Source organism: Kitasatospora sp. NPDC056138 (genome assembly GCF_042264695.1).
GTDB lineage: Bacteria > Actinomycetota > Actinomycetes > Streptomycetales > Streptomycetaceae > Kitasatospora.
In genome coordinates, this window is record NZ_JBHJVK010000014.1 from 1 (window position 1) to 111964 (window position 111964).

A 111964-nucleotide genomic window follows, 5' to 3' on the forward strand; every position below is an offset into this window, starting at 1 on the left:
CCGAGCCGGGACAGGCCGACGGCGGTGTTGGCGGGGCCGCCGCCGGCGTGCACCTGCAGGGTCAGCTCACCGGGGGCGGCCGACCGGGCGGCGCCGCCCGGTCCGGTGCCGGCTCCGGTGCCGGGCTCGGCACCGGATCTGGTGGGGCGGCCGGTGTCGGGAGACTGGACGAAGGCATCGGCAACGCACTCGCCGAGGACGGTGATCGGCTGGACGGGCATGCTGGCGATCTCCCTTGCTGCTGCTTCGCGGTGTGCTGCTGCTTCGCGGTGCACTCGGTAGGCCATGCTCCCCCACCTTCCGGCCGGGAGGTGCGCCCCGCCGGGGCACCTGGCGCGGGGCACCCGGCCCGCGGCGCGGGGCGTCCGGTACAGGGTGTTCGGCGCAGGGCTCGGTGCACCGTTCACGCGGGCCCCGGCGTGGGCCGTGCCGGTCAGTGGGCCTGGGCGGCTTCGACGTTGTCGTGCAGGTCGGCGGCGGCTTCGAGGGAGGCCGAGGCGGTGAGGGCCAGGCAGGCGGCGAGGGCGAGGGCGGCGGCGGTGCGGCCCGCGGTGCGGTGCAGTGGGCGGGGCGGGGTGAGCAGGGCGGCGACCCGGCGGGGGACCGGGCCCGAGTGGGCGGCGGGGGCGAGCCGGGGCCGGTCGGGCCGGGGTGCCCCGGCGGCGGCGAGGGCGGCGCGCCCGACCGCGCGTGCGGTGAGCGTGCGGTCGCCGGTGACCCGGGCGGCGACCTCGTCGGCCCACCGTTCGAGCTGGAAGCCGAGCGGGGCGCGGAGCGGCCGCAGGGCGGGGTGCAGCACGGTGGCGTACTCGGTGGCGGCGAGGAAGAGGTGGTGCCGGGCCCCGAGATGGGCCTGTTCGTGGGCCAGCAGCACGGCGCGTTCGGGGCCGGTGAGGGCGCGGAGCATCCCGGTGGTGACCACGATGCGGCCGGGGTCGGCGGGACGGGCGAGCGGTCCGGGCAGGGCGAAGGCGTCGGCCCGGTCGTCGTCCAGCACGGTGAGCGCCCCGGCGTGGGTGGTCTCGGCGGTGGCGTGCTCCGCCCGGTCCGAGAGATCTGCGAGACCTGAGAGATCCGCGGGGCTGGTGCGGCCGGTGGCGGCGAGGCGGCCGGTGGCGCTGCGGGTGTGCCCGGCGTCCGCGGCGCTGCGCGCGCGGCGCAGGTCCGTGAGCTGGTGGTGGCCGGTGCGCAGCAGCAGGGCGGAGGCGGCCACCAGCAGCAGGGCGGCCGCGACCGCCGGGTAGGCGGAGGCGTCGGCCAGCCGGTGCGGCGCGAGGTGGCCGAGGGCGGCGACGGCCGGCAGGCGCAGCAGCCCGGTGAAGGCGAGCAGGCCGAGCGAGACGGCGGTGGCCCCGGCGGTGGTGACGGCGGTGCCGGCCAGGACCCAGGCGGCCGGACGCGGGCTGAGCGCCTCGGCGACCCGGCGGGCGAGCGGGACGGCGAGGAAGGGCAGCAGCAGGGGCGCCCACACGGCGACGATCACGAGGTCTCCCCGAGGAGCTCGCGGAGCAGGCGCTCGTCCTCGGCGGAGAGGTCGGAGACGAACCGGGCGAGCACGGTGGTGCGGTCGCCGCGGTCGAGCTCGCTGCGCATCCGGCGGGCGGCCAGCCCGGCCTGGTCCGCGACGGTGGGGGTGTAGGCGAAGGCCCGTCCGGCCTTGGTGCGGTCGACGGTGCCCTTGTCGTGGAGCCTGCCGAGGATGGTGGCGATGGTGGTTCTGGCCAGCCCGTCGCCGAGGGCGGTCTGGACGTCCTGCGGGGTCAGCGGCCGCCCGGCGGACCAGAGCGCGGCGAGCACCTGGGCTTCCAGTTCTCCGGCGCTGCGACGCGACTGCGTTCCGTCCGTCATGTCGCACACCCTCCGAGTTATCGTCTACAGTCCTGTCGACCGTCTACGTCATTGTAGACAGTCGAACGCCCCGCGCGGGGCCGCATCCCAACGTACGGGAGGTCCGCCAGCCTTGGTCCAGTTGTCCGCCCATCTCGCGGTGAATGTGCTCGACGCCTCGTCGCTCCTCTCCGCCTTCGGCGCCCTGGGCATCGCCGTCATCCTGTTCGCCGAGACCGGTCTGCTGGTCGGCTTCTTCCTGCCCGGCGACTCGCTGCTCTTCACGGCCGGGCTGCTGTGCGTGCCCGGTGCCACCTCGGGGCCGCAGCTGCACCTCGTCCAGGTGATCCCCGCCGCGCTCGCCGGAGCGCTGGTCGGCGCCCAGGCGGGCTACGTCATCGGCCGCCGGGGCGGGCGGGCCCTGCTCGCCCGCAGCAACCGCAGGAGCCTGCGGCAGGGCGCCGAGCGGGCCGAGGAACTGCTCGCCAAGTACGGCCACGGCAAGGCGATCGTGCTGGCCCGCTTCATCCCCGTGGTCCGCACGGTGCTCAACCCGCTCTGCGGGGTGCTCGACGTGCCCGCCGGGGTCTTCGTCCGCTGGCAGGTGCTCGGCGGCGCCCTCTGGGCGGTCGGCGTGGTGCTGGCCGGGTACGGGCTCGGCTCCTCCGTGAGCGGTATCGACCGTTATCTGCTGCCGATCATCGGTCTGGTAGTAGTTGTCTCCGTGATCCCAGTTGTTCTTGAAATCCTGCGTGCTCGACGAACCGGTGGTGCTGCACAGTGAGTCCGTCCTTCTTTCTGGCCTACGACGGCAGCGGCATCGACGGCGGCCTGTACACCGACGTGATCGGGTGGGCGCACTCGTCGCCCAGCTGGTTCGACCAGCTGGTCAAGGTCTGGTCGGCGGTCGGGCTCGGCCTGTTCGCGGTCTTCATGGCCTACGGCTGGTGGAAGGCGCGCTCCGACGGCTCCGTGGTGATGGCCAGGGTGCTGGCCTCGCCGCTGATCGTGATCGCGGCCTACGTGGTGAACTCCGGGCTGAAGAGCCTGGTCCAGGAGAACCGCCCCTGTCAGCAGATGCCCACCAGCGTCACGCTGGAGACCTGCCCGGTCGCCGGTGACTGGTCCTTCCCGAGCAACCACTCGGTGATCGCCTTCGCCGCCGCCACCGCGCTCGTCTTCGCCTACCGCCGGCTCGGCTGGGTCGCCATGGTCTTCGCCGCCCTGATGGCCGCCTCGCGGGTCTGGGTCGGCGTGCACTACCCGCACGACGTCGCGGTGGGCGCGCTGGTCGGCGTCGTGGTCGGCATTCCGCTCGCGCTGCTGGCGGGCCGGCTGGCGCCGCTGGTGGACCGGCTGCGCAGCGGCCCGCTGGCCCCCGTCCTGGGTGCCGGACGGGCGGTTGCGGCAGTGGACTGGCAGCACCGCTACTGACCGGGCGGCCGGCCCTCGACGGCCGGCCGGTCACCGAGGGGCGCGGGGAACCGCGCGACCGGCCGTGCGCGCGGGCGCGGGCTGCTCGCGCGGTGTCCCGCGCCCCTGCCGTTGCCCGGCCGGCCGGGCGCCCGCGTACCGCCGGGAGCGGGGCCGCCCGGGTGGGTCCGGCACCGCTCGGTCGGGCTCCGCAGGACCCTTGTGCCGGGTGTCGCGCAGGGACAGCATGGTGAGCCGGGCAGGGGAGAACCCCTGCCCGGCTCAGTCGTTCCCGCCCCCTCGGTGGTGGGTGGCGAGCGGCCCGGCGGAGGGGGACGTCCGATGGCATACCGACTCGAGATCACCCAGGGCGACTGGCCCGCCGAGGAGTTCGCCAAGGGGGTCGAGGGGCTCCTGGCCGAGAGCATGGTCCTCACCCTCGCCACCGCGGCCCCGGAGTCCGGCCCGCACGCCAACCTCGCGTTCTTCGCCCACGACGAGGACCTGGTGCTGTACTTCGTCAGCGAGCGCTCCACCCGGCACAGCCGGTACCTGGCGGCGGAGGCGCGCGCCGCGGCCACCGTGTTCCTGCCCCCGCCGGTCTTCGGCGAGCAGCTGCGCGGCGTCCAGCTGACCGGCAGTGCGGGCGAGGCGCGGGGGCGGCGGGCCGCAGCGGCCCTGGCGGCGTACCGGCGGCGGTACCCGGCGTTCGCCCAGGACCCGGAGGTGCGGCACCAGTTCCTCACCGGCGCCGGGGTGGCGGCGCTGTACCGGTTCCAGGTGGAGGAGCTGACGGCCGTGGACGAACCGCACTTCGGCCGGCGCAACTACCTGCGGGCGGCGGTGCTGCGCGGCTGAGGTCCGGCCGGCCCGCGGTTGACGTCCCGCCGGCTGCGGTGGAGGTTTCTCCAGCGGCCTCTGGCGAAAAGCTGGCTGTACAACTTAGGCTTCGTTGTATGTACAACTCTTGCGATCGGTTCATCTCTCCGCAGTCGGGGGAACACCTCGCCGACACTTCGGCGCCCCAGCCTGTCCGCATGAGAATCGTCGTCGTAGGAGCAGGCGTGCTCGGCACCATGCACGCCTGGCAGGCCGTGGAGCGCGGCCACGAGGTCGTCCACCTGGAGCGCGAGAGCGAGGCGCGCGGCGCCTCGGTGCGCAACTTCGGCCTGGTCTGGGTCAGCGGCCGGGCCGCCGGCGAGGAGCTGGCGGTCGCCCAGCGCGCCCGCGACCTGTGGGCCGGGATCGGGGAGCGGGTGCCCGGCCTGCACTTCCGCCCCAACGGCTCGCTCACCGTGGTCCGCACCGAGGCCGAACTGGCCGTCGCGGAGCAGGCATCGGCGCTGCCGGACGCCGAGGAGCGCGGCTACCGCCTGCTCGACGCGGCCGAGGCCCGGGCGGTGAACCCCGCGCTGCGCGGCAAGTACCTCGGCGCCCTGTGGTGTCCCAGGGACGCCGCCGTCGAACCCCGCCTGGCCCAGCCCGCGCTGCGCGCGGCGCTGGAGTCGACCGGCCGCTACACCTTCCTGCCCGGACGCGAGGTCCGCGAGGTGATCGGTGAGAACGCGGTGCGCGACGACCACGGCCAGGTGCACCGGGGCGACCTGGTCATCCTCTGCACCGGCGCCTGGCTCGGCGGCCTGGTGCGGGAGCTGGCGCCCGAACTGCCCGTCCGCCGGGTGCGACTGCAGATGATGCAGACCGACCCGCTGGACGAACCGCTCACCACCTCCGTGGCCGACGGTGACAGCTTCCGCTACTACCCGGCCTTCGCGGGCAGCGCCCTCGACCGGCTCAGGGCCGTCCAGCCGCAGCCGCCGGTCGCCGCCGAGCACCGGATGCAGCTGCTGATGGTCCAGCGCGAGGACGGCGGCCTGACCATCGGCGACACCCACGAGTACGACCAGCCGTTCGGCTTCGACGTGGTCGAGGACCCGTACGAGCACCTGTCCGCCGTGGCCGAGGAGTTGCTCGGCCGGCCGCTGCCGCGCATCCGCCGCCGCTGGGCCGGGGTGTACGCGCAGACCGTCGACACCACCAGGGTCGTCCACCGCGAGCAGGTCAGGGACGGCGTCTGGCTGGTCACCGGACCGGGTGGCCGCGGCATGACCTGTTCCCCGGCGATCGCCGAGACCACCGCCCAACTCTGCAACCTGTGAAGGCACGTGAGATGACCACTACTGACATTCGGCTCGTCGTCCTGGACATGGCCGGCACCACCGTCGCCGACGACGGCCTGGTCGAGCAGGCGTTCCTGGACGCCGCCGACGAGCTCGGCGTCGAGGCCGGCAGCGAGCGCCACCGGCAGATGCTCGACTACGTCCGGGCCACCATGGGCGAGTCCAAGATCTCGGTGTTCCGCCACCTGTTCGAGGACGAGGAGCGCGCACAGCGGGCCAACGTCGCCTTCGAGGCCGCCTACCACGACCTGATCGACGCCGGGCACTGCGCCGCGCTCCCCGGTGCCGCCGAGGCGATCGGACAACTCCGTTCCGGCGGGCGCTCGGTCGTGCTCACCACCGGCTTCTCCCGGGCCACCCAGGACCGCATCCTCAGCGCCCTCGGCTGGCAGGACATCGCCGACCTGACCCTCTGCCCCGCCGAGGCCGGACGCGGACGCCCGTACCCCGACCTGGCGCTCACCGCGCTGCTGCGCACCCGGACCGACTCCGTCCGGCAGCTCGCGGTGGTCGGCGACACCGGGTACGACATGCTGACCGGTGTGCGGGCGGGCGCGAGCGTGGTGGCCGGTGTGCTGACCGGAGCCCACCGCGAGGACCGCCTGCGCGCCGACGGTGCCACCCATGTGCTCGGCTCGATCGCGGAGCTGCCCGCACTGCTGGCGGACTGAGGACGGCGGCCTTCCCGGGCGCCCGCAGCCCCCGGAGCCGTTCGAACCGTCCGGCCCGCCGCGCCCGCGCACGGCGGGCCGGACGGTTCCCGCCGACTGTCCCATCGACCGCTCCGCCGCCGGCCGCTCCGGGGGGCGGGAGTTCCGGGGTCGGCCGTTCCGGTCGGGCGGAGCGGTCAGCCGTTCTGCGGCCAGTCCCGCCAGACCCTGCCGTTCATCGGCAGCCAGCCGCGCCCGATGCACCACTGGCAGGTCTCCGGCACCGTCCCGCTCCCGGTGGTGGTGCCGCGCACGCCGACGCGTACCCGGTACCGCACCCCGTCGGCGCAGTACGGGCACGGCATCTTGAATGCCACCGACCTGGTTCGCTGCTGGCCTTCGCTCATACGCCCAGTATTCCTTCGGACCGGCCCCGGCACACGGAGCCGTCACCGACAAGGTGTCTGACACGTCCGGTCACGGGGGCGCACCGGGGCCCTCCCGCCCATCGGCGCGGCAGGACCGGCGGATCGGCAGCCCGGAACCCGGGCGGTGGCCGGGCGCGCGGCCCGCTCGCCGCTCCCGAGGCGGCGGGCCGTTACGCCGGGACCGCGCGGATGAGGACGAGCGAACCGTCGAGGTGGGGCTGCCGGCGCAGGTGGCCGTGCCGTTCGTCCCAGGCGCCGCTGAGCAGGTCGCGGCGGAGCAGGTCGGTGTACTGCTCGCCCAGCACCGGGTCGACGAAGCTCCACGCCGAGCACGCCTGGCGGGCGCCCGGGTCGAGCAGGCGCTCGGGGCGGGCGTAGTACGCCTCGTTGAAGCCGTCGGTGCAGTCGGCCGGGATCGGGACGGGCCGGACCGTGACGTGGCCCCCGAGGGCCTCGGTGATGTCCTGGACCGCCGGATAGCGCCGCGCCTCGGTGTCGAGGACGAGCGGGGCGTACTCGTGGAGCCAGAAGTCGCGTACGAGCGCCGGGTCGCAGGTGAGGACGACGACGGGACCGCGGGCCACCCGCCGCATCTCCCGCAGGCCGGCCCGGACGTCGCTCCACTGGTGCACGCTGAAGGTGGTCATCGCGGCATCGAACTCGTCGTCGGCGAACGGCAGGTGCTCGGCCACGGCGTCCACGGCGGGCGGCAGGTGGGCCGGCCGCTGGTCGCGCATGGACGCCGACGGCTCCACGGCTGTCACCCGCAGCGTGGTGGACTCGTACGACCCGGCGCCGGCGCCGACGTTGACCACCGTCCGGGCGTCGCCCAGGGCCTCGGCGATGATCGCCGCGATGCGCCGGTCCGGTTGCCGGTAGTCGGCGTAGCCGGTGCCGATCGTGCCGTAGTCCGCGTCGCCCGCGCTGCCGTCCGCTCTCCGTCCACCCATGATCCGAACCTATCGAGTCCGTCAAGGACGGCGCCGGTCGACGGGGCCGAACCGGTGAGCGGACGGCTCACCGTCCGCGGGGGCCGGTCCCGCCTCCGGCTCCTCCGGGGGGCGGAGGCGGGCCCGCCCCGCCGGAGGCACGCGGTCAGTGCAGGGTGCCGGCGTAGCGGCGGGTGAAGCGGGTGCCGGTGGCGGCGGTCACCGTGACGTCGTAACGTCCGCCGTCCAGTGGCCAGTTGACGGTGGTGCTGGACTTGGCGGCGACCCAGACGGTCCGGGCGGTGCCCGCGAAGTCGTTCGGGGCGGCGGTGAAGGAGACCTCCGTGCAGCCGTCGTTGACGAGCTGGAGCGCGAGGCCCGAGCCGCGCAGGGTGGCCTTGACCGAGGGGACGGCCGTGTCGTCCTGGTCCGCCCGGACGACGCTGCCCGCGAAGCGGCGGACGAAGCCGTCCGGGCCGTGCACGGTGAAGTCGTAGCGGCCGTCGGTGGCCGTCGCGTCCCAGGTGTAACTGCCGGTCGCGCCGGGGGCGACCGTGTACGGCGTACCCGCGAAGGCGTACACGATGTTGGGGTAGACGGTGTAGGGGAACGCCACCGTGCCGGAGTTGGCGAAGGTGCAGGTGACGGTCCCGGCCGAGCGGTCGACCACCACGTCGGCGGACGGCCGGTACGGCAGCCTGCGGTGCGGACGGCTGCCCGGCTCCTGGGCGGGCAGCGCCTGGGTGCCGGTCGCGGGCAGCGCGACCGCCGGGAGCGAGGCCCCCGCGTCCGCCTTGGCCATCAGCGCGACGGTGTCCGGCAGCACCGGGATCGAGTAGTCGGGCTTGCCGAAGTCGAAGCAGCTGGTCAGGTCGCCGCAGACGGCCCGGCGCCAGGCGGAGATGTTGGGCTCCTGGACGCCGGTCACCACCTCCAGGAAGCGCAGCACCGAGGTGTGGTCGAACACCTGCGAGTTGACCCACCCGCCGCGCGACCACGGCGACACCACCCACAGCGGCACCCGGTTGCCGAGCCCGATCGCCCGCCCCTGGGTGTACTCCTCCGGGGTGCCCGGCTCGGGGGTCGGCGGCACGACGTGGTCGAAGTAGCCGTCGTTCTCGTCGTACATCACCAGGAACACCGTGTGCTGCCACACGTCCGGGTTGGACATCAGCGACCGGAGCGCGGTGTCGACCCAGTGCGCGCCGTAGTCCGGGCTGGCGTTGGGGTGTTCGCAGAACAGGTACGGCGCCACCAGCCAGGAGACGGTCGGCAGCGAGCCGTCCTTGCAGTGCTGGTCGAAGGCGGTGAGGTCCCACTTGGTCATCGCGTTGACGTAACGCGGGTCGGTGGCGGGGAAGTCGTGGAACTGCTTGAAGTACGACAGCGCGTTGTCGTCGTAGTCGCCGGTCCGCTCGTCCTCGCTCGGGTTGTGGTAGACCCGCCAGCTCACGCCGGCGGACTGGAGCCGCTCGGCGTACGTGGTCCAGTCCGCCACCGGGTTGTTGGTGACCGGGGTGTTGTCGATCCACGGGCCGGTCGTGCCGTCGCGGCCGGGGCCCGCGGTGCCGGTCCAGAGGTAGAGCCGGTTGGGGTCGGTCGGCCCGGCGAGCGAGCAGAAGTACCCGTCGCAGAGCGTGAAGGCGTCGGCCAGGGCGTACTGGTAGGGGATGTCGGCGCGGGTGAAGTACCCCATGGTGCGCTCGCCCTTGGCGGCGACCCACTTGTTCATCGCGCCGTTGTTGATCGCCTGGTGGCCGGTCGCCCAGTCGTGGGCCAGCCCGGCGGCGTTCTGCGCGTTGTACTTGGTGGTGTCCATCCGGTACGGCAGCATCACCCCGCCGTCGCTGCGCCCCGCGTCGGGCTGGCGGAACACGTTGCCGCCGTCCGGGAACTGCAGCGCCTGCCGGTCGCCGAAGCCCCGGACACCGTTCAGCGTGCCGAAGTAGTGGTCGAAGCTGCGGTTCTCCTGCATCAGGATCACCACGTGCTTCACGTCCTCGACGCTGCCCGAGGTGGCCGTGGCGGCCGAGGTGCCCGCGGCGGTGGCGGCGGAGGCTGCCGACGGAAGGCCGGCCAGGGCGGCTGCGCCCGCGGCCGCGGTGGCGCCGACGAAGGTGCGGCGGCTGAGCTGGGTCATGGCTGGCCTCTCAGAGGGTGAAGGTGGCGACGGCGGCGGCGGTGTCGGACGGCCACTCGTTGGCGGCGGTGACCGGGTCGGCCTGCGGCCAGCCGACGGCCAGGGCGTGCGCCTCGACCAGGGTGAGCCGGCCCGCGTACTGGATCTGGTCGATCCGGTCCTGCGGTTCCGGCTTGCTGCCGCGCACCTTGCGGGTCGGCGACCAGGTGGTGCCGGGCGAGGCCGCCGGGTCGGGGTGGGCGGCGCGGTGGGCGTCGGTCAGCCCGGCGGCCTGGAGTGCCACCGTGACCGGCCAGTTGAGCGGGCCGACCCCGCCGTGCGAGGCGGCGGTCGCCGCCGTCCAGTCCAGGTGCGAGGGGGAGGAGAGCCCGGCGGCCAGGATCACCGGGACGCCGCCCGCGACGTCCGCCTTGACCGCCGCGGCCAGTGCCTTCGCCTGCCGCCCCCGGGTGGAGGCCGCCTCCGCCGTCTCGACCTGGGCGGCGCTCGTGCCGTCCTGCAGCGCGTACGGGCCGTAGTCCGCCTCGTCCAGGTGTGCGGCCCACAGCCGTACGGTGCGCGCCCCCGGGAGCTGGACGGTGACGGCGGCGGCGGGCAGCGTGGCGGTGGTGCCGGTGACGGCGGTCAGCGGGTAGCGGCTGAGGACGCCGAGGCTGCCCGCGCTCTGGTAGGCGTACCAGCCGAGCGCGGTGGCCAGCGCCTGCGCCGCCGTGCCCGCGGTCTCCTGGAGCGCCAGCACGTCCAGGCCCTGGGTGAGGACCGTGCGCAGCTGCTTCTCCACGCCGTCGGTGACGTGCGTGCCCGCGTCCCACAGGTTCCAGCTGGCCACCTTGAGCCGCAGCGGGTCGGCGGCGGCCCGGACCGGCACCTGCACGGTGATGGTGTCCACCGCGCCGGAGGCGTCCTTCACCTCGACCGTGACGATGCCGGGGTGGGCGGGGGCGGTGCTCGGCGCGGTGCCGGTGACGGTCCCGTCCGCGCCGACGGTCAGCCAGGAGTCCCCGCCGGTGCGGCGGTAGCCGACCGCACCCGTGCCGTGCATCCACAGGCCGCTCAGCTTCACGTCGACCGCCGCGCCCGGTGCCACCCGGCCGGCCGTCAGGGCGTCCACCGCCAGGTGCGCGCGGATCGGCGCCGGCTTCGGCCGGAAGCTGAACGGAGCGGTCTGCGCCAGGACTTGGTACCCGTCCTTGGCCAGCAGGTACGCGGTGTAGGGGCCGCCGGTCAGCGCCGAGGTGTCCAGCTGGACGTCACCGGATCCCCCGGCCGTGTACTTCCACAGCAGCGAGGAGCCGGTGCCGGGCTGCCGGGTGCCGTCGTAGATCCCGACCCAGTTCTTGGGGTCGGGAGCGCCGGTGGTCCAGTGGAAGGTGAGCTTGTCGCCTTCGGTCGGGCTTGCCGGCGTGCTGAGGACGAGGGTGGATCCAGTCGCCACGGAGATCCTGTCCGCCGCGCCAACACCGGCGCAGCTGGGTCGAGTTGGCTGTACAACTGACCCCATTCACTCTAGGTGCGGCGGACTTCACGTGAACAGGGCATGACGGCCGGTCGGGAGAATGCGGAACTCGGCCGCCGGTGGTGCGCTCCCCGGCGCGAGGGGGGTCTCCCCAGGTGGTTTTCGGTCCGCTAGCCTCTTGACGCGGTATCAGCGAACAAAGTATGGGGGAGTTGGGATGAGTTTCCTCGGAGACGCCTGGAACGACGCCAAGGGCCTGGCCGGTGACGTCGTCAAGGTCGGTGAGGACATCGTCATGGCGCCGGCGGAGATCGCGCACTGGGCGCTGACCCAGATGTTCGGCGGCGGCGAGGCGGACCTGCACAAGATAGCCGACGAACTGTCCGCGCTGAGCAAGCAGATGGACGGACTGTCCAAGGAGATCAGCGGGGCACTGGGCCAGCTCACCTGGCACGGTCCGGCGTCCGACGCCTTCGCCGGCTACGCGCGGGCACGGGTGGGCGAGATGAACACGGTCGCCGACGACCTGGCCTCGTTGGGCACGTCGGTCGACCGCCTGGCGAACGCCTACTGAGTCCGCGGACTCTCTCCAGCACCGCACAGAAGAATCTACGGGGGTATCGGCCCGACATGGCAAATGACCAGTTCGGCTATCAGATGCAGGAACTCGCCAAGATCGAGCAGGACTGGCGCTCGGTCAGCGAGCGGATGGAGCAGCTGAACCAGCAGCTCGGCCAGATCACGCAGACGCTGGCCAGAGCGACGGCGGTCGACCTCGCGTCGAGCGCCTTCGCCGGAATCCCGGGCTTCGGGATCGCCTTCCAGGTGCTCGACGACGTGAAGCAGATCGAGACCGCGACCAAGCGGCTGCAGGCCGACAAGGAGCAGCTGACCAAGCAGATCGCCGACGGCGCGGAGCGGATGAAGGCGGTCAAGGCCGAGTACGAGGCGGCCGAGAAGAAGATCGAGGAGGACCTCAAGCGGCAGCAGCCCCCGACTCCGCCGCCCGCGAGCCCGAAGCCGCAGCCGCAGCCGTCTCCCGGGGGCACCGGTGGCCACGGTGGCGGCTCGGGCGGTCACGACGGCGGCCACGGTGGCGGCTCCGGCGGTCACGACGGCGGCCCGGGCGGCGGTGACGGCGGTGGCGGTGGCGGCCACGGAACCGCGGACGGCCACGTGAGCACCGCGAGCAAGATCCCGGTCTCGGACGTGACCTACGGCGGCGCCGGAACGTTCAAGAGCGGCAAGGAAGCCACCGAGGACTACATCAACCAGGCGCTGGACAAGATGGGCATCACCGATCCGCAGGCGCGGGCCAACTGGATGCGCGGCATGCTCACCATCGCCTCGCGCGAGTCCACCTACAACGCGCCGCACTCGCAGGTCAATACCTGGGACACCAACGCCCACGGAGCGAGGATGGCGGACGGTGCGCCAGCCGAGTGCTCCCGCGGTGCCTGGCAGTGCATACCGAGCACCTTCGCCGCGTACCACCAGCCCGGGACGTCGACCGACATCTACGACCCGGTCGCCAACTGCGCCGCGTCCATGAACTACATCATGGGCAGGTACCACGTGTCGCCCGACGGCTCGAACCTCGCCGCCAAGGTCCAGCAGGCCGACCCCAACCGGCCGTCGGCGGGCTACTGACGGTCCCGCGCGGCAGCGCCGCCGCCCGGCACCGGGGCCGGCGCTGCCGCACCCTCCCGAGTTCTCCGACACACACCTGAGGAAGAGTCATCCCCGTGTCCCGCTCCACCACCCTCACCACGGCCGCCCTGCTGCTCGCCGCCCTCGGTTCGCTGACCGCCTGCGGGCCGACCGACGACCCGACCCCGGCGTCCGGTTCGACCGGTTCGGCCGCCGCGGCACCGGCACCGGCCAAGAGCGCGGCCGACTCCCCGGCGGCGGCGCCGTCCGGGGCCGCCAAGCCCGCAGCGTCCGTGCCCGCGAACGCCGGTGCCAACCCGGCCGGCGGCGTGCCGGCTTCGGCGTGGACGGCCTCGAACGGCATCCCGATGGCCGCCCAGTACCACTGGGGCGCCCTGGCCGGGGCGGCGCAGGCCGTGAACAACCCGAAGTTCGAGTTCGAGCAGCTCTGCATGTCGACCCGAGACCCCTCGAACGACCTCGCCGACTGGAAGGGACCCGCGGCGCAGTCGCACCTCGCCGCCCCCGGCCAGGACTACGCGGACTGGCAGGTCCAGCAGACGGTCGTGCACTTCCCCGGGACCAGCAGCGGCGGAGCGCAGATGGCGAACGCGCTCTTCCAGGGGCTGGCGGACGAGCTGAACGCCTGCGGCCGGAGCACGAAGGGCGCGAAGGTGAAGGTGACCAGCACCGGCGGCGACAACGGGAACAGCAACCTCGCCGCGACCGTCACCGTCCCGGAGACCAGCGGCGGTACCTACACCCTGCACCAGTACCTGTCCCTGACCGGCCGTACGGTGACCGAGCTGGCCCTCTGGTCGGACCACCCGGCGCACCCGTGGTCGGCGCCCGCGGACGCCGTGGTCCTCAAGGCGCTGGAGTCCCCGCTCTGCTCGTCGTTCAAGGACTGCTGACACCGGCTCACGGCCGCCGGGCGGGCGGGACGCTCTTTCGCCCGCCCGGCGGCCGGTCCGCAGCCGGGGGTCAGCCGCAGTCGGAGGTGAGCGAACCCACGCGGCGGCCGTCCAGCTCGTGGTCGCCGAAGCCGGCGACCTCCTGCTCGTCGCCCCCGAAGTCCGGCCGGTCGTTGAGGCGGACGATGCAGCCGAAGTCGTCGGGGAGCGGGTTGCGGGCCGACCGCGGGTGGACGGACGGCTCGATGTCGTCCTGTTCGGCGAGCCGGAAGCCCTCCTTCGTCACGTGCGCGTCCTCGGCGAAGAGCAGCCGGCCGGTCTGGTGCGGCCCCTCCCACAGGCAGAAGTAGCCCTTCCTGCACTGCTCCGGCGCCCGGCCGGTGTCGGCATGGGTGGCGGGTGCGGTGGTCGCCGCAAGCCCTGAGGCGGTGGCGGCCACGACGGCGAGGCGGATGGCGCGATGACGCATGGGGACTCCGTTCATCAAGGGGACGCCAGGAGAAGTCCGGTCGGCTACCAGACGTTATCGCGCGACTACTCCTTATGCGGAGCGATTCCGGGAGAAGCCGGAAAGGGGCGCGGGGAACCGGGCGTCGGGTCCGCCGTCGAGCCGCGGATCCGGCGCGCGGATCCCCGCGCCCCTCGGGTGGTGGCCGACGCTCCGCCGGCCGGCGGGCCCGCTCAGTGGCTCCCGCGCAGGTTGAGCACCACGACACCGACGATGATCAGGGCGATGCCCAACCACTGGGCGCGGCCCAGCTGTTCGCCGAAGGCGACGATGCCGATCGCCGCCACCGCGGCGGTGCCCGCACCGGACCAGACCGCGTATGCGATGGAGACCGGGATGTGCTTCAGGGCCCGGCCCAGCAGCAGGAAGGACAGCGCGTAGCCGATGCCGACGGCGATGCTGGGCCAGAGCCTGGTGAAGCCCTCGGTGAGTTTGAGGCAGCTGGTGGCGCAGACCTCACTGGTGATGGCGAGGGCGAGCAGCAGGTACGGCATCAGGCCGGGTGCCGCTCGGCGGGCGCGGCGGCCGGCCCGGCGGCGAGTCGGCCGAGCAGGGCGAGGTCGGCCTGCTCCAGGCTCTCCAGCAGGGTGATCCGCTCGGCGGCCGCGATCGGCACGGCGGACGGTACCGCCAGGACGTTGCAGCCCGCCGCGTGCGCGGAGGCGACGCCGGTCGGGGTGTCCTCGACCGCGACGCAGGCGGCCGGGTCGAGGCCGAGCCGGTCGGCGGCGGCGAGGTAGGGGGCCGGGTCGGGCTTGGTGCGCTCGGTGTCCTCGGCGGCCAGGGTGATGGTGAACCACTGGCTGCCGAGCGAGGAGAGCACCAGGTCGACCACCCGGCGCGGCGAGGCGGAGACCAGAGCGGTGGGCACGGCCGCGTCCCGCAGCTCGGTCAACAGGGCCAGTGCGCCCGGCCGCGGGACGACCTCGGCGGCGACCTTGCTGCTGAAGGACTCGTTGAGCCGGGCGGCGAGTTCGGCCTCGGCCCGGTCGGTGCCGCTGGTGCGGTGCAGGTGGGCGGCGGTGTGCTCGACCGGGCGGCCGAGCACCTCGGGCAGGTCGTCGTCGGTGAGCGTGACCTCCAGCTCGGCGGCGAGCTCGGCGGCGGCCTGCCACCAGAGGTGCTCGGTGTCGACCAGGGTGCCGTCCATGTCGAACAGGACGGCGGCGGGGCCGGGCGGGACGGGGGAGTCAGGCATGGCGGTACCTTCGGTGTTCATGGGACGTAACGGTTGACGAGATGTCAGGTGGTGGCAACCCGCCGGTCGACCAGGACCGGGCGCTCCGGCAGCGTGACCTCCGCGCTGCTGCCGACCGGCAGCGCGGCCGCCGCCTCGGTGGGCAGGTCGGACTTGATCTCGGTGCCGTCGGCGAGCCGTACGGTGAGCCGGGTGACACTGCCGAGGAAGGACGCGGACACCACCAGCGCCCGTCCGTTCGCGGTCGGGACCAGGCCGACGTTCTCCGGCCGGACCAGGACGTCCAGCGCGCCGTCGGCGGGGAGCACGCCGTCCACCGCGTGGCGGCGGCCGAGCACCTCGACGCCGTCTTCGGAGCGCTCGCACGGGATGCGGCTCATGGTGCCGACGAACTCGGCGACGAAGGCGGTGGCCGGACGGGCGTAGAGCTCGGAGGGAGTGCTGCACTGCTCCAGGCGGCCCCCGCGCAGGACGGCGACGCGGTCGGCCATCGACAGCGCCTCCTCCTGGTCGTGGGTGACGAACAGGGTGGTGATCCCGAGTTCCTGCTGCAGGCGGCGGATCTCCTCGCGCAGGCTGAGCCGGACCTTGGCGTCCAGCGCCGAGAGCGGCTCGTCCAGCAGCAGGACGCGCGGCTTCAGCGCCAGGGCGCGGGCGAGCGCGACCCGCTGCTGCTGGCCGCCGGACATCTGGTGCGGGTAGTGCCCGGCGCGCTGCGGCAGGCCGACCAGCTCCAGCAGTTCCTGGGCGCGGTTGCGGCGCTCGGTCTTGGAGGTGCCGCGCATCCGCATGCCGAAGGCGACGTTGTCGAGCGCGGTCAGGTGCGGGAAGAGGCTGTAGGACTGGAACACCATGCCCGCGTCGCGCTTGTGCGCGGGGATCCGGGTGATGTCCTCGCCGTCGACCAGCACCTCGCCCGAGTCGTGGGTCTCGAACCCGGCCAGGATCCGCAGCGCGGTGGTCTTGCCGCAGCCGGACGGTCCGAGCAGGGCGAGCAGTTCGCCGGGGCGGACGGTCAGGTCGAGGCCGTCCAGGGCGGTGGTGGCCCCGAACCGGCGGCGCAGCGAACGGAATTCGACGGTCGCGCCGCCGGTGGCGAGGGACGCACCGGGGGCGGGGGCGGTAACCGTGCTCATGGGGGGTGACTCCTGGAAGGACGTGGGGCGGGTCAGGAACGCGCGGACTTGCGGCCGCGGCCGACGGCGGACATCAGCAGCAGCACGACCCAGACGATCAGCAGGCTCAGGATCGAGACCGCGACCGACATCTGGCCGTCGCTCTTGCCGTTGGAGCTGATCCACACCGAGAAGGGGGCGAAGCCGAGGATCGAGGCGGTGGTGAACTCGCCGAGCACCAGGGCGACGGTGAGCACGGCGGCGTTCAGCAGCGCGCTGCGCAGGTTGGGCAGCACCACGGTGAACACCGCGCGCGCCCAGCCGGCGCCGCAGTTGCGGGCGGCCTCGACCAGGGTGACGACGTCCACGCCGCGCAGTCCGGCATCCAGTGCCCGGTAGGCGAAGGGCAGCGCCATCAGCACGTAGGCGATCACCAGGACGATCGGGAAGCCCGGGTCCTGGATGGCCACGATGGTCTGGAACAGCGGGGTGTCGGACAGGTGGTCAGGGCCCCAGCGCAGGACGCCGACGATGCCGGTGGTGAGCGCGACCACCGGGACGACCAGCGGCAGCGAGCAGACCACCTCGATCACCGGGCGCAGCTTCGGCGCGCCGAGCCGGGCGGCGAGCAGCGCGGGCACCAGCAGGAGCAGCAGGATCGCCACGGTGACCCCGGCGAGTTCCAGGCTCAGGGTGAGGCTGTCCGTGAAGCCGGGGGCGTTCAGCAGGTCGGTGTACGCCCGGAAGGTGGTGCCGCCCTTGGAGTCGTCGATGCTGAAGATCACCGAGGCGGCCATCGGCACCGCGAAGTAGACCCCGCAGACGAGCAGGACCAGGCCGCGTCCGAAGCGGATTTTCGAGATCAGGCTAGCCACTTGGCACTCCGGCGCTGAAGGGGCAGGTAGATCGCCATCACCAGGCAGGCGACCACGATCATGTCGAGGCCGAGCGCGAGCGCCAGATTGCCCTGGCCGACCAGCACGTTGCCGGAGAGCGCGTCGCCGATCTGCATCGAGATCAGCGGTACCGAACTGCCCACCATGGCCTCGGCGGTGGCGTAGGCGGCGAAGGAGGCGCCGAAGAGCAGCACGAACCCGCCGAGCAGCGAGGGCAGCAGGACCGGCAGTGCGACGTGCCGCCAGTACTGCAGCACGGTCGCGCCGTTGTTGGCGGCGGCCTCGCGCCACTGCACCCGCAGGCCCTCCAGGGCCGGGGTGATGGTGAGGATCATCAGCGGCACCAGGAAGTACAGGTAGACCACCGAGAGGCCGGAGAAGGTGTAGAGGTTCCAGCCGTGCTTGGTGAGGCCGAGCTTCTGGGTCACCTCACCGGAGTTGCCGAGCGTGGCGACGAACATGAAGGCCAGCGGCACACCGCCGAAGTTGGCCAGCACGCCGGAGCCGGAGAGCACCGCCTCGCGGAACATCCGGAACCGGGAGGTGAGCACCGCCTGTGCCAGTGGCAGACCGACCACGGTGCCGATCAGCGCGGTCAGCAGCGAGAGCTTGATGCTGCCGAACAGCGCCGTCCAGTACGCGCCCTGGAGCGAGTCGGTCAGGTTGGCGGTGGTGAACGTGCCGCCGCCGTCGGGCGAGTCGGTCGAGGTGGTGAACGCGCCGATGGCGATCGCGACCGTCGGCAGACCGAAGCCGACCACGAAGAACAGCAGCAGCGGGAGGGCGGCCAGCCAGGCACGGCTGCCGCCGCGCCTGCGGCGGGCCGGGCGGGGGGCCGGGCGGGCGGCCCGGGATTCGGGGGTAGCGGTGCCGGGGGCCCCCGCGCCGCCGCCGAGATCGGCGGCGGCGGGGGTCGGCACCGGGGTGGGAGCCGTAGTCATCGTCAGGTCAGCCCGCGATCGCCTTGGACCAGTTCTCGGTCACGGTCTTCTTGGCCGCGTCGGTCTGCGCCTGGGTCGGGAAGGTGGTGAACGGCTTGGTGACCGGCGGCAGCTTGGCGGCGGCCGCGGCGTCCAGGGTGCCGGCGGTCTTCATGGCGTCGAACAGGACCGGGCTGGCGTAGCCGCCCAGGAAGCCGTTCTGGCCCTCGGCGCTGTAGAGGTACTCCTCCCACAGCCGGGCGGCGGCCGGGTGCGGCGCCCACTTGTTGATCGCCTGGTTGTAGTACTGGGCGTAGGAGCCGTCCGCGGGGACGACGACCTTCCAGTCGATGCCCTTGTCCTTGAACTTGTCGGTGTAACCGGCGTTCAGGTAGGACCAGTCGACGGTGATCGGGGTCTCGCCCTTCTCGATCGTCGCCGGGGTCACCTCGACCGGGTTGAAGTTGCCGGTCTGCTTCAGCTTGCCGAAGAAGTCGATGCCCGGCTGGATGTCGTCCAGCGAGCCGCCGTTGGCGAGCGAGGCGGCCCAGACGCCGCTGAGCGCGGCGGCGGCCTTGGTCGGGTTGCCGTTCAGCGCGACCATGCCCTTGTAGTCGGGCTTCAGCAGGTCGGCGAAGGTCTGCGGGCAGGCCGAGACCTTCTTGGCGTCGCAGCCGATCGAGACGTAGCCGCCGTAGTCGTTGTAGGACAGGCCGTTGGCGTCCTTCATGGAGGCCGGGATCTTGTCGAAGTCGGCGACCTTGTACGGGGCGAGCAGGCCCTGGCTGCCGGCGCTCAGGGCGAAGGCGGTACCGAGGTCCACCACGTCGGGGGCGCGGTCCTGGCCCTTGCGGGAGGTGATCGCGTTGATCTCGTCCTGGCTGGAGCCGTCCGGGTTCTCGTCCTCGATGTCGATCCCGTACTTGGCCTTGAAGCCGTCCATCAGCTTGCCGTAGTTCGCCCAGTCCTTGGGCAGCGTGATGACGTGCAGCTTGCCCTCCTTCTTGGCGGCGGCGACCAGGGCGTCCATCCCGCCGAAGTCGGCGGCGGAGGTGGCCTCCTTGGCGGCCTTGCCACCCGGCTGCGCGGCCTCGCCGGACTTCGCGGCGGTCGAACCGGCCGACCCACAGGCGGTGAGGGAGAGCGCGGCGGCGGTCAGCACAGCCGCGAAGGCGGCGGCACGGGCACGGTGCAACGTCACGGAAAGTTCTCCTGACAGGGAGGGGAGAGGCAAGCTGGGGGGGACGAGCGTTGGGGAGGTGTCGGAGGACTCAAGGCCAAGTTGGCTAGGCAACTCTTCGCCGACGTCGGTAAGTACGCCGGAGTCCGGTGACGGGAAGGTGAACGGACGGCCCAGCTCAGGGGGCGGCTACAGGAACGGTGGAATCCGGACGGCCGCGAAGTGATCAGCAGCGGCTACAGTCGGTGGCGTCCGCGCGGTACCCGTGCGCTGGACGCTGCCCCAGGAGGGACATTGACACACGTGGCACAGGACGACGTGGCCCAGGACGACGCGGCACACGACGAGGTGGCACCGGGCGGCCTGGCTCAGGACCCCGTGCACGCCGTGGCCGCCGACCGGGCCGCCGGAGCGCTCTACCGCCAGGTGGCCTCCGACCTGCGCGAGGCGATCACCTCGGGCTCGTACGGCCAGTCCGGGCGCCTGCCCGCCGAGGGCGCGCTCGCCGAGCAGTACGGCGTCTCCCGGGGCACCGTCCGGCAGGCGCTCGCCCTGCTGCGCGCGGACGGACTGGTCACCTCGCGGCGCGGCACCCGCCGGGTGGTGCTCGGAGGAGCCCGTGTGCAGAGCTTCTCCGAACTGCTCAGCTTCACCCACTGGGCCCGTTCGATGGGTGAGGAGCCCGGCGGCCGGCTGGAGTCGCTGACCCGCCGCCCGGCCGACGCCGCCGAACGCGAGCAGCTGCGCCTCGCACCCGGCACCGAGGTGTACGTCACGCTCCGGGTGCGCACCCTGTCCGGCACCCCCGTGATGGTGGAGCGCACCGTCTACCCGCCGCTGGTCGGCGAGCTGGTGGCCCAACTGCCGGCCGACGTGGTCTCGCACACCGAACCGCTGCGCGAGCACGGCATCCTGTTCAGCGACGCGGACCACACCATCGACGTGGTGGCCGCCAACGCGGACGACGCCCGCCTGCTCGGCTGCCGCCGGGGCAGCCCGCTGCTGCGCGAACGCCGCCGCACCACCGACCCCACCGGCACCCCCGTCGAGTGGTCCCAGGACCGCTACCTCCCCGGCACGGTCGCCTTCAGCGTCCACAACTCCCTTGCCGCCTCGGCGCTCTCCCGGCACGCCCGCGACAACGACTGAACCCGGGACAGGGGTGAGCCCCGGGGGCGCGGGGAACTGCGCGCCGCGGAAGGTGACCGCCTCCAGCCGGGCCCGCCGGGCCGGTCGCCGCCGGTTGCCCGTGGGCGGGGCTGTGTGCCCTGCTCTCCGCAGGAGTGGTGCGGCGCCGTGCCCTCCGTTTCGCAGTTCCCCGCGCCCCTGCGGGTGGACCCGATCGCCCCTTCACGCGGGCCCGCAGGGTGGGCGCCCGCGCCTTCGGCGGTCTACCCGGCCATGAGGAGTTCGAGCAGCGGGCGGAAGTGGGCGAAGGACGGGGTCCGGGCGTCCGCGACCTTGGCCCGGTCGTCCCAGCGGCGGACGGCCACCGCGTCCGCGGCACCCGCAAGAGCGGCGAAGGCGGCGGCCTCCTCGGCGTCCATCGGGCCGCCCTGCACCCGGAGGGTGTACTCGGAGGCCTCCGACAGCCCCGCCCGGTAGTCGGGCTCCACCGCGCACAGGTAGCGCTTCGCCGCCACGTGCAGCCGGATCGGCTCGGTCACCTCGGGCCCGAACCACTGCGCCAGCCAGTCGGCACCGGTGTGGCTGTGCCGGTTGTCCTGCCCCTGCATCAACTCCAGCCCGGAGCCACCGAAGTGGCCCACGTCGTGCAGCAGTGCCGCCGCCACCAGGTGCGCGGGCGCCCCCGCCGCCTCGGCCAGCGCGCCTGCCTGCAGCATGTGTTCGGCCATCGTCACGTCCTCGCCCAGGTAGTCGCCCAGCCCCTCGCCCGCGAACAGCTGCTCCAGCGTCTCCAGCCCGGCCGCCCGCCGGTCGAGCACGGCGAGCGTGGAGGTGAGCGAGTCCAGGTCGGCGTAGCAGCCCTGCAGGTGGCGGTGGCCGTCCTGCTCGAAGGCCGTACGGGCGTGCAGCAGCCGCACGTTGTCGAAGACCAGGCAGTCGCCGGGCTCCAGCCGGAAGGTCAGCTGCAGCTCCGGCCGCAGCGTGATCTCCGCGAAGCGCCGGTACGCGGCGTAGAAGGCGTCCAGCTGCTCGGTGGGAAGCCGCAGCGTCCCGATCGACCGGTTGTTGAACCGCACCTCGCGGACCCGTCCCAGCCCGTCCACCTCGATCAGCGGCCGCTCGGCCCGCAGTTCGGCGGCGCGGTCGCGGAAGACGAAGGGCACCGGCGTGCGGGTCAGCACGGCGAAGTCCTCGGGGGCCTCCGCACGCAGGACGGCCGCCGCCCTGAAGCCGTCCACCAGGCCGGAGTCGCCGCCGGCGGAGTCGTTGCGCAGGCAGTGCAGCAGCTGGAGGGTGGGCACCGGGTCGCGGTACGGGTTGTCGGTGTGCGGCGCGATGGCCGCGCTGGTGAACGCCAGGTTGTTCGGGTCGGGCTCGACCCGGACGTCGAACAGCTCGCCGTAGTTGGTCTCCCGCACGTACCCGAAGCTGCGTGCCACCGCCAGCACCTGCCGATCCGCCACCGGCACCCCGCGCAGCACCGCGAACCCGGACCGCCGCACCGCCGCCAGCACGGCCGCCCGCTCCGCCGGGTCGGCCAGGTAGCTGCCCCAGTCGGCTTCGGGCGGCCCGGCGGCGAAGTCCTCGGCGCTCCAGAGGCGCTTGTCCTGCTCGGTCCGGCCGTCCCCCGCACCGGCCTGCGTCAGCCACTCCACCGGGTAGGCCGACCGGTGCCCGTCCGACCAGCGCACCGCCAGCACGCCGGCCTCCGTCACCTGCTCGGCGATGGCCAGGTCCGCAGGCAGGTCGGTGATCTGGAACAGCTTCTGCCCGTTGCGCGGATCGCGGCACTCGGTGCAGGGGCAGTTGTCGCGCAGCCAGTACGCGGAAAGCGGCATCGGGACCTCCTCCTCGGGGCGCGTCAAGTTGTATAGCCAACTTGGCGTCGCGCACGACCCTGTCGAGCCGGGGTGAGGACCGGGCGACGGCCGGATGGCCGCCACGCGAACAGCAGCGGACCCGTGGGCGCCGCAGCCGGCGCCGACCCGCCGTCACCCCACGGTCAGCACCGCCTTGCCCCGCACCCGGCGGCCGCGCAGATCGGCGATGACGTCGGCGGTCCTGGACCAGTCGCGGACCGAGCCGATCTCCGGGTGCAGCCGACCTGCGGCCACCAGCCGGACCAGGGCGGCGAGATCGTCGCCGTAGTCCGCACCGGACGCCGTGTAGTCGAAGTGCGCGATCCTGGCCTGGGCCGGGCCCTTGAAGAAGTCGAAGAAGTCGAGGGTCACGGGCGCGCCGCCGGCCTGGCCGAACCAGACCAGCAGTCCGCCGGGCGCGGTCCGGGCGAGAGCGGCCGCCAGCGACGGGCCGCCGACCGACTCCAGCACGATCTCGAACGGCCCACGGGCCCGCTCCGCCGAGGTCACCACCTCGACCGCGCCCAGTTCCAGCAGCCGGGCGCCGCGTCCGGGGTTCGCGCTGACCGCCGTGACCGCAGCCCCCGAGGCGGCCGCCAGCTCGGTCAGGTAGTGGCCGACACCGCCGCTCGCCCCCGTGAGCAGCACCCGCCGCGCGGCGACCGGGCCGGCCGCGCGGAGCAGCCGCAGTGCGGTGATCCCGGCGAGCGGGAGCGCGGCGGCGGTCACCGAGTCGATGCTGTCCGGCAGTTCGGCGACGCTCCGGGTGGGGACGGCGACCCGTTCGGCCCACCCGTACGCGGGCGGGTGGGCCACCACACGGGTGCCGACGGCGGGCCCGCCGCCGTCGGCGGCGGCCCGGACGACCCGGCCGGCCACGTCCTTCCCGGGCCGCCAGTCGGGCCGGGGCCGGCCCAGCAGCCCGTCGAGCTGGAGCGTCTCGCCCCGGTTGACGGAGTACGCCTCCACGGCGACCACCAACTCGTCCTCGGCGGGTACGGGTTCGGCGGCCTCACCGAACAGCACCGGCTCGCCGTCGGGCCCGGACCCGGGCAGTACGGCCTTCATCGCCCTCCTCCTCTCCCCTGTCGGGACGCCGGCTCAGACGAAGACGACGTTCTTGGCGTGCAGGGTGTCGAAGTACTCGCGGACGGCGGTGATCCGCCCGTCGCGAACGGTGAAGACGGCCATGCAGTGCTGGTCGTACCGGGCGCCGGACTTTGCCAGGCCCCGGGTGTTCCACTCCGCCAGCACCTGGTCGCCGTCGCCGATCAGGCCCTCGAACTCGAACTCCATCGACTCCGGCACCAGCCGGGAGAGCATCGAGGGGATGAACTCGTCGAGGATCTCGTCGGGCCCGGTCCAGGTCCGCGACAGCGGCAGGTCGCCCGCGAGCCGCCAGGTCACGTCCGGTGCGAAGAAGCCGCGCAGTGCGGTGAGGTCGCCCGCGGTCAGGGTGTTCATGTACGCCAGGACAACGGCCTTGCTGGCTGCGGTGAGGTCTTCGGTGGTCATGTCTTCGGCCCTTCTCGTGGTCTGCTGTTCCGGTACTGGAAGCCTAGGAAGAGCAGTCCGCCGGAGGGAAAGACCCGTTCCGGACCGGATCAGAACGAAACGGCATCACGGCAGCTCAGGCCGGGTCGTAGACTGCTGGGCATGTCTGAACTGCGCCGCCTGCGGTACTTCCTGGCCGTCGCCGGGGAGCGGAACTTCACCAGGGCGGCCGAGCGGCTGCACGTCGCCCAGCCCGCGCTGAGCCGTCAGATCCGGCAACTGGAGGCGGAGTTGGGCGTCCGCCTGCTGGAGCGCAGCACCCACGCGGTCGAACCGACCGAGGTGGGACGGATGCTGATGGAGCGTGGGGCCGCCCTGTGCGACGAGGCGGACCGGCTCTGGCGCGACGTCCGGGGCTTCGCCGGGGGCGAGCAGGGCGCGCTGTCCGTCGGCTACAGCACCAGTACCGGGTACGAGACCGCCCCCGCCCTGCTGGCGGCGCTGGCCGAGCGGTACCCCGGCATCGCCGTGACCACCCGTCTGCTGCCGACGGCCGAGATCGTGGCGGGTGTCGCCGACGGCACCCTCGACGCGGGGCTGGTGCGCTGTCCGCCGCCCGCGCCCGAACTGGTGCGAACGCTGCTCCGGCTGGAGCCGCAGGGCGTCGTGATGCGCGAGGGCCACCCGCTCGCGGACGGTCGTGTCGTCGACGTCGCCGCGCTGGCCGGTGAGACCCTGCTCGTCCACCGCCGGGAGGCCAACCCCGGTCACTACGACGCGGTCATGGGCCTCTTCGCCCGGCTGGAGCGGACCCCGGGACTGCTGCTGCGGCAGCTCTCGTTCGACGCCGCGCACACCCCGGTGGCGCGCGGCGAGGCGGTCTCGGTCGTCGGGCAGTCCGCCGTGCACGGCCTGCCGGCCGGGCTGGTGTGGCGGCCGCTGGCACCCGTCGCCACCATCGAGATCCACCTGCTCACCCGGGGCCGGCCCGGCCGGCCCGCCCTCGCACGGCTGCTCCGGGTCGCCTCCGACACGGCCCGCGCGGGCGGCTGGCTCCGCTCGCCGGACACGGCCTGACCCCGGTCCCGTCCGGAGCTTCGGGGCCGCCCGATCGGCCGCCCCCCGGGTGGCCGTACCGGCGCACCCGCGCCGTGATGACGGGCCCCGGGTTTCGCGAGGTGCTCACGCGGTGCGGCGGCGGGGCAGCAGCAGGGCGGGCAGCAGGGCGAGCGCCATCAGCCCGACCGCCCAGCCGTAGGTGTGGCGGAACGCGTCGGCCGGGTGCGGCGCGGTCCTCAGCGCATCGGTCAGCAGGACGGACATCAGTGCGGTGCCGGTGGAGGCGGCGACCTGCTGCAGGATGGTGACCGCCGTGGTGGCCAGCGGCACCTCCTCGGGGGCGACGCTCCGGGTGGCGGCGGCGATGGTGGGCATCATGGTCAGCCCGACGCCGACGCCCATCACCGTCAGGGCGGCCTGCAGGTGCCAGAAGGGCACGTCCCCGGTGACCTGGACGCTGAAGCAGAGGAAACCGGTGGTGGCGACGGTCACGCCGGTCAGCACGATGCGGCCCGGCGGGTGGCGGTCGATCAGCCGTCCGGCGAACTGCATGGTCACCCCGGTGGCCACCGCCTGCGGGATGCCCAGCAGGCCGGAGTGGGCGGCGTTCTGGCCGCGCAGTCCCTGGTAGTACAGCGGCAGCAGGATCAGCGAGCCGAAGTAGGCGCAGACGAAGAGCAGCTGGGCCCCGGCCGCGGCGGCGAACGGGCGCCGGGCGAGCAGCCTGAGGTCGAGCAGCGGGTGGGTCGTGGTCAGTGCACGGGCGATGAAGCCCAGCACCATGGTGGCACCGATGAGCATCGGGAGGGCGGCCCCGCCGCTGGTGAGCCCGTAGATCAGCACGGCCAGCCCGGGGGAGAGCAGCAGCAGGCCCAGCAGGTCCAGGCGGCGGCCCGGCCGCGGGGTCTCCCGGGGCAGGATCCGGGCCGCGAGCAGGATGGCGACGGCCGCGACCGGCGGGTTGATGAAGAAGATCCAGCGCCAGGAGGCGGCGTCCAGCAGCGCCCCGCCCAGGATGGGTCCGGCCAGCGGGCCGATCAGCACGGGCAGACCGAGCACGCTCATGGCCCGGCCGGTCCGCTCGGGTCCGGCGGCCCTGAGCACCAGGGTCATCCCCACGGGTGTCAGCATTCCGCCGCCCAGCCCCTGGAGCACCCGGAAGACGATCAGGGTCTCGGTGTTCCAGGCCAGCCCGGCCAGGGCGGAACCGGCGCCGAAGAGGGTGAGGGCGGTCAGGTACAGCCGTTTGGCGCCGAGCCGGCCGACCGCCCAGGCGGTGATCGGGATGACGGTGGCCAGGGCCAGGGTGTAGCCGGTGGCGACCCACTGGATGGTGGTGAGCGGCGCGTCGAAGCTCCGTCCGAGGTCGTGCATCGCGGTGTTGACCGCGGTGGTGTCCAGCACGCTCATGAACGCGCCGAGGACGACGACCAGGGCGGTGGGCCGCAGGGCCGCACCGGCGGTCGGCGGCGGGTCGATCCGGGTACGCGGGGTGGCACTGGTGCTCATGGTGCTCACCCCGCTCGGAGTCGGTAGGGCCGGTCGGCGCGAGCCTGCCGCAACGCCCGTTCCCACCAGGTCAGTTGGTCCGGCAGGCGCTCTGTGGCACCTTCGGCCACGGTATCGTCGCCCCGCTCCCCCCGCGCGTCGGCGACCACCGGACGGAGGAACCGCCCGGCCGGACGCGCTCGGGGTACGGGCCGGCGACCGGTGGCTCGGACCGGTGGGCGGGACCGCACCGCCGCCCACGTGCCCGCGCCCGGCGGCTCGGACCGGCGGCTCGGACCGGTGGCTCAGACGGCGGCGACCGTGGCGTCCCAGGCCTCGGCCGCGGCGGCAGTGGCCCGTGCGGAGTCGGTGCCGGGCAGGGCGTCGGCGAGAGCGGTGAGGACGGACCGGACGGTCTCCAGCGAGGCGGCCGTGCCGTAGTGGTTGACGCGCAGCATCCCGGCGGCGAGCGGGCCGCCGCCGGGCTGGACGGGGAGGGCCGGGTCCAGGCGGCCGACGAGCTCGGCGGCGTGCAGCCCGGACGGGGTGCGCACGGTGGTGGCGACCGGGGCGGCGTGCTCGTCCCGGTGGACGTACGGGGCGAGGGTGCCCAGGGCGCGGACGCCCGCACGGGTCGCGGCGGCGGCGGCGCGGTGCCGGGCGATGGTCGAGGCCAGGGTGTCGGCCTCGATGCGGTCCAGGCAGGCATCGAGCGCGAGCATCTCCAACTGGGCCGGGGCGTGCGGGAGGACGGTCCGTCCGGCGTCCGTCCAGCGCTCCTTCCAGTCCAGCAGCGAGAGGTACGAGCGGCGCGGCGCGGCCGGGTTGGCGGCGATCCGCTCCCAGGCGCGCTCACTGACCGAGACGGCGGAGACCCCGGCCGGGCCGCCCATCGCCTTCTGCCCGCCGATCACGCACAGGTCCACCCCCCACTCGTCGGTGAGCAGCGGCTCGGCGGCGACCGAGGCGACGGCGTCCAGCATCAGCAGTGCACCGTGTGCCCGCACCACGGCGGCGATCTCGGCGACCGGGTTGGTGTTGCCGGTGGCGGCCTCGGCGTGGACCAGCGAGACGAAGTCGATCCCGGGGTCCGCGGCGAGCGCCCGGGCGACCTGCCCGGCGGAGACGGCGCCGTCGAACGGCACGGCCAGGTCCACGACCTCCGCACCACAGCTGCGCAGCCAGTTGCCGAAGGTCTGGCCGTACGGTCCGGTGACGATGTTGAGCGCGGTGCTGCCCGGGTGCGCGGCCCCCCGGATCGCCGCCTCCAGCGGAAGCAGCGCCTCGCCCTGGGTGACGATCACGTCGGCCGAGGTGTGCAGCAGCGCGGCGACCCGGTCCTCGATCGCGGCGAACTGCGCGGCACTCAGCGGCGGGAGGTCGAGGAAGGGGCTCACGGGGCTGGCCTTTCGGACGGGCGCGTACGGCTGGGGTCCGCCCAGTCTGCCGCATCACCCGCCCTCCGCGGCCGGCGGTCGGGCGCTGCGGATCGCGGCAGCGACGGGTGCTCGCGGTGACCGGCTGTCCCGGCGACGGCCGTTGCGACTGCCTGAACTGCCGGGAGCGTCGGGTGTCCGGGGCTGCGCGGGTCGCGGCACCGGGGAGCCGAGTGGGTGTCACTTCGTGCGAGGTGTCTGGGCAAGGCCTTGACGCAGCAGTAACTTACCGGCCAGTCAGCCAGTTCACGGCGTGAGCCCCCACTCGCGCCGGCTCAGGCCCGGACCGGTCGTCGAGACCGGCCGGACCGGGCCTGCACCTCCACCCCCACCCCGGAGGAAGTCATGCCCGAAACCCCCACGCACTCACCCCTGCCCGGAAGCCGGCGACGGCCCGGTGGCCGTCGACTCGCGTCGCTGGCGACCGGCTGCGCCCTGCTGTTCGCGGCGCTGGCCGGCACCACCGGTCCGGCCGGGGCGGCGGACGCGAAGACCGCGACGACGCCGCGGACCGATCCGGTGGGCGCCGCCGAGGCGCTCGCCGCGCCGGGCGTGCCCGGTGCCAACAACTGGTCGTGCAGGCCGAGTCCGGCGCACCCGAGGCCGGTGGTGCTGGTCCACGGGACCTTCGCCAACGGCTCGGTGAACTGGGACACCGTCGCGCCCGCGCTGGCCCAGGACGGCTACTGCGTCTTCGCGCTCACCTACGGAGCGGTGCCGAACGTCCCCGTGCTGCGGGCGATCGCGCCGGTGGCGGACTCCGCGCAGCAGCTGTCGGTCTTCGTCGACGGCGTGCTCGCGGCGACCGGCGCCGGACAGGTCGACGTGGTCGGCCACAGCCAGGGCGGGATGATGCCGCGCTACTACCTGAAGTTCGACGGCGGCGCGGCCAAGGTGCACACCCTGGTCGGGATCGCCCCGAGCAACCACGGCACCACCCTGGACGGCTTGGCCACCCTGGCGAAGTCCTTCCCCGGCGCGCTCGACCTGGTCCGGTCGGCCTGCCCGGCCTGCGCCGACCAGGTCACCGGCTCGGACACGCTGAGCCGGCTCAACGCGGGCGGCGACACCGTGCCGGGGGTGACGTACTGGGTGATCGCGACCCGGTACGACGAGGTGGTCACGCCCTACCGGTCGCAGTTCCTGAGCGGGCCCGACGTGCACGACGTCCTGGTCCAGGACCTCTGCCCGACCAACATCCCGGGCCATGTGCTGATGGCCGTCGACCCGGTCGTCCTGCACGAGGTCCGGCACGCCCTGGACCCCGCGCACGTGGCGGACGCCGACTGCTGGGCCAACCTGACCGGCTGACGGCCCCGGCCGGCCGCCCGGGACGCGGTGTCCCGGGTGGCCGGCTCCGCCGCCGTCGGCTCCTCCCGCCGGTGGTGGGCACGTCGGTAGAGTTCCGGCATGAGCGAAGGCGCGGTGCTGCACATCAAGGGGCGGGTGCTGGTCGGGCCCGAGGACGTCCGGGACGAGCTGTGGGTCGTGGACGGCCGGGTGAGCTTCACCCGTCCGGTCCGTGCGGACGACGTCCGCACGGTCTCCGGCTGGGCCATGCCGGGGTTGGTGGACGCACACTGCCACGTCGGTCTGGACGCGCACGGCGCGGTGGACGAGGCCACCAGCGAGAAGCAGGCCCGCACCGACCGGGACGCCGGCACGCTGCTGATCCGGGACGCCGGCTCCGCCGCCGACACACGCTGGATCGACGACCGCGAGGACCTGCCCCGGATCATCAGGGCCGGCCGCCACATCGCCCGCACCCGCCGCTACATCCGCAACTACGCGCACGAGATCGAGCCCGGCGACCTGGCGGCCTACGTCGTGGCCGAGGCCCGGCGCGGCGACGGCTGGGTGAAGCTGGTCGGCGACTGGATCGACCGCGAGCGCGGCGACCTGGCCGCCTGCTGGCCCGGGGACGCGCTGCGCGAGGCGATCGCCGCCGCGCACGCCGAGGGTGCCCGGGTCACCGCGCACTGCTTCGCCGCCGAGTCGCTGCCCGACCTGGTCGCCGCCGGGATCGACTGCATCGAGCACGCGACCGGTCTGACCGAGGAGCTGATCCCGGTCTTCGCCGAACGGCAGGTGGCGATCGTCCCGACGCTGGTGAACATCGCGACCTTCCCCGGGCTCGCGGACGACGGAGAGGCGAAGTTCCCGGCCTGGGCCGCCCACATGCGGCGGCTGCACGAGCGCCGGTACGACACGGTGGGTGCGGCGTACGACGCGGGCGTCCCGGTCTTCGTCGGCACGGACGCGGGCGGTTCGCTGGCGCACGGGCTGGTCGCGGACGAGGTCGCCGAACTGGTCAGGGCCGGGCTCCCGGCTTCCGCCGCGCTGTCGGCGGCGAGTTGGGGGGCGCGCGAGTGGCTGGGCCAGGGCGGGCTCACCGAGGGCGCGTCGGCCGACCTGGTGGTGTACGCGCAGGACCCGCGCGCGGACGTCCGGGTGCTGGCCGATCCGCAACTGGTCGTCCTGCGCGGCCGGGTCGTCGGCTGACACCCGGGGCCGCCGGGGCCCGCGCCCAGGGACGGCGGGCAGGAAGAGGAGAACGGACCGGCCGGGCGGAGTTCTGCGGTCCGTTGGGCCGATAGGGTGGCGGTATGGCACCGCGTCCACTGAACGAGATCGTCGAACCCGGCTGGGCCAGCGCCCTGGAGCCGGTGGCCGGGCGGGTCGCCGCCATGGGTGACTTCCTGCGCGGCGAGCTGGCCGCCGGCCGCACCTATCTCCCGGCCGGGCCGAACGTGCTGCGGGCGTTCCAGCAACCCTTCGACTCGGTCCGGGTGCTGATCGTCGGCCAGGACCCGTACCCGACGCCCGGGCACGCGGTCGGGCTGAGCTTCTCGGTCGCACCGCAGGTCCGGCCGATCCCGGGCAGCCTGATCAACATCTTCCAGGAGTACGGCCGCGACCTCGGGTTCCCACCGCCCGCCAACGGTGACCTCACCCCGTGGACGGAGCAGGGCGTGCTGCTGCTCAACCGCGCTCTGACCACTGCGCCGGGCAAGCCGGCCGCACACCGGGGCAAGGGCTGGGAGGAGGTCACCGAACAGGCGATCCGGGCGCTGGTGGCGCGCGGGGGCCCGCTGGTGGCGATCCTCTGGGGGCGTGATGCCCGTAATCTGCGCCCCCTGCTGGGGCAGGTGCCTGCGGTGGAGTCGGCGCACCCGAGCCCGATGTCGGCGGACCGGGGCTTCTTCGGCTCCCGCCCGTTCAGCCGGGCGAACGAGCTGCTGTCCCGTCAGGGTGCGCAGCCGGTGGACTGGCGCCTGCCGTAGCAGCCCGTGGTGACGGGTGCTGTGCTGACGGGTGCTGTGGTGACGTGCGCCCCGATCAGGGGTACCCGGCGCCAACCTCACTCGAAGGAGTGAACCGACGCATGGTGTTGCCCATGTGACGGATGCTCCGGAAGAGACTGACGGAAGTCGAGAGCACAAGCCCCTGCCCCCGGACCGGCGCGGTACCAGCCTGCGCGCGGGGTGACCACGGCGGCGCTCTCTCCATCCGTCACCCGTGGGGGTCCTCCGCCATGCCCGTGCTGAACTCCGTTCTCCGCTCCGCCGCCGCCACCGGACTGGTGGCGGGTGCCCTGACCCTCTCCGGCGGCACCGCCCACGCCGCCGGGCCGGCCCCCTCGCCGGGGAAGGCGCGTGCGGTGACGGCGGAACTCGCGCTCGACGTCAGCCTGTTGGACGACAAGGTGGACGTGCCGGTGGACATCGCCCTGAACAAGGTGGAGTCCCCGGCCCGGCGCGACCAGGCGGTGCTCACCGCCGCAGTGGACGGCGTGGACCGGGGCCGGCCGGTCACCCTGGTCAAGGCGGAGGTCGGCAGGTCGACCACCACGGCCGACCGGAACGGCACCGCCGCCTCCGTCAGCCTGGTCGGCGCGGACCTCCACGCGCCCGGTCTGGCCTCCACCCTGATAGGCCTGGAGGCGCTCAGCGCCGAGGCCAGCTGCCCGGTGGACGGTCAGCCGACCGCGAAGGTCACCGCACCCGCCCGGGTCACGGTGCTCGGCAGGTCGGTCGCGCTCGGGCTGAACGGGCCGACCCACGTGGACGTGCCGGGGGTCGGCAGCGTGGACATCGAGTTCTCCCGGCGGACCACCACCTCCAGCACGGCCGCCGCCTCCGCGCTGAAGGTGGACGTGGCGGTCAACCCGCTCAACCTCAACGTGGCCAAGGTGACCGGTACCATCACGGTCGCCTCGGTCAGCTGTGAGAAGCCGGTGCCCGCCGGCGCTCCCGCGACCCCCGTCACGCCGGCCACGCCGTCCACCCCGGCCGGCTCGGCGGCGGTCACCACCGCGCGCGCCGTGCCGGCCGCCGACACCACCACCGCGGCCGGCCGGGAACTCGCCTCCACCGGCAGCAGCGGCACCGGTCGGCTGGTGGCCACCGCGGGGGCGCTGATCGCCGCCGGAACCGGCGCTCTCTGGCTGGTTTCGCGCCGCCGCCGCAATACCCGTGCGCGCCACCGCTGACTCCACCGGCCTGCGACAACGTCAGCTGAGGGCCGGAAAGCCGGCTCCGGCACCACCGGAACGTGACCGTGCCACTGCGGACGGTTGGTTCACATGGGCGTTACATAGGAGGAACAACCGGGAAACGGCGGCTTGCGACGCTACGCGGGCACCCACCACCCAACGCAGTGAGGTACCCAGCGATGGCAATCAAGGCCGAGTACATCTGGATCGACGGCACCAAGCCGACCGCCAAGCTCCGCTCCAAGACTCGTGTTCTGGCCAACGCTGACAAGATCCCCACCTGGGGCTTCGACGGATCCTCGACCAACCAGGCCGAGGGCCACGCCTCGGACCGCGTGCTGGCGCCGGTCGCCACCTTCCCGGACCCGATCCGCGGCGGCGACAACATCCTGGTCCTGTGCGAGGTCAACGAGACCGACGGCACCCCGCACGAGTCCAACACCCGTGCGCTGCTGCGTCCGATCGCCGAGCAGTACGCCGCGCAGGAGTCGATCTTCGGCATCGAGCAGGAGTACACCTTCTTCAAGGGCTCCCGTCCGCTGGGCTTCCCCGAGGGCGGCTTCCCGGCCCCGCAGGGCGGTTACTACTGCGGTGTCGGCGCCGAGGAGGTCTTCGGCCGCGAGATCGTCGAGCTGCACCTGGACCGCTGCATCGCGGCCGGCCTGGCCATCTGCGGCATCAACGCCGAGGTCATGCCCGGCCAGTGGGAGTTCCAGATCGGCCCGGTCGACGCGGTGACCGTCTCCGACCACATGTGGGTCGCCCGCTACCTGCTCTACCGCACCGCCGAGGAGTTCGGCATCGACGCCACCCTGGACGCCAAGCCGGTCCGCGGTGACTGGAACGGCGCCGGTGCGCACACCAACTTCTCCACCAAGGCGATGCGCGAGGGCTACGACGCGATCATCACCGCCTGCGAGTCGCTCGGCGCCTCCCAGGAGAAGGTGCTGGAGCACGTCACCCAGTACGGTGCCGACATCGAGGCTCGCCTCACCGGCAAGCACGAGACCGCCCCGTGGAACGTCTACAGCTACGGCGTCTCCGACCGCGGTGCCTCGGTCCGCATCCCGTGGCAGGTCGAGGTGGAGCAGAAGGGCTACATCGAGGACCGCCGCCCGAACGCCAACGTCGACCCGTACGTGGTGACCCGTCTGCTGGTCAACACCTGCTGCGCCGCCCTGGAGAAGGCCGGCCAGGTCTGATCCCGGCCGGGACCGAACCCCCGGTGCCCGCCGGACGCCCCTCGCGAGGGAGGCGCCCGGCGGGCACCGCCCGTTTCCGGGGTCCTCCCGGCGCGGACCCCCGCACGGCGGGCCCTGCCCGGCGGGTCCGGCCGGGCGCCGCAGCCCGCGCCCCTGACGCATACGCTTGCGGCCATGGACGACTTCACCCCGGAACAGGTGGCCCGCGGCCGGGCGCTGCGCCGCGCCCAGCTGCCGTGGGCCCTCGGCGGCCGGATCGCCGGGCTGCTCTGCACGCTCGCCCTCGGCCTCACCCCCGCCGGAGCCGGGCTGGTCGCGGCGGTCGGCGGACTGCTCGGCGGCTCGCGCACGGCGCAGGTGCTGGCCGGCGCGGCCGCCCTGCTGCTGATCGGCCGGCTGCTGCAACTCCCGTTCAGCGCAGGGGTCCGGGTCGTCCGCCGCCGCTACGGCCTGGTCACCCAGGGCTGGCGCGGCTGGGCCGTGGACGTCCTGCGCGGTCTGGCGCTCGGCCTGCTGATCGCCCTCCCGGTGGTGTACGGGCTGTACGCGCTCACCGGGCGCTCACCGCACGGCTGGTGGCTGCCCGCAGCGGGGTTCGCCGCGCTGCTCACCGTCGCCCTCTCCTTCCTCCACCCGCTCCTGATCGAGCCGGTGTTCAACCGCTTCGCCCCGCTGCCCGCCGGCGAACTCCGCACCGCGCTGCTGGACTTGGCGCAGCGCGACGGGATCCGGGTGCGCGACGTGCTGGTCGCCGACGCCTCGCGCCGGACCACCGCCCTCAACGCGTACGTCTCCGGCTTCGGCGCCACCCGCCGGATCGTCGCCTACGACACCCTGCTCTCCACCGCCGAACCGCGCGAGGTGGAACTGGTGGTGGCCCACGAGCTGGGGCACGTCAAGCACCGGGACGTCCTGACCGGGACCGTCCTCGGCGCGGTCGGCGCGGCCGTGGCCGTCTGCCTGCTGGGGCTGCTCGCCGGCCGGCCGGTCCTGCTGTCGGCGGCCGGCGCCACGGACGCCGCCGACCCCCGGTCGCTGCCGCTGCTGGCCGCCTGCGCCGCACTGATCGGTGCCGCCACCGGACCGCTCCAGTGCGCGGTGAGCCGCCGCATCGAGGTCAGGGCCGACCTGCACGCCCTCGAACTCACCTCCGACCCAGAGCAGTTCATCGCCATGCAGCGCCGCCTCGCGGTCACCAACGTCTCCGACGTGGACCCGCCCCGGCTGCTGGAGCTCCTCTTCGCCACCCACCCCAGCGCGACGCGCCGGATCGCCGCCGCCCGCGCCTGGCGCCCGGCCGCCGGTTGACCCCCGGACGCGCCGCGGCCACTTCGGGGACGGTGGTCCGCCGAAGTGGCCGCGGTGCCAGGGGCGTCGGCGTCAGCGGGTGAGCTGCTCCACGACCCAATCGACCAGGGGCTCGGTCACCTGGCTGTGCACGCTGTTCCTGGTGTTGCACTTGAACTCGTCGAGCAGGCTCTTCTCGGCCAGCGACTCGACGGGCTCGTTCGGGTCGATGTTCCACGTGACCGGGTCGTAGTCCAGCGCGACCGCGCTCACCGCGGGGACGAAGCAGCTGTTGCGGTACTCCTCCGGGATCTTCGCCTTGAGCGCCTTCGCGACCAGGTCGAAGGAGTCGAGGGTGCCGCCGGGCACGCCGTCGAGGGCCGGGACGTACGAGGTGTTGCCCCGCCGGACCTGGCCCAGGAGCTTCATCTCGCCGATCGGCTGGTGCTCGCCCTCGTCGGGCTGGAAGCGGGCCGTGGCGGTGAGGGTGAGCAGCGGGTTCCGGACGTCGAACACCACCTCGCCGGCCGGCAGGTCGAGGCCGATGCCGTTCCCGGCACCGTTGGCCACGCCCAGCTTGCGGGGCCGCGCGGGGAACTGGCCGTACTCCTCCAGCTCGGCCAGGAACTGCTTGCGCAGCTCGCTGGAGGTGGCGACCGGCCCTTCGTACTTCGCGCTGTCGACCCAGGCCCACAGCAGCTGCTGCGCGGCGGGGCTCCTGATCAGCTCGGCCTGCTTCGGTGCGTCGGGCGTGCCGGTCGGGATGCTCTCGAAGAAGTAGGCCATCTGCTGGAGCACCAGCGGGATCCACGCGCCGTTGTGCGGGGAGTCCCAGGAGAGGTAGGTCTCGGTCTGGTGGTCCTGGTTCTTGTGCTCCATCTCGGCGAGCGCGTAACGGGTGATGAGGCCGCCCATGCTCACCCCGCCGACGATCAGCGGGGCGTTGCCGTCGCGCTCCGCGATGGCCCGCTGGATGGCGCTGATCACCACGCCGGCGTTGGCCTGGATGTAGGTGTGCCGCTGTTCGAAACCGACCAGGATGACGTCGATGCCCGCGTTGAGCAGCTGGTCGAGGAAGCCGGTCTTGCCCTTCGCGTAGATCGTGTTGAAGTGCTCCCACAGGCCCGGCAGGTCGCTCGGGCCGTAGTTGAACCCGTCGGCGAAGATGAACGGCCGCACCAACCGCTTGTGGCCCTTGGCGTAGTAGACCTCGGCCGTGCCGGTCGCCACCTCTCGGCGGTACGGCCGGGCGGACCGCAGCTCCCAGGTCTCCTGCTTCCGGCTCTCGGCGGCGCGGCCCCCTCGCGACGGGGTCGCGAACCAGACCCCCGGCTCCACCGAACCGGCGAGCTTTGCCAGCTCCTCGGCCGAGGGCTTCTTCTCGCCCTGCTTCGCCGTCAACTCGACGTCGATCCTGGCTTCCTGTGCCATGAATACCGCCTCTGCTCGGGTGCTTCTCGTGGACCTGCCGTTGCGGTGCGCACCGGGTCCGTGTGGGGGGCGGGCGGGAAGTGCACAGGAGTTGCCGCGGTTCCGGCAGTGCCGGAGCAGTGTTCCCACCGCCCGGTGACCGAATGTAACACCACGATCACCCGGAGTGCCGCAGGCGGCGTGGGAAGTCGGAGCCCCCGGCCCTCTGACAGGCTGTCGGCATGGTGCTGATCGGGGTGGTGGAGGCGCTGCGGCGCTATCCGGTGAAGTCGATGCTGGGGGAGGGGCTTTCCGAGTGCGAGGTGGGGGAACGGGGGGTGGCGGGGGACCGGGTGCTGGCGCTGCTCGACCGGGAGACCGGGCAGGTGGCGAGTGCCAAGAACCCGCGCTGGTGGCGGGGGCTGCTCGGCTTCCGGGCGGCCGGTGCCGAGGCGGGCGCATGGATCACCTGCCCCGACGGCACGCCGCTGTGGAGCGGCGACATCGACGTCGACGAGGCGGTCTCCGGGCGGCTCGGCCGCCGGGTCTCACTGATCGACACCCCGCCGGCCGGAGCGACACTGCGGCGTTCCGTCCCCGAGGAGGTGCTGAGCGGCGGTGTCGAGGCGGACGTCCGCTACACCGAGAGCGAGTTCGGCAGGGCCGCGCCCGCCGGGACGTTCTTCGACTTCGCGCCGCTGCACCTGCTGGCCACCGGCACCCTCGCCGGGATCGCGAGGCTCGGCGGTCCGGTCGAGGGCGAGGCGGAGCGCTACCGGCCGAACCTGGTGATCCGTACCGAGGAGGGCGGACCGTTTGCGGAGAACGCCTGGACCGGACGCGAGCTGCTGATCGGCGAGGACCTGCTGCTGCGGATCGTCGTGCCGACGCCGCGCTGCGCCGTGCCGACCCTCGCCCACGGTGAACTGCCCGGCAACACCGAGGCGTTGCGCGTCCCGGCCCGGCACAATCGGGTGGAGCCGCTGCCGGGTCTGGGCCTGCTGCCGTGTGCCGGGGTGTACGCGCAGGTGCTGCGGCCGGGCCGGGTGCGCCTCGCGGACCCCGTCAGCCTGCTGTGACCGGCGCCGGTGCCCGCTCGGCAGACCGCACCGGCCCGGCGCCGGGGTGGGCGGATCAGCCGTCGACGGCGTCGGCGAGCGCGGCGAGGAAGCGGTCGGTGGTGGCCTCGTCCCGGACGGCGATCCGCAGCCAGTCGGCTCCGAGGCCCGGGAACGTGTCGCCGCGCCGCACCGCGAACCCGGCCGCGCGCAGCCGCTCGCGGACGGCTGCCGCACCGGGCAGTTCGATCAGGACGAAGGACGCGGCCGGCTCCCCGTGCACCCGGACACCGGTGACCGCGGACAGGCCCTTGAGCAGGTGGTCCCGCTGGTCGGCGATGGTGTGCGCGGCCTGCTCGGCCTCGGCGAGCGCGGCGGGGGCGCTGCACGCCTCGGCGGCGACCAGGGCGGGGGTGGAGACCGGCCAGAGCGGCTGGGCCGCGGCGAGCCGGGCGATCAGACCGGCCGGGCCGAGGACGTAGCCGATCCGCAGGCCGGCCAGGCCCCAGGTCTTGGTCAGGCTGCGCAGCACCACCACCCGGCCGGGCAGCGCGCGGTACCCGGGCCCGGCCAGGGACTCGCGCTCGCCCGGGACGGCGTCCATGAACGCCTCGTCGACGACCAGTGTCCGCCCCGGCCGGGCGAGCGCGGCCACCCCGGCGGCCGGGTGGAGCACGGACGTCGGATTGGTCGGGTTGCCGAGGACGACCAGGTCGGCCTCCTCGGGCACCGGGCCCGGCGTGAGCCGGAACCCCTCGGCGGGCGGCAGGACCACCCGGTGGACGGTGATCCCGGCGTCGCGCAGGGCCGCCTCCGGCTCGGTGAACTGCGGGTGCACGACCACGGCATGACGCGGCGCCAGCGTGCGGGCGAGCAGGACGAAGGCCTCGGCGGCGCCGGAGGTCAGCAGCACCTCGTCCACCGGCCGGTCGTGCCGGGCGGCGACGGCCCGCCGGGCGGCGGTCTGCTCGGGATAGGCCGCGAGGTCGGCCAGGGTCGCGGCGAGGCGCTCGCGGAGCCAGACCGGCGGCGTGCCGGTGCGGACGTTGACGGCGAGGTCGACCAGTCCGGCGGCACGCACCTCGGCGTCACCGTGGTGGCGGAGGTCGGGCTCGTCCGTCGTGCGGGGGCCGGGCTTGCCCGTTGTGCGGAGGTCGGGCTCGGTGGTCACGTCGGGGGCTCCAGGGTGAGGGGGGAGAGGGGCGGCCTGCCGCAAGGGCCGCCGGGTGATCGCCACGGTGGCCCGGGCGGACCTGCGCTTGGGTACGAGCAGCTCGCCGCCGGGCGCGGAGAGCAGGGCGGACGCCTCCGCGACGCTGGGCGTCCCGGCCACGGCCAGGACCGAGGCGGACGGGTGCGGAACGGGGACGGCTGCCAGCGCCTCGGCGCGGTGGCCGACCAGCGGTACGCCGAGCTCCCGCGCCGCCTCCCGCAGGCCGGGCTCCCCGGCCTTGCCCAGGACGGTGGCCAGCTGCGCGATCCGGTGGCGGCCGAGCCCGGTGTCGGCCAGGGCGGCGTCGATCAGGCCGAGCACCTCGGCACTCGGCACACCCCGGCTCGCCCCGACTCCCACCACGAGGTCCCGCGCCGGCACACCCCCCTCGACCACGTCCGCCGCTCCGTTCTCCCGCCGCACTCACGGGCCCATCGGCCCACCGGTCCGGAAATCCCACCACGGGCCCGATGAGCAGGTCAATCGCCGGGTCGTGAGCCGTTGTGAGCCGTCCGGCAGGTGGCGGGCGGAGCCGCGGTGGGCACCGGGCCCGCAGCGGTCGGTCGCGTCCGCCGCCCCGCCCCGCACCGTCTTGGCCGAGTCGGCCCCGGGGCCGCGGAGAGGGGGCGGGATATCCGGTGGTCCGCCGGTCGGTGGGACTGCTTCGATACGCGCATGGACATCGATCTGCCCGACGGTTACGAGATTTCCACCGACCCCGCCCGCCTCGATGCCGAGTTGATCCACCGGTGGCTGTCGCAGGACGCCTACTGGGCGCTCGGCCGCTCCCGGGAGAAGCAGGACTCGGCCATCGCCGGCTCCCTCAACTTCGGCCTCTACGAGCGTGCTTCCGGCGCCCAGCTCGGCTACGCCCGGGTGGTCACCGACCGGTCCACGTTCGCCTGGCTCTGCGACGTCTACGTCGCCCCGGCCGCCCGCGGCAAGGGGCTGGGCACCGCGCTGGCCGCCGCCGTGCGCGACGGCCTCGCCCCGTACGGCCTGCGCCGCATCCTGCTGGCCACTGCGGACGCCCACGAGGTCTACGCCAAGGTGGGGTTCGTGCCGCTGGCGACGGCGGACAAGTGGATGGCGCTGGGCGAGCAGTAGGCCGCCCGCGCCGGACCGCCCGGCTGCCGCCCTCGCTCCTGCCCCCGCCCCGGCCTTCGGGTTCGCTCCCGGCGGGGCCGTAAATCACGGCGCCCGGAGCGCGCTGAGTGCCATACTCCGCGCCATGACGAGCGATCAAGAAACCAGCCCGGTCCTGGCGGTGGGCGAACGGGACCCCCGGCTCAACGAGCGGCTGATCGAGGAGCTGACCGCCTTCAACACCGCGGCCACGGGTGCCGACGACCGCGGCACGCTGTCGGTCAAGGTCACCGACGAGGCGGGCGGACTGATCGGCGGGCTGGCCGCCTGGACCTGGGGCGGGCTGTGCGGCATCGAGTTGCTGTGGGTGCGCGAGGACAGCCGCAAGGACGGCTGGGGCAGCAGGCTCGTGCGGGCCGCCGAGGAGGAGGCGCGGCGACGCGGCTGCGACCGGATGGTCGTCTCCTCGTTCACCTTCCAGGCACCCGGCTTCTACCAGCGCCACGGTTACGTCGAGACGGGCCGGACGCTGGGCATCCCCGGCGGCCACGAGGACGTCCATCTGTTCAAGTCGCTGACCGAACAGGACCCCTCGGACCGGGCCTGAGGCCCGTCCGGCAGTCCCCGCCGGGCGCGAACTGCCGGACGGCTCCCAGCCGCCGGGCGCAGGCCACGGGCCCGCCCGGCCGCCTGCTCCAGGCCCCCGCCGAGCTGCGCGCCGGAGCCGCCGGCCGCCTCGGCGTCCCGCTCGGACGGGGGCGCCGGCCGCCGGCTCCCGGCCCGCCGGTGGCGCATACCATCCGACAACTCGGCCGAGGGGCGGCTCTGCCCGCGCGTGTCCGGGGCGCCCGGCCGACTCCGCGCCGGATCTGCGGCACCGTCGGCGTCAGCACACCGCCGCGGCAGCACCGCCACCGCCCACCGTCACCACGGCACTGCCGTCACCACGGCACCACCACTACGGCGGCGGCACCGCCGAAGCCCCGCTGCCGCGGCACCACCGCCCGAGCGGCCGGATCCCGCGCGCCGGTCGAGTCCCGAGAGGCCGAACGCATGGCATCGACCGGTCAGATCACCCCGTCCGGCGCGCAGGGGAACGGCAGGCTGCGCCGTGAGGTGGGGTTGATCGGGCTGCTGTGGGCCTCGGTAGGCGCGATCATCGGCTCGGGCTGGCTGTTCGGGGCGAAGAACGCCGTGGTGACCGCAGGACCGGCAGCCATGCTCTCCTGGGGCATCGGCGGGGTGGCCGTGGTGCTGCTCGCGCTGGTGCACGCCGAACTCGGCGGGCTGTTCCCGGTGGCGGGCGGCACCGCCCGCTACCCGCACTACGTCTTCGGCGGGTTCGCCGGGATGTCCTTCGGCTGGTTCTCCTGGCTGCAGGCCGCGACGATCGCGCCGATCGAGGTCCAGGCCATGATCAACTATGCCGGGCACTGGTCCTGGGCGCGCGGCTTCCTGCACGCCGACCACACCCTCACCGGCTCGGGCTTCGCGGTGGCGGCGGGCCTGCTGGCGGTCCTGGTGGTGGTTAACTTCCTCGGTGTGAGGATCCTCGCCCACACCAACAGCGCGGCCACCTGGTGGAAGGTGGCGATTCCGCTGCTCACCATCCTGGTGCTGGCGCTGACGGAGTTCCACGGCGGCAACTTCACCGCGCACGGGTTCGCGCCGTACGGGGCCAAGGGCGTGCTGGCGGCGATCAGCACCAGCGGGGTGATCTTCGCGCTGCTCGGCTTCGAGCAGGCGATCCAGTGGGCCGGTGAGAGCCTGAACCCCCGGCGGGACATTCCGCGCGCGGTCCTGGGGTCGGTCACCATCGGGACTTTCGTCTACGTCCTGCTCCAGCTCGTCTTCATCACCTCGCTGCCGCCCAGGACCTTCGCCGGTGGCTGGGCCGCGCTCGACTACCCGGGCATCGCGGGCCCGTTCGCCGGTCTGGCCACCCTGCTCGGCCTCGGCTGGCTGGCCAGCCTGCTCTACGCCGACGCGATCATCTCCCCGGGCGGCACTGGTCTGATCTACATCACCTCCAGCTCCCGGGTCTCGTACGGGCTGAGCCGCAACGGCTACGCCCCCCGGGCGCTCCAGTGGACGGACCGGCGCTCGGTCCCGTGGGTCGGCCTGGTCGTGGCCTTCGTGGCGGGCGTGCTGTGCTTCCTGCCGTTCCCCAGCTGGCAGCGGCTGGTCAGCTTCATCACCTCGGCGGTGGTGCTGATGTACGCGGGCGCGCCGCTGGCCTTCGGGGTGCTGCGCAGGCGCCTGCCGGGACTCGAGCGCCCGTACCGCCTGCCGGGCGGCCGGGTCGTCGCGCCGGCCTCCTTCGCGGTCTCCGGCCTGGTCATCTACTGGGCCGGCTGGGACACCCTGTGGCGGCTGGGCGTGGCGATCCTGATCGGCTACCTCCTGATGGGCTCGTACGCCGCCCATGCCAATGCCAAGGGCCTGCCGGACGCCCCCCGGATGGACTTCAGGGCGGGCCGGTGGCTGCCGGTCTACCTGGTCGGGATGGGCCTGATCTCCTGGCAGGGCACTTTCGGGGCGGGCGCCGAGGGCAACCTGCCGCTGTGGTGGGACATCGTGGTGGTCGTGCTCTTCTCGCTGGCCGTCTACTACTGGGCGCTGCGGGTGGCGCTGTCCGCCGAGGAGATCGAGCGGAACATCCACGGCACCGTGCCGGCCGACGGGAACGGCCACTGACCCCGGCCGCTCGCCGAACCCCGGCCTCCTCTGACGTCGGCCGCCGCCGGGCCGCCGCGCCGCTGCGCGTCGGCCCACCCGGTCGGCTCAGGCCTGCTGGTGCTCGGCCGCCGCGCGGACCAACCGCTCGGCCAGCTCTGGTGCGCCCGCCCAGTGCAGGTGCAGGTAGGAGGCGTGCACGGACCCGGCCGCGAAGCCCTCCGTGCGCGGCCCGTCGGGGCCGCGCCACCCCCAGGCGGGCTGCGGCCCCGCACCCGGTTCGCAGACGGTGCGGTGGAACTCGTGCCCGCGCACCCGACTGCCCGCCGGGGCGAGCGGGCTGTCCCCGATGGCCACCGCCTCGCGGTAGCCGAGGGTGAGCCGCTCGGTCATCCGGGCGGTGGTGTCGAGCACGCCGCACATCGGCCTGCCGTCCAGCTCCCGCCCCAGATAGAGCAGTCCGGCGCACTCGGCGGCGACCGGCGCGCCCGAGGCCGCGAGCGCGGCGATCGAGGCACGCAGCGAGGCGTTCTCGCTCAACTCCGTGACGTACATCTCCGGGAAGCCGCCGCCGATCACCAACCCCGCGGCCCCGGGCGGCAGTTCACCGTCGTGCAGCGGGTCGAACGGGACGACCTCGGCCCCGGCCGCCGCCAGCAGCTCCGCGTTCTCCGCGTACGAGAAGGAGAACGCCGCCCCCGAGGCCAGCGCGATCCTCGGCCGGCCGTCGACCGCCGTGACCTCCTCGGCCGCCGACCACGGCTCGGCGTCCAGCGGCGGTGCGCTGCGGGCCAGCTCCACCAGGGCGTCCAGGTCGACCGAGGCGGCGACCAGCTCACCCATGTCGCGGACCGCCCGCAGGGCCTCCGTCGAGCGCTCGACCGCCGGGATCAGACCCAGGTGCCGCGACGGTGTCGCGACCGAGGCCGTCCGCCGTACCGAGCCCAGCACCGGAACGCCCGACCCCTCCTCCAGGGCCTCGCGCAGCAGCTGCTCGTGCCGGTCGGAGGCGACCCGGTTGAGGATCACCCCGGCGAGGCGGACCTCCGGGTCCCAGGAGGCGAAGCCGTGCACCAGCGCCGCCACCGACCGCGACTGGGAGGAGGCGTCCACCACCAGTACCACCGGCGCCCGCAGCAGCTTCGCCACGTGCGCGGTGGACGCCAGCTCCCCCCGCCCGGCAGCCCCGTCGAACAGCCCCATCACGCCCTCGACCACCGCGATGTCCGCCCCGGCCGCGCCGTGCAGGAAGAGCGGCGCGATCCGCGCGGGGCCGCACATGAAGGCGTCCAGGTTGCGCCCCGGACGTCCGGCGGCGAGGCCGTGGTAGCCGGGGTCGATGTAGTCCGGGCCGACCTTGTGCGGGGAGACCGCCAGGCCCCGGGCGGAGAGTGCGGCCATCAGCCCGGTGGCGATGGTGGTCTTCCCCGCGCCCGAGGACGGTGCGGCGATGACCAGACGCGGGATGTCGGTACGGGCGGTGGCGGTGTGGGCGGTGTCGGCGCGGGGGGCGTCGGTACGGGGGCTGTTCACGGCAGTACGGTCACCACTCGATCCCGCGCTGGCCCTTGCGGCCCGCGTCCATGGGGTGCTTCACCTTGGTCATCTCGGTGACCAGGTCGGCGAACCCGGTCAGCGCCTCGGGCGCGTAGCGGCCGGTGATGACCACGTGCTGGCTGCCGGGGCGCTCGCGCAGCACCGTCAGCACCTCCTCGACGTCGATCCACCCCCAGTGCATGGGGTAGGTGAACTCGTCCAGCACGTAGAAGCGGTAGCGCTCGGCGGCCAGGTCGCGCTTGATCTGCGCCCAGCCCTCCTTCGCCGCCTCCTCGCTGGACTCGACCATCTCGGCGGAGCGCTGCACCCAGGACCAGCCCTCGCCCATCTTGTGCCAGTCCACCGTGCCGCCCTCGCCGGAGGCGCCGAGCACGCGCAGCGCGTTCTCCTCGCCGACCTTCCACTTGGCGGACTTCACGAACTGGAACACCCCGACGGACCAGCCCTGGTTCCAGGCCCGCAGCGCCATCCCGAAGGCGGCGGTGGACTTGCCCTTGCCGGGGCCGGTGTGCACGGCGGTGATCGGCAGGGTGCGGCGCTGACGCGTGGTCAGGCCGTCATCGGGGACGGACTCGGGAATACCCTTCGGCATGGCTCAGGCTGCCTTTCGGTCGTGGCCAACGGTTCGGTGCGCATGGACCAGTGCGGTGACACCTTCGGCCCGCAGTTCGTCCAGCGTTACTGCGGGGGCGTTCAGCTGGCCGGCCAGCGTACGGGCCAGGCCGAGCCGCACCGGTCCCGACTCGCAGTCCAGTACGACGCTCGCCAGGCCCTGCCCGGCCAGCAGCCCGGCCGCCCGCCCGGCCTGGGCCAGTGCGTCCCGGCCGCCGGTGGCGCGGCCGTCGGTGACCACCATCAGCAGCGGACGGCGGTGCGGGTCGCGCATCCGCTCCACCCGCAGCACCTCGTGCGCGCGCAGCAGCCCGGCCGCCAGCGGGGTCCGGCCGCCGGTGGGCAGCTGCTCCAGCCGGGCGGCGCCGACCTCCACCGAGGAAGTGGGCGGCAGGGCCAGTTCGGCCGAGGAGCCCCGGAAGGTGATCATGCCGATCTTGTCGCGGCGCTGGTACGCGTCCATCAGCAGCGACATCACGGCGCCCTTGACCGCGGTCATCCGCTGCCGCGCCGCCATCGACCCGGAGGCGTCCACCACGAACAGCACCAGGTTGGACTCCCGGCCCTGGCGCACCTGCTCACGGAAGTCGTCCCGGCGCAGCACCAGCGCGCGCGAGTCGCGGCCCCGCGCCACCTGGTGCGGGGCGGCGGCGCGCAGCGTGGCGCTCAGGTGCAGCCGGCTCAGCGTCCCCTGCGGGCGGCGGGCCCGGACGGTGTGCCCGCCGTCGGTCTCGGCGGGGGAGCGGCGCCCCTGGGCGCCCTTTCCGGTGCCGGGCACCTTGAACAGCCGGGTGCGGTACGGGTCCCCGGCGGAGGCCACCGGCGCCTTGCCCGCACCGCCCGTGCCCTGCGGGGGGACGCCCGCGTCGGCCGGCGGCTCGGGCTCCGAGGCGGCACTGCCGTCCGGGGCGTCACCGGGCGCGGGAGCCCCGCCGCCGTCGGGGCCGCCGCCGTCAGGGCCGCCGCCCTCGGGACCGTCGCCCTCGGGACCGCCCTCCGGGTCGGTGGGCTCCTCAGGCTGGGAGTGCTCCGCCAGCGTCCGGTCCAGCTGCTCCTCGTCCAGCCCGGGTGCGTCGAACGGGTTCCGGCGCCGCCGGTGCGGCAGTGCCAGCTGCGCGGCCTTGCGGACGTCCTCCTCCAGCACCTCGGTGCGTCCGTCCCAGGCCGCCAGCGCGACCGCGGTCCGGGCCATCACGATGTCCGCCCGCAGCCCGTCCACCTCGAACGCCGCACACACGGCGGTGATCTGACGCAGTGCCAGATCGGTCAGTACCACCTCGGGCAGCAATTCCCTTGCTGCAGTGATCCGTTCGGCCAGTGCCCGCTCGTCCGCCGCGTAGCGGGCGGCGAAGCCCGCCGGGTCGGCGTCGTAGGCGAGCCGCCGCCGGACCACGTCGGCGCGCTCGCCCGGGTCGCGGGTGGCGGCGATCTCGACCGTCAGTCCGAAGCGGTCGAGCAGCTGCGGGCGCAGCTCGCCCTCCTCCGGGTTCATCGTCCCGACCAGCAGGAACCGGGCCGCGTGCCGCACCGAGACGCCCTCGCGCTCCACGTAGGAGCGGCCCATCGCGGCGGCGTCCAGCAGCAGGTCGACCACGTGGTCCTGCAGCAGGTTGACCTCGTCGATGTAGAGCACGCCCCGGTGAGCCTTGGCCAGCAGCCCGGGTTCGTACGCCTTGACGCCCTCGGCCAGCGCCCGCTCCAGGTCGAGCGAGCCGACGATCCGGTCCTCGGAGACGCCGACGGGCAGCTCCACCAGGTGCGCCGGGCGCCGCTCGGCCGGTTCCGGGGCGTGCGGACCGTCCGGGCACTGCGGGTCGGCCGCCGCCGGGTCGCAGGCGAACCGGCAGCCGGGCACGGTCGCGATGGAGGGCAGTAGCCCGGCCAGCGCACGCACCATGGTCGACTTGGCGGTCCCCTTCTCACCGCGCACCAGCACCCCGCCCACGGCTGGGGAGACCGCGTTGAGCAGCAGCCCGAGCCGCAGGTCGGCCATGCCGACGATCGCGGTGAACGGGTATCGGACGTCACTCATCAGCTCTCCATCGTTCGGGGTGCCCCTGGCGGGACGAAGGGCAGGCCACCGGGTGCCCCGCCCTCGATCAGCTTCCAGAGCGCGTCGGTGTCGGCGTGCTCCTCGATCAGGTCGCCGAGCCGGTCGAGACGGGCCTCCCTGGCCGCCGCGAACGAGACGTCGGAGGCGGGGACGAACGCCCGCCCGGCCGACGCGGCCACCTCGCGCAGCAGTTGCCGCCGGAAGCCGTCGTTCTCCAGCGCGCCGTGCCAGGTGGTGCCCCAGACCGAGCCCACCCGGCAGCCGTCCAGGAACGGTTCGCCGCCCTCGACGGACACCACCCCGTGGTGGATCTCGTAGCCCTCGACCCGCTCGCCGTACGCCTCACCGACCGGCCTGGCCAGCACCTTCTCGCGTCCGAAGACCACCCGGGTGGGCAGCAGACCGAGCCCGGCGACCTCGCCGGCCCCGGACTCGACCTCGTCCAGGATGCTCCGGCCCAGCATCTGGTAGCCGCCGCAGACCCCGAGCACCGGCAGTCCGGCGGCCGCCCGCGCCTTCAGCGCGGGTTCGAGGCCGCGCTCGCGCAGCCAGGCCAGGTCGGCGACGGTGGCCCGGCTGCCGGGCAGTACGACGAGGTCGGCGTCGGCCAGCTCCTCCGGGCGGGTCGCCCAGCGCACCAGTACGCCGGGCTCCTGCGCCAGCGCGTCCAGGTCGGTGAAGTTGGACAGCCTCGGGAAGCGCACCACGGCCACCCGCAGGACGTCCGCGCCGACCGGTCCGCTGCTCGCCGCGTGGTCCACCACGGTGGTCAGGTCGAGCGAGTCCTCGGCGTCCAGCCAGAGGCCGGAGAGCATCGGCAGGGTGCCCAGTACCGGACGCCCGGTCAGCTGGTGCAGCATGTCGAGGCCGGGCGCCAGCAGCCGGGCATCGCCCCGGAACTTGTTGACGAACCAGCCGGCCACATGCCGCTGGTCCTCCGCCGAGAGCAGCGCCAGCGTCCCGTACATCGCGGCGAAGACCCCGCCCCGGTCGATGTCGCCGACCACCACCACCGGCAGCCCGGCGGCCGTGGCCAGCCCCATGTTGGCGATGTCCCGGTCGCGCAGATTGATCTCGGCCGGCGAGCCCGCGCCCTCGCAGACCACCACCTCGAACCGGCTGCGCAGATCGGCCAGGCACTCCAGCGCCCGCTCCAGCAGGACGGGCTTGCGCTCGCGGTAGTCCAGCGCACCGACCTCGGCGACCGGCCTGCCGAGCAGCACCACCTGACTGCGGCCGTCCGCACCCGGCTTGAGCAGCACCGGGTTCATCGCCGCCTCCGGCTCGACCCGGGCGGCCTGCGCCTGCATCGCCTGCGCCCGGCCGATCTCGGCGCCGTCGGCGGTCACGAAGGAGTTCAGCGACATGTTCTGCGCCTTGAACGGCGCGACCCTGACGCCCTGTCGGGCCAGCCAGCGGCAGATGCCCGCCGTGACCACGCTCTTGCCCGCGTCCGAGGTCGTCCCGGCGACCAGCAGTGCCCCGCTCATGCTTCTCCGCTCCGCTTCACGGTCGTCGTTCTTCCCCGGCCATGCCCCACCCGGCCGTGCTCTACCCGGCGTTGCCCCACCCGGCTGTGCCCTGCCCAGCTCCGCTCTGCCCGGCCTTGCCCTGCCCGGTTGTGCCCTGCCCGGTTGTGCCCGGCCCGGAGGGCGGCCGGACCGGCGCAGCGCGGCACCGCTCCGTGACGTGCACTCACGTCCGCCTCCGCCGCCAGGTCCACAGCGTCCGCCCGGCCACGGTGGCCGCCAGCGCCAGCACACCCACCCGCCGGGACAGCCGGCACGCCCGCTCGATGTCCCCGACCGCCACCGGCCGCAGCTCCGCGCCGAGCACCGGCCGGTGCTCCACCCGCTCGCCGTAGTGCAGGGTGCCGCCCAGCCGCACGCCCAGCGCCCCGGCGAAGGCGGACTCGGCCTGCCCGGCGTTGGGGCTCGGGTGAGCGGAGCCGTCCCGCCGCCAGACCCGCCAGGCGGTACCGCGTTCGGGCGCGGCGGCCACCGTGAGCAGGGCGGTCAGCCGGGCGCCGGGCCAGCCGGCCACGTCGTCCAGCCGGGCCGAGGCCCAGCCGAAGCGCAGATGGCGCGGGGAGCGGTGTCCGACCATCGCGTCCAGCGTGTTGACGGCCCGAAAGGCGAGCAGCCCGGGCGTACCGGCCAGCGCACCCCAGGTCAGCGCGTTGACCACGGCGTCGGCGGTGTTCTCCGCCACCGACTCGACCACGGCGCGGGCGATCTGCTGCTCGTCCAGTGCGCTCGGGTCGCGGCCGCACAGGTGCGGCAGCCGCGCGCGGGCGGCGGTCAGATCGCCGGCCTGGAGCGAACGGCCGATGGTCCTGGCCTCCCGGGTGAGCGAGGTGCCGCCGAGCACCGTCCAGGTCGCGGCGGCGGCCAGCGCCGCCTGTCCGCATCTGCTGCGCCCGAGCGCGCGTTCGGCGAGCACCGCCCCGGCCGCGACCGCACCGACGCAGGCGGCGGTGTACACGGCGCCCGCCGCCCGCCGGTTGCGCCAGAGCGCACGCTCCAGACGTCCGGCGGCGGTGCCGAAGGCGGCGACGGGGTGCCCGCGCCGGGGGTCGGCGAGGGCGGCGTCGGCGAGGTACCCGGCGATGCTGCCCAGGGCGAAGGCGGCGCTGCGGTTCAGTCGAGGCACGGCGCGGGCAGGGCGACGGAGGCGGACCGGGGGACGGACCCGAGGTCGAGCGGCGGCCGTACTCGGGCCGGGGCAGCCTGCATGGCGTGCGTGTCCTCACTCAGGGTCCGCGCCCTGGATCGACGTACCGGAGGCGAGAGTCTCCTGGCTTCCGGGGCGGACACACCCCCGGTCCGCCGGCAGCCGTGCGAACGGACCGCCGTGACCAAACGTCGAGTGTGCTCCCCGGTGACAGTGGCGGGACCGCGCCGGACTCGCACCGGCTTCCTCTGCATGCCTCCGTTTGGCTGAAAGATCCCACCACGGGCCGCGACCGGGAGTCAACAAACCCGGCGGAGGGCTTGGTCACAGCCCTGCGGCAGCCTCCCCGGCCCGCCGCGACCGGCTCTTGGCCCGCCCTGCGGCCTGCCCACCGAGGACCACCTCGGGCAGCCGTTCGGCAAGCCGGGCCTGAAGTGACCGGCCGCTGAAGCGACCGGACCGGCCTGACGCCTCGGCAGGCTCCCGGCGGGTGTGCGGTGCCGCCCGGACGGCCACCCGCGTGCTCCTCGCGTCCGCCGAGGAACCGTCACTACCTCCGAGTAGCGGACCGATTCACCCGGGACGGGCTGGAGGAACGTCCGACGCGGGCTCGGGGCGGACACTGGCGCTTCGTGCAATCGGCGGGGTGTGGACGAAATGTGCGGCCCCCTACGGTCGGGTGCCATGCGACGCAGACAGCCGCCCCCTCCGCCCCCGGTGCCGTTCTCCCCGACGGCCGCGCGGTCCCACCGGACCGGGCTCGGCCTGACCCCCGAGCAGGTGGCCGAGGGCATGGCCGCCCACGGCATCCGACTGCTGCCCGCCCATGTGACCGGCTGGGAGAGCGGTGGGATCCGGCCGTCCGAGGAGGAGTTCATCGCCCTCGCGCGCGTCCTGTGGTGCCCTCCGGTCCAGCTGATGGGTGCCCCTCCCGGCACGCTGCGGGACTTCCGCCTCGCCCGGGAGCTCGGCCGGGAACAGGCGGCCCGCCGGATCGGGATGCCGCTGCCCGCGTACGAACGGGCCGAGTCGACCGGCAGGTGGACCGGCGACGAGGAGCAGTCACGCGCCCTCGCCCACGTCCTCGGCCTGGGCCTGCGCACCCTGCTGGCGGTGACGCACCGTGAGGACGACCTCGACCGGCGGCTGCGCCAGTGCGTCGACGGCCGCTGGCAGGGGCAGCTGAAGGCGATCGGCCGACTGCTCCCGGTCGCGCCGGACATCCTCTCCTCGGCGCTCTCGGACCTGCAGAACGAGTACCTGGTCCCGACGCACTGGGGCTCCTCCACCCCCGCCCCGGCCGATCGCGCGCCGCAGCAGCCGCTCGCCCGGCGCTTCTGGGAGCTGCTCTCCCGCTACCCCACCGAGATCCCCGTGTAGCGGGCGGCGGGGATCCGCGCGGCCGCACCCGGCAGGCGGGAGCCGGCCCGCACGGACGGACTCGCCCCGGTGGCACGTGCGCGGCCCGGAGAGTGGACTGGGAGGCACCGTCCCGTCCAGCACACCGGGGAGCGCTATGCGTTGGGGAACCGCCGCCGCCGTGGCAGCCGCCGCCGTCGGAGCCGGAGCAGCCGTGATCCTGATCGGCCGCAGGGTGTCCGAGCGCTCGGTCCGCCCGCCGGCCGGGCCGGGCGCGGCCGCCACCCTCCGCGTGCACGACCTCGCCGCCGGGAGGGTCTCCCTCACCCGGGCGCCGGAGAGCGAACGTCCGGGCCGGTACGCACTGGAGTGGCGCGGCGGCGGCCACGCGGTGGTCGGCGAGGTCCTGGGCACCGACGTGCAGACCGTCACCCGTCGGCTGGAGCGCGCGGAGCACGGCACCCTCGCCGTCGGCACCGAGGTCGAACTGACCCCCCGGGTCCACCTCGGCGACCCGGCCACCGCCCTCGGCCTCGACTTCACCGGGACCGCCGTCGAGGGCGAGCTCGGACTGCTGCCCGCCTGGTACGTCCCCGGCATGCGCGGGACCTGGGTGATCCTGGTGCACGGCCCCGGCGCCGACCGCACCCAGGCGCTGCCGGTGCTCCCGCTGCTGCACTCGCTGAAACTGCCGACCCTGACCGTCACCTACCGGGGCGACGCCGGGGCCCCGCCCCCGCCGGACGGGCTCGGCCACTTCGGCGAGACCGAGTGGCAGGACGTCGAGTCGGCGATCGGGCTCGCCCTGGACAGCGGCGCGGGACGGGTCGTCCTGTACGGCTGGTCGCTCGGCGCCACGATGTGCCTGCTGACGGCGGCCAGGTCCACCAGGCAGGCCTCGATCGGCGGTCTGGTGCTTGACTCCCCGATCCTCGACTGGTCCACCAGCGTGCGCCGGGAGAGCGTCCGGGCGGGTATCCCGGGGGCCCTCGCCGAGCTGGGTGCGCTGGCCGCCGAAGGCCGTACCAAGGTGGACCCGGCCGTCTTCGCCCGCCTCGCGGACGGCGCGGACCTGCGGGTTCCCACCCTGCTGCTCTGCAGTCCGGCCGACGGCATCGCGCCGATCGGGGCCGCCCGCCGCCTCGCGTACCACCGCCCCGACCTGGTGAGCCTGCACGAGCTGCCCGGCGCGGAGCACACGCAACTGTGGAACGCCCACCCGGACGACTACGCGGAGGCGCTGCGCCGCTGGCTCACCCCGCTGCTCTGACCATTCGGTCACTCTCCGTGGATGATCGGTCACTGCCGATCGGGTATTCAGGGGGCTCCGGGTGACCTGAACCTGACGGAGTGTCGATCATTTTGTTGGGTACACGACACTCGAATCAGGCCAACCATTCGAATGTTCAGGCCCGGTTTGCGGGCTGTTGCCCGATCTCTTCCGCCCCTTCTCACCGGGCGGCCAAAGACGCGCCGAACCCGATGTGACAGAAGGCCGGTGCACGGGGAAGACTGCACGGCGTGACGTCTCGGAACCCGCGCGACCGTGATGCCCCGCTCCCGCCGACGATCGGTACCGGTGCGACGGTGACCCGTCTGCCCGGTACGGTCCGCCGCGCCGACGGCGCGCACCCCGGCCACCCCGCCGCAGCCCGCCGCCGTACCCCGGCGCCCAAGCCGGGACGGGGGAGGGTCCCGGTGCCCGACGGCTTCCCCGCACCGGCCGAGCTCGCCCCGCTGGCCCGCCGGATGCTCGTGGACGCGGTCCGGATCGCGCGCTGGGCGGGTGAACTCGACAAGGTCGACCGCCGGGGCGAGCTGCTCCCCGACGACGCCCGCGCCGCCGGGCGCGCGCTCGCCATGACGGTCGGCGCCGCGGCCAAGGCCTGGGGCCAGGCCCTGCTGGTGGGGCTGGTCGAACCGCGCGAGGGCGGTGCCGGACCGGGCTGGCGGCTGCACGCCTGGGAGCACGACGACGAGGCGGTGATCCGGGGCTGGTCCGCGCTGTTCGACTCCTGGACGCTGGTCGCCCCCGTTCCGCCCGCCGCGATGCGCGGAGTCTTCGCCGTCCTCGCCGGGCAGGCCGTCGACCACGCGCCCCACCTGCTCTCCTTCCTGCACCTGGTGGACGGCCCGGTCGCCGACAGCGAACTGCTCGAACTGCTCCGGCGCGGCCTGGACGAGCGCCGCCACGGCGCCGGTACGGGCACGCTGACGCTCTCCCCGGTCCCGCACGCCGCCTCGGCCGTCTCCGCGGTCCGCGGCACCTGCCGCGAGCCGCAGGTGGACAACCCGCCGGCCCCCTCGGACGTCGCCGCCGTCCTCGACTGGATGCTGGACGGCCTCGCCGCCGTCGGCGCCCTGGTCCGCCGGGACGAGGCGGCGGAGCTCTCCCTGCTCGGGCACTGGGCCGTGCGCGCCAAGCTGGAGGAGATCTGCACGGTCGCCCAGACCGCGGCCGGGCACATCGAGCAGAGCGCGCTGGAGCTCCTGGACGCCTGCGCCAACTACTCCCCGGGCCCGGCCCGCGCCGAGTACCGGGCCTGGGTCGCCGCCCGCCCGGTGGACCGTGCGGTCGCCGAGCTGCTGGACGCCGCCCGGGGCGAGGACGCGCTGCTGCGCGGGCTCGCCTTCGAGGCGCTCCGGGTCGCGGGTGGCACCGCCGAGCAGGCCGTCCGGGCCGCCGTCGACGAACCGGTACTGCGTCCGTACGCCCTGCTCTGGCTGGCCGAGCAGTCGGACGAGGGGGTCTCGCCGGCCGACGTGCTCGGCGCGGACGACGCCGCCTGGCTCTGGGTGGACACGGCCGCCGCCGTACTCGACCACGGTGAGACCGAGCTGCTGGTGGGCCATGTCGAGGGTGCCTCGGCGGGCGAGCCGGTCCGGCTGTTCAACCGGGCCAGGCAGTCCGGCCACCCCCGCTCGGCCTCCGTGCTCACCGCCGTCGCGGGCGTCCACCCGGATCCCGCCGTGGCCCGTGCCGCCCGCCGCTCCGCCTTCAGCGTCCACCGCGGCGGCGCCTAGTCCGGCCCGGTCAGGGGCAAGGGGCAAGGGGCAAGGGGCAAGGGGGGCTGCTCCCGAGGGGCGCGGGAACTGCGCGAAACCGGAAGGCCCAGGCCCGCACGCACCCACCGGGGACCAAGCGGCACCGCCGCGCCGGGGGCTGCCGCAACCCGGCCCACCGGGCTCGGCCGACCGCGGTCGTCCTCCGCCGCGCGCAGTTCCCCGCGCCCCTGACGGTTGCCCCACCCCGTGCCCCGAAGGGCTCACGGCCCGGAAAGGCCCACCGCCCCCGGAACGCCCGAAGGGGCCCGGATCCCGTAGCGGATCCGGGCCCCTTCGGGCGTTCACGGCGGGCTCAGCAGCCCCGCGACTCCGCGCGGCGGGCGCGGACGTCGCCCACCTTCTGGCCCACCTTGCGGCGGATGACCAGCAGCGGCGCCATCGCGGCCAGCGTGATCTGCGCGATCGCCCCGATGTGCATCAGCGTGTCGCCGCCCGGCAGGCCGGCGGCCCAGGCCGCCAGGCAGCCGATGGAGACCACGATCCAGCACAGCGTCGCCGTGGCCAGCAGGCCCTGCGGCTTGGGGTACTCGATGCGGCTCACCATCAGGTACGCCACGCCGAGGATCATCAGCAGGCCGAGCATCAGCGGCGGTTCGAGCAGCACGATGGCGATCACCGTCATCGCGCCCATCGGGCAGGGCATGCCCTGGAAGATCCCCGGCCGCATCTTCACGGCGGAGAACCTGGCCAGCCGCAGGACGACGGCGAGCAGGACGGTCACCGCGATGAACGCCGAGAGCTGCTGGTTGCTGTCCGGCGAGACGATGCCCCAGACCGCGACGAAGTAGGCCGGCGCGATGCCGAAGCTGATCAGGTCGGCCAGGTTGTCGAGCTCGGCGCCGAGCGCGGAGGAGCGCAGCTTGCGCGCCACCAGGCCGTCGAAGAGGTCGCACATCGAGCCGATCAGCAGCAGCGTCACGGCGGTGGCGGCGCTGTGCCTGTTCGGCATGGCGTCGCCCATCAGGTGCGGCATCAGGACCCCGGTGGTGATCGAGTAGATCGCCATGAAGCCGCAGACGGCGTTGCCCAGGGTCAGGAAGTCGGCGGTGGAGAGGTGCTGCGGAGAGCGGGGAGCGCGCAGCTCGCGGTCGCGTGCCCAGCGGCGGCGGTGCAGGCCGGTCTCCTCCTCCTCGCTCAGGCCGACGAGAGTCTCAGGATCAGTCACGGTCAAGGCGTGTCACCCCGGCAGTGGTCTTCTGGCCGACCTCGACGCCGACGTCGACGCCGGCCGGCAGGTAGGTGTCTACGCGAGAGCCGAAGCGGATCAGCCCGACCCGCTCGCCCTGCTCGACCTTGGTGCCGGCGTCCACGTACGGCACGATGCGGCGGGCCACGGCCCCCGCGATCTGCACCATCTCGATGTCGCCGAGCTCGGTGTCGAAGTGCCAGACGACCCGCTCGTTGCGGTCGCTGTCCTTGTTGAACGCCGGGACGAAGCCTCCGGCGACGTGTTCGACGGATGTCACCGTGCCGGGCAGCGGGGCGCGGTTGACGTGCACATTGAGCGGGCTCATGAAGATCGCGACACGGGTCCGGCCGTCCGGCCAGGCATCGATGCTCTGCACCACACCGTCGGCGGGGGAGATCACTCTGCCGGCGCCGATCTCGCGCTCCGGGTCGCGGAAGAACCACAGCATGCCCGCGCCGAGCGCGCAGGCCGGTACCGCTGCCACGGCCCACTTGCCGTTCCGCCTGGTGAGGGCGGTGGTGAGGGCGGCAGTGGCCAGGGTCGGGACGAACCAGGGGGTGGCGCCGCGCGCAATGGTCACGCGGGGACGCCGACCGCCCGCCGGGGCGTCGAGGGCGCCGGCCGGAGCGGAGGTGTGAGGGGACGGGCTGATGGGCATCGAAGACCTTAGTCGCGGGGGATCATGGCCGCTGGACGGGGGCCACCGCGGGGATCGGGTGAGATGGGGACGGCTGCTGTCCCGGTGGATGCTATCGGGACCAGGCGGTAGGTGGGCAAGCCGCCTGCGTGTTCAGGAGTCCGGTGCGGCGCCGATCTGTGCCTGCTATGTGTACGACCGTAGCTCGGGTCGGCGCGGTTCCCAAGAGGCTGGACGAAGCGCGTGACCCATGTCTCAATTCGGACAAGAGCGACGAGGCGGGTCCTGGCTGACTGGGAGTCAGCTCCGGATCCCGCAGCCCGGAGGAGGGGTCGAAAGGGCGCTGAGCGGGCCCTGTGGGCCGTTCTGGGGCGATTGGGGAGTGCAGGTGTGCCGTAGGGCGCGCACCGGCGGGTACGCGCCCTACGACCTTCCCCAAAACGCCGTACCGCCCCCGATCGGCTGACCAGGCCCGGGGACTGCCGCGGTACGGCGGGGCCGGGAGGCAGGCCCGCACGCCCGCCTCCCGGCTTTCGAATGGCTCTCGTGCCGGGCCTGGCGGTCCGGATCCGGCGTGGCGGGATCCGGACCGGGTGCTCACCGGCGTGTCTCACTCCGCGATGCGGTACTCCTCCAGCAGGCGGCGGCCCACGATCATCTTCTGGATCTCCGCAGTACCTTCACCGATCAGCAGCATCGGGGCCTCGCGGTAGAGGCGCTCGATCTCGTACTCCTTGGAGAAGCCGTAGCCGCCGTGGATCCGGAAGGCGTCCTCGACGACCTCCTTGCAGTACTCCGAGGCGAGGTACTTGGCCATCCCGGCCTCCAGGTCGTTCCGCTCGCCGCTGTCCTTCTTGCGGGCGGCCATCACCATCATCTGGTGGGCGGCCTCGACCTTGGTGGCCATCTCGGCCAGCTTGAACTGGATCGCCTGGTGCTCGGCGATCTTCTTGCCGAAGGTGGAGCGCTGCTGGGCGTACGAGATGCCCAGCTCGAAGGCGCGCCGGGCGACACCGCAGCCCCGGGCCGCGACGTTGACCCGGCCGACCTCGACGCCGTCCATCATCTGGTAGAAGCCCCGGCCCGGGACCCCGCCCAGGATCCGGTCGGCCGGGATGCGGACGTCCTGGAGCACCAGCTCGGTGGTGTCGACGCCCTTGTAGCCCATCTTCTCGATCTTCCCGGGCACGGTGAGACCGGGGACCGTCGGGTTGGGGCCGAAACCGGGCGTCTTCTCGACCAGGAAGGTGGTCATGTTCTTGTACGGGGTCGAGCCGCCCTCGTCGGTCTTGCACAGCACCGCGACCAGGGTGGAGGTGCCGCCGTTGGTCAGCCACATCTTCTGGCCGTTGAGGACGTAGAAGTCTCCCCCAGCCTCCGGCTGGGAGGTGCCCCCACTGACCTTGACAGCCTTGGTGGAGATCGCCGCGACGTCGGAGCCGAGGCCCGGCTCGGACATCGAGAAGGCGCCGCGGATCTCGCCGGCCGCCATCCTGGGCAGGAAGTACTCCTTCTGCTCCTGGGTGCCGTGGGCGTTGATCATGTGGGCGACGATGAAGTGCGTGTTGACGATGCCGGAGACCGACATCCAGCCGCGGGCGATCTCCTCGACCACCAGCGCGTAGGTCAGCAGCGACTCGCCGAGGCCGCCGAACTCCTCGGGGATGGTCAGGCCGAACAGGCCGAGCTGCTTCATCCCCTCCACGATCGCGGTCGGGTACTCGTCCCTGTGCTCCAGCTCGGTCGCGACCGGGATGATCTCCTTGTCGACAAAGTCCCGCACGGTGGCGAGGATGTCCCGCTGGATCTCGGTGAGGCCGTCGGTCTGTGCGAGGCGTCCCATCGTGCGGCTCCGTATGTATAGGGGTGTCGCGCGCGGCGCGTCCCCGAAGGGCGGTGGCGGGCGGCGGAGGAAGTGGGGGTGACGGGGGCCCCGCCGGCGTGGCTGCGGCAGCAGGGCCCCCGTGTCCGGGTGAGGGGCGGCCGATGACGGCGGCCACCCCGTCCGGGGTCTCGGGGGAGTGGGGCTGGGGAGGGGCTCAGGAGAGCGGGGTCGGCCGTCCGGGCTGCTCCCCGCCGCGCTCCTTGATGTAGGTCTCGGTCGGCACCATCACCTTGCGGCGGAAGATGCAGACGACCGTGCCGTCCTGCTTGTAGCCCTTGGTCTCGACGTGGACGATGCCCCGGTCGTCCTTGGACTTGGACGGCCACTTGTCGAGGACGGTCGTCTCGCCGTAGATCGTGTCGCCGTGGAAGGTCGGCGCGACGTGGCGCAGCGACTCGATCTCCAGGTTGGCGATGGCCTTGCCGGAGACGTCCGGGACGGACATGCCGAGCAGCAGGGAGTAGATGTAGTTGCCCACCACGACGTTCTTGCCGAAGTCCGTCGTGTTCTCCGCATAGTTGGCGTCCATGTGGAGGGGGTGGTGGTTCATGGTGAGCAGGCAGAAGAGGTGGTCGTCGTACTCGGTGACCGTCTTGCCGGGCCAGTGCTTGTAGACCGCGCCGACCTCGAACTCCTCGTAGGTGCGTCCGAACTGCATTTCAGTGGTCTCCTCGGCTGGGTCAGGACTGCGGGGGCTCGAACTTCGAGGTGCGCTCGAACCCGGCGGCGCGGCCCTTGCCCGCGATGACCAGGGCCATCTTGCGGCTGGCCTCGTCGATCATCTCGTCGCCGAGCATCGCCGAGCCCTTGGCGCCGCCGGCCTCCGAGGTGCACCAGTCGTAGGCGTCCAGGATCAGCTCGGCGTGGTCGTAGTCCTCCTGGGAGGGGGAGAAGACCTCGTTGGCGATGGCGACCTGGTCCGGGTGCAGCACCCACTTGCCGTCGAAGCCCAGCGCGGCGGCGCGGCCGGCCACCTCGCGGTAGCCGTCGGGGTTGCGGATCTGCAGGAAGGGGCCGTCGATGGCCTGCAGGTCGTGGGTGCGGGCGGCCATCAGGATGCGCATCAGGATGTAGTGGTAGGCGTCCGCCGGGTAGCCGGGGGGCTGCTGGCCGACCACCAGGGTCTTCATGTTGATCGAGGCCATGAAGTCGGCCGGGCCGAAGATGATCGTCTCCAGGCGCGGCGAGGCGGCGGCGATCTCGTCGACGTTGACCAGGCCCTTGGCGTTCTCGATCTGCGCCTCGATGCCGATCCGGCCGACCTCGAAGCCCATCGTCTTCTCGATCTGGGTGAGCAGCAGGTCGAGCGCCCTGACCTGGGTGGCGTCCTGGACCTTGGGCAGCATGATGCAGTCCAGGTTCGGTCCGGCGCCCTCGACGACCGTGATCACGTCCCGGTAGGTCCAGTGGGTGGTCCAGTCGTTGACCCGCACGACGCGGGTCTTGCTGCCCCAGTCACCGTTGTTGAGGGCGTCCACGATGTTGTGGCGGGCGCTCTCCTTGACCAGCGGGGCGCAGGCGTCCTCCAGGTCGAGGAAGACCTGGTCGGCGGCGAGGCCCTGGGCCTTCTCCAGGAAGCGCGGGTTGCTCCCGGGCACGGCGAGGCAGGAACGGCGGGGCCGGAGGCGGTTGACGGTGCTCATGTGCGGGATTCGTTCCTTCCGGTCAGCTGGTCGCGGCCTGCTGCTCGATGCCGTGCAGCGTCGCGGCCCAAGGCTGGAGCCTGTTGGCCAGCCGGATCTCGTCCACGATCCGGCCGATGATGGTGGTGATGCCGAAGTCCTTCGGGGTGAAGACTGCCGCGACTCCCGCGGCCTTCAGGGCCTCGGCATCCGCTGCCGGGATGATGCCACCCACGACGACGGGCACATCCTCCACCCCTGCCCGGCGCAGCCGGTGCAGAACGTCGGGAACCAGTTCCGGGTGGGCGCCGGAGAGGATCGACAGGCCGACGCAGTGCACGTCCTCGGCGACGGCGGCGGAGACGATCTGTTCGGGCGTCAGACGGATGCCCTGGTAGACCACCTCGAAACCGGCGTCGCGGGCGCGGACGGCGATCTGCTCGGCGCCGTTGGAGTGGCCGTCGAGTCCGGGCTTGCCGACCAGCAGGCGCAGCTTGCCCGCGCCGAGCTCGGCGGCCGTGGCGGCCACTGCCTCGCGGACGCCGGCGAGTTCGCCGCCCGGCTCGGCCGCCACCGCGACCGGGGCGCCGCCGACCCCGGTGGGGGCGCGGTACTCGCCGAAGACCTCGCGCAGGGCGAAGGACCACTCGCCGGTGGTGACGCCCGCGCGGGCGCAGGCGAGGGTGGCGGGCATCAGGTTGGCGGTGGTGGCCGCGGTGGCCTTCAGCTCCTCCAGGGCGATCTGGACGGCGGCCTCGTCGCGCTGCTCGCGCCACTGCTTGAGGGCGGCCAGCACGGACTGCTCGGAGGCCGGGTCGACGACCATGATGGCGGTGTCCAGGTCGGCGGTGAGCGGGCTCTCCTCGGTGGTGTCGAAGCAGTTGACCCCGACGATCTTGTCCTCGCCGGACTCGATCCTGGCCCGCCGGGCGGCGTGCGAGGCCACCAGGTTGGACTTCAGGTAGCCGGACTCGACGGCCGGGATGATGCCCCGGTTGCCGTCCTCGGCACCCATCGCCAGCACCTTGGCGATCTCGGCCTCGGCGCCGGCGAGCAGTTCGGCGGTCTTGGCCTCGACCACCGCGGAGCCGTTGAACAGGTCGCCGTACTCCAGCAGGTCGGACTCGTAGGCGAGTACCTGCTGGATGCGCAGCGACCACTGCTGGTCCCAGGGCCGGGGCAGGCCCAACGCCTCGTTCCAGGCCGGGAGTTGGACGGCGCGGGCGCGGGCGTCCCTGGAGAGGGTGACGGCGAGCATCTCCAGCACGATGCGCTGGACGTTGTTCTCCGGCTGGGCCTCGGTCAGGCCGAGGGAGTTGACCTGGACGCCGTAGCGGAAGCGGCGCTGTTTGGCGTCCTCGATGCCGTAGCGCTCCCGGGTGACCTTCTCCCAGAGGGCCGCGAAGGCGCGCATCTTGCACATCTCCTCGACGAAGCGGACGCCCGCGTTGACGAAGAAGGAGATCCGGCCGACCACCTCGCCCATCCGCTCCGCCGGGACCTGGCCGGAGTCGCGGACGGCGTCCAGGACGGAGATCGCGGTGCACATGGCGTACGCGATCTCCTGGACGGGGGTGGCCCCCGCCTCCTGGAGGTGGTAGCTGCAGATGTTGATCGGGTTCCACTTGGGGATGTTGGCCACCGTGTACGCGATCATGTCGGTGATCAGGCGCACGGACGGGCCGGGCGGGAAGACGTGCGTCCCGCGCGAGAGGTACTCCTTGACGATGTCGTTCTGGGTGGTGCCGGTGAGCTTGGCGATGTCCGCGCCCTGCTCCTCGGCGACCACCTGGTAGAGCGCCAGCAGCCACATCGCGGTGGCGTTGATCGTCATCGAGGTGTTGGTCTGTTCCAGCGGGATGCCGTCGAACAGCGTGCGCATGTCGCCGACGTGGCCCACCGGCACGCCGACCCGGCCGACCTCGCCGCGTGCGAGCACGTGGTCGGAGTCGTACCCCGTCTGGGTCGGCAGGTCGAAGGCGACCGAGAGGCCGGTCTGGCCCTTGGCGAGGTTGCGGCGGTAGAGCGCGTTGGAGTCGTGGGCGGTGGAGTGGCCCGCGTAGGTGCGCATCAGCCAGGGGCGGTCGCGCTTCTGGCCGCTCATCAGATGTTCCTGAAGCGGTTGATCGCGTCGAGGTGGGTGGCCCGCAGCTCGTGGTCGCGCACGCCCAGGCCCTCCTCCGGGGCCAGGCAGAGCACGCCGACCTTGCCCTGGTGCTTGTTCTGGTGGACGTCGAGCGCGGCCTGCCCGGTCTGCTCCAGGGAGTAGACCTTGGACACCGTCGGGTGGATCTTCCCCTTGGCGACCAGGCGGTTGGCCTCCCACGCCTCGCGGTAGTTGGCGAAGTGCGAGCCGACGATCCGCTTGAGCGACATCCACAGGTAGCGGTTGTCGTACTGGTGCATGTAGCCGGAGGTGGAGGCGCAGGTGACGATGGTGCCGCCCTTGCGGGTCACGTAGACCGACGCGCCGAAGGTCTCCCGGCCGGGGTGCTCGAAGACGATGTCCACGTCCTCGCCGCCGGTCAGCTCGCGGATGCGGCCGCCGAACCGCTTCCACTCGCGCGGGTCCTGGTTGTGCTCGTCCTTCCAGAACCGGTAGCCCTCGGCGCTGCGGTCGATGATCGCCTCGGCGCCCATCGCCCGGCAGATCTCGGCCTTCTGCGGGCTGGAGACCACGCAGATCGGGGTGGCGCCGCCGGCCAGCGCGTACTGGGTGGCGTACGAGCCAAGGCCGCCGCTGGCTCCCCAGATCAGCACGTTGTCGCCCTGCTTCATGCCCGCGCCGTTGCCCGAGACCAGCTGGCGGTACGCGGTGGAGTTGACCAGGCCGGGGGAGGCGGCCTCCTCCCAGGTGAGGTGGGCGGGCTTGGGCATCAGCTGGTTGGTCTTCACCAGGGCCAGCTGGGCCAGGCCGCCGAAGTTGGTCTCGAAGCCCCAGATGCGCTGCTCCGGGTCCATCATCGTGTCGTTGTGGCCGTCGGAGCTCTCCAGCTCGACGGAGAGGCAGTGCGCCACCACCTCGTCGCCGGGCTTCCAGGCGTTGACCCCGGCGCCGGTGCGCAGCACCACGCCGGCGAGGTCGGAGCCGAGCACGTGGTACGGCAGGTCGTGGCGCTTGGTCAGCGGGGAGAGCTTCCCGTACCGCTCCAGGAAGCCGAAGGTGGAGACGGGCTCGAAGATCGAGCTCCAGACGGTGTTGTAGTTCACCGCGCTGGCCATCACGGCCACCAGGGCCTCGCCGGGGCCGAGTTCGGGCAGTGCCACCTCGTCGAGGTGGAGGGACTTGCGGGGGTCCTTGTCGCGGCTGTCGAGGCCCGCGAACATCTGCTCCTCGTCCTTGTGGAGCGTCACCGCTCGGTAGGACTCCGGCAGCTTGAGGGCGGCGAAGTCCGCCGAGGTGCTGTCGGAGTTGAGGATCGCGTCGAGGATTTCGTTCATGGCTGCCTCCGAAGGCGTACCTGTGTGAGGGCTGCACAGGGCGTCTGGGGGAGCCGGGAGCGGACACCGGCTTCGCTGTCGGTCTGAGGGGTGGGTGGTGCCTGCGACGGGTGGTGGTGTCGCACCGGACGGGGCGCGCCGAGGTGGGGAGCCGCGGCGCCGCGACTGGTGAGTAACAACGTAGTGGCACCCTGTGCCACTCGTAAAGACACTGGGTGTCATCAATTCGGGCGAGTGTCACGACCGTTCGAATGCCGCGAAACGGGCAGCGGGAAGGCCCGTCCCGCTGTTGCGGAACGGGCCTTGAAAACCCATCTGACCTGGGGAATCAGCTCATCGACGCACTGCTGAGAGCGGCCTTGATCCGGTCCACGACCAGGTCCAGTGGGGCGTTGGTGCGGGCCACTGTGATGAGGACCTCACCGCCCGGGCTGGCACTCAGTGCGCTCACTGCCGCCTCCTCGGGGGAGGGGAACGTGTCATCTGTGGCACCGGGTGCCACAGCAGTGCCGCGCCGTCGCATCCGGTGCGGCGCGGTCGCCCAGAACGTCCCCCGGATGACCTCGAAGGAGTGGTCGAGCTGCGCCTCCACGTCACCGTGGCCGCCCGCGCGCAGCCAGCGCCGCAGCACGTGGTTGTGCGCCGCCACCACGGCCGCCGCCGACACCTCGGCCAGCATCGAGTCGTCGTCCCCGCCGCGCTGCCAGCCGGGCGGGATCTCCTCGGCGGCGTCGAACCGCCCCAGCAGGTACCGGGTGAACAGCCGCTCGTACCGGGAGACCACCGCGATCTCCCGCTCGCGCAGCGCCGGCACCTGACGGATCAGCTGGTACCGGGCGACCGACACCCCGGGCGTGGAGGCGTACATCCGCAGCACCTCCTTGATGCCCCGGCAGACCACGTCCAGCGGATGCTCCTCGGGCTCGGCGCTGGCCAGCAGGTCGGCCACCCGGACCAGGGTGTCGTCGTGGTCCGGGAAGATCGCCTCCTCCTTCGACCGGAAGTACCGGAAGAAGGTCCGCCGGGCCACCCCGGCTTCGGCCGCGATCTGATCGACCGTCGTCTCCTCGTACCCCTGGGAGGCGAACAGCTCCATGGCGGCCGTGGCCAGATCCTGGCGCATCTGCTGCCGTTGGGCCGCCGCCCGCCGGTGGCCGGCGGACGAGACCACCGCCGACTGCGCTGCCGGCACCGGTACTGCCAGTGCCTCTTCGAGGGCCGACTGCTCCACGGATGACTGATCCCGATCCATGCCAGGAACGCTACACGTCCCGGCAGCCACGTCCGGGGCCTTCGGGCGGCGCACGGCCGCCACCGGCCCGGTCGCGATCGGCCGCGGCCAGCGGGCGGAGACCGCCCCGGGGTCCCAGACCGGCCGTACGGGCCCGTCGCCCCCGCTCGCGCGGGCGCCGCCCGGCCGCCCCCGGCCGGCTGCCGGATCCTGCGCCGGCAGGCCGTTCACCGGCGTGCGTGGTCGCGGAAACCGCGGCCGGTCTTGCGGCCCAGGCACCCGGCCGCCACCAGGTGCTCCAGCAGCGGTGCCGCCGCCAGACCCGGCTCGCGGAACTCCTGGTGCAGCACCTTCTCGATGGTCAGCGACACGTCGAGGCCCACCACGTCCAGCAGTTCGAACGGGCCCATCGGGTAGCCGCAGCCCAGCTTCATCGCGGTGTCGATGTCGTCCACCGTGGCGTAGTGCTCCTGGAGCATCCGCACCGCGTCGTTCAGGTACGGGAAGAGCAGCGCGTTGACGATGAAACCGGCCCGGTCCCCGCACTCCACCGCGTGCTTGCGCACCGCGGTGCACAGCCCCAGCACGGTCGCGGTGACATCCGCCGAGGTCAGCACCGTGGAGACCACCTCGACCAGCTTCATCGCCGGGGCCGGGTTGAAGAAGTGCATGCCGATCACGTCCTGCGGCCGCGAGGTGGCGGTCGCACAACTGATCACCGGCAGGCTGGAGGTGGTGGTGGCCAGCACCGCGCCCGGCTTGCAGATCTTGTCCAGGGTCGCGAACAGCTCGCGCTTGACCGCCAGGTCCTCGGCCACCGCCTCCACCACCAGGTCCACCTCGGCCAGTTCGGCGTACGAACCGGTCGGGGCCACCAGGGCGAGGGCCGCCTCGCGCTGCGCCTCGCTGAGCCGGCCCTTGGCCACCGAGCGCTCCAGCGACCTGGCCAGCTGCGCCTTGGCCCGGTCGGCCTTGTCCTGGCTGCGGGCGGCGAGCAGCACCCGGTAACCGGCCTTGGCGAAGACCTCGGCGATGCCGGTCGCCATGGTGCCCGAGCCGCAGACGCCGATGCTGCGCACCTCCCGGCCGGCCACCGCGGGCGCGGTGCCGGCGGCGGCCTCGGCGACCACCTTGGACGACCCCGGTGCCTCGTAGGTGTAGAAGCCGCGCCCCGACTTGCGGCCGAGCAGCCCGGCCGCGACCAGCTGGCCGAGGATCGGCGCGGGCGCGTGCAGCCGGTCCCTGGACTGCTCGTACATCGCCTCCAGGACGGTACGGGCGGTGTCCACGCCGATCAGGTCCAGCAGCGCCAGCGGGCCCATCGGCAGGCCGCAGCCGAGCCGCATCGCGGCGTCGATGTCCTCCCTGGTGGCGTACTTGGACTCGTACATCGCGGCGGCCTGGTTGAGGTAGGCGAAGAGCAGGCCGTTGACCACGAACCCGGCCCGGTCGCCCGCCGCCACCGGCTCCTTGCCCAGCTCCCGGGCGAACTCGGCGGCCTGCGCGGCGGTCTGCGGCGCGGTCAGGACGGTGCGGACCACCTCGACCAGCTTCATGCTGTGCACCGGGTTGAAGAAGTGCAGGCCGAGCACCCGCTCGGGGCGGGCGGTGGCGGCGGCGATCCGGGTGACCGAGAGCGCGGTGGTGCCGGTGGCCAGGACGGTCTCCGGCGGGCAGATCCGGTCCAGTTCGGCGAAGACCTCCCGCTTGAGCTCCAGCTGCTCGGGGACCTCCTCGATCACCAGGTCGGCGGCGGCCGCCGCGTCGAGCCGGTCGCCGACCTCGATCAGGGCGAGCAGCGCCGTCCGCTCCTCGGCGGTGAACCGCTCGCGCTGGACGGCGTGCGCGGTGGCCTCCTCGATCCGGGCCAGTGCCCGGGCGGCGGCGTCCGGACCGGCCTCGATGCCGATCACCCGGCGGCCGCTGCGGGCGACGGCCACGGCGATGCCGGCACCCATGGTGCCGAGGCCGACCACGGCGACGGTGGGGAAGGGACGCTCCATGGTCCTGACTCCTTGTCATGGGCCCCGCGTCGCGCTCCGGTGCTGCGCCGGGGCAGCGCTGTGCCACGGGCGGGCCGGAGGAGGGCGCGGCGGCGCGGGGGAGTGGTGATGACGGTTGCGGCACCGCGCGGCAGGGCCGGTCCGCTCCGGCCGTGCTGCGGGTGTGCCGTGGTGCTCAGGCGCGCTGGATGGAACGAGGCGACGCTGACGCTGAGAAGGTGGCCGTCGCCCGAGTCGGGCCGTGGCCGGGAAGCGGGCACCTGTGCCGGGCCCGTGGACCGCGCGATGGCGCGTCGGACGCCGGCCCCGCCGGTGCGGCTCCCGAAGCCCGGCGGTGGTGCGTGCGGTCACTGTAGCGAAGTTACCGCCGCGTAGGAAGAGTTGGGACGGGCCTTCGGGCATGACGAAGCCCCCGCGGCCCGCCCCTTGACAGGGGTGGGCCGCGGGGGCTCCGAGGACGGGAAGGTCAGTGCACCAGCACCGGGACGTCGTTCTCCTGCGCGGCGCCCTGCGACTCGGTGCTCGGGCGGCCGACGTTGATGAAGACGAAGGCGATCGCCCCGGACAGCACCAGGATGCCGAAGGACCACCAGATCGCGGTCGAGAAGCTGTGCACCATGCCCTCCAGCTTGCCCAGCGGCGTCTGGGCGAGGGCCTGGTGCGACTTGAACCACGCGGTACCGGCACTGGTCGCGATGGTGTTCAGCAGTGCGGTACCGATCGCGCCGCCGACCTGCTGCGAGGTGTTGACCATGGCGGAGGCGACACCCGCGTCCCGCGGCTCGACGCCGTAGGTGGCCAGGCTCATCGCCGGCATGAACGCGGTACCCATGCCGAGGCCCATCAGGACCAGGCCGGGCAGGATGTGCAGGTAGGAGCTGTCCACCTTGATCTGGGTGAGGATCAGCATGCCGAGCGAGGCGGTCAGGAAGCCGGGCACCATCAGCGAGCGCGGGGCGACCCTGGTCATCAGCCGGGCACCGATCTGGGTGGAACCGGTGATCATGCCCGCCACCATCGGCAGGAAGGCCAGGCCGGTGACGACCGGGCTGTAGCGCAGCACGACCTGCAGGTAGTAGGTCAGGAACAGGAACAGTCCGAACATGCCGATCACGGCCGAGCCCAGCGAGAGGTACACGCCGGCCCGGTTGCGGTTGGTGACCACCCGCAGCGGCAGCAGCGGGGCCTTGACCGAGCGCTCGACCAGGACGAAGGCGATCAGCAGCACCGCGGCGGCGGCGAACAGGCCGAGCGTGACGCCCGAGGTCCAGCCGTCCGACTCGGCCCGGGTGAAGCCGTAGACCAGGGAGACCAGGCCGGTGGTGACCAGCAGCACGCCGGGGATGTCGAGCCGGTTGCCGTTGCGGCCCTGGGCGGGCTCGCGGATCACCAGTACGGCACCGGCGATGGCGACCGCGGCGAACGGGATGTTGACGAAGAAGGTCCAGCGCCAGTTCAGGTACTCGGTGAGCAGGCCGCCGAGGATCAGGCCGATGGCACCGCCACCGCCGGCGATCGCGCCGAACACGCCGAAGGCCTTGGCGCGCTCCTTGGCCTCGGTGAACATCACCGCGAGCAGCGAGAGCGCGGCCGGGGCGAGCAGCGCGCCGAACACGCCCTGCAGGGCGCGGGCGCCGAGCAGCATGGCGGTGTTGGCGGCCGCACCGCCGAGCGCGGAGGCGAGCGCGAAGCCGGTCAGGCCGACTATGAAGGTGCGCCGGCGTCCCCACATGTCGGCGATCCGGCCGCCGAACAGCAGCAGGCCGCCGAAGGCGAGGGCGTAGGCCGTGACGACCCACTGGCGGTTGGCGTCCGAGAAGCCGAGGGCGTTCTGAGCGGACGGGAGGGCGATGTTCACGATGGTCGCGTCGAGCACGACCATCAGCTGGGCGAGGCCGATGAAGACCAGGGCCTTCCAGCGCCGCGGGTCCGGCTGGAGGACGGTTTCAGACATGGGGGTACCCACTTACGTACAAGAGCGTGCAGAAGTGCGGGGAGTCGGAGCGCAGATCGGATGCAGGTCAGTTGTGCGGCTTGAGGTCCTCCAGGGTCACGGCGCGGCCGTCCAGTACGGAACGGGCCGGGGCCTCCAGGCCGTCCAGGAAGAGCTGGAGATGGCGCTGGACGAAACCGTCCATGGCCAGGCATCCGCTGCCCGGCAGTGGACGGGTGAGTTGGGTGAGGACGACGACGAAGTCGCCGACGGCGACGTCGGGGCGGAGCCGGCCGTTGCGCTGGGCGCGCGCCACCAGTTCGGTGACCGTCCGCTCCAGGCGCAGGCGGCTGGCCGCCAGTTCGGGGTCGTCCTGGTCGATGTGGTCGGAGAGCAGGGGGCACAGGGCACCGATCCGCTCGCGGGCGGCCGCCAGGGCGAAGCGGCGGACCGCCTCGAAGGTGTCCGCCTCCTCGGCCATCGCGGCCTCGGCGTGCTCGACGACGTTGGTGAGCACCGAGAGCGTCACGTGGTGGATCAGCTCGCGCCGGTCCGGGAAGTTGCGGTACAGCGTCGCGTTCCCCACCCCGGCGCGGCGCGCGATCTCGTCCAGCGGCACGTCCGCGCCGTGCTCGACGAACGCCTCGCGGGCGGCGGTGATGATCCGTGCCCGGTTGCGGGAGGCGTCGGCCCTGAGCCGGGGTTCGGCCGGCCTGGCGGCGGTGACGGTCATGGTCGAGGGCTCCCTTCGAGGTGAGTCCGGCGTGCAGGTGTGCTTCCGGGGAATGTGTCCCCGGATCGTGCGGACAGAGGAGTAAACGGGGAGTTCATCCCCGGATATTTCGGAATCGAAGGTGACCCGTGTCACAGACTTCGGGATTCACTGGCGTCGGAATTCGCTCGGCGCGGCCTTCGGCCCCCTTCGCCGCAGACGAGGCCCAGAGTGACCACTCTCCGCGACACCGGCGCCCGGTTCAACCGAATTTCCCGCGGGCGGCGGGACGCCTCGGCCGGCTGTCCGGGACCTCCATGGTCGCAGACGCGCCCCGGTGGCCGGGCCGGGCCGCCGGATCGGCCGGACGGGTGACGGATCCGCCCGGTTCGGCCCCCGGCGGGATGCGGGAACGGCAGCATGGAGGTATGAGCACCACACAGCCCCGCGCCGAACGCGCCGCCCGGGCCCGGTTGGCCGCCGCCAGACTCGCCGACGAGGCCATCGACGGCGTGGTGCTCGGCTGGGTGGACAACGCCGGGATCAGCCGGGTCAAGGCCGTCCCGGTGCGCCAGCTGGCGCACGCCGCCGAGTGGGGCGTCGGAGCCGCGCCGTGCTTCGACGTGTTCCTGCTGGACGACTCGATGACCAGCAGCCCGTTCACCACCGGACCCGAGGGCGACCTGCGGCTGGTCCCCGACCTGGCCCGGCTCTCCCGGCTGGCCGCCCAGCCCGGCTGGGCCTGGGCGCCCGCCGACCGCTACACCCAGGACGGCACCCCGCACCCCGGCTGCCAGCGGCGGTTCGCCCGGCGGATGGTGGACGCCCTGGAGCGGCGCGGCCTCGCGCTGCGCGCCGGATTCGAGGTCGAGTGGGTGGTCACCGACGCCGACGGCCGGCCCGCCGGCGACGGCCCGGCGTACGGGATGAACCGGCTGATCGACCTCTCCGACTACCTCAGGGACGTGCTGCGGGCCCTGACCGCACAGGAGTTGACGGTACTGCAGATCCACCCCGAGTACGCCCCGGGCCAGTTCGAGGTCTCGGTTGCCGCCGAGGGCCCGATCGAGGCCGCCGACACCGCGCTGCTGGTGCGGCACACCGTGCGCGCCGTCTCGCACCGGTACGGGTTGCGCGCCTCGTTCGCGCCCGCCGTCACGCCGGACGGCGTCGGCAACGGCGGCCACCTGCACCTGAGCCTGTGGCGCGGCGAACAGAACCTCGGCCACGGCGGCTCGGGCCCGTACGGCCTGCACCACGACGCGGAGACCTTCCTCGCCGGGGTGCTGGCCGAACTCCCCGCCCTGCTGGCCCTCGGCGCGCCCAGCGTCGCCAGCTACCTGCGGCTGCAACCCTCCCGCTGGTCGGGGCCGTTCCGCTGCTGGGGCCTGGAGAACCGGGAGGCCGCACTGCGGCTGATCACCGGCTCCACCGGTGCGCAGGCCAACGCCGAGATCAAGTGCTTCGACGCGGCCGCCAATCCCTACCTGGTGGTCGGCGCGGTGCTGGCCGCCGGGCTCGCCGGGCTGGACGCCGGCCGGTCGCTGCCGCCCGAGGTGCACGGCGACCCGGCCGGGGTGCCCGGCGTCGAACGCCTGCCCGCCGACCTCGCGGTGGCGGTGGACGCGTACGAGAAGTCCGTCCTGCTGCGCGAGGCGCTCGGCGCCCAGCTGCACGCGGCGGTGCTCGCCGTCCGCCGGGCGGAGATCGAACTCCTCGGCAGCCTGGGCGCGGAGGAGCTGATCGCGGCGACCCGCTGGCGGTACTGACCGTGGACCTGGTCGACCAGCACTGCCACAGCGTGGTCCTCGCCGACCTGGCGCCGGAGCGGTTCGCCGCCCTGCTCACCGAGTCCGACCGCCCGCCCGCCGCCGGGACCACCCCCTTCGACAGCGCGCTCGGCCTGGCCGTCCGCCGCTGGTGCCCGCCGGTGCTCGGGCTGGCCGTCCACGCCCCGGCCGCCGACTACCTGGCCCGGCGGCGGGAGCTGGGCCCGGCCGAGGCCACCGCGCGGCTGCTGGCGGCGGCCGCGCTCGACACCTGCCTGGTCGACACCGGGCTGACCGCCGCCGCAGGGTACACCCTGCTCCCGCTCACCGAACTGGCCGCCGCCACCGGCGCGGAGGTCCGCGAGGTGGTCCGGCTGGAGAGCGTCGCCGAACGGGTCACCGCCACCGCGGCGGGCTGGTCCCGGGCCCTGCGGTCGGCGCTGGAGACCGCCTGTGCCGGGGCCGTGGCGGTGAAGTCCGTGCTGGCCTACCGGCACGGGCTGGCGGTGCCGCCGGCCCCGCCCGGGGAGGCCGAGGTGGTCCGTGCCGCCGGTGCCTGGCTGAGCGGCCCCCGGACCAGGCTGACCGACCCGGTCCTGCTCACCCGGCTGCTGTGGACCGCCGTCGACGTCTGCGCCCCGCTGGGCCTGCCGATCCAGCTGCACACCGGCTTCGGCGACCCAGACCTGCGGCTGCACCGGGCCGACCCGGCGCTGCTGGTCGACTTCGTCCGCGCCGCCGAGCCCAGCGGCGTCCCGCTGGTCCTGCTGCACGGCTACCCGTACCACCGGCAGGCCGCCTGGCTGGCCGCCTCCTTCCCGCAGGTGTACGCGGACATCGGCCTCACCGTCTCGTACACCGGCGCCCGGGCGGCCCAGGTGATCGGCGAGGTGCTCGAACTCGCCCCGTTCGGCAAGGTGTTGTTCTCCACCGACGCGTACGGTCTGCCCGAACTGTTCCTGGTCGGCGCCGCCCAGTACCGGCACAGTCTCGGGCGGCTGCTCGCCGACTGGCGGGCGGACGGCGCCTGCTCGGCGGCCGACGGGCTGCGGATCGAGCGACTGGTCTCGGCCGACAACGCCCGCCGCCTGTACCGCCTCTGAGCTCCCTTGACCACCTGATGACGGTTGGTTTCAACTGGCTTTAAGTCATGTTGACGGTATGGCAGTTCCGTGTAGACCCCTTGCCGATCGCCACGTCTGTTCACTACCGTCCCGGGCATTCATATGAATACTCGGGAGGGCCAACCCCTATGAGAGTTCCCCGGATACGCCGGATCAGGTTCGCAACGGGAGGGCTCGCGCTGGCCACCGCCGGTGCGCTGGCGCTGCCGGCCGGCACCGCGGTCGCGGCCACGGCACCGGTGCCGCCGGCTGCTACCGGCGGCCGCGGCACCCCGTCCGCCACCACCGCCGCGCCGCTGGTCAGCTACGTGGTCAACACCAAGGCCAACCACGGACAGGTCAAGAAGGCCGAACGGGAGATCACCGCACTCGGCGGCACGGTGGTCTACTCGTACGAGCAGATCGGCGTGATCATCGCCCGTTCCGCCGACACCCGGTTCGCCGCCGAACTGCGGCAGTCGAGGACCGTCGACTCGGTCGGGGCCAGCCGCACCAAGGGCATCGTGCAGAACGACCTGGAGACGGCGACCGAGGTGGCCGCCCCGGCCGCCGCGCCCGCCGACGGAACGGAACCGCTGGAGGCCAACCAGTGGGACCTGCGCCAGATCGGCGCGGACAAGGCCCACCGCACCACCCTCGGCAGCCGCAACGTGGTGGTCGGCGTCCTCGACTCCGGCATCGACGCCACCCACGAGGACCTCGCGCCCAACGTGGACCCCGCGCTCTCGGTCTCCTGCATCGACGGCGGGAAGCCCGACACCGACTGGAAGGCCTGGCAGCCCACCACCAGCGAGCACGGCACCCACGTGGCGGGCACCATCGCCGCCGCCAAGAACGGCAAGGGCGTCGTCGGCATCGCGCCGAACGTCCGGCTGGCCGCGGTCAAGGTGGTCGACGACGGCGGCTTCATCTACCCCGAGTACGCCATCTGCGGCTTCGTCTGGGCCGGTCAGCACCACTTCCAGGTGACCAACAACAGCTACTACGTCGACCCCTGGATGTTCAACTGCAAGGCCGACCCCGACCAGGCCGCGATCGTCGAGGGCGTCCGCCGCGCGCTGCTCTTCTCGCAGCGCAACGGCGTGCTCAGCGTCGCTGCGGCGGGCAACGCCAACATCGACCTGGCCCACAAGACCACGGACACCTCCAGCCCCGACGACACCACCCCGGGATCCCGCCCGATCGACGGCAGCTGCCTCTCGCTGCCCGTCGAACTCCCCGGCGTGGTCGTGGCCGCCGCGACCGGCAGCAACGGCGACAAGTCCTACTACTCCAGCTACGGCCTCGACAAGGTCACCGTGGCCGCCCCCGGCGGCGACGCCCGCTACCAGACCCCGGACACCCCGGACCGGAACGGCCGGATCCTCTCCACCGTCCCGGGCAACAAGTACGCCTACATGCAGGGCACTTCGATGGCCTCCCCGCACGTCGCCGGTGTCCTCGCGCTGCTCGCCAGCAGCCACCCGTGGGCCGGTCCCGACGAGCTGCGCCACCTGCTGACCAGCCAGGCCGACGAGCACGCCTGCCCGACCTCGGTCTACGACCCGGGCGGCACCGGGTCCTACAAGGCCACCTGCGAGGGCGGCCTGCAGAACAACGGCTTCTACGGCGCCGGAGTCGTCAACGCCGCCAAGGCCGCCGACTGGTGGCGCTGGTAACCGCTCCGCCGCCACCTGGTCGGCCCCGGCCCCGGCCCCTGCGCCGCGGTGCCGCGGTGCCGTAGCGCCGAGGGGTGCGGGAGCCGTGCGGGGGACCGGACACGTCGGTCGTGGCCGGTCGCCCGGCTCCCGCGCCCCTCGGCCGGCTGCGGTCAGTCGACGTGCCGGCTCCAGTCGGGCGCGGCCGCGGGCTTCCCGTGCAGGTCGGGTACGTGCTGGAGCCAGGCCGGCCGCCCGGCCCGGCTCGCGGCGGCCCGTTCGGCCTCGGTGCGCCGCAGCTGCTCGGGCGTGGCGAACCCGTCCGGCAGCCAGGCGGCGGACCCCCGGGCCCGTGCGGCGAGGTGGTGGACGTACGCCTCGCGCAGCTCCGCCACCGAGCCGAACCCCGGCTCCCCGGCAAGCCACTGCTCGGGCACCAACGCGACCACCTCGCGCAGCAGTTCCGCGGTCACCAGCGGGGCGAGCCGGGCATCGGCGGCGGGCACGTCGGGGCCGAAGGCGGCCAGCGCGTGACTGCTCAGGTCGTACCGCTTGAGCAGCGAGGCGTGCGCGCCGGACCAGCGGTGGTGGAAGATCAGCCCCGCGCCGTTGTCGATCAGCCAGAGCCGGCCGTGCCAGACCATCAGGTTGGGGTTGTGGACGCTGCGGTCGACGTTGCCGGTCAGCGCGTCCAGCCAGACCACCTGCCCGGCCTCGACGGGGTCGACGTCCACCATCGGCCGGCCGTCCGCGGCGCCGCCCGGACGGAAGTCGCGGGCGCCCGGCAGGTAGTCCATGCCGAGGTTGTGCCCGGCACTGGCGCGCAGGATGTCCTGGATCTCCGGGTCCGGCTCCCCGGCGGCGACGGCCGGATCGAAGTCCACCAGGACCAGTTCGGGCACCCGCAGGCCGAGCCGTCTGGCCAGCTCGCCGACGATCACCTCGGCGACCAGCGCCTTGCGACCCTGCGCGGCGCCGGTGAACTTGACCACGTACGTCCCGAGGTCGTCGGTCTCCACGATCCCGGGCACGGAACCGCCCGCCCGCAGGGGGTCCAGGTAGCGGAGCGCAGTCACCTCGGTAAGCACACCGGCCACCCTAACCCGGCAGCTCGCGGACCTGGCCCGGTTTTGGCGCGGGAGGTGAGCGGTGGTTGGCTTGGGCCGGATATTCGGAGCTTTGCCACCCAGCCGTAGGAGAGTCAAGTCATGGGTCAGGTGTTCGCCGCCACCGAGCGGGTCTACCAGGCGTCCCCGCAGCGGGTGTACGAGGCGCTGGCGGACTACGCCGTCACCCGTCCGAAGCTGCTGCCCGCGCAGTACAGCGAGTACGAGGTCAGGGCGGGCGGCACCGGCGCGGGGACCCAGGTGCACTGGAAGCTCCAGGCCACCGAGAAGCGGGTCCGCGACTGCCTGTTCAACGTCACCGAGCCGGCACCGCTGAAGCTGGTCGAGTCCGACGCCAACTCCTCGATGGTGATCACCTGGACGGTCACGGCGGCCGGTGCGAACCAGGCCAAGGTGCTCGTCGAGACGGTCTGGCAGGGCGCGGGCGGCATCGGCGGCTTCTTCGAGCGGACCTTCGCGCCCAAGGGCATCAACCGCATCCACGACGCGGTCCTCGCCCGCCTCGCGGACGAGGTCGCCTGACCTTCCTCTCCGGCCCCTGGCCCCTCTGGCCCCTGGCCCCTTGGGGGCAGCCGGGTCCGCCCGGTGGTTGCCCGGTTTCCCCGCACGGCCTGCCCCGCACGCCCTGCCCCGCGCCCCACGGGGCGCTCCGCACACCCGTACGGCCGCTGAGCCGTACGGGTGATTGCGTTCCCCGTCCCGGGTGACCGCGTCCGAACCCCACTCGCGCGCCAACCTAGGCTCGCCGCCGTGCATATGACGATCCTTCATGTTTCCCAGCCCGTGGACGGCGGCGTCGCCAGGGTGGTGGTGGACCTGGTCCGGGGGCAGCGCGAGGCGGGGTGCCGGGTGCTGGTCGCCTGCCCGCAGGGCGGCCGGCTGGCCGCCGAGGCGACGGCGGCCGGGGCGCTGGTGCTGGACTGGCCGGCCCGGCGCTCGCCGGGTCCGTGGACGCCTGCGGAGGTGTGGCGGCTGCGCCGGATCGTCCTGGCGGCGGCCCCGGACGTGGTCCATCTGCACAGCGCCAAGGCCGGGTTGGCGGGTCGGCTGGCGGTCCGGGGGGCGGTGCCGACGGTCTTCCAGCCGCACGCCTGGTCCTTCGCCGCCGTCGAGGGCCCGCTCGCGGCGGCCTCCCTGCGCTGGGAGCGGTACGCCACCCGCTGGTCCCGGGCGGTGCTCTGCGTGAGCGAGCGGGAGCGGCAGGACGGCGAGGCGGCCGGTCTGGTCGCGCCCTGGCGGGTGGTCCGCAACGGGGTGGACGTCCGGCACCACACGCTCGCGGACCCGGCGGCCCGCCGGGCCGCCCGGATGTCGCTGGGCCTCGACCTGGACGCCCCGCTGGCGGTCTGCGTCGGCCGGCTCTGCCGGCAGAAGGGCCAGGACGTCCTGCTGGCGGCCTGGCCGAGGGTGGCCGAGCGGCTGCCGGAGGCGAGGCTGGCCCTGGTCGGCGGCGGCCCGGACGCCACCGCGCTGGCCGATCTGGTCCGTACGCTGCCCGAGCCGTCCCGGGTGCGGCTGGCGGGCGATGTGGCGGACCCCAGGCCCTGGCTGGCCGCCGCCGATCTGGTGGTGCTGCCGTCCCGCTGGGAGGGCATGGCGCTGGCGCCGCTGGAGGCGATGGCGACCGGCCGCCCGGTGCTGTTGACGGACGTGCCGGGGGCGCGGGAGTCGCTGCCGCCCGGACGGTCGGCTGGCGGACTGGTGCCGCCGGAGAATCCGACGGAACTCGCCCGGCTGATGACCGAGTCGCTCTCCGATCTGATCGAGTGCGAACAGCTTGGTATCGCGGCCCGGGAACATGTGATCGGTCACCATGACGTGCGCTCGGTGGTGCGGCAGGTGGCGGAGCTCTATCGAACAATTCTCCTCGCGGAATTCCCGGACGCATCGGGCGTCCTTCCTCCACCCCGCCGGACTGCCCGTGTCCCAGGGCGTTCCTGATCGTTTCTCAGGCCGTGAATGCTCGCCGCGACGGCACCGCCGTGTTCGCTTCCCGACTCCGCGATCGAGGGTTCAAATCGGAAAGTCTCATTAATGGGCGGGTGGAATGAAATGGCAAGTCAACTCATCGAAGTCAAGCCGCCGTTCGGCATTGTCTGATTTTGCCTGCCTCGTTACCGCTTTCAGCCGTCGGCCCTCCGGGAGGCAGTCCGGGAATTGGCCGAAATCCGCCCACGGCGGCAGGCGTCGCCCGGACCGAATCCATCGAGCCGGGATGTCCGCGCCGATCCGGATGCCGGTCCGGCCTTCCTGCCGGGGCGGGCGCACAGCCTGCCCGGGCAGGTTCACAGCAGGGGAGTTCGTGCGCTGATGACCATTGACCACGAGAGCGTGCCGCGTTCAGGACGCCCCCTGCCGAACTCCCGGCGTACCGCCGCCGCCATCCTCGACCGGCCGGCCCGGACCTCCCAGCCCCGCGCCTCGGCGGCGGTCGGGCGGCACCGCCGACCGCTCCGCTCCCGGATCGCGGTGCCGAGCGGACTGCTGGCCGTCGACACCCTCGCGGTCTGCGCGGCCACCGGATTCACCGCCGACCGCACCGGCCGGCCCCTGCTCGGCGCGGTCGCCGTCCTGCCGCTGCTGCTCCCGCTCAACCTCACCGCCGGCCTCTACCGCACCAGGCTCACCGTCTCCGCACTCGACGAACTCCCCGTGCTGGCCACCCGGGCCACCGTCGCGCTGGCCTTCGCGGTCACCCTCTCCGCCTGCCTGGACGGCCTGCCCGACGCGGCCGCCGCGCACCCGCTGCGCCTGCTGGCCACCCTGGCCGCCCTGATCCTGCTCGCCGCCGCCGGCCGGGCGCTGGTCTACCGGCTGCTGCGCCGCGCCCGGTGCCGCCGCCCCAGCCCGGTCCTGGTGCTCGGCGCAGGCCGGCTCGGCCAGCGCGTGGCCGCTGCCCTCACCGAGCACCGCGAGTACGGGCTGCGCCCGGTCGGCTACCTCGACCACGCCCCCGTCCTGCTCGCCCCCGACGCCAAGCTGCCCGTCCTCGGCGGGCGCGAGGTGCTCGAACGCGAGGTCCGGCGCCACCGCATCCACCACGTCGTCGCCACCGAGGGCGCCGCCGACGCGGCCGAGACCGCCGCCGCGCTGCGCGAGGCCGCCCGCCTCGGCTGCCAGGTCTGGCTGGTGCCCGCGCTGCGCGAGTACGGCTCGCTGGCCGGGTCCGACCGCGACCAGCTCTGGGGTTTCCCCTGCCTCAAGCTCGGCCGCCCCGCGCTGCGCCGTCGCGGCTGGCCCGCCAAGCGGGCGCTGGACATCCTCGCCGCCGGTCTCGGCCTGGTCACCCTCGCCCCCGTGCTGGCGGCCTGCGCGCTGGCCGTCCGCTTCGACACCGGTCCCGGCGTCCTGTTCCGCCAGCAGCGCACCGGGCTCGACGGGCGGTCCTTCACCCTGCTCAAGTTCCGCACCCTGCGCCCCAGCAACGAGTACGAGTCGGCCACCCGCTGGAACATCGCGCAGGACCACCGGATGGGCGCCGTCGGCCGCCTGCTGCGCCGCAGCTCGCTGGACGAGCTCCCGCAGCTGTGGAACGTGCTGCGCGGCGACATGAGCCTGGTCGGCCCGCGTCCCGAACGTCCCTACTTCGTCCTGCGGTTCGGCCAGGCCTACCCCGAGTACGCCGACCGCCACCGCGTCCCGGTCGGGCTCACCGGCCTCGCCCAGGTGAACGGCCTGCGCGGGGACACCTCGATCGAGGACCGGGCGCGCTTCGACAACCGCTACATCGAGAACTGGAGCCTCTGGCAGGACACCAAGATCCTGCTCCGCACCGCCGCCCTGATGCTGCACCCGGACGGGAGCTGAGATGGCCCTCGCCTCGGCGCTGCCGACGACCCGGCCGCTGACCTTACGGTCCGCCGGCAGCGGACTGCTCGCCCGGCCCAGCCTGCTGGCCGCCGCCACCGTGCTGCTGGTCTGCGTACCCGAGGGCGAGAAGGACGTCGCCGCCGCCGTCCACGTCACCCCCGCCGACCTGGCCTCGCTCGCCCTGGTCGCGCTCACCGCCGTCGACCTGCTGCGCGGCCGGACCCCGGCCCTGAGCCGCACGGTCGGCGCACTGTTCGGCGCGGTGGTCTGCTCGGCCGCCGTCGCCACCGTCGCCTCGATCGACCCGGCCGCCAGCCTCACCGGCTTCGTCCGGCTGGTCCAGGTCTTCGTCCTGGTGCCGGCCTGCGTCCTGGCCGCGCTGCGCGACCGGTACGACCAGCGGCTCATCCTCGGCTCCTTCGTCCTGGCCGCGCTGATCGAGGGTGCGGTCGGCGCCGACCAGTACCTGACCAGGACCGGCGCCTCCTACACCGGCCGGCCGATCCGCGCGGTCGGCACCTTCGGGGCGCTCGACGTCATGGCGATGTCCACCGTGGTCAGCTTCGGCCTGCTCGCCGCCCTCGCCCTCGGCCTCGCCGAACGCGGGCCCGGCGGCAGCCGGCCGCTGCGCCTGGCGATGTTCGCCGCCGCCGCCTTCCTGACCTTCCCGCTGGCGGTCTCCTTCAGCCGGGGCAGCTGGATCGCCTGCGCGGTCGCCGCCACCGTGCTGGTGCTGCGGGCCGATGCCCGACTGGCGGTCCGCAGCGCCCTGTTGGGGCTGGCCGCAGCCGTCGTCCTGGTCTGCGGGGTCGGCATCGGCTCCGACGGAGTCACCGAACGGCTCGCCAGCATCGGCTCGGTCTCCGCCGCCCCCGACCAGTCGGTCAGCGACCGCTACGACCTCTGGGCGACCGCCGGCCGGATCTGGCAGGACCACCCGGTCACCGGAGCCGGCCCCAAGGCGTTCCAGCAGCTGCGCGACAGCCACGCCCCGCTCAGGCTCTCCTCAGGCAGCGACGCCGCCGACTCCACCATCGGCTTCCAGCGCGAACCGCTGCTCTCCCCGCACAACATGTACCTGCTGGTCCTCAGCGAGCAGGGCCTGATCGGCATGGTCGCGTACACCGGACTCTTCCTCGTCCTGCTGACCGGCTGCCTCCGCCGGGCCGCCGGTCCCGGCCTGGCCGCGCTCGCCCTGCTCACCTGGGTGCTGGTCGACTTCCTGTACGGCGACATCGGCGGGACCACCACCGTGCTCACCTCGGTGGTGCTCGGCCTCGCCGCCCGTACGGCCCTCCCCGGCCCCGCGCCCGCCGCCCGCGCGGAGATCGCACCGGTGCTCCCCGCCGGCGCCGTCCCCACCTCCGGGATCGTCTCCGACCCCCTGGGAGAGCGCGGATGACGACGGAACAGCCGGGCGCGCTGGCGGCCCCGCCGACGGCCGCGCTGCCGGCCGCCCGTTCGGGCGGGAGCGCGCCGGCCGCCGCCCCGCAGACGTCCGGCCGGGCCGGCGTCCTGGCCCGGGCCTTCGGGGTGACCGCCCTGCTCAGCGCCGCCGGTTCGGCCCTCGGCCTGCTGCGCGACCTGTTGCTGGCCCGCTACTTCGGGGCCAACCAGGGCACCGACGCCTTCCTGGTCGCCTGGACGGTCCCCGAAACGGCCGCGCCGCTGCTGATCGAGGACGCCATGGCCTTCCTCATGGTGCCGGCCTTCAGCCTCGCCCTGGTCCTCCGCGAGGAGCGCCCCGAACAGGCCGACCCGGTCCGCCAGTTGGTCCGCGCCACGCTGCCCTGGCTGCTGCTCGCACTCTGCACCCTCGCCGCCGCCGTCGCGCTCGGCGCGCCCCAGCTGGTCGACCTGCTCGCGCCCGGCCTGGCGGACCCGGCCCTCGCCGTCACCTGCACCCGGATCACCGCCTTCACCGTGCTGCCCTTCGGCATCGCCGGCTACCTGGGCTCGGCCCTGCGCGCCCACCACGGCTTCACCGCCCCGGCCGCCATCTACGTCGCGTACAACCTGGGCATCCTCACGGTCCTGCTCACCTGCCACGCGGTGCTCGGCGTCCGCTCGGCCGCCGTCGGGGTCGCCCTCGGCAGCCTGCTGATGGCCGGGGTGCTGATCGCCCCGTTCTGCCGCCGCCTGCGCCAGGGGCGCCGGCCGGGGCCGCGCCGGGGCGGGGCCGGGCTGGTACTGATCCCGTTCGCCCTGCTGCCGGTCGCCTCCTTCACGCTCACCCGCCAGGCCCAGGTCTTCATCGAGCGCTTCCTCGGCTCCGACCTGCCGGCCGGCACCATCTCGCACCTCAACTACGCCGCCAAGGTCTCCCAACTCGCCATGACGGCGGCCATCCTGATCTGCACCGTGACCTTCCCGCTGGTCGCCCGCGCCCTCGCGGCCGGCGACCTGACGGCGGCCAGGGACCGGGTGGAGAAGGACCTCGGCCAGGCCGCCGCCGTCGTCCTGGTCGGCACCGCCTTCCTGGTGGCCTGCGCCCCGTCGGTGGTCTCGCTGCTCTTCGAACGCGGTGCCTTCGGCGCGCACGACACCGCGGCCACCGCCGCCGTCATGCGGGTCTACAGCCTCGGACTGCCCGCCCAGGCGCTGACCGGCGTGATGGTCCGCCCGTACTTCTCGGTCCGTCCGGTGGTCCGCCGCGCCGACGACCCGCAGGGCGGCGACGCCGGGGCCGTCCGGGGCAGAGGACCGTGGTCCGGCCACCGCGCGACCGACGGTGCCGAGGCACCGTCCCGGGGGCGGCAGCGCCCGGCCACGGGCCGGCGGATCGCCCTGCTCGACTGGTACCCCGTCGCCGCGATGGCCGTCGGACTCCTGGTCACCATCGGCGTCGGACTCGCCACCACCCCCCACATCGGCGCCCTGGGCATCGCCGCCGGGAACGCCGCCGGGATCACCGCCACCGCCGCGCTGCTGCTGCGCGGTCTGCTGCTGCGCGGTATCGCGCTGCGCCTGCCCAAGGTGCTCGGCGGCCAGGCCAGACTGCTGGCCGCCGCCGCCGTCGCCGCCGCCGCGGGCACCGCCGTCGGCGCGCTGTCCACGGACCCGCTGCTCGCCGTCCTGCTCGGCGGCGTCTGCGTGGTCCTCGTCTTCGCCGTGCTCGGCACCGCGTTCGGGGCGGCCGAGGTCCGCGGCCCCCTCCTCGCCCTCGTCCGGGCCCTGTACCCGCCTCCCCCGGCCGCTGAAGGGAAGCTGCCCCATGGACGCTGACACCCGGAAACCGCGCCTCCCGGTGCAGGCCAGAGGAGACAGGGCCGTGCCCTGGATCCTGATGTACCACTCGGTGGCCGACGAGGAGGAGGACCCCTACCTGCTCACCGTCAGCCCCGAGCGGTTCGCCGCCCAGATGGCCTGGCTGTCCCGCACCGGCCGACGCGGCGTCAGCATCCGCGAACTGCTGCGGGCGACGGCGGCCGGCCGGGCGGGCCGCCTGGTCGGGCTGACCTTCGACGACGGCTACGCCGACTTCGCCCGGCACGCCGTCCCGGTGCTGCACGCGTACGGGTTCACCGCGACCGCGTACGTCGTCCCCGACCTGCTCGGCACCGAGAACGGCTGGGACGTGATGGGCCCCCGGAAGCAGCTGCTGACGGTCGACCAGGTCTCCGAACTCGCCGCCGCGGGCTGGGAGATCGGCTCGCACGGCCTCGGCCACCAGGCGCTCCCCGGGCTGCCCGCCGACGTGCTCGCCGAGCAGACCAGGGAGAGCCGCCGCACCCTGGAGGACCTGGTCGGCGGACCGGTCACCGGCTTCTGCTACCCGTACGGAGCGGTCGACCTGCCGGCCGCGCTGGCCGTCCGCGACGCCGGGTACGACTACGCCTGCGCCATCCAGCACGGCGAACTCACCGGCCGGTTCGCACTGCCCCGCTGCTACGTCGGCAACCGGGACGGCGCCCTGCGGCTGCTCGCCAAGCAGGGCCGCCACCGGCTCCGCGAAGCGTTGGCCGGACTGCGCCGGCACCCGCTGGCCAGGCGGCGGAGGACGACCCCATGAGGGTGCTGCACGTCATCACCGGACTGGCCTCGGGCGGCGCCGAGCGCCAGCTCCAGCTGATCCTGCGGCACCTGCCGGACCACCACACCTGCGAGGTCGCCACCCTGACCAACCCCGGCACCGTCGCCGCCGCGCTGCGCGCCGAGGGTGTGGTGGTGCACGACCTGGCGATGCGGGGCAACTGCGACCTCACCGTCCTGCCCAGGCTCACCCGGCTGATCCGCTCGGGTCGCTACCGGCTGGTGCACACCCACCTCTACCGGGCCGGTCTCTACGGGCGGCTGGCCGCCCGGCTGGCCGGGGTCCGCGCGGTGGTCGCCACCGAGCACTCGCTGCACGCCGAGGTGATCGAGGGCCGCCCGGTCACCGCCGGGGTCAGGGCGCTCTACCTGCTCGCCGAACGCCTCGGCAGCACCACCGTCGCGGTCTCCCGCCAGGTCGCCGGCACACTCGACGCCTGGGGCGTCCCGCCGCACCGGGTGCACCTGCTGCCGAACGGCGTCGAGGCCGCCCGCTACACCCTGCCCACCGCCTCCAGGGCCGCCGTCCGGCAGATCGTCAGGACGGACCTCGGCCTGCCGCAGCAGGCCTGGGTGATCGGGGGCGTGGGCCGGCTGGTCCCCGGCAAGCGCTTCGAGGTGTTGGTCGACACGCTCGCCGAACTCGCCGCACTGGCCGGGGAGCACCCGGCACTGCGGGAGCCCTGGCTGCTGCTGGTCGGCGCCGGACCCGAGGGCGAAGCCCTGGTGCGGCGGGCCGAGCGGCTCGGGGTGCGCGGTCGGATGGTCTGCCCGGGGGAGCGCGAGGACGTGCCCGAACTCCTGGTCGCCATGGACGTCCTGGCCGCGCCCTCGACCGAGGAGACCTTCGGGCTGACCGTCCTGGAGGGACTCGCGGCCGGACTGCCGGTCCGCCACAGCGCCTGCCCGGCCCTCGACGAACTGGGGCCCGAGGCCGCCCCCGAGGCCGCCCGCATCCCGTCCGACCCGGTCTCCTACACCGCCGCCCTCTGCGAACTGTGGAGCCGGCGCAGCGTCGCCCTGCCGCAGCCGCCCGCCGTCGCGCACTACGACATCGTCCGGATCGCCGGGCAGCTGGGCCGGCTCTACGACACCCTCGCCGCCGCGCCGCACGTCCAGGGGCCGCAGGAGCCGTGCGAGCGCCCCCGCACCCCGGCGGAGCCGTGGGCACCCGAGGCGGCGGACACCCGCGACGGGCACGGGGAGCCGCACGACCGGTCCGCCCCGGCGGAGCCCGGCCTCTCACGCAGCTCCCCGCATCCCTGAGCCCCGTCCGGTCGGCCGTCCGCCGGGCGGCCCGACCCCTACCTCCGGCCCGCCCGGGCCGCTTCACACCCTACGGAGTCACCCATGTCCGAACTGGGCCGCAGCGCACGTGCGCTGACCCGCCGCTGGTGGCCGGTCGTGCTCGCCGTACCGCTGGGCACGCTGGCCGGGGCCGGCTACGGCCTCCTCGCGCACCCCAGCTACGCCGCCAACTCCTATGTCGTGGTGGTCCCGCAGGGTCCGGGTGAGAGTGCCACCGCCGTCAACTTCGCCCAGGCGTACGGGAGGTTGGCCGGGCAGCCGCAGGTGCTGGCCGGGGCCGCCGCAGAACTGGGCCGGAGCACGGCCGTGTTGGCCGGGACGGTCCGGGGCACCACCTCGCCGGACGCGCCGGTGATCGAGATCACCGGGACCGGCAGCCGCGGGAAGGACGCCGTACGGGCGGCCGACGCGGTCGCCAAGTCGCTGGTGGCGTTCGCCAACACGAGCAGCAAGGAGACCGGCGTCCGGCTGGTCCCGCTGGCCGCGGCGGCCGAGCCGGAGGGGCCGTCGTCGCCCTCCGTCCAGCTGGACACCGCGGTCGGTGCCGCCGCCGGGGTCCTGGTCGGCGCACTGGGGATGATGACCCGCCGCCGGCCCGCCGGCGCGGCGGGGGCCGGGGCCTCCACCGCCGCCCCGGCCCCCGGGGCCCCCGTCCCGCCCGGCCCCCGCACCGAACCCGACCCCGCGCCGGAGCCGGCCGCTACCGCCAGGACCTCCGAGCCGCCCCGGAAGGCAGGCGTCCGAGCATGACCACGGACCTCACCCGCACCACTCGTCCACCGCACACCCCACCGGGCCGCCCGGAGCGCAGGCCGGCCGCCCGGCGCGGGCCGCGGGCGGGCCGGGAAGCCGGTGGCGGGCGATGACCACCGAGCAGCTGAACGGGGTCGACCTGCCCGCGCAGCCGACGGCGCCGAGCTGGCGGGCCGAGGTGCTGCGGTCCGACGACGCGCTCGACCGGCTGGCCGAGGAGTGGGACGACCTGGCGGGCCGGTGCGCCACCGCGACTCCGTACCAGGCCGCCGTCTGGCTGTGCTCCTGGTGGCGCCACTACGGCCGCCCGGGCGCTCTGGTGGTGGTGCTGGTCCGCCGGGACGAGCGGCTGGTCGGCGCGGTGGCGCTGCGGCGCCGCGGTCCCTTCGGCGGCCTGATCAACCTCGGCGCCGGCCTGGTCGACTTCACCGACGTCCTGCTGGACGACGCCTGCGCCGACCGCGCCGCCGCCGAACTCGCCCGGGCCCTCCCGCTCCGCCGGCCCTGGCACAGCCTGGAGCTGTCCGAGGTGCGCCCGGAAGCGGCGCTCTGGAAGGTCGTCGAGCACTGGCAGGGCCGCCGCCACCGCTTCGCGGACTCGCTCTGCCAGTACCTCCCGGCCGTGCCGATGGAGGAGCTGCTCAAGCGGCTGCCCGGCAAGACCGCCCAGCGCAGCCGGGTCAAGCAGCGCAAGATCGCCGCCGCGGGCGTCGAGGTCGGCTCGGTGCCGCCCGAGGAGGTGCCGCGCGCGATCGAGGAGCTGCTGCGGCTGCACTTCCTCCAGTGGCAGGAGCGCGGTGTCACGGCCGAGCACCGGACCGAGCGCTTCGCCGCCCATCTGACCGAGTCCACCACCGGCCTGGTCGCCACCGGCCGGGCCGCGCTGCACCGCTACCGCCTCGACGGCGAGGTGGTCGCGGTCAACCTGCTGCTGCTCTGCCCGTCCTTCGGCGGCCTGTACATGTACGGCGCCCACCCGAGGCTGCGCGAGCGACTGGACATCGCGGGACTGCTCTTCGGCGTCGCCCTGGACGAGGTGCGCGCGGCCGAGATCCCGGTGCTGAGCCTGCTGCGCGGGCAGGAGCCGTACAAGCAGCGCTGGCGCCCGGACCAGCTGTTCAACCAGCGGCTGGTGCTGGGGCCCGGCCGCCTCGCGCCGTTCGCCGCCGCCCGCGCCGTCCGGGTGACGGTTCGCCGGGTGCTCGTCCAGCTGCTGAGCACCCGGCTTCCCCGGCTGAAGGAGGCGCTAGTGGCCCGACGGCGGAGCTGACGGCCCGAAGGCGCCGCCGAGCAGCCCGTTGAGCCAGGGGCCCACCCAGTTCCCGGCCGGTTCGCGGCCACCCGTCGGACCGTAGAAGTCGCCCGGCCGGTAGCCGCCGCCGGGCCACCCGGGCGGCCACGCGGTGGGCCATCCGCCCGGTTGCCCGGTGGGCCGTCCGCTGGGCTCCGGGCTCGGCCGGGTGCTCGGGGTCGGGCTGGGCCGGGTGCTCGGCGTCGCCGACGGCGCCTGGGTGGCGGTGCCCGCGGTGCCGTCGCCGACTGCGGCGCCCGCACCCTTGGAACCGGACATCAGCTGCTTGAAGAGCGCGCTGGAGCGCGGGTTGCGGCTGCACTCCCAGAAGCCGTGCGGGCAGTAGTCGGTGACGGTCTGGTACGCGGTGTCGTGGGTGCGCATCCACTCCACCATGCGCCGGACGAACTCGGGGTTGTCTCCGTTGCGGAACAGCCCCCACTCCGGGTACGAGACCTGCTTCCCGCGCTTGGCGGCGAACTCGACCTGGTCCTGGAGCCCGTACGGCTCGGAGACGTAGTCGTCGAAGGTGGCGCCGGCCGGCTGGTCGTAGCTGTCCATGCCGATGATGTCGACCACGTCGTCGCCGGGGTAGCAGCGGGTCCACGGGACGGCGTCCAGGCCGCGGGTCGGTGCGAAGTCGAACGTGAAGTGCTGGCCGGGCACCGAGCGCATCACCGTGACGATCCGCCGCCAGTACGCCTTCCAGGCCGTGGGGTCGGGCTTGCAGCGGTGGGTGTAGGTGATGCCGTTCATCTCCCAGCCGAGGGTCATGACGGTGTCGCCGCCGCCGAGCGCCACCAGCCGCCTGGCCAGCCGGAGGAAGTGCTGGTCGAACTCGCCCCGGTTCCCCCGGGCCAGCAGTCGGACCACCTCGCTGTCCGGGAGGTGGTCCTCGTTGGGCGCCAGCATCGGTACGCCGAGGACGAGCTTGCGCCCGGGGTCGGCCAGCCGCCACTGCGACCAGAGGCCGAGGACCACCGGTTCGCCCTCGATGTCCTTCCAGCTGTTCCCGGCCAGGTAGGTGTGGCCGACCTGCATGTTGGCGCCGTTCAGCCAGCGCGCCATCTTGGCGATCTCCGGGATGTGGTTGTCCCAGGAGCCGACGAACGCTCCGAACGGCACCTCGTGCCTGGTCCGGTGGACGTTGGGCCGGGGCGCGGCGCCGCGCGGCAGGACGGTGTCCGAGGAGACGGCCGCGTGCCGTTCGGTGCCGCTCGGCGGAGTGTCGGAGGGGATGCTCGCGGTGGTCACCAGCAGCAGTGCGGAGGCAGCCAGGGTGAGGCGGCCGAGTCGCATGTCTTCTCCTCGGGGGCGGTGCCGGAGCAGCGGTGCCGGAGCGGCCCGGGCCGGACGCGGGGCGTGCGGGGAGGCCGGGATCACGACGTTAGGGCCCCGAACGGCTGAAAAAGCCGCATGTCACTCAAAAGTGGCAGGTCATGCGGATCACCGGGACCGATCGGACGCCGGTTCAGCCGAAGGTGTTGCACTGCGCCATGTCGCCGGTCCGGTAGCCGGTGCTGAACCACTGCTGGCGCTGGGCGGCCGAGCCGTGGGTCCAGCTCTCGGGATTGACCCGGCCGGTGACCTGCTTCTGGATCCGGTCGTCACCGACCGCCGCCGCCGCGTCGAGGCCCTGGGCGATGTCGGCGTCGGTGAGGCTGGTGATCAGCGGACGTCCGGTGCTCGCCTGCGGGGTCCGGGTCGCGTTGTAGGCCCAGACGCCCGCGTAGCAGTCGGCCTGGAGCTCCAGCTTCACCGAGGCGGAGTTGGCGCCCTGCCGGTCCCGGCCGACCCGGTCCATCGTCCCGGTGAGGTTCTGGATGTGGTGCCCGTACTCGTGCGCCACCACGTACGCCTCGGCGAACGGGCCGCCCCTGGCGCCGAACCGGGTGTGCAGCTCGTCGAAGAAGCCGAGGTCGAAGTAGGCGGTCTGGTCGGCGGGGCAGTAGAACGGGCCGACGGCCGAGGTGGCCGGGCCGCAGGCGGTGGAGACCCGGCCGGTGAAGAGCACGGTCTCGGCGGGGGAGTAGTTCACACCGCGACGGTTGAACTCGGTGGCCCAGTAGTTCTGCACGCTGTTGACCACGCCGACGATCCGGCAGTCCTGCCGCTGGTTGGCGTCCGCGCCGGTCCTGCAGGTGGTCTGGACCTCGCTCGCGGTGGTCGGCCCGGCGCTGCCGCCCCCGCCGCCGGAGAGCCCCAGCGTGTTCGGGTCGACGCCGAGGAGGAGCGCGAGCAGCAGCCCGATCAGCCCGACCGCGCCGCCGCCGACCGCAACCTTCCCGCCGGACATCCCGCGCCGGTCCTGCACCTGCGAGGTGTCCAGGTCCGCCTGATCGTCGAACTGCATCCTGTCTCACCTCTGTAACAGTCCGTCCAGCCCTCGCAGTCGCACGATAACGGCCGTCCCGCCCGGTTGCCCGTCGAGAACCGCAGGTCGGCGCGGTGGGCGGGACCCGGGCGGGCACTGCCACCCCTTCGGGTGGCGGGGTGGGTTCAGCTGACGGACGCGCGTGCGGGGGGTACGCTCCGGCCGTGTCCTGGAAGCCGGTGCGTTCTCTCAGCCCCCGATCGGTCCTCCCCGGCCTGGCGGTCCTGCTGGTGCTCGGAGCCGGGGCTGCTGCGCATGCCAACAAGCCGGTGCCGTTCGGGGACCGGGTGGACGAGCCCGGTGTCGCCGACGCCAGCCCGGTGAGCGCCCAGTCGCTGGCCACCGGCAACCTGGAACTCAAGGTCGGCCCCGGTCTGGAGGCGTACGACCAGACCACCGGCGAGCACCTGTGGTCCTACCGTCGGGAGGGCGCCACCGCGCTGCACCTGGCGATGGCCGGGGAGAGCGCCGTGGTGGTCTGGGACGACGGCATGATCACCTCGGTCCGGCCCAGCGACCACGCGGTCCGCTGGCACCGGGCCGTCCCCGGGCTCGCCGACTGGCTGCGGGCGGTCGGCGAACCCGGCGCCGAGACCAGGAGCGACACCGAGCGCCGGGACACCGAGCTGGAGCGCGCGGCCGCCGCCCTGCAACCCGTCACCGAGCCCGAGCCCTGGGTCGCCGTGGTGACCCCGGCGCTGACCATGGGCTTCCGGGACCGCGACGGCGATCTGCGGTTCAACGCGCGCCCGCTGGCCGGCTGCTCCTACGACCCGCTGCGCACCGTGCACACCGACAACACGGTGCTGGTGCCCCGCAGCTGCACCGGCGGCAACGGCGCGGGTCACCCGCTGCCCGGCCTGATCACCGGGTTCCGGCTGGACGCCCCGAACTGGCTGCTGAACGCCGGCCCGAACGTCCTGCTGCACCGGCTGGACGGCCACCGGGCGGCCGTCGACGACGGCCCGATCGTCGGCACCCGGACCTTCGACACCGTCCAGGGCGCCCTGGAACCGGTCTGCGGCACTCCGGCGGTCGTGTTCGAGGCCGTCAGGCCCGAGGGCACCTGCTCCAAGCCCTGAGCGGATCACGGACCCGCCGCCGGTGACCGGGTGCCGCCCGGGCCGGCCGGCCCGGACCCGTGGCGGGCACTGTTCCGCCGGGGCTTCCCGGCGGGCCCGGTAGACTGACCCGTATGGCTGTTTCCCCCGGGCATTAGCGGGCAGCCGGCGCGCCCCTCCGGGCGGTGTGCCGACCTCCGCGTGTCGTGTCGTCCCGTCCCAAGCGCTCCGGCCCTGTGTCGCGTCCAGGTCCAGGTGCCCGCCCACGTCCCAGGAGTCTCTTCCAGCCATGATTTCCGCCAACGCCCTCGAACTCCGTGCCGGTGCCCGCATCCTGATCGAGTCCGCCAACTTCCGGATCGCCCCCGGTGACCGGATCGGACTGGTCGGCCGCAACGGTGCCGGCAAGACGACGCTCACCAAGGTGCTGGCCGGCGAGGGCCTCCCGGCCTCCGGCACGGTCACCAACTCCGGCGAGGTCGGCTACCTGCCGCAGGACCCGCGCACCGGCGACCTCGACGTCCTCGCCCGTGACCGGATCCTCTCCGCCCGCGGCCTCGACACCGTGCTGAAGAAGATGCGCGAGAACGAGGAGCGAATGGCCAACGGCAAGGGCGCCACCCGCGACAAGGCGATGAAGAAGTACTCCACCCTGGAGACCGAGTTCCTCACCAAGGGCGGGTACGCCGCCGAGGCCGAGGCCGCCACCATCGCGGCCGCGCTCGGCCTGCCGGACCGCATCCTCGGCCAGCCGCTGCACACCCTCTCCGGCGGTCAGCGCCGCCGTGTCGAGCTGGCCCGGATCCTCTTCTCGGACGCCGACATCCTGCTGCTGGACGAGCCGACCAACCACCTCGACGCCGACTCGATCGCCTGGCTCCGGGACTTCCTGAAGACCTACAAGGGCGGCTTCATCGTGATCTCGCACGATGTCGACCTGGTCGAGACGGTCGTCAACAAGGTCTTCTACCTGGATGCCAACCGCGCCGCGATCGACATCTACAACATGGGCTGGAAGCAGTACCAGCAGCAGCGCGAGGACGACGAGAAGCGCCGCAAGCGCGAGCGCGCCAACGCCGAGAAGAAGGCCGCCACCCTCAACTCGCAGGCCGACAAGATGCGCGCCAAGGCGACCAAGACGGTCGCCGCGCAGAACATGGCCCGTCGCGCCGAGAAGCTGCTGGCCGGCCTGGAGCAGGTCCGGGTCTCCGACAAGGTCGCCAAGCTGCGGTTCCCGGACCCGGCCCCCTGCGGCAAGACCCCGCTGACGGCCAGCGACCTCTCCAAGTCCTACGGCTCGCTGGAGATCTTCACCGGGGTCGACCTGGCGATCGACCGCGGTTCGCGGGTCGTCGTGCTGGGTCTCAACGGTGCCGGCAAGACCACCCTGCTGCGGATGCTGGCGGGCGTCGAGAAGCCGGACACCGGCGAGGTGATCCCGGGCCACGGCCTGAAGATCGGTTACTACGCCCAGGAGCACGAGACCCTGGACCCGGACCGGACGGTGCTGGAGAACATGCGCTCGGCCGCGCCGGACACCGACCTGGTGCAGATCCGCAAGATCCTCGGCTCCTTCCTGTTCTCGGGCGACGACGTGGACAAGCCGGCCGGCGTCCTCTCCGGTGGTGAGAAGACCCGTCTCGCGCTGGCCTCACTGGTGGTCTCCAGCGCCAACGTGCTGCTGCTGGACGAGCCCACCAACAACCTCGACCCGGCCAGCCGCGAGGAGATCCTCGGTGCGCTGCACTCCTTCTCCGGCGCGGTCGTGCTGGTCACCCACGACGAGGGCGCGGTCGACGCGCTCCAGCCGGAGCGGATCATCCTGCTTCCGGACGGTGTCGAGGACCTCTGGAGCCCCGCCTATGCGGATCTGGTCTCGCTGGCCTGACCTCGGAGTAGACGCGTAATCAGCTATCCGACGTAGAAACTCTCGTCCTTCGGCAACTTCGGGAATGAGAGAGTCGAGGATTCCGTTTAACTTCCCCACCACCGGCCCGTCGCTGTTCAAGCGGCGGGCCGGTGCTGCTGATCAGCTCTTTCGTCTCTGCTGGCTGGATCCGACGGGGGCGCGTGCACCCAGGGTGAGCGCCCTTGTGCGCTGTGAGCACCACCGGCAGACTGCGCTTTCCCGGTATCGACCTTGTCGAATGGGTGGCCAGGAGCCTGGCTATGGGTGATCATGGGAATCTGACCGAGCACAGCTACGAGGAGGCACGGGTGGCCGAGACTCTGAAAAAGGGCAGCCGGGTGACCGGTGCCGCGCGTGAGAAGCTCGCGGCCGATCTTAAGAAGAAATACGACTCCGGGGCGAGCATTCGTGCCCTGGCGGAGGAGACCGGTCGCTCCTACGGCTTCGTGCACCGCATGTTGAGCGAGTCCGGGGTCATCCTCCGGGGGCGCGGCGGTGCGACGCGCGGTAAGAACAAGGCTACTGCGGCAGCGGGTTCCTGACGCTCCATCACCGAGTGAGCCGGTGCCGCACGCTCACCCCCTACAGCACGCCGAGGCAGCGGGGCGTGCGAGTGCGCAGCATCAGATCCGACAGCTTCAGACGATTCGGCGGCCGGCCAACCCGGACCGCCGATCGTCATTTCCGGCGTGCTATTTCCCGGTTGTGTGAACATGACTCTGTCCGGTGGGGGCTTTGATTTGTTACTCTCCAGTAGCCCTGTGGTCCGTCCGCATGTTCATGCAGTTGTGCGTCTGCTGGAGGTATCGCCATGACCGCCCCCGCCATCGAGCCCGACCCGAAGCAGTGGGAAGAGGCCGGAGTCCGGTTCGAACTCGACGGCGAGACCGCCGTGGTGACCCTCTGTAACGGGAAGCGGCGGAACGCCCAGTCGCCCGCGATGTGGCGGGCGCTCGCCGAGATCGGCCGCACCCTGCCGGGCACCGTCCGGGTGGTACTGCTCCGGGCCGAGGGCGTGTCCTTCTCGGCCGGTCTGGACCGGGCGATGTTCACCCCGGAGGGCATCCCGGGCGAGCGCAACTTCCTCCAGCTGGCCGCCGCCGGGGACAAGGACCTGGACGAGACCATCGCCGGCTACCAGGAGGCGTTCACCTGGTGGCGCCGCCCCGACCTGATCAGCATCGCCGCCGTCCAGGGGCACGCGGTCGGGGCCGGTTTCCAGCTCGCGCTCGGCTGCGACCTCCGAGTGGTCGCCGAGGACGTCCAGTTCGCCATGAAGGAGACCTCGCTCGGTCTGGTCCCCGACCTGGCCGGGACCAAGCCGCTGACCGAACTGGTAGGTTACGCAAGGGCGTTGGAGATCTGTGCGACCGGGCGCTGGGTCGGTGCCGAAGAGGCCGTCGCCACCGGCCTGGCCAACCTCGCCGTCCCCGCGGCCGAGCTGGACGACGCCGTACGGGACCTGGCCGCGGCACTGCTGGCCGCCCCGCGCAGCGCGGTGATCGAGACCAAGGCCCTGCTGCAGGGCGCCGCCGGGCGCTCGTTCGAGGAGCAGCGCTCGGCCGAACGGGTGGCACAGGCCCGTCGGCTGCGTGACCTGGCCGGCCTCGGCGACTGATCGCGGCGGTCCGGCGAGCGGCCCGGTCCGGGGGTGTTCCCCCCGGGCCGGGCCGCTCGCTGTTCCCGTCTGTGGAACGGCCTTTCGGGCCGTCGGCCCGGCGCGCGCATTTCGTGGCGGAGTGTCAGAGTTGGGCTGATCTGCGATATAGCTGGACGGCAGAACACAGGAGAGCCACCGTGCCCGACACCCCGACGCCCGCCGACCTGCAGAAGAACGACCCCCACCGCCCCACCCCCACCCCCGCCCCCAGGCCGGCCCCGGCCCCGGCCGCCGCCACCCACTCCGCGGACCGGGGCCGTACCGTGATCGCGGTCTCCGTGGTCGAGAAGATCGCCGGGATGGCCGCCCGTGAGGTCACCGGCATCCACGCGCTCGGCTCCGGACTGGCCCGGACCTTCGGCGCGATGCGGGACCGGGTGCCGGGCGGCAGGTCGAGCGTCGGGCGCGGGATCAAGGCCGAGGTCGGCGAGAAGCAGACCGCCATCGACATCGCGCTGGTGGTCGAGTACGGCGTGGTGATCCCCCGACTGGCCACGCAGGTACGGGAGAACATCATCGCGGCGGTGGAGCGGACGACCGGACTCGAGGTCGTCGAGGTCAACATCGCGGTCAACGACGTGCACCTGCCGGACGAGCCGGACGAGGACGAGGAAGAGGACGAACCCGCATCCTCCGGGCAGCGCCGCAGGTTGCAGTAGCAGGCGACGTCGCCGGCCGGACGGGCGGCGGCGCAGACGGAACCGGAAGAAGAGGAGCAGCCGGATGAATTTGGCCCTGATCGGCCTGGTGGTCGGCATGGCCCTGGGCTTCGCCGGCTACTTCGGGGGTTTCGCCGCTTTCCTGCTGGTCGCCGTGCTGGGCGCGGTGGGCTTCGTGGTCGGACGGCTGCTGGAGGGCGACATCGAACTCAGCGACCTGGGCGAGCTGTTGCGCGGCCGCGATCGGCGGCGCTGATGGCGCAGCCCGGGCCCGCCGCCGGGCGACGGGCCCCGGCGGAGCGCGGCGCGCTGCGGATCGCCGACCGGGTGCTGGCCCGGATCGCCGCCCGCGCGGCCCGCGACACCCTGGCCGTCGCGTGGGCCGGACGTGCGGGGCGGGCGACCACGACCCCGAGGGTCTCGGTGACCGCGATCGGCCGGGCCAGGCGGCTCACCCTGGGGCTCGACCTCCCCTACCCGGCGGACCTCGCCGCGCTGGCCCTGCTGGTCCGGGCGAAGGTCGCCGAGCAGGTGGCGGCACTGACGGGCGTCCGGCTCGCGGAGGTCGCGGTGGTGGTCGAGCGGCTGGTCCCGGTGCAGGCCGCGGGGACGGCCGCGGTGGAGGACGAGCGGTGACGGTGCAGGAGCCGACGCCGTCGGCCGGGGGTGCACAGCGGCCCGGCCGGGTGCGGCGGCCGAGAGCGCCGAGGACGGCCTGGGCCGGGCTGGTCGCCGGCGCCGTCCTGGTGATCGGCGGGGGGCTGCTCCATGACGTGATCGCCGTGCGTACCGGGCACCCGGCCAGGCCCTGGCGGGCCGAGCTCGCCCGTCAGCTGGCCGTGCGGCACCTGGACGACACCGGGGTGCGGATCGGGGCGGGTGTCGCCGTCCTGCTCGGCCTCTGGTTCTGCCGGCTCGCCCTCGCACCCGGGCTGCGGCGCCGACTGCCGCTGCGCCGGCCCGGTACGGTGATCGACCGTGCCGGCCTGGCCACGCTGATCGCCGACCGCACCTGGGACCTCGCCGACGTGGACGCGGTGGACGTCCGGGTCCGCGGTGCCCGGATCCGGGTGACCGTCAGCAGCGCGGCCGATCCGGTGGTCATCCAGCGGCACCTGCGCGCCGAGCTCGCCCGGATCCCGCTGGCGGTCCCGCACCAGCTCGACGTCCGGGTCCGTCGGCGGGCCGGGGGAACGGGAGGAGCAACCGGGTGAGCAGCCGGAAGGGCCGCCGGAGGAGCCGAGGATGAGCCGAACCGCCGTCAACCGTGCCGTGGTGGCCGTGGCCGGACTGTTCCTGCTGGTCGGCGGGGTGCTGGTACTCGCCGGGGGCTTCGACCTGTACGGGCGGATCGGGCTTGGGCACCCGGGCTGGTGGCCGCTCACCTCGCCGGACCAGCCGCTGGTCGGCGCCGCAGCCCGGACCAGGTGGGCCGACCGCGACTGGTGGTGGCCGACCGTCATCGGCGTCCTCGTCCTGCTGCTCGCCGGGGCCCTCTGGTGGATCTTCGCTCAGCTGCGCCGCAGCGGCCCCGCCGTGCTGCGGCTGCCCGTGCCGGACGGCGGCGGGGCGGTGCTGCGGCTGCGCAGCCGGGCCCTGGAAGAGGCGGTGGCGGCGGAGACCGGCGACCTGCCCGACGTGCTCGGAGCCCGGGTGCGGCTGGTCGGAAACCGACGCCGGCCGCTGCTGCGGGTGGCCGTCCGGCTCCGGGCGAGCGGTCGCCCCGACGACCTGCTGGAACAGTTCCACACCGGCCCCCTGGTCCACGCCAGAACCAGCCTCGGCCTGCCGGACCTCCCCGTCCACCTCCGGCTGCGGGTGGCCACCCCGCGACGGAAGGCCGAGCCGGAGCCGCCCCGGGTGCTCTGAGCTGCTGGGCTCTGCCCGATTGGCCGGCTCTGCCCGGGGGGGGCGGGGCAGCTGCGCAGGGAGCGCGCGATCGGGCCCTCCCGGTCCGGGCCCGGGGAGCGCCGCTGGAGGTGCACGGCCTGTCGCGAGGCGCCCCGCGCCTTTGGGGGTGCTGTCTCAGAGGGTGCGCAGGGCGCCGCCGTCGACGGGGACCATCACTCCGGTCAGGTAGGAGGCGGCCGGCGAGAGCAGGAACGCGGCCACCTTGCCGAACTCCTCGGGGGTGCCGTAACGGCGGAGCGGGATCTGGGCGTTGGCCTGCTCGCGGGCGGCCTCGGGCTCGCCGCCGATGGCGTCCAGTTCGCGCACCCGGTCGGTGTCGATCCGGGCGGGCAGCAGGCCGACGACCCGGATGCCGCGAGGACCGAGCTCGTCGGCGAGCGACTTGGCGGCCATCGCCAGGCCGGGCCGCAGGCCGTTGGAGATCCCGAGGCCGGGGATCGGCTGGCGTACCGAGGCGGAGAGGACGAACCCGATCACACCGCCCGGGCCCAGCTCACCGGCCGCCGTGCGGGCGATCCGCAGCGCGCCGAGGAACACCGACTCGAAGGCGCTGCGCCAGGACTCGTCCTCGGCGAGCAGGACGGGCCCGGCGGTCGGGCCGCCGACGCTGATCAGTACGCCGTCGAACCGCCCGAAGTGCTCCTTCGCGGCCGCGATCAACTGCCCGGCGGTGGCGGGGTCGGCGTTGTCGGCGACCACCCCGTGCGCGTGGTCCGGGCCGCCGAGTCCGGCGACGGCGGCGTCCAGCGACTCCTTGCTGCGGCCGCTGAGCACCACCCGGGCGCCGTCGGCGACCAGTTCGCGCGCGGAGGCCAGGCCGAGCCCCCTGGTGGCGCCGGTCAGTACGTACACCTTCTGCTGAAGTCCGAGATCCATGAGGACATCCTGCCTGCTCCGCCCGCCCGATGGGGAGAGGTGCTTGACCCGGTGGCGCAGCCAGGCTGACAGTGGGTCAGTTGACGTGAACCGGAGGGATGCCGAGATGACCGAGATTTCGCACCGCTACGTCGAATCCGCGAGCGGCCTGCGGATGCATGTGGCCGAGGCCGGGACGGGCCCGCTGGTCCTGCTGCTGCACGGCTTCCCCGAGAGCTGGTACTCCTGGCGGCACCAGCTCGCCGCGCTCGCCGAGGCCGGGTACCACGCGGTCGCACCGGACCAGCGCGGGTACGGCCGTACCGGCGGCCCCGACGAGGTCGAGGCGTACACCATCCCGCACCTGGCCGGCGACGCGCTCGGGCTGATCCCGGCGCTCGGCGAGGAGCGTGCGGTGGTGGTCGGCCACGACTGGGGTGCGCCGGTCGCCTGGGCTTCGGCGCTGTTCCGTCCCGACCTGGTGCGGGGCGTGGTCGGCCTCTCGGTGCCGCCGGCCCCGCGCAGTCCCGCCGCGCCGACCGCCGTGCTGCGCCATCTCTTCGGGGAGGCGCACTACATGCTGTACTTCCAGCAACTCGGCGCCCCCGAGGCTGAGTTGGAGCGTGATCCGCGGACCGGCTTCCGCAAGGTCCTGGGCGGGAAGGGCGAACTCGGCTCGCAGGGAGTGCCGTTGGTGCCGGAGGGTGGCGGATTCCTGGACATCTTCCAGGGCCCGGACCGGCTGCCGGACTGGCTGACGGAGCGTGATCTCGACTTCTACGCAGCAGAGTTCGAGCAGAGCGGCTTCGCCCGCCCGTTGAACTGGTACCGCAACCTGGACCGCTCCTGGGAGCTGACCGCGGCCTGGCAGGGGGCCCGGATCCTGCCGCCCGCGCTGTTCGTCGCGGGGGAGCGGGACCTCGTGGTCGCCAACCCCGCGGCCCGTGAGGGCCTCGGCAGGCTCACCGAGGTGGCCCCCAACCTGCGGGAGACGGTCTGGCTGCCGGACACCGGTCACTGGACCCAGCAGGAGCGGCCCAAGGAGGTCAACGAGGCGTTGATCGACTTCCTGGCCGGACTCTGACGTCCGGCCCGGTGGCCCGGCGGCTCCTGGTACCAGCGGTGACCGGGCGGGGCCGGGTGCCCCGCGTCGGCGGTCGCGCGGAGTCAGGCGGTGACCGGCTCCGGCTCCGGCTCGGGCTCCGGGCCGGAGCCCGGTTCCGGGTCGGGCGCCGGGTCGGAGCGCTGTTCCGGGTCGGGCCCCGGGGCCCCGGTGGCGGTCGGCCTGGCGGCCTCGGCGGCACGCTCCTTGGCCTCGCGGCGGGCCAGGATCACCAGGCCGACCGGTACCAGTGCGGCGAACAGCCACCACTGGATCGCGTACGCCATGTGGGGGCCGATGTCCGAGTGCTCGGGTTCGGGCAGCAGCTCGGGCGCGTCACCGCTCGGGGCGGGGCTGGTGGAGACCAGCTCCAGGTAGCCGCCGAGCACGGTGGTGCCGTTCTCCTCGGCCTGCTGGGCGCTGTTGATCAGCTTGAACTGGCGCGGGGGCAGCCCGCCCCGGTCCCTGATGCCGCTGCTCGCGGTGGTCTCGTCGGCCCGCATCCGGCCGGTCAGCGTGATCTCCCCGCTCGGCGGCCTGGGGACCGTCGGGTAGCTGGTCGCGTCGCCGGGGGAGTCCACCCAGCCGCGGTTCACCAGGACCTCGCCCCTGCCGTCGGCCAGCTTCAGCGGGGTGATCACGAAGAAGCCGACGCTGGTCCCGTTCGGTTCCAGCCGGCTGCGGATCACGAACTCGTGCTCCGCGTCGTACCGCCCGCTCGCCGTCACCGCCTGCCAGGTCCGGTCCGTCGGCACGTTGAAGCCGGGGCCGGACGAGATCGAGTCGAAGGGGACGGGGGCGGCCTGCAGGTTCGTCGCGATGAGCTCGTTGCGGGCCACCCGGGCCTCGTGGCGGTGCAGCTGCCAGAAACCCAGCCGGACCATGGTGGGAATCAGTAGCAGGACGATCAAGGTGATGATCGCCCAACGCCGGGAGAGCAGGAATCGGTACACAACGGCACGCTACGCCCACTTATCCCCGGTCAGACACCGGGGTGCGGGGCTACCTCTCTCAGCAGGTGGAGGAAGGCGTCCTCGCCGAGCACCGGAGTGCCGTACTCGCGGGCCTTGCGGGCCTTCCCGCTCCAGCTGTCGGGCTCGTTGGTGACCAGCAGGCTGGTGAGCCGGCTCACCGAGGTGGCGATGTGCAGGCCCGCCTCGACGGCGCGGTCCTCCAGCAGCTCGCGGTCGGTGGCGGTGTCGCCGGTGATGGCGACCCGCATGCCCTGCATCAGCGGGCTGCCGTCCTGCCAGCGGCCGGGGTTCGGGTACGGGCAGGGCGGCCGCTTCTTGCTCGCCGAGCGGTACGAGGAGCTCCAGGAACCCCGGGCGGGGGCCTGGCCGTCCTCGCCGAGGTCGGTGACGGCCACGCAGGTGGTCAGCGGCAGCGGGATGCCGCCCTGGCGGGCGAGGTGCAGGCTGGGCCGGAACGCCTCGGCGAGCACCCGGGCGTCGTCCAGCGCGTTGTGCGCCTGGCGCTGCTGCACGCCGAAGTACTGGGCCAGGGTGGCCAGCTTGCCGTTGGGCAGCGGCAGGCCGAGGTCGCGGGAGAGCACCATGGTGCAGAGCCGTTGCTCCACGGGGGCGCGCAACCCTGCGCGCGAGTACTCGCGCGAGATCATGTTCCAGTCGAAGAGCGCGTTGTGCGCCACCATCACGCGCCCGCGCAGCCGCTCGCCCAGCTCGTCCGCGATCTCCCGGAAGAGCGGCGCACCGGCGAGCATCCCGCTGGTCAGGCCGTGGATCCAGACCGGGCCCGGGTCGCGCTCCGGGTTCACCAGCGTGTACCAGCTGTCGGTCACCTCGCCGAAGGCGTCCAGCTGGTAGACACCGGCGGAGATGATCCGGTCCGAGCGGCCGAGCCCGGTGGTCTCCACGTCGACCACGGCGAAACCCCGGCCGTGCTCGCCGGTGCGCTGCGCCGGGAGCGGCGCGGCCCAGGGGGAGTCGGCCAGGGCGGAGTCGTCGCTGGGGGACTGGATCGCATGCATGGTCAACCACTCTAAGGGCGGCCGCCCACAGCCCGGGCCGAACCGGTCGGGTGCGGGTGGGCGGAAGTGGCGTACGTGACACTCCGGAATAGAGTGGGCGAGGGGGGAGTCGTACATATGGGCGAATCGCCCGAGCCGTCCGCACCCTGTGACGGCGCCACGTTTTCACCGCGAAGGAACCCCTCATGCGCGCCACCGTGATCCACGGCCCGAACGACATCCGGATCGAGGAGGTGCCCGACCCGAGGATCCAGCGGCCGACCGACGCGGTGGTCCGCGTGGTCAACGCCTGCATCTGCGGCAGTGACCTCTGGGCGTACCGGGGCGTGGCCGCCCGCGAGGCCGGGCAGCGGATCGGGCACGAGTTCCTCGGCATCGTCGAGGAGGTCGGCTCCGAGGTCTCCGGCTTCAGGCCCGGCGACTTCGTGGTGGCCCCGTTCGTCTGGTCCGACGGGACCTGTGACTTCTGCCGCGAGGGCCTGCACACCTCCTGCCCCGAGGGCGGATTCTGGGGCGAGGTGGGCTCCGACGGCGGCCAGGGCGAGGCGGTCCGCGTCCCGTTCGCCGACGGCACGCTGGTCCAGCTGCCCAAGGAGGCGGCGGGCGACCAGGAGCTGCTGCCCGGACTGCTGGCGCTCTCCGACGTGATGAGCACCGGCCACCACGCGGCCGTCTCCGCCGGGGTCCGCCCCGGTGCCACGGTGGCCGTGGTCGGCGACGGCGCGGTCGGCCTGTGCGGCGTGCTGGCGGCGCACCGGCTCGGCGCGGGCCGGGTCATCGCGCTGGGCCGCCACCAGGTCAGGACCGACATCGCCCGCAGGTTCGGCGCCACCGACGTGGTCGCCGAGCGCGGCGAGGCGGCGATCGAGGCGGTGAAGGAGCTGACGGGCGGGCAGGGCGCGCACGCCGTGCTGGAGGCCGTCGGCACCGAGGAGTCCATGCGGACCGCGATCTCCATCGCCCGCGACGGTGGCGCGGTCGGCTACGTCGGGGTCCCGCACGGCGGCAGCGCGGGCGTGGACATCGGCCAGATGTTCGGCCGCAACGTCTCGCTGAACGGCGGTGTCGCCCCGGCCCGCGCGTACATCCCCGAGCTGCTCCCCGACGTGCTCTCCGGGGCCATCGACCCCGGCCTGGTCTTCGACCGCACGGTCGACCTGGCCGGAGTGCCCGACGGCTACCGGGCGATGGACGAGCGCTCCGCACTCAAGGTCCGGATCGGCTTCTGACGCAAGGCTTCTGACGGATCGTCAGACGGGGCGGCGCCGCACGGCGGGGCCGCCCCTCGGCATGTCACGGTCGATTTTCGGCCAGATGTCGCCCATCGGGCCCGGCAGCCTGTCGGCGGCCGTCCGGCGGATCTAGCATGCAGCGGCACGCGCGAGTGTGACGTCTCTCACGTTGCCCTCGTCCCGTAGTGCACCGAAGACGTCAGGAGACACCGAATGGACACTCCGCCGCACGAAGAACACGAAGAACCGGCCCCGCCGGAGGGCCAACGCGTCGACCGGTCCGAGGAGTTCCGCTCGCTGCGCGGGTCCTTCCGGGGGTTCGCCTTTCCGGTGACCGCAGGTTTCATCCTCTGGTACCTGCTGTACGTGCTGCTCTCCAGCTACGCCCCCGCGTTCATGGCGACCAAGGTCGTCGGGCACATCAACGTCGCCCTGGTGCTCGGTCTGCTGCAGTTCGTCAGCACCTTCGCCATCGCGGCCTGGTACGCCCGCTTCGCCGACCGCAGGCTCGACCCGTCGGCCGCCGCCATCCGCGAGAACCACCGGGCCGCCGCCCTGCGCGTGACCCACCAGAGCTCCGCCACCCGCCTGTCCCAGGAGGCCGCCGAATGACAGCCGTCCCGGCCGCCGCCCAGTTGGCCACCGCCGCGAGCAGCCACCGCGGCCTCACCATGACGCTCTTCGGCGTCTTCGTGCTCACCACCCTCGGCATCACCGTCTGGGCCGGGCGCCAGACCAGGGACGCCGCCGACTTCTACGCCGGCGGCCGGGGCTTCACCGGCTTCCAGAACGGTTTGGCGATCTCCGGCGACTACATGTCCGCCGCCTCCTTCCTCGGCATCGCCGGCGCGATCGCCCTCTTCGGCTACGACGGCTTCCTCTACTCGATCGGGTTCCTGGTCGCCTGGCTGGTCGCGCTGCTGCTGATCGCCGAACCTCTGCGCAACTCCGGCCGCTACACGATGGCCGACGTCCTCGCCTTCCGGATGCGCCAGCGCCCGGTCCGCACCGCCGCCGGGATCTCCACCATCGTGGTGTCGATCTTCTACCTGCTGGCCCAGATGGTCGGCGCGGGCTCGCTGGTCGCCCTGCTGCTCGGCGTCAGCGGCGAGGGGGCCAAGCGCTGGACGGTCGTCGCGGTCGGCGCCCTGATGGTGGTCTACGTCGTCATCGGGGGCATGAAGGGCACCACCTGGGTGCAGATCGTCAAGGCCGTGCTGCTGATCGCCGGCGCCGCACTGATGACCGTCCTGGTCCTGGCTAGGTACCACTTCAACATCTCCAGCCTGCTCGGTGCCGCCGCCGACGCCAGTGGCAAGGCCTCCGCCTTCCTGGAGCCCGGACTCAAGTACGGCACCTCGGGGACCACCAAGCTGGACTTCATCAGCCTCGGCCTGGCCCTGGTCCTCGGGACCGCCGGACTGCCGCACATCCTGGTCCGCTTCTACACCGTGCCCACCGCCAAGGCGGCCCGGAAGTCGGTGCTCTGGGCGATCGGGATCATCGGGGTCTTCTACCTGATGACGCTGGCGCTCGGCTTCGGCGCGGCCGCCCTGGTGGGCCCGGCGACCATCAAGGCGTCCAACGCGGCCGGGAACACCGCCGCCCCGCTGCTCGCCCAGGAGCTCGGCGGCGGCGCGGGCTCCACCGGCGGCGCGATCCTGCTCGCGGTGATCTCCGCGGTCGCCTTCGCCACCATCCTCGCCGTGGTCGCCGGTCTCACCCTGGCCTCCTCCGCCTCCTTCGCCCACGACCTCTACGCCAACGTGATCCGGCGCGGGCGGGCGAGCGAGACCGAGGAGGTCCGCTCCGCCAAGCTGGCGGCCGTGGCGATCGGCGCGATCGCCATCGTGCTGAGCATCTTCGCCGACAAGCTCAACACGGCCGCGCTGGTCGCCCTGGCCTTCGCCGTGGCCGCCTCCGCCAATCTGCCGACCCTGCTGTACTCGCTGTTCTGGAAGCGCTTCAACACGGTGGGTGCGGTCAGCTCGGTCTACGCGGGCCTGATCTCCTCGGTGGTCCTGGTGGTCTTCTCCCCCGTGGTCTCGGGCTCCAAGACCTCGCTCCTCCCGCACAGCGACTTCCACTGGTTCCCGCTGGAGAACCCGGGCCTGGTCTCCATCCCGATCGGCTTCCTGGCCGGCTGGATCGGCACCCTGCTCGCCGGGGAGACCGCCGACCCGGCGAAGTACGCTGAACTGGAGGTCCGCTCGCTCACCGGACTGGGTGCCCACTGACGTCCGTACGGCGGACGCCTCGAAGAGGTGTCCGAGCGCCCGGATAAGCTGGCCCGGCCCGCCGTATGCGGCGGCCGGGCCGGCTTTTCTCGGGAAGGGGGCCGCGATGCTCCTCGACACTTTCGGCCGGCAGGCGGTCGACCTGAGGGTCTCCCTCACCGACCGGTGCAATCTGCGCTGCACCTACTGCATGCCGGAACAGGGTCTGCAGTGGCTGGCCAAGCCCGATCTGCTGACCGACGAGGAGATCGTCCGGCTGGTCACGCTCGCCGTCCGCGACCTGGGCGTCCGCGAGGTCCGGTTCACCGGCGGCGAGCCGCTGCTGAGACCCGGCCTGGTCGGCATCGTCGCCGCCTGCGCCGCACTGGCGCCGCGCCCCGAGCTCTCGCTCACCACCAACGGCATCGGCCTGGCCCGGACGGCCACGGCGCTGAAGGCCGCCGGTCTGGACCGGGTCAACGTCTCGCTCGACACCCTGGACGCCGGGACCTTCCACACCCTGAGCCGCCGCCGGCGCCACCAGGACGTCCTGGACGGCCTGGCCGCTGCCGAGGCCGCCGGGCTCACCCCGGTGAAGGTCAACACCGTGCTGATGCGCGACGTCAACGACCACGAGGCCGCCGACCTGCTGGCCTGGTGCCTGGAGCGCGGGTACGAGCTGCGCTTCATCGAGCAGATGCCGCTGGACGCCCAACACGGCTGGGACCGCTCGAAGATGGTCACTGCCGAGGAGATCCTGGACCGGCTGCACGCCCGCTTCCGGCTCACCCCCGAGCCGTCCGCCGCCCGGGGCGCGGCACCCGCCGAACGCTGGCTGGTGGACGGCGGCCCGGCGGGCGTCGGCGTGATCGCCTCGGTCACCCGCCCGTTCTGCCGCGCCTGCGACCGTACCCGGCTCACCGCCGACGGCCAGGTCCGCAACTGCCTCTTCGCGACCGGCGAGACCGATCTGCGGACGGCGCTGCGCTCCGGCGCGGGCGACGCCGAGCTCGCCGAGCTGTGGCGGGCGGCGATGTGGGGCAAGAAGGCCGGTGCGGGGATCGACAACCCCGAGTTCCTCCAGCCCGACCGCCCGATGTCGGCGATCGGCGGGTAGCCGCGCCCGCGCTCCGGCCCCGCGTGGTTCCCGGCCCAGCGCGGCCCTCGACCCGGCGCGGCTCTTGGTGCCGGTGCCGGCTCAGCCCCGGAAGTCGGGGAAGGCCACGACCTCCTTCAGGAACCCCCGTACGCCCAGGAACTGGGCGAGGTGCTCACGGTGCTCGTCGCAGGCGAGCCAGGTCTTGCGCCGGTCCGGGGTGTGCAGCTTGGGGTTGTTCCACACCAGTACCCACTCGGCGGACCGGCGGCAGCCCTTCCCGGAGCAGACCGGTGGACCCTCGGGGCCGTCCGGCGCGCCGAAGAGCGGATGCGAGGGGGTGTCCATGGGAGCCGTCCTGGGAGTCGCGGTGGCGCTGTGCACGGCCAGTCTCGCACTCGCCGCCGGGAGGGCCGACAAGAGGGCATGACGACGCCGGGCAGCCACGGGGGGAGCCGCCCGGCGTCGGTCTGTCGCTCCGACGGGGGATGCGGAGCGCGTACGCAGTATGTCACGGCTTGACCCCCGGATGGCTAGCTCTTTCATGATTAATCTGAGCTGCATCTGAGCTTTCAGGGGTTCTTATCCTGACATACAGGCGCAAAGCGGACAGCAGCTCTTGAGGCTCTGTCAGCTTTCCTTCGAGGCGCCGCCCCCTCCGGTGCCTCCCGGACCCAGCATCAGAGGGGTGTCGGCCGGTACCGCGAAGGTGCTCGGGAGACCCGGAGCCTTCTCCCGGCCGGCGTTGGCGATCAGGACGGCGAAGTACGGCAGCAGGACCGCTCCCGCGAGCGCGGCGTAGGCCACCAGCCGCTGCACGTCCCACATCACCACCGCGAGCAGCACGCACACCGTGCGCAGCAGCATGGAGATCACGTAGCGCCGCTGACGGCCCCGCACGTCGTCGGAGAGGCTGGTGCGTGCTCCGGTGATCCGGAACACCTGCTTGCTCTTGCTCATGACCCACCGCTCCCGTCTGCACCCGCACCCATCGCGGAGTACGGCCACTTCACGGTACGCCGCACCGCGCCCGGGCAGCAGAGCGGGGGAGGCGGAGAGCGTCCGCGCCGCCGCCGCCCGTAGAACGGCGGATCCCGGAGTGCGGCCGGGCCGGGCGCGGCGAACACTGATCGGCAGGACCGATCTCAGGGAGCTGCCATGTGGGCGATCATCTCAGCGCTGATCGAGGGACTGATTCTGGGCGTCATCGCGCGGTTGCTGATCCCGGGCAAGCAGAACATCCCGCTCTGGCTGACCGTGCTGCTGGGAGTGATCGGAGCGATCATCGGCAACCTGGTGGCCCACCTCTTCGGGGTCGCCGACACCAGGGGCTTCGACTGGTGGCGGCACGCCTTCCAGTTGGGCGCCGCCGTCGTGCTGATCGTGGTGGTCACGCCGCTCTGGGCCGCCCGCAGCAAGCCCGGTCCGTGACCGGACCGGGCGCCCACGGCGGTGGACTGGAACACGGCGGTCTGCGCCCTCAGCGGCCACGTCACCTACGCCCCCGACGAGCCGGCGCTCCGCGACCGGCTGCGGGCCGTGGCACCGAGCGGCCCGGCGTGGCGCTGCCTGCGCTGCGCCGTGTTCGCCCCCGGCCCGCCCCAGGGCTCGGGTCCGGCCGACCGGGCGCCGCAGGTGCTCCGCGGCCCTGCGCTCAGGGATGCCGTCATCCTGCGCCTGCTCGCCGTCGAACGGCTGCTGAGGGGCCTGCTCTTCCTGGTACTCGGCTACGCCCTGGTCCGGTTCGAGCGTTCGGAGAACTCGCTGCGGGAGCTGTTCGGGCGGGCGCTGCCACGGGCCGGCGCGCTGGCCGAGGTGTTCGCCGTGAACCTGGACACCAGCTCGACGGTGGGGCACCTGAGGCACCTGCTGGACACCAGGCCGCAGACGCTCCTGCTGGTCGCGGCCGGGCTGTTCGCCTACGCCGCGGTCGAGCTGGTGGAGGCGGTGGGCCTGTGGCGGCTGGCCCGCTGGGGCGAGTACTTCGCGCTCGTCGCCACGGCCGTGTTCCTGCCGCTGGAGATCTACGAACTCGTCGACCGGGTCACGGTGGTGAAGATCGTCATCTTTCTGCTGAACGTCTTCGCGGTGGTCTACCTGCTGTTCGCCAAGCGGCTGTTCGGGCTGCGCGGAGGCAAGGCCGCCTACCAGGCCGCGCGCCGCTCAGGGTCCCTGCTGGAGGTCGAGCGGGCCGCCGCCGGGCCGGCCGACTGAGGGTGCTCAGGCCCGCCCCGGCCCGCCCCGGCCCGCCCCGCCCCGCCCCGCCCGGGACGGGGCAGGGCGCGGCGGGGCGCCGCCTCGAAGCGCGGCGGGCCGGCCGGCGGCCTCAGGACTGTCGGCTGAGGTAGCCGGGCGGGACGGCGTCGGTGAGCCAGACGCCGTTCGCGCTGACCCTGAAGAGGTGACCGGCGGCGGCCATCGCGGCGGCGTCGACGGCCAGCACGACCGGCCGTCCGTGCCGGGAACCCACCCGTACGGCCGTCTCGGTGTCCACGGAGAGGTGGACGTCCTGCCGGGACATCGGGCGCAGGCCCTCCCGGAAGATCGCCTCCAGGGCGCGCCCGGTGGTGCCGTGGTAGAGCACCGGCGGCGGCTGGGTGGTGGGGAGGGCGAGGTCCACCGGCACCGAGTGGCCCTGGCTGGCACGGATGGACCGGCCGTCCTCGGAGTAGGCGAAGCGACGCTTGTTGTTCGTCTCGACCACGACGTCCAGCTCGGCCCGGCCGATCCGCCTGCCGTGCCGGGCGAGGGCGGCGAGCAGGGTGTCCACCCGCACCCAGCCGTTCCCGTCCAGGGTGACCCCGACCGAGTCCGGGGCGTGCCGCAGCACCCGGGACAGCAGTTTCGAGGTCTTGACCAGCTGTTTCTCGTCCACTCCGAGGACCTTTCCGACGGTGGCCGATGTCGGCCGGTACTGGCCGACGTCGGCCGACGGTGTGCCGCTACGACGCCTGGCTGACCGAGCTCATGTTGAACTCGGCGACGCGGACCGGCGGCATCGCGGCGCGGTTGAAGTAGTCGCCCCACTCGCGCGGCAGGCACGGCACGGTGCGGCCGACCTCGGTGATCCGGCTGAGCAGGTCGACCGGGGACTCGTTGAACCGGAAGTTGTTCACCTCGCCGACCACCTCGCCGTTCTCGACCAGGTAGACGCCGTCCCGGGTGAGGCCGGTGAGCAGCAGCGTGGCCGGGTCCACCTCGCGGATGTACCAGAGGCAGGTGAGCAGCAGGCCGCGCTCGGTGCGCGCGATCATCTCGTCCAGCGTGGGTGCGGCCGCCTGGTCGGCGGTCTCCAGGACGAGGTTGTCGATCGGCGGGGTGAGCGGCAGGCCGGTGAGGCCGGCCGAGTGGCGGGTGGTGATGAGGTTGACCAGCCTGCCGTCGCGGATCCAGTCGGTGGCGGTCAGCGGCAGGCCGTTGTCGAAGACCGACTGGGAGTCGTCCGAGCTGTGGGCGACCACGAAGGGGGCCGCCTCCAGGCCCGGCTCGGCGGGGTCGGTGCGCAGGGTCAGCGGCAGCTCGGTGAGCTTCTCGCCGATCCGGGTGGCGCCGCCGGGCTTGCTGAACACGGTCTGGCCCTCGGCCGCGTCCCGGCCGCCGGAGGACCAGTGCAGGTAGATCAGCAGGTCGGAGACGGCCGACGGCGGCAGCAGGGTCTCGTACCGGCCCGCGGGCAGGTCGATCTTCTTCTGGCCCCAGGCGAGCCGCCGGGTGAGCTGCTCGTGCAGCTCGGCGACGTCCACGTCGCGGAAGTCCCGGGTGGCGGCGCCGACCCAGGCGGAGGAGGAGAGGTCGGCGGTCTTGGCGTTGATCTCGACCGAGCCGGTCGGCTGCACGTGGCGCAGCCGCAGGCCGGTGGAGGTGCCGAGGTAGCTGGTGGTCAGCTCGTGGTTGGCGAATCCGTACAGCAGCTGGCCGGCCGCCCGGGCCCGGGCGAAGGCCTCGCCGAGGGCCGGTGCGAACTCGGTGAAGACCTCGACCGTGGTGACGGCGGGGGCCTCGGTGAAGTCCGGCGAGGAGGGCCGGTCGGCGACCAGCGGCTGGGCGTCCTCGGCCGGTTCGGCGGCCCGGGCGGCCTCCTCGGCGGCCCGGACGACGCTCTCCACCTCGTCCAGCGTCACGGCCTCGCGGGTGACCACGCCCGAGGAGGTGCCGCTTTGGCCCTTGTCCACGGTGGCGATGACGGTCAGGCTGCGGCCCCGGCTGACGCCGTTGGTGGTGAGCGCGTTGCCCGCCCAGCGGAGGTTGGCGGAGGACTCCTCGTCGGCGATCACCACGCAGCCGTCGGTACGGGAGAGCTGCAGGGCGCGCTCGACCAGCTCGTGGGGCTGAGTTGCGTTCATCAGTGACCCGCCTCCTGCTGGGTGTTGAGCACGTTGACGTTGCGGAAGAGCGCACTGGGGCAGCCGTGGCTGACCGCCGCGATCTGGCCCGGCTGGGCCTTGCCGCAGTTGAAGGCGCCGCCGAGGACGTAGGTCTGCGGACCGCCGACGGCGCTCATCGAGCCCCAGAAGTCGGTGGTGGTGGCCTGGTAGGCGAAGTCCTTGACCTGGCCGGCCAGTTGGCCGTTGCGGATGGCGAAGGCGCGCTGCCCGGTGAACTGGAAGTTGTACCGCTGCATGTCGATCGACCATGAACGGTCGCCGACGATGTACAACCCGTTCTCCACGTCCGCGATCAGGCCCTCGGTGTCGGGGCCGCCCGCGACCGGCTGGAGCGAGACGTTGGCCATCCGCTGCACCGGGACGTGGGCGGGGGAGTCGGCGAAGGCGCAGCCGTTGGAGCGGCCCAGGCCCTGCTGCCGGGCCATCGCCCGGTCGAGCTGGTAGCCGACCAGGGTGCCGTCCTTGATCAGGTCCCAGGACTGGGTGGCCACCCCCTCGTCGTCGTACCCGATGGTGGACAGGCCGTGCTCGGCGGTGCGGTCGCCGGTGACGTGCATCAGCCCGGAGCCGTACTTGAGCGAGCCCAGCTTGTCGACGGTGGCGAAGGAGGTGCCCGCGTAGGCGGCCTCGTAGCCGAGCGCGCGGTCCAGCTCGGTGGCGTGGCCGATCGACTCGTGGATGGTCAGCCAGAGGTTGGACGGGTCGATCACCAGGTCGTAGCGGCCGGCCCGGACGCTCGGCGCCTTCATCTTCCCGGCCAGCAGCTCGGGCAGTTCGGCCAGCTCGGCGTCCCAGTCCCACCCGGTTCCGCGCAGGTACTCCCAGCCCCGGCCGGCCGGCGGCGCGATGGTGCGCATCGAGTCGAAGGCGCCGGTCCGCTCGTCCACCGCGGTGGCCTCCAGCCACGGGTGGAGGCGGACGCGCTGCTGGGTGGTGACGGTGCCCGCGGTGTCGGCGTAGAACTTGTTCTCCTGCACCGCCAGCAGGTTGGCCTGGACGTGCGAGACACCCTCGGCGGCCAGCAGGCGGCTGCTCCACTCGGCGAGCAGCGCGGTCTTCTCCGCGTCCGGCACGTCGAACGGGTTGACCTCGTACGCGGAGACCCAGCTGGCGTCGGCGTGCACCGGCTCCTCGGCCAGTTCGACCAGGTCCGTGGAGCCCGCGGCGCGGCTGATCCCGCCGGCCAGCCTGGCCACCGCGACGGCCTGCTCGGCGACCTCGGCGGCGGCGTCGGCGGTGAGGTCGACCCCGGCGGCGAAGCCCCAGGCGCCGTCCAGCAGCACCCGGACGGCGAAGCCGAGCCGGACGCTGTCGGAGGAGCCCGCCGGGCGGGCGTCACGCAGCCGTACGGCCGCGCTGCGGACCCGCTCAAGGCGGAAGTCGGCGTGGCTGACGCCGAGTTGGCGGGCCCGGCCGAGCGCGGCGTCGGCCAGCGCACGCAGCGGGTAGGCGAGGAACTGCGGGTCGACGGCGCGGCTGTGCGGCGTGCCGGCGCTGGATGTGGGCGGCATCGGGCTCCCTGGCTCGGGTCGATGGTCGGGGGGCGGGTGCCTCGTCACAGAGGTACCCGCACCGCATCATGTCCGGTCCAACGGGATATCAGCCAGGCAATTTCGTCATCCGGGGGCGCGGGTGGGCCGTGCGGCCCCCGTCCGCGCCCCGACCGCGCCGCTCAGGCGATGCCCTCCCACCAGGGGCTCAGCTCCGGCGGGTTGTCGACGTCCACCCGCTCGCCGGGGCGGGGCACGGCCAGCGGCACGGCCTGCGCCTTGGCCTCGGCGACCAGCCGCTCGATCGGCTCGGCCCACGGGTGCAGGCCCAGGGTGAAGGTGCACCAGTGCACCGGGACGAGCAGTCCGGCCCTCAGGTCGAGGTGGGCCCGGACCGCGTCCTCCGGGGTCATGTGGATGTCGGCCCAGGCCTGGTCGTACGCGCCGACCTGGACCAGGGCGGCGTCGAACGGGCCGTGCCGCTCACCGATCTCGGCGTAGCCCTCGAAGTAGCCCGAGTCCCCGGTGTAGTAGACCTTGCGGTTCGGCCCGGCGACCACCCAGGAGCCCCAGAGGGTGGTGTTGCGGGTGGTGCCCCGGCCGGAGAAGTGGTGGGCGGAGGTCAGGGTGAGGGTGAGGTCGCCGAGGGTGCAGGTCTCGTCCCAGTCCAGCTCGATGATCCGGTGCTCGGGCACGCCCCAGCGGCGCAGGTGGCCGCCGATGCCCAGCGGCACCGCGAAGGGCGCGGACTGCCCGGCCACCAGCCGCTTCACGGTGGCCATGTCGAGGTGGTCGTAGTGGTCGTGCGAGATCAGTACCGCGTCGACCTGCGGCAGGTCCTCCAGCTCGACCGGGACGGGGTGCACCCGCTTGGGGCCGACCTGGGAGACGGGGGAGCAGCGCTCGCTCCAGACCGGGTCGAGCAGCACCCGCTGGCCCTCGATCTCCACCAGCGCGGAGGCGTGCCCGTACCAGGTGATCTCGATGCCCTCGGCGGCGGCGCGGCGGGCACCGCCCTCGGGGACCACCACCGGCACGGGGCGGACGGGCTGCCGGCCCTCGCGCTCGAAGAGCAGCCGGCGCAGGGTGGTGCGGTCGGTCGGCGGGCCGGGGGGAGTCGCGCCGGCCAGCTCGGAGGGCGCGTTGTGGAAGACGCCGTCGCGGAACTGCGGGGAGTTGCGGATCCGGTCGTCGGTGCGGGCGTCCGGGCGGCGCCCGAAGGCGGCGGGGACCTCGCGCAGGGCCCAGGCGGTGGCACCGGCGGCCAGGGCCAGGGCGGTGACGGCCGAAAGCCTCAGGCGACTGCCGGTGCTCGGGTGTGCCTTGCTCATCCGCTCTCTTCGCTTTCCTTCTCGCCGGTGGTGGGCCGCCGCCGGTCGCCCGGAGCGCGTCGCCGCAGACGGCAACCATGCACGGCCGCAGGGGCACGAGCAACCCTGCACCCGCACATCGGGCCGCGGGCGCAGTAACTTCACCGCACCTGCGCACCTGTGCACGGACCGGTCACGTGCCCAGGGCCCGGACGGACCCCAGGGTGCAACGGGCCCGGTGGGGTTGGTTGTTCCCGGTTCGCACCGGTTCTCCGGGGCGATCCGCGGCGGATCCCCTCCGTGCACGCATTGTCGGAACACCACAGATCGAACTGGGCGTACCTGTCGGAGCCGGATTCGTCGCAGCCTCGACGGGACCGATACCGTCACACTGCGTACGCGTTCACTGCGAACGTCCGCAGCCCGGCCGGCACCCCACGTGCCACCCCCCAGAGGCTGCCGACAACTACGGAGAGAGGTGGATCGTTGAGCCGCTCGGTTCTCGTCACCGGAGGTAACCGGGGCATCGGCCTCGCGATCGCCCTTGCCTTCGCCGAGGCGGGGGACAAGGTCGCCATCACCAGCCGCTCGGGCGAGGTCCCCGAGGAGCTGGCGAAGCACAGCGTGATCGCCGTCCGCTGCGACATCAACGACGCCGCCCAGGTGGACGCGGCCTTCACCGAGGTCGAGGCCGCCAACGGCCCGGTCGAGGTGCTGGTCGCCAACGCCGGCATCACCAAGGACACCCTGCTGCTGCGGATGTCGGAGGAGGACTTCACCTCCGTCCTGGACACCAACCTCACCGGGACCTTCCGGGTGGTCAAGCGTGCCTCGGCGAAGATGCTGCGGGCGCGCAAGGGCCGGGTCGTGCTGATCTCCTCGGTGGTCGGTCTCACCGGCTCGCCGGGGCAGGCCAACTATGCGGCCTCCAAGGCCGGCCTGGTCGGCTTCGCCCGTTCGCTGGCGCGCGAGCTCGGTTCGCGCAACATCACCGTGAACGTGGTCGCCCCCGGCTTCGTGGACACCGACATGACCGCGGTGCTCACCGAGGAGCGGCGCAAGGAGATCGTCTCCGGCGTGCCGCTGGGACGTTACGCTGCACCGGCCGAGATCGCGTCGGCGGTGCGTTTCCTCTCCTCGGACGAGGCCGCATACATCACCGGAGCCGTCATTCCCGTCGACGGCGGATTGGGCATGGGTCACTGAACATGAGCGGAATCCTTGAGGGCAAGCGCATCCTGATCACGGGTGTGCTGATGGAGTCCTCCATCGCCTTCCACACCGCCAAGCTCGCCCAGGAGCAGGGCGCCGAGATCATCCTCACGGCCTTCCCCCGCCCCAGCCTGACCGAGCGGATCGCCAAGAAGCTCCCCAAGCCGGTGAAGGTGCTGGAGCTCGACGTCTCCAGCGAGGAGCAGCTGGCAGGCATCGCGGACCAGGTGCGCGAGCACCTGCCCACCCTCGACGGCATCGTGCACTCGATCGGGTTCGCCCCGCAGGACGCGCTGGGCGGCAACTTCCTGAACACCCCGTGGGAGTCCGTGGCGACCGCGATGAACGTCTCGGCGTTCTCGCTGAAGTCGCTGACCATGGCG

At 73.4% G+C, this 111964-nt stretch carries 101 protein-coding genes, 1 pseudogene and 1 riboswitch (1 of these 103 cut by a window edge); of the genes and pseudogenes, 53 read left to right on the forward strand and 49 right to left on the reverse strand.

The genetic code is table 11. The features are described 5' to 3' along the window. The 3 genes and pseudogenes from ACFC1R_RS12050 to ACFC1R_RS12060 form a co-directional block, all read right to left on the reverse strand. Positions 1-287 (reverse strand): annotated as a pseudogene (locus tag ACFC1R_RS12050) (hypothetical protein); the annotation flags it as partial. Between the two features lie 146 nt (positions 288-433). After that, positions 434-1483 carry a M48 family metalloprotease gene (locus tag ACFC1R_RS12055; RefSeq protein ID WP_375936740.1) on the reverse strand — a complete coding sequence of 350 codons (1050 nt, stop codon included), beginning with the start codon at positions 1481-1483 and terminating at the stop codon, positions 434-436. Further along, complete coding sequence (locus ACFC1R_RS12060) at positions 1480-1848, reverse strand: BlaI/MecI/CopY family transcriptional regulator (protein ID WP_375936743.1); 369 nt, start codon at positions 1846-1848, stop codon at positions 1480-1482. Before ACFC1R_RS12060 ends, ACFC1R_RS12055 begins: the two co-directional genes overlap by 4 nt. Before the next feature lie 121 nt (positions 1849-1969). On the opposite strand from ACFC1R_RS12060, the gene ACFC1R_RS12065 reads away from it, so the two are divergent. The 5 genes from ACFC1R_RS12065 (at position 1970) to ACFC1R_RS12085 (ending at position 6091) form a co-directional block, all read left to right on the forward strand. After that, positions 1970-2611, forward strand: coding sequence for a DedA family protein (locus ACFC1R_RS12065; protein WP_375936746.1), 642 nt, complete (start codon positions 1970-1972; stop codon positions 2609-2611). Then, complete coding sequence (locus tag ACFC1R_RS12070) at positions 2608-3261, forward strand: phosphatase PAP2 family protein (RefSeq protein ID WP_375936749.1); 654 nt, start codon at positions 2608-2610, stop codon at positions 3259-3261. Before ACFC1R_RS12065 ends, ACFC1R_RS12070 begins: the two co-directional genes overlap by 4 nt. A 321-nt stretch (positions 3262-3582) precedes the next feature. Next, positions 3583-4098 (forward strand): pyridoxamine 5'-phosphate oxidase family protein, encoded by a 516-nt coding sequence (locus ACFC1R_RS12075; RefSeq protein ID WP_375936752.1) that lies wholly within the window; start codon positions 3583-3585, stop codon positions 4096-4098. A 179-nt stretch (positions 4099-4277) separates the two neighbouring features. Continuing rightward, positions 4278-5399 carry a TIGR03364 family FAD-dependent oxidoreductase gene (locus tag ACFC1R_RS12080; RefSeq protein WP_375936755.1) on the forward strand — a complete coding sequence of 374 codons (1122 nt, stop codon included), beginning with the start codon at positions 4278-4280 and terminating at the stop codon, positions 5397-5399. Positions 5400-5410: 11 nt separating this feature from the next. Next, entirely contained in the window at positions 5411-6091 is a 681-nt protein-coding gene (locus ACFC1R_RS12085) for a phosphonatase-like hydrolase (RefSeq protein WP_375936758.1), read from the forward strand. 176 nt (positions 6092-6267) lie between these two features. On the opposite strand, the gene ACFC1R_RS12090 is transcribed toward ACFC1R_RS12085, so the two are convergent. The 4 genes from ACFC1R_RS12090 to ACFC1R_RS12105 all read right to left on the reverse strand — a co-directional run bounded on the left by ACFC1R_RS12090 (position 6268) and on the right by ACFC1R_RS12105 (position 11002). After that, positions 6268-6477, reverse strand: coding sequence for a hypothetical protein (locus ACFC1R_RS12090; protein WP_375936761.1), 210 nt, complete (start codon positions 6475-6477; stop codon positions 6268-6270). Between the two features lie 191 nt (positions 6478-6668). Further along, entirely contained in the window at positions 6669-7448 is a 780-nt protein-coding gene (locus tag ACFC1R_RS12095) for a class I SAM-dependent methyltransferase (RefSeq protein ID WP_375936764.1), read from the reverse strand. Positions 7449-7593: 145 nt separating this feature from the next. Further along, complete coding sequence (locus tag ACFC1R_RS12100; RefSeq protein WP_375936767.1) at positions 7594-9567, reverse strand: phosphocholine-specific phospholipase C; 1974 nt, start codon at positions 9565-9567, stop codon at positions 7594-7596. A 10-nt stretch (positions 9568-9577) separates the two neighbouring features. Continuing rightward, positions 9578-11002, reverse strand: coding sequence for an endonuclease/exonuclease/phosphatase family protein (locus ACFC1R_RS12105; RefSeq protein WP_375936770.1), 1425 nt, complete (start codon positions 11000-11002; stop codon positions 9578-9580). 238 nt (positions 11003-11240) lie between these two features. On the opposite strand from ACFC1R_RS12105, the gene ACFC1R_RS12110 reads away from it, so the two are divergent. The 3 genes from ACFC1R_RS12110 to ACFC1R_RS12120 all read left to right on the forward strand — a co-directional run bounded on the left by ACFC1R_RS12110 (position 11241) and on the right by ACFC1R_RS12120 (position 13587). Continuing rightward, entirely contained in the window at positions 11241-11597 is a 357-nt protein-coding gene (locus tag ACFC1R_RS12110; protein WP_375936776.1) for a WXG100 family type VII secretion target, read from the forward strand. A gap of 56 nt (positions 11598-11653) precedes the next feature. Next, a complete protein-coding gene (locus ACFC1R_RS12115) occupies positions 11654-12673 on the forward strand; it encodes a hypothetical protein (RefSeq protein ID WP_375936779.1) in 1020 nt (339 codons plus the stop codon). 95 nt (positions 12674-12768) lie between these two features. Beyond that, positions 12769-13587 (forward strand): hypothetical protein, encoded by an 819-nt coding sequence (locus ACFC1R_RS12120; protein WP_375936782.1) that lies wholly within the window; start codon positions 12769-12771, stop codon positions 13585-13587. Between the two features lie 70 nt (positions 13588-13657). Here ACFC1R_RS12120 and ACFC1R_RS12125 read toward each other — a convergent pair whose 3' ends face one another. From ACFC1R_RS12125 to ACFC1R_RS12155, 7 genes are all read right to left on the reverse strand, one after another. Further along, a complete protein-coding gene (locus ACFC1R_RS12125; protein WP_375936785.1) occupies positions 13658-14056 on the reverse strand; it encodes a peptidase inhibitor family I36 protein in 399 nt (132 codons plus the stop codon). A gap of 212 nt (positions 14057-14268) precedes the next feature. Continuing rightward, complete coding sequence (locus tag ACFC1R_RS12130) at positions 14269-14589, reverse strand: DMT family transporter (protein ID WP_375936788.1); 321 nt, start codon at positions 14587-14589, stop codon at positions 14269-14271. Then, complete coding sequence (locus ACFC1R_RS12135; RefSeq protein ID WP_375936791.1) at positions 14589-15293, reverse strand: HAD family hydrolase; 705 nt, start codon at positions 15291-15293, stop codon at positions 14589-14591. The genes ACFC1R_RS12130 and ACFC1R_RS12135 overlap by 1 nt, the downstream gene beginning before the upstream one ends. Before the next feature lie 44 nt (positions 15294-15337). Beyond that, on the reverse strand, positions 15338-16429 hold the full coding sequence (locus tag ACFC1R_RS12140; RefSeq protein ID WP_375936794.1) for an ABC transporter ATP-binding protein: 1092 nt from the start codon (positions 16427-16429) through the stop codon (positions 15338-15340). Positions 16430-16461: 32 nt separating this feature from the next. Further along, positions 16462-17271 carry an ABC transporter permease gene (locus ACFC1R_RS12145; protein WP_375937061.1) on the reverse strand — a complete coding sequence of 270 codons (810 nt, stop codon included), beginning with the start codon at positions 17269-17271 and terminating at the stop codon, positions 16462-16464. Next, positions 17271-18245 carry an ABC transporter permease gene (locus tag ACFC1R_RS12150; RefSeq protein ID WP_375936796.1) on the reverse strand — a complete coding sequence of 325 codons (975 nt, stop codon included), beginning with the start codon at positions 18243-18245 and terminating at the stop codon, positions 17271-17273. The genes ACFC1R_RS12145 and ACFC1R_RS12150 overlap by 1 nt, the downstream gene beginning before the upstream one ends. Positions 18246-18252: 7 nt before the next feature. Beyond that, on the reverse strand, positions 18253-19425 hold the full coding sequence (locus ACFC1R_RS12155; RefSeq protein WP_375936799.1) for an ABC transporter substrate-binding protein: 1173 nt from the start codon (positions 19423-19425) through the stop codon (positions 18253-18255). Positions 19426-19782: 357 nt separating this feature from the next. Here ACFC1R_RS12155 and ACFC1R_RS12160 point away from each other — a divergent pair, with 357 nt between their 5' ends. Further along, positions 19783-20553: a GntR family transcriptional regulator gene (locus ACFC1R_RS12160; protein WP_375937064.1), complete on the forward strand. Its 771-nt coding sequence runs from the start codon at positions 19783-19785 to the stop codon at positions 20551-20553. A gap of 242 nt (positions 20554-20795) precedes the next feature. On the opposite strand, the gene ACFC1R_RS12165 is transcribed toward ACFC1R_RS12160, so the two are convergent. The 3 genes from ACFC1R_RS12165 to ACFC1R_RS12175 form a co-directional block, all read right to left on the reverse strand. After that, the gene (locus ACFC1R_RS12165; RefSeq protein WP_375936802.1) at positions 20796-22370 is read right to left on the reverse strand and encodes a TauD/TfdA family dioxygenase; all 1575 of its coding nucleotides are present in this window, start codon (positions 22368-22370) and stop codon (positions 20796-20798) included. Between the two features lie 153 nt (positions 22371-22523). After that, positions 22524-23459 (reverse strand): zinc-binding dehydrogenase, encoded by a 936-nt coding sequence (locus ACFC1R_RS12170; protein ID WP_375936805.1) that lies wholly within the window; start codon positions 23457-23459, stop codon positions 22524-22526. 33 nt (positions 23460-23492) lie between these two features. After that, positions 23493-23906, reverse strand: coding sequence for a nuclear transport factor 2 family protein (locus ACFC1R_RS12175; protein ID WP_375936809.1), 414 nt, complete (start codon positions 23904-23906; stop codon positions 23493-23495). A gap of 141 nt (positions 23907-24047) precedes the next feature. Here ACFC1R_RS12175 and ACFC1R_RS12180 point away from each other — a divergent pair, with 141 nt between their 5' ends. Next, positions 24048-24962: a LysR family transcriptional regulator gene (locus ACFC1R_RS12180; RefSeq protein ID WP_375936812.1), complete on the forward strand. Its 915-nt coding sequence runs from the start codon at positions 24048-24050 to the stop codon at positions 24960-24962. Between the two features lie 105 nt (positions 24963-25067). On the opposite strand, the gene ACFC1R_RS12185 is transcribed toward ACFC1R_RS12180, so the two are convergent. After that, on the reverse strand, positions 25068-26453 hold the full coding sequence (locus tag ACFC1R_RS12185; protein ID WP_375936815.1) for a DHA2 family efflux MFS transporter permease subunit: 1386 nt from the start codon (positions 26451-26453) through the stop codon (positions 25068-25070). Positions 26454-26737: 284 nt separating this feature from the next. Then, complete coding sequence (locus ACFC1R_RS12190) at positions 26738-27829, reverse strand: pyridoxal-phosphate-dependent aminotransferase family protein (protein ID WP_375936818.1); 1092 nt, start codon at positions 27827-27829, stop codon at positions 26738-26740. A 384-nt stretch (positions 27830-28213) separates the two neighbouring features. On the opposite strand from ACFC1R_RS12190, the gene ACFC1R_RS12195 reads away from it, so the two are divergent. The 6 genes from ACFC1R_RS12195 to ACFC1R_RS12220 all read left to right on the forward strand — a co-directional run bounded on the left by ACFC1R_RS12195 (position 28214) and on the right by ACFC1R_RS12220 (position 34873). Next, complete coding sequence (locus ACFC1R_RS12195) at positions 28214-29179, forward strand: esterase/lipase family protein (protein WP_375936821.1); 966 nt, start codon at positions 28214-28216, stop codon at positions 29177-29179. Positions 29180-29278: 99 nt separating this feature from the next. Next, positions 29279-30370, forward strand: a complete 1092-nt coding sequence (locus tag ACFC1R_RS12200; protein WP_375936824.1) for an amidohydrolase family protein — start codon at positions 29279-29281, stop codon at positions 30368-30370. 104 nt (positions 30371-30474) lie between these two features. Continuing rightward, the gene (locus ACFC1R_RS12205; RefSeq protein WP_375936827.1) at positions 30475-31152 is read left to right on the forward strand and encodes a uracil-DNA glycosylase; all 678 of its coding nucleotides are present in this window, start codon (positions 30475-30477) and stop codon (positions 31150-31152) included. 251 nt (positions 31153-31403) lie between these two features. After that, positions 31404-32360, forward strand: a complete 957-nt coding sequence (locus ACFC1R_RS12210; protein ID WP_375936830.1) for an SCO1860 family LAETG-anchored protein — start codon at positions 31404-31406, stop codon at positions 32358-32360. A gap of 182 nt (positions 32361-32542) precedes the next feature. Continuing rightward, on the forward strand, positions 32543-33565 hold the full coding sequence (gene glnII, locus ACFC1R_RS12215; RefSeq protein ID WP_375936833.1) for a glutamine synthetase: 1023 nt from the start codon (positions 32543-32545) through the stop codon (positions 33563-33565). A gap of 174 nt (positions 33566-33739) precedes the next feature. Then, positions 33740-34873 carry a M48 family metallopeptidase gene (locus ACFC1R_RS12220; RefSeq protein WP_375936836.1) on the forward strand — a complete coding sequence of 378 codons (1134 nt, stop codon included), beginning with the start codon at positions 33740-33742 and terminating at the stop codon, positions 34871-34873. A gap of 72 nt (positions 34874-34945) precedes the next feature. On the opposite strand, the gene ACFC1R_RS12225 is transcribed toward ACFC1R_RS12220, so the two are convergent. After that, on the reverse strand, positions 34946-36283 hold the full coding sequence (locus ACFC1R_RS12225) for a hypothetical protein (protein ID WP_375936840.1): 1338 nt from the start codon (positions 36281-36283) through the stop codon (positions 34946-34948). 221 nt (positions 36284-36504) lie between these two features. Between ACFC1R_RS12225 and ACFC1R_RS12230 the strand changes: the two genes are divergently transcribed. Continuing rightward, a complete protein-coding gene (locus ACFC1R_RS12230) occupies positions 36505-37341 on the forward strand; it encodes an MOSC domain-containing protein (RefSeq protein WP_375936843.1) in 837 nt (278 codons plus the stop codon). Positions 37342-37396: 55 nt separating this feature from the next. On the opposite strand, the gene cobC is transcribed toward ACFC1R_RS12230, so the two are convergent. Beyond that, positions 37397-38929: an Rv2231c family pyridoxal phosphate-dependent protein CobC gene (cobC, locus tag ACFC1R_RS12235; protein ID WP_375936846.1), complete on the reverse strand. Its 1533-nt coding sequence runs from the start codon at positions 38927-38929 to the stop codon at positions 37397-37399. Between the two features lie 279 nt (positions 38930-39208). On the opposite strand from cobC, the gene ACFC1R_RS12240 reads away from it, so the two are divergent. From ACFC1R_RS12240 to ACFC1R_RS12250, 3 genes are all read left to right on the forward strand, one after another. After that, complete coding sequence (locus ACFC1R_RS12240; protein WP_375936849.1) at positions 39209-39640, forward strand: GNAT family N-acetyltransferase; 432 nt, start codon at positions 39209-39211, stop codon at positions 39638-39640. Between the two features lie 124 nt (positions 39641-39764). Next, entirely contained in the window at positions 39765-40226 is a 462-nt protein-coding gene (locus ACFC1R_RS12245) for a GNAT family N-acetyltransferase (RefSeq protein ID WP_375936852.1), read from the forward strand. A 446-nt stretch (positions 40227-40672) separates the two neighbouring features. Continuing rightward, positions 40673-42316, forward strand: coding sequence for an APC family permease (locus ACFC1R_RS12250; protein ID WP_375936855.1), 1644 nt, complete (start codon positions 40673-40675; stop codon positions 42314-42316). 87 nt (positions 42317-42403) lie between these two features. Here ACFC1R_RS12250 and ACFC1R_RS12255 read toward each other — a convergent pair whose 3' ends face one another. From ACFC1R_RS12255 to ACFC1R_RS12275, 5 genes are all read right to left on the reverse strand, one after another. Next, a complete protein-coding gene (locus ACFC1R_RS12255; protein WP_375937067.1) occupies positions 42404-43762 on the reverse strand; it encodes a cobyrinate a,c-diamide synthase in 1359 nt (452 codons plus the stop codon). A 76-nt stretch (positions 43763-43838) separates the two neighbouring features. Then, positions 43839-44444: a cob(I)yrinic acid a,c-diamide adenosyltransferase gene (gene cobO / locus ACFC1R_RS12260; protein WP_375936858.1), complete on the reverse strand. Its 606-nt coding sequence runs from the start codon at positions 44442-44444 to the stop codon at positions 43839-43841. 3 nt (positions 44445-44447) lie between these two features. Continuing rightward, positions 44448-46496, reverse strand: coding sequence for a putative cobaltochelatase (locus ACFC1R_RS12265; RefSeq protein ID WP_375936861.1), 2049 nt, complete (start codon positions 46494-46496; stop codon positions 44448-44450). Then, positions 46496-48007, reverse strand: a complete 1512-nt coding sequence (locus ACFC1R_RS12270; protein WP_375936864.1) for a cobyric acid synthase — start codon at positions 48005-48007, stop codon at positions 46496-46498. The genes ACFC1R_RS12265 and ACFC1R_RS12270 overlap by 1 nt, the downstream gene beginning before the upstream one ends. Before the next feature lie 205 nt (positions 48008-48212). Further along, positions 48213-49160 carry a cobalamin biosynthesis protein gene (locus ACFC1R_RS12275; protein WP_375937069.1) on the reverse strand — a complete coding sequence of 316 codons (948 nt, stop codon included), beginning with the start codon at positions 49158-49160 and terminating at the stop codon, positions 48213-48215. A gap of 123 nt (positions 49161-49283) precedes the next feature. After that, positions 49284-49465: riboswitch (cobalamin riboswitch) on the reverse strand. Between the two features lie 409 nt (positions 49466-49874). On the opposite strand from ACFC1R_RS12275, the gene ACFC1R_RS12280 reads away from it, so the two are divergent. From ACFC1R_RS12280 to ACFC1R_RS12290, 3 genes are all read left to right on the forward strand, one after another. Further along, positions 49875-50570, forward strand: a complete 696-nt coding sequence (locus ACFC1R_RS12280; protein WP_375936867.1) for a helix-turn-helix domain-containing protein — start codon at positions 49875-49877, stop codon at positions 50568-50570. A gap of 136 nt (positions 50571-50706) precedes the next feature. After that, positions 50707-51819, forward strand: coding sequence for an alpha/beta hydrolase family protein (locus ACFC1R_RS12285; protein ID WP_375936869.1), 1113 nt, complete (start codon positions 50707-50709; stop codon positions 51817-51819). Positions 51820-52070: 251 nt separating this feature from the next. After that, complete coding sequence (locus ACFC1R_RS12290; RefSeq protein WP_375936872.1) at positions 52071-53573, forward strand: hypothetical protein; 1503 nt, start codon at positions 52071-52073, stop codon at positions 53571-53573. A 334-nt stretch (positions 53574-53907) separates the two neighbouring features. Here the strand turns inward: ACFC1R_RS12290 and ACFC1R_RS12295 are convergent, their stop codons facing one another. The 11 genes from ACFC1R_RS12295 to ACFC1R_RS12345 form a co-directional block, all read right to left on the reverse strand. Beyond that, the gene (locus ACFC1R_RS12295; RefSeq protein WP_045301468.1) at positions 53908-54786 is read right to left on the reverse strand and encodes a phosphatidylcholine/phosphatidylserine synthase; all 879 of its coding nucleotides are present in this window, start codon (positions 54784-54786) and stop codon (positions 53908-53910) included. After that, complete coding sequence (locus ACFC1R_RS12300) at positions 54773-55462, reverse strand: phosphatidylserine decarboxylase (protein WP_375936875.1); 690 nt, start codon at positions 55460-55462, stop codon at positions 54773-54775. The genes ACFC1R_RS12295 and ACFC1R_RS12300 overlap by 14 nt, the downstream gene beginning before the upstream one ends. Before the next feature lie 589 nt (positions 55463-56051). Beyond that, on the reverse strand, positions 56052-57284 hold the full coding sequence (locus ACFC1R_RS12305) for an acyl-CoA dehydrogenase family protein (protein ID WP_375936878.1): 1233 nt from the start codon (positions 57282-57284) through the stop codon (positions 56052-56054). A gap of 196 nt (positions 57285-57480) precedes the next feature. Then, positions 57481-57984, reverse strand: coding sequence for a MaoC family dehydratase (locus ACFC1R_RS12310; protein WP_375936881.1), 504 nt, complete (start codon positions 57982-57984; stop codon positions 57481-57483). A 22-nt stretch (positions 57985-58006) separates the two neighbouring features. After that, a complete protein-coding gene (locus tag ACFC1R_RS12315) occupies positions 58007-58969 on the reverse strand; it encodes an HpcH/HpaI aldolase/citrate lyase family protein (RefSeq protein WP_375936884.1) in 963 nt (320 codons plus the stop codon). Between the two features lie 22 nt (positions 58970-58991). Then, the gene (locus ACFC1R_RS12320; protein ID WP_375936887.1) at positions 58992-61052 is read right to left on the reverse strand and encodes a protein meaA; all 2061 of its coding nucleotides are present in this window, start codon (positions 61050-61052) and stop codon (positions 58992-58994) included. After that, the gene (ccrA, locus tag ACFC1R_RS12325) at positions 61052-62389 is read right to left on the reverse strand and encodes a crotonyl-CoA carboxylase/reductase (protein WP_375936890.1); all 1338 of its coding nucleotides are present in this window, start codon (positions 62387-62389) and stop codon (positions 61052-61054) included. Before ccrA ends, ACFC1R_RS12320 begins: the two co-directional genes overlap by 1 nt. A 328-nt stretch (positions 62390-62717) precedes the next feature. Further along, positions 62718-63641: a TetR family transcriptional regulator gene (locus ACFC1R_RS12330; protein WP_375936892.1), complete on the reverse strand. Its 924-nt coding sequence runs from the start codon at positions 63639-63641 to the stop codon at positions 62718-62720. A gap of 206 nt (positions 63642-63847) precedes the next feature. Further along, entirely contained in the window at positions 63848-65623 is a 1776-nt protein-coding gene (locus tag ACFC1R_RS12335; protein WP_375936895.1) for a 3-hydroxyacyl-CoA dehydrogenase family protein, read from the reverse strand. Positions 65624-66089: 466 nt separating this feature from the next. Then, positions 66090-67577, reverse strand: coding sequence for an MFS transporter (locus ACFC1R_RS12340; protein ID WP_375936898.1), 1488 nt, complete (start codon positions 67575-67577; stop codon positions 66090-66092). Positions 67578-67644: 67 nt separating this feature from the next. After that, complete coding sequence (locus ACFC1R_RS12345; protein ID WP_375936901.1) at positions 67645-68289, reverse strand: TetR/AcrR family transcriptional regulator; 645 nt, start codon at positions 68287-68289, stop codon at positions 67645-67647. A gap of 407 nt (positions 68290-68696) precedes the next feature. Here ACFC1R_RS12345 and ACFC1R_RS12350 point away from each other — a divergent pair, with 407 nt between their 5' ends. The 3 genes from ACFC1R_RS12350 to ACFC1R_RS12360 all read left to right on the forward strand — a co-directional run bounded on the left by ACFC1R_RS12350 (position 68697) and on the right by ACFC1R_RS12360 (position 72819). After that, positions 68697-70037 (forward strand): glutamine synthetase, encoded by a 1341-nt coding sequence (locus tag ACFC1R_RS12350; RefSeq protein WP_375936904.1) that lies wholly within the window; start codon positions 68697-68699, stop codon positions 70035-70037. Positions 70038-70039: 2 nt separating this feature from the next. Beyond that, entirely contained in the window at positions 70040-71140 is a 1101-nt protein-coding gene (locus tag ACFC1R_RS12355; RefSeq protein WP_375936907.1) for an amidohydrolase family protein, read from the forward strand. 149 nt (positions 71141-71289) lie between these two features. Further along, a complete protein-coding gene (locus ACFC1R_RS12360) occupies positions 71290-72819 on the forward strand; it encodes a S8 family serine peptidase (protein WP_375936910.1) in 1530 nt (509 codons plus the stop codon). A 152-nt stretch (positions 72820-72971) separates the two neighbouring features. Here the strand turns inward: ACFC1R_RS12360 and ACFC1R_RS12365 are convergent, their stop codons facing one another. Then, positions 72972-73886 (reverse strand): HipA family kinase, encoded by a 915-nt coding sequence (locus ACFC1R_RS12365; protein ID WP_375936912.1) that lies wholly within the window; start codon positions 73884-73886, stop codon positions 72972-72974. Positions 73887-74006: 120 nt separating this feature from the next. On the opposite strand from ACFC1R_RS12365, the gene ACFC1R_RS12370 reads away from it, so the two are divergent. From ACFC1R_RS12370 to ACFC1R_RS12410, 9 genes are all read left to right on the forward strand, one after another. Then, positions 74007-74447, forward strand: a complete 441-nt coding sequence (locus tag ACFC1R_RS12370) for an SRPBCC family protein (RefSeq protein WP_375936915.1) — start codon at positions 74007-74009, stop codon at positions 74445-74447. A gap of 234 nt (positions 74448-74681) precedes the next feature. Continuing rightward, positions 74682-75866, forward strand: coding sequence for a glycosyltransferase (locus ACFC1R_RS12375; protein ID WP_375936918.1), 1185 nt, complete (start codon positions 74682-74684; stop codon positions 75864-75866). Between the two features lie 369 nt (positions 75867-76235). Continuing rightward, positions 76236-77732, forward strand: a complete 1497-nt coding sequence (locus tag ACFC1R_RS12380; protein ID WP_375936921.1) for a sugar transferase — start codon at positions 76236-76238, stop codon at positions 77730-77732. Position 77733: 1 nt separating this feature from the next. Beyond that, the gene (locus tag ACFC1R_RS12385) at positions 77734-79137 is read left to right on the forward strand and encodes an O-antigen ligase family protein (RefSeq protein WP_375936924.1); all 1404 of its coding nucleotides are present in this window, start codon (positions 77734-77736) and stop codon (positions 79135-79137) included. Beyond that, positions 79134-80960, forward strand: a complete 1827-nt coding sequence (locus tag ACFC1R_RS12390) for a lipid II flippase MurJ (protein WP_375936927.1) — start codon at positions 79134-79136, stop codon at positions 80958-80960. Before ACFC1R_RS12385 ends, ACFC1R_RS12390 begins: the two co-directional genes overlap by 4 nt. A 61-nt stretch (positions 80961-81021) precedes the next feature. Continuing rightward, positions 81022-81747: a polysaccharide deacetylase family protein gene (locus tag ACFC1R_RS12395; protein ID WP_375937071.1), complete on the forward strand. Its 726-nt coding sequence runs from the start codon at positions 81022-81024 to the stop codon at positions 81745-81747. Next, positions 81744-83033 (forward strand): glycosyltransferase, encoded by a 1290-nt coding sequence (locus ACFC1R_RS12400; RefSeq protein ID WP_375936931.1) that lies wholly within the window; start codon positions 81744-81746, stop codon positions 83031-83033. The genes ACFC1R_RS12395 and ACFC1R_RS12400 overlap by 4 nt, the downstream gene beginning before the upstream one ends. A gap of 84 nt (positions 83034-83117) precedes the next feature. Then, positions 83118-83825, forward strand: coding sequence for a Wzz/FepE/Etk N-terminal domain-containing protein (locus tag ACFC1R_RS12405; RefSeq protein WP_375936934.1), 708 nt, complete (start codon positions 83118-83120; stop codon positions 83823-83825). Positions 83826-83937: 112 nt separating this feature from the next. Beyond that, positions 83938-85098: a GNAT family N-acetyltransferase gene (locus ACFC1R_RS12410; protein WP_375936937.1), complete on the forward strand. Its 1161-nt coding sequence runs from the start codon at positions 83938-83940 to the stop codon at positions 85096-85098. Here ACFC1R_RS12410 and ACFC1R_RS12415 read toward each other — a convergent pair. Both ACFC1R_RS12415 and ACFC1R_RS12420 read right to left on the reverse strand, forming a co-directional pair. Then, on the reverse strand, positions 85075-86418 hold the full coding sequence (locus ACFC1R_RS12415) for a glycosyl hydrolase (protein WP_375936940.1): 1344 nt from the start codon (positions 86416-86418) through the stop codon (positions 85075-85077). The genes ACFC1R_RS12410 and ACFC1R_RS12415 overlap by 24 nt on opposite strands. A gap of 172 nt (positions 86419-86590) precedes the next feature. Further along, entirely contained in the window at positions 86591-87472 is an 882-nt protein-coding gene (locus ACFC1R_RS12420) for a neutral zinc metallopeptidase (RefSeq protein ID WP_375936943.1), read from the reverse strand. 185 nt (positions 87473-87657) lie between these two features. Here ACFC1R_RS12420 and ACFC1R_RS12425 point away from each other — a divergent pair, with 185 nt between their 5' ends. The 9 genes from ACFC1R_RS12425 to ACFC1R_RS12465 all read left to right on the forward strand — a co-directional run bounded on the left by ACFC1R_RS12425 (position 87658) and on the right by ACFC1R_RS12465 (position 94651). Further along, entirely contained in the window at positions 87658-88575 is a 918-nt protein-coding gene (locus tag ACFC1R_RS12425; RefSeq protein WP_375936946.1) for a hypothetical protein, read from the forward strand. Positions 88576-88843: 268 nt separating this feature from the next. Then, a complete protein-coding gene (locus ACFC1R_RS12430) occupies positions 88844-90442 on the forward strand; it encodes an ABC-F family ATP-binding cassette domain-containing protein (protein WP_045303958.1) in 1599 nt (532 codons plus the stop codon). Positions 90443-90771: 329 nt separating this feature from the next. Next, the gene (locus ACFC1R_RS12435) at positions 90772-91005 is read left to right on the forward strand and encodes a helix-turn-helix domain-containing protein (protein ID WP_030285640.1); all 234 of its coding nucleotides are present in this window, start codon (positions 90772-90774) and stop codon (positions 91003-91005) included. A 269-nt stretch (positions 91006-91274) separates the two neighbouring features. After that, positions 91275-92081, forward strand: coding sequence for an enoyl-CoA hydratase/isomerase family protein (locus tag ACFC1R_RS12440; RefSeq protein WP_375936949.1), 807 nt, complete (start codon positions 91275-91277; stop codon positions 92079-92081). Between the two features lie 179 nt (positions 92082-92260). Continuing rightward, complete coding sequence (locus ACFC1R_RS12445) at positions 92261-92782, forward strand: Asp23/Gls24 family envelope stress response protein (RefSeq protein WP_375936952.1); 522 nt, start codon at positions 92261-92263, stop codon at positions 92780-92782. A 64-nt stretch (positions 92783-92846) separates the two neighbouring features. After that, positions 92847-93038: a hypothetical protein gene (locus ACFC1R_RS12450; protein ID WP_045303955.1), complete on the forward strand. Its 192-nt coding sequence runs from the start codon at positions 92847-92849 to the stop codon at positions 93036-93038. Then, positions 93038-93418, forward strand: coding sequence for a hypothetical protein (locus ACFC1R_RS12455; protein ID WP_375936955.1), 381 nt, complete (start codon positions 93038-93040; stop codon positions 93416-93418). The genes ACFC1R_RS12450 and ACFC1R_RS12455 overlap by 1 nt, the downstream gene beginning before the upstream one ends. Further along, a complete protein-coding gene (locus ACFC1R_RS12460) occupies positions 93415-93996 on the forward strand; it encodes a DUF6286 domain-containing protein (RefSeq protein WP_375936958.1) in 582 nt (193 codons plus the stop codon). The genes ACFC1R_RS12455 and ACFC1R_RS12460 overlap by 4 nt, the downstream gene beginning before the upstream one ends. 31 nt (positions 93997-94027) lie before the next feature. Further along, on the forward strand, positions 94028-94651 hold the full coding sequence (locus ACFC1R_RS12465; RefSeq protein WP_375936961.1) for an alkaline shock response membrane anchor protein AmaP: 624 nt from the start codon (positions 94028-94030) through the stop codon (positions 94649-94651). Positions 94652-94807: 156 nt separating this feature from the next. Here ACFC1R_RS12465 and ACFC1R_RS12470 read toward each other — a convergent pair whose 3' ends face one another. Next, positions 94808-95569, reverse strand: a complete 762-nt coding sequence (locus ACFC1R_RS12470) for an SDR family oxidoreductase (RefSeq protein ID WP_375936964.1) — start codon at positions 95567-95569, stop codon at positions 94808-94810. Between the two features lie 106 nt (positions 95570-95675). Between ACFC1R_RS12470 and ACFC1R_RS12475 the strand changes: the two genes are divergently transcribed. Further along, positions 95676-96632, forward strand: a complete 957-nt coding sequence (locus ACFC1R_RS12475; protein ID WP_375936967.1) for an alpha/beta fold hydrolase — start codon at positions 95676-95678, stop codon at positions 96630-96632. An 83-nt stretch (positions 96633-96715) separates the two neighbouring features. Here ACFC1R_RS12475 and ACFC1R_RS12480 read toward each other — a convergent pair whose 3' ends face one another. Both ACFC1R_RS12480 and ACFC1R_RS12485 read right to left on the reverse strand, forming a co-directional pair. Continuing rightward, positions 96716-97603: an SURF1 family protein gene (locus tag ACFC1R_RS12480; RefSeq protein ID WP_375936970.1), complete on the reverse strand. Its 888-nt coding sequence runs from the start codon at positions 97601-97603 to the stop codon at positions 96716-96718. Between the two features lie 29 nt (positions 97604-97632). Beyond that, entirely contained in the window at positions 97633-98640 is a 1008-nt protein-coding gene (locus tag ACFC1R_RS12485; RefSeq protein ID WP_375936973.1) for a DEDDh family exonuclease, read from the reverse strand. A 185-nt stretch (positions 98641-98825) separates the two neighbouring features. Here ACFC1R_RS12485 and ACFC1R_RS12490 point away from each other — a divergent pair, with 185 nt between their 5' ends. From ACFC1R_RS12490 to moaA, 4 genes are all read left to right on the forward strand, one after another. Then, positions 98826-99869, forward strand: a complete 1044-nt coding sequence (locus ACFC1R_RS12490; RefSeq protein WP_375936976.1) for a zinc-dependent alcohol dehydrogenase family protein — start codon at positions 98826-98828, stop codon at positions 99867-99869. Between the two features lie 216 nt (positions 99870-100085). Next, a complete protein-coding gene (locus ACFC1R_RS12495) occupies positions 100086-100484 on the forward strand; it encodes a DUF485 domain-containing protein (protein ID WP_375936979.1) in 399 nt (132 codons plus the stop codon). Next, on the forward strand, positions 100481-102109 hold the full coding sequence (locus ACFC1R_RS12500; RefSeq protein WP_375936982.1) for a cation acetate symporter: 1629 nt from the start codon (positions 100481-100483) through the stop codon (positions 102107-102109). Before ACFC1R_RS12495 ends, ACFC1R_RS12500 begins: the two co-directional genes overlap by 4 nt. A 106-nt stretch (positions 102110-102215) precedes the next feature. Continuing rightward, positions 102216-103205 carry a GTP 3',8-cyclase MoaA gene (moaA, locus tag ACFC1R_RS12505; RefSeq protein WP_375936984.1) on the forward strand — a complete coding sequence of 330 codons (990 nt, stop codon included), beginning with the start codon at positions 102216-102218 and terminating at the stop codon, positions 103203-103205. A gap of 81 nt (positions 103206-103286) precedes the next feature. Here the strand turns inward: moaA and ACFC1R_RS12510 are convergent, their stop codons facing one another. Both ACFC1R_RS12510 and ACFC1R_RS12515 read right to left on the reverse strand, forming a co-directional pair. Then, positions 103287-103532 carry a hypothetical protein gene (locus ACFC1R_RS12510; RefSeq protein WP_375936987.1) on the reverse strand — a complete coding sequence of 82 codons (246 nt, stop codon included), beginning with the start codon at positions 103530-103532 and terminating at the stop codon, positions 103287-103289. A gap of 282 nt (positions 103533-103814) precedes the next feature. After that, on the reverse strand, positions 103815-104144 hold the full coding sequence (locus ACFC1R_RS12515) for a DUF3099 domain-containing protein (RefSeq protein WP_375936990.1): 330 nt from the start codon (positions 104142-104144) through the stop codon (positions 103815-103817). Positions 104145-104342: 198 nt separating this feature from the next. Here ACFC1R_RS12515 and ACFC1R_RS12520 point away from each other — a divergent pair, with 198 nt between their 5' ends. Next, positions 104343-104615, forward strand: a complete 273-nt coding sequence (locus ACFC1R_RS12520; RefSeq protein WP_375936993.1) for a GlsB/YeaQ/YmgE family stress response membrane protein — start codon at positions 104343-104345, stop codon at positions 104613-104615. Positions 104616-104636: 21 nt separating this feature from the next. Beyond that, positions 104637-105398, forward strand: coding sequence for a DUF2127 domain-containing protein (locus tag ACFC1R_RS12525; protein ID WP_375936996.1), 762 nt, complete (start codon positions 104637-104639; stop codon positions 105396-105398). 112 nt (positions 105399-105510) lie between these two features. On the opposite strand, the gene ACFC1R_RS12530 is transcribed toward ACFC1R_RS12525, so the two are convergent. The 4 genes from ACFC1R_RS12530 to ACFC1R_RS12545 all read right to left on the reverse strand — a co-directional run bounded on the left by ACFC1R_RS12530 (position 105511) and on the right by ACFC1R_RS12545 (position 110390). Further along, the gene (locus ACFC1R_RS12530; RefSeq protein WP_375936999.1) at positions 105511-106059 is read right to left on the reverse strand and encodes an RNA 2'-phosphotransferase; all 549 of its coding nucleotides are present in this window, start codon (positions 106057-106059) and stop codon (positions 105511-105513) included. Positions 106060-106126: 67 nt separating this feature from the next. After that, positions 106127-107527 carry a metallopeptidase TldD-related protein gene (locus ACFC1R_RS12535; RefSeq protein ID WP_375937002.1) on the reverse strand — a complete coding sequence of 467 codons (1401 nt, stop codon included), beginning with the start codon at positions 107525-107527 and terminating at the stop codon, positions 106127-106129. Further along, positions 107527-109080: a TldD/PmbA family protein gene (locus tag ACFC1R_RS12540; protein WP_375937005.1), complete on the reverse strand. Its 1554-nt coding sequence runs from the start codon at positions 109078-109080 to the stop codon at positions 107527-107529. Before ACFC1R_RS12540 ends, ACFC1R_RS12535 begins: the two co-directional genes overlap by 1 nt. A gap of 161 nt (positions 109081-109241) precedes the next feature. Further along, complete coding sequence (locus ACFC1R_RS12545) at positions 109242-110390, reverse strand: MBL fold metallo-hydrolase (protein WP_375937008.1); 1149 nt, start codon at positions 110388-110390, stop codon at positions 109242-109244. 465 nt (positions 110391-110855) lie between these two features. Here ACFC1R_RS12545 and fabG point away from each other — a divergent pair, with 465 nt between their 5' ends. Continuing rightward, positions 110856-111575 (forward strand): 3-oxoacyl-[acyl-carrier-protein] reductase, encoded by a 720-nt coding sequence (gene fabG / locus ACFC1R_RS12550; RefSeq protein ID WP_375937011.1) that lies wholly within the window; start codon positions 110856-110858, stop codon positions 111573-111575. A 2-nt stretch (positions 111576-111577) separates the two neighbouring features. Beyond that, positions 111578-111964, forward strand: partial view of an enoyl-ACP reductase FabI gene (fabI, locus tag ACFC1R_RS12555; protein ID WP_045303935.1) — the 5' portion only. It continues 381 nt past the right edge of the window; 387 of the gene's 768 nt are visible here — the first part of the coding sequence; the start codon lies at positions 111578-111580; its stop codon lies beyond the right edge, outside the window.

Excerpts from the sequence above, each read along its gene's own strand:
- ACFC1R_RS12280 (WP_375936867.1), top strand. The coding sequence starts at position 49,875 with ATGCGACGCAGACAGCCGCCCCCTCCGCCCCCGGTGCCGTTCTCCCCG.
- ACFC1R_RS12225 (WP_375936840.1), bottom strand. The coding sequence starts at position 36,283 with ATGGCACAGGAAGCCAGGATCGACGTCGAGTTGACGGCGAAGCAGGGC.
- ACFC1R_RS12200 (WP_375936824.1), top strand. The coding sequence starts at position 29,279 with ATGAGCGAAGGCGCGGTGCTGCACATCAAGGGGCGGGTGCTGGTCGGG.
- ACFC1R_RS12115 (WP_375936779.1), top strand. The coding sequence starts at position 11,654 with ATGGCAAATGACCAGTTCGGCTATCAGATGCAGGAACTCGCCAAGATC.
- ACFC1R_RS12330 (WP_375936892.1), bottom strand. The coding sequence starts at position 63,641 with ATGGATCGGGATCAGTCATCCGTGGAGCAGTCGGCCCTCGAAGAGGCA.
- ACFC1R_RS12545 (WP_375937008.1), bottom strand. The coding sequence starts at position 110,390 with ATGAGCAAGGCACACCCGAGCACCGGCAGTCGCCTGAGGCTTTCGGCC.
- ACFC1R_RS12075 (WP_375936752.1), top strand. The coding sequence starts at position 3,583 with ATGGCATACCGACTCGAGATCACCCAGGGCGACTGGCCCGCCGAGGAG.
- ACFC1R_RS12405 (WP_375936934.1), top strand. The coding sequence starts at position 83,118 with ATGTCCGAACTGGGCCGCAGCGCACGTGCGCTGACCCGCCGCTGGTGG.
- ACFC1R_RS12380 (WP_375936921.1), top strand. The coding sequence starts at position 76,236 with ATGACCATTGACCACGAGAGCGTGCCGCGTTCAGGACGCCCCCTGCCG.
- ACFC1R_RS12520 (WP_375936993.1), top strand. The coding sequence starts at position 104,343 with ATGTGGGCGATCATCTCAGCGCTGATCGAGGGACTGATTCTGGGCGTC.
- ACFC1R_RS12500 (WP_375936982.1), top strand. The coding sequence starts at position 100,481 with ATGACAGCCGTCCCGGCCGCCGCCCAGTTGGCCACCGCCGCGAGCAGC.
- ACFC1R_RS12395 (WP_375937071.1), top strand. The coding sequence starts at position 81,022 with ATGTACCACTCGGTGGCCGACGAGGAGGAGGACCCCTACCTGCTCACC.
- ACFC1R_RS12495 (WP_375936979.1), top strand. The coding sequence starts at position 100,086 with ATGGACACTCCGCCGCACGAAGAACACGAAGAACCGGCCCCGCCGGAG.
- ACFC1R_RS12320 (WP_375936887.1), bottom strand. The coding sequence starts at position 61,052 with ATGAGCGGCCAGAAGCGCGACCGCCCCTGGCTGATGCGCACCTACGCG.
- ACFC1R_RS12390 (WP_375936927.1), top strand. The coding sequence starts at position 79,134 with ATGACGACGGAACAGCCGGGCGCGCTGGCGGCCCCGCCGACGGCCGCG.
- ACFC1R_RS12285 (WP_375936869.1), top strand. The coding sequence starts at position 50,707 with ATGCGTTGGGGAACCGCCGCCGCCGTGGCAGCCGCCGCCGTCGGAGCC.
- ACFC1R_RS12450 (WP_045303955.1), top strand. The coding sequence starts at position 92,847 with ATGAATTTGGCCCTGATCGGCCTGGTGGTCGGCATGGCCCTGGGCTTC.
- ACFC1R_RS12130 (WP_375936788.1), bottom strand. The coding sequence starts at position 14,589 with ATGCCGTACCTGCTGCTCGCCCTCGCCATCACCAGTGAGGTCTGCGCC.
- cobO (WP_375936858.1), bottom strand. The coding sequence starts at position 44,444 with ATGCCGAAGGGTATTCCCGAGTCCGTCCCCGATGACGGCCTGACCACG.
- ACFC1R_RS12100 (WP_375936767.1), bottom strand. The coding sequence starts at position 9,567 with ATGACCCAGCTCAGCCGCCGCACCTTCGTCGGCGCCACCGCGGCCGCG.
- ACFC1R_RS12440 (WP_375936949.1), top strand. The coding sequence starts at position 91,275 with ATGACCGCCCCCGCCATCGAGCCCGACCCGAAGCAGTGGGAAGAGGCC.
- ACFC1R_RS12110 (WP_375936776.1), top strand. The coding sequence starts at position 11,241 with ATGAGTTTCCTCGGAGACGCCTGGAACGACGCCAAGGGCCTGGCCGGT.
- ACFC1R_RS12170 (WP_375936805.1), bottom strand. The coding sequence starts at position 23,459 with ATGAAGGCCGTACTGCCCGGGTCCGGGCCCGACGGCGAGCCGGTGCTG.
- ACFC1R_RS12060 (WP_375936743.1), bottom strand. The coding sequence starts at position 1,848 with ATGACGGACGGAACGCAGTCGCGTCGCAGCGCCGGAGAACTGGAAGCC.
- ACFC1R_RS12165 (WP_375936802.1), bottom strand. The coding sequence starts at position 22,370 with ATGCCGCTTTCCGCGTACTGGCTGCGCGACAACTGCCCCTGCACCGAG.
- ACFC1R_RS12140 (WP_375936794.1), bottom strand. The coding sequence starts at position 16,429 with ATGAGCACGGTTACCGCCCCCGCCCCCGGTGCGTCCCTCGCCACCGGC.
- ACFC1R_RS12515 (WP_375936990.1), bottom strand. The coding sequence starts at position 104,144 with ATGAGCAAGAGCAAGCAGGTGTTCCGGATCACCGGAGCACGCACCAGC.
- ACFC1R_RS12265 (WP_375936861.1), bottom strand. The coding sequence starts at position 46,496 with ATGAGTGACGTCCGATACCCGTTCACCGCGATCGTCGGCATGGCCGAC.
- ACFC1R_RS12375 (WP_375936918.1), top strand. The coding sequence starts at position 74,682 with ATGACGATCCTTCATGTTTCCCAGCCCGTGGACGGCGGCGTCGCCAGG.
- ACFC1R_RS12150 (WP_375936796.1), bottom strand. The coding sequence starts at position 18,245 with ATGACTACGGCTCCCACCCCGGTGCCGACCCCCGCCGCCGCCGATCTC.
- ACFC1R_RS12360 (WP_375936910.1), top strand. The coding sequence starts at position 71,290 with ATGAGAGTTCCCCGGATACGCCGGATCAGGTTCGCAACGGGAGGGCTC.
- ACFC1R_RS12475 (WP_375936967.1), top strand. The coding sequence starts at position 95,676 with ATGACCGAGATTTCGCACCGCTACGTCGAATCCGCGAGCGGCCTGCGG.
- ACFC1R_RS12195 (WP_375936821.1), top strand. The coding sequence starts at position 28,214 with ATGCCCGAAACCCCCACGCACTCACCCCTGCCCGGAAGCCGGCGACGG.
- ACFC1R_RS12220 (WP_375936836.1), top strand. The coding sequence starts at position 33,740 with ATGGACGACTTCACCCCGGAACAGGTGGCCCGCGGCCGGGCGCTGCGC.
- ACFC1R_RS12180 (WP_375936812.1), top strand. The coding sequence starts at position 24,048 with ATGTCTGAACTGCGCCGCCTGCGGTACTTCCTGGCCGTCGCCGGGGAG.
- ACFC1R_RS12315 (WP_375936884.1), bottom strand. The coding sequence starts at position 58,969 with ATGAGCACCGTCAACCGCCTCCGGCCCCGCCGTTCCTGCCTCGCCGTG.
- ACFC1R_RS12310 (WP_375936881.1), bottom strand. The coding sequence starts at position 57,984 with ATGCAGTTCGGACGCACCTACGAGGAGTTCGAGGTCGGCGCGGTCTAC.
- glnII (WP_375936833.1), top strand. The coding sequence starts at position 32,543 with ATGGCAATCAAGGCCGAGTACATCTGGATCGACGGCACCAAGCCGACC.
- ACFC1R_RS12335 (WP_375936895.1), bottom strand. The coding sequence starts at position 65,623 with ATGGAGCGTCCCTTCCCCACCGTCGCCGTGGTCGGCCTCGGCACCATG.
- ACFC1R_RS12185 (WP_375936815.1), bottom strand. The coding sequence starts at position 26,453 with ATGAGCACCAGTGCCACCCCGCGTACCCGGATCGACCCGCCGCCGACC.
- ACFC1R_RS12400 (WP_375936931.1), top strand. The coding sequence starts at position 81,744 with ATGAGGGTGCTGCACGTCATCACCGGACTGGCCTCGGGCGGCGCCGAG.
- ACFC1R_RS12345 (WP_375936901.1), bottom strand. The coding sequence starts at position 68,289 with ATGACCGTCACCGCCGCCAGGCCGGCCGAACCCCGGCTCAGGGCCGAC.
- ACFC1R_RS12210 (WP_375936830.1), top strand. The coding sequence starts at position 31,404 with ATGCCCGTGCTGAACTCCGTTCTCCGCTCCGCCGCCGCCACCGGACTG.
- ACFC1R_RS12085 (WP_375936758.1), top strand. The coding sequence starts at position 5,411 with ATGACCACTACTGACATTCGGCTCGTCGTCCTGGACATGGCCGGCACC.
- ACFC1R_RS12305 (WP_375936878.1), bottom strand. The coding sequence starts at position 57,284 with ATGGGACGCCTCGCACAGACCGACGGCCTCACCGAGATCCAGCGGGAC.
- ACFC1R_RS12430 (WP_045303958.1), top strand. The coding sequence starts at position 88,844 with ATGATTTCCGCCAACGCCCTCGAACTCCGTGCCGGTGCCCGCATCCTG.
- ACFC1R_RS12385 (WP_375936924.1), top strand. The coding sequence starts at position 77,734 with ATGGCCCTCGCCTCGGCGCTGCCGACGACCCGGCCGCTGACCTTACGG.
- ACFC1R_RS12240 (WP_375936849.1), top strand. The coding sequence starts at position 39,209 with ATGGACATCGATCTGCCCGACGGTTACGAGATTTCCACCGACCCCGCC.
- ACFC1R_RS12350 (WP_375936904.1), top strand. The coding sequence starts at position 68,697 with ATGAGCACCACACAGCCCCGCGCCGAACGCGCCGCCCGGGCCCGGTTG.
- ACFC1R_RS12370 (WP_375936915.1), top strand. The coding sequence starts at position 74,007 with ATGGGTCAGGTGTTCGCCGCCACCGAGCGGGTCTACCAGGCGTCCCCG.
- ACFC1R_RS12510 (WP_375936987.1), bottom strand. The coding sequence starts at position 103,532 with ATGGACACCCCCTCGCATCCGCTCTTCGGCGCGCCGGACGGCCCCGAG.
- moaA (WP_375936984.1), top strand. The coding sequence starts at position 102,216 with ATGCTCCTCGACACTTTCGGCCGGCAGGCGGTCGACCTGAGGGTCTCC.
- ACFC1R_RS12230 (WP_375936843.1), top strand. The coding sequence starts at position 36,505 with ATGGTGCTGATCGGGGTGGTGGAGGCGCTGCGGCGCTATCCGGTGAAG.
- ACFC1R_RS12135 (WP_375936791.1), bottom strand. The coding sequence starts at position 15,293 with ATGCCTGACTCCCCCGTCCCGCCCGGCCCCGCCGCCGTCCTGTTCGAC.
- ACFC1R_RS12470 (WP_375936964.1), bottom strand. The coding sequence starts at position 95,569 with ATGGATCTCGGACTTCAGCAGAAGGTGTACGTACTGACCGGCGCCACC.
- ccrA (WP_375936890.1), bottom strand. The coding sequence starts at position 62,389 with ATGAACGAAATCCTCGACGCGATCCTCAACTCCGACAGCACCTCGGCG.
- ACFC1R_RS12270 (WP_375936864.1), bottom strand. The coding sequence starts at position 48,007 with ATGAGCGGGGCACTGCTGGTCGCCGGGACGACCTCGGACGCGGGCAAG.
- ACFC1R_RS12125 (WP_375936785.1), bottom strand. The coding sequence starts at position 14,056 with ATGCGTCATCGCGCCATCCGCCTCGCCGTCGTGGCCGCCACCGCCTCA.
- ACFC1R_RS12300 (WP_375936875.1), bottom strand. The coding sequence starts at position 55,462 with ATGCCCATCAGCCCGTCCCCTCACACCTCCGCTCCGGCCGGCGCCCTC.
- ACFC1R_RS12410 (WP_375936937.1), top strand. The coding sequence starts at position 83,938 with ATGACCACCGAGCAGCTGAACGGGGTCGACCTGCCCGCGCAGCCGACG.
- ACFC1R_RS12540 (WP_375937005.1), bottom strand. The coding sequence starts at position 109,080 with ATGCCGCCCACATCCAGCGCCGGCACGCCGCACAGCCGCGCCGTCGAC.
- ACFC1R_RS12245 (WP_375936852.1), top strand. The coding sequence starts at position 39,765 with ATGACGAGCGATCAAGAAACCAGCCCGGTCCTGGCGGTGGGCGAACGG.
- ACFC1R_RS12415 (WP_375936940.1), bottom strand. The coding sequence starts at position 86,418 with ATGCGACTCGGCCGCCTCACCCTGGCTGCCTCCGCACTGCTGCTGGTG.
- ACFC1R_RS12175 (WP_375936809.1), bottom strand. The coding sequence starts at position 23,906 with ATGACCACCGAAGACCTCACCGCAGCCAGCAAGGCCGTTGTCCTGGCG.
- ACFC1R_RS12090 (WP_375936761.1), bottom strand. The coding sequence starts at position 6,477 with ATGAGCGAAGGCCAGCAGCGAACCAGGTCGGTGGCATTCAAGATGCCG.
- ACFC1R_RS12455 (WP_375936955.1), top strand. The coding sequence starts at position 93,038 with ATGGCGCAGCCCGGGCCCGCCGCCGGGCGACGGGCCCCGGCGGAGCGC.
- ACFC1R_RS12340 (WP_375936898.1), bottom strand. The coding sequence starts at position 67,577 with ATGTCTGAAACCGTCCTCCAGCCGGACCCGCGGCGCTGGAAGGCCCTG.
- ACFC1R_RS12535 (WP_375937002.1), bottom strand. The coding sequence starts at position 107,527 with ATGAACGCAACTCAGCCCCACGAGCTGGTCGAGCGCGCCCTGCAGCTC.
- ACFC1R_RS12250 (WP_375936855.1), top strand. The coding sequence starts at position 40,673 with ATGGCATCGACCGGTCAGATCACCCCGTCCGGCGCGCAGGGGAACGGC.
- ACFC1R_RS12485 (WP_375936973.1), bottom strand. The coding sequence starts at position 98,640 with ATGCATGCGATCCAGTCCCCCAGCGACGACTCCGCCCTGGCCGACTCC.
- ACFC1R_RS12465 (WP_375936961.1), top strand. The coding sequence starts at position 94,028 with ATGAGCCGAACCGCCGTCAACCGTGCCGTGGTGGCCGTGGCCGGACTG.
- ACFC1R_RS12095 (WP_375936764.1), bottom strand. The coding sequence starts at position 7,448 with ATGGGTGGACGGAGAGCGGACGGCAGCGCGGGCGACGCGGACTACGGC.
- ACFC1R_RS12205 (WP_375936827.1), top strand. The coding sequence starts at position 30,475 with ATGGCACCGCGTCCACTGAACGAGATCGTCGAACCCGGCTGGGCCAGC.
- ACFC1R_RS12490 (WP_375936976.1), top strand. The coding sequence starts at position 98,826 with ATGCGCGCCACCGTGATCCACGGCCCGAACGACATCCGGATCGAGGAG.
- ACFC1R_RS12080 (WP_375936755.1), top strand. The coding sequence starts at position 4,278 with ATGAGAATCGTCGTCGTAGGAGCAGGCGTGCTCGGCACCATGCACGCC.
- ACFC1R_RS12420 (WP_375936943.1), bottom strand. The coding sequence starts at position 87,472 with ATGCAGTTCGACGATCAGGCGGACCTGGACACCTCGCAGGTGCAGGAC.